The organism is Streptomyces sp. NBC_01750 (genome assembly GCF_035918095.1).
Classification (GTDB): Bacteria; Actinomycetota; Actinomycetes; order Streptomycetales; family Streptomycetaceae; genus Streptomyces.
Genome location: NZ_CP109137.1, coordinates 3,782,032 through 3,895,600, shown reverse-complemented (window position 1 = coordinate 3,895,600; position 113,569 = coordinate 3,782,032). Strand labels below are relative to the sequence as shown.

At 68.2% G+C, this 113,569-nt stretch carries 108 protein-coding genes, 3 tRNA genes and 4 pseudogenes (2 of these 115 running past the window's edge); 58 read left to right on the top strand and 57 right to left on the bottom strand.

Features of this window, described 5'->3' with window-relative positions:
- Positions 1-28: the beginning of a cation:proton antiporter gene (locus OG966_RS17360; protein WP_326650582.1), read on the bottom strand. 1,214 nt of this gene lie to the left of the window's left edge; only the first 28 of its 1,242 coding nucleotides appear in the window; its start codon is at positions 26-28; its stop codon lies off the left edge, out of view.
- A gap of 179 nt (positions 29-207) precedes the next feature.
- Positions 208-567 (bottom strand): hypothetical protein, encoded by a 360-nt coding sequence (locus OG966_RS17355; RefSeq protein WP_326650581.1) that lies wholly within the window; start codon positions 565-567, stop codon positions 208-210.
- A gap of 303 nt (positions 568-870) precedes the next feature.
- On the opposite strand from OG966_RS17355, the gene OG966_RS17350 reads away from it, so the two are divergent.
- The 3 genes and pseudogenes from OG966_RS17350 to OG966_RS17340 all read left to right on the top strand — a co-directional run bounded on the left by OG966_RS17350 (position 871) and on the right by OG966_RS17340 (position 2,976).
- Positions 871-1,200 (top strand): hypothetical protein, encoded by a 330-nt coding sequence (locus tag OG966_RS17350; RefSeq protein ID WP_326650580.1) that lies wholly within the window; start codon positions 871-873, stop codon positions 1,198-1,200.
- A 23-nt stretch (positions 1,201-1,223) separates the two neighbouring features.
- Positions 1,224-2,261, top strand: a pseudogene (locus OG966_RS17345) (TrkH family potassium uptake protein).
- Positions 2,254-2,976, top strand: a complete 723-nt coding sequence (locus tag OG966_RS17340; RefSeq protein ID WP_326650579.1) for a potassium channel family protein — start codon at positions 2,254-2,256, stop codon at positions 2,974-2,976. The pseudogene OG966_RS17345 and the gene OG966_RS17340 overlap by 8 nt, the downstream one beginning before the upstream one ends.
- A gap of 433 nt (positions 2,977-3,409) precedes the next feature.
- Here OG966_RS17340 and OG966_RS17335 read toward each other — a convergent pair whose 3' ends face one another.
- Positions 3,410-4,900, bottom strand: coding sequence for a SulP family inorganic anion transporter (locus OG966_RS17335; RefSeq protein ID WP_326655256.1), 1,491 nt, complete (start codon positions 4,898-4,900; stop codon positions 3,410-3,412).
- Positions 4,901-5,311: 411 nt separating this feature from the next.
- Here OG966_RS17335 and OG966_RS17330 point away from each other — a divergent pair, with 411 nt between their 5' ends.
- Positions 5,312-5,794, top strand: a complete 483-nt coding sequence (locus OG966_RS17330; protein ID WP_326650578.1) for an inorganic diphosphatase — start codon at positions 5,312-5,314, stop codon at positions 5,792-5,794.
- Between the two features lie 10 nt (positions 5,795-5,804).
- On the opposite strand, the gene crcB (OG966_RS17325) is transcribed toward OG966_RS17330, so the two are convergent.
- From crcB (OG966_RS17325) to OG966_RS17310, 4 genes are all read right to left on the bottom strand, one after another.
- Positions 5,805-6,179 carry a fluoride efflux transporter CrcB gene (gene crcB, locus OG966_RS17325; RefSeq protein ID WP_326650577.1) on the bottom strand — a complete coding sequence of 125 codons (375 nt, stop codon included), beginning with the start codon at positions 6,177-6,179 and terminating at the stop codon, positions 5,805-5,807.
- Positions 6,176-6,523: a DUF190 domain-containing protein gene (locus OG966_RS17320; protein ID WP_326650576.1), complete on the bottom strand. Its 348-nt coding sequence runs from the start codon at positions 6,521-6,523 to the stop codon at positions 6,176-6,178. Before OG966_RS17320 ends, crcB (OG966_RS17325) begins: the two co-directional genes overlap by 4 nt.
- A complete protein-coding gene (gene crcB, locus OG966_RS17315; RefSeq protein WP_326655255.1) occupies positions 6,520-6,951 on the bottom strand; it encodes a fluoride efflux transporter CrcB in 432 nt (143 codons plus the stop codon). Before crcB (OG966_RS17315) ends, OG966_RS17320 begins: the two co-directional genes overlap by 4 nt.
- Before the next feature lie 518 nt (positions 6,952-7,469).
- A complete protein-coding gene (locus OG966_RS17310) occupies positions 7,470-7,727 on the bottom strand; it encodes a hypothetical protein (RefSeq protein WP_326650575.1) in 258 nt (85 codons plus the stop codon).
- A 423-nt stretch (positions 7,728-8,150) separates the two neighbouring features.
- Between OG966_RS17310 and OG966_RS17305 the strand changes: the two genes are divergently transcribed.
- Positions 8,151-8,447 (top strand): hypothetical protein, encoded by a 297-nt coding sequence (locus OG966_RS17305; protein ID WP_326650574.1) that lies wholly within the window; start codon positions 8,151-8,153, stop codon positions 8,445-8,447.
- Positions 8,448-9,327: 880 nt separating this feature from the next.
- A complete protein-coding gene (locus tag OG966_RS17300; protein ID WP_326650573.1) occupies positions 9,328-11,037 on the top strand; it encodes a class I adenylate-forming enzyme family protein in 1,710 nt (569 codons plus the stop codon).
- Here the strand turns inward: OG966_RS17300 and OG966_RS17295 are convergent.
- On the bottom strand, positions 11,024-12,307 hold the full coding sequence (locus tag OG966_RS17295; RefSeq protein ID WP_326650572.1) for a M6 family metalloprotease domain-containing protein: 1,284 nt from the start codon (positions 12,305-12,307) through the stop codon (positions 11,024-11,026). The two genes, OG966_RS17300 and OG966_RS17295, sit on opposite strands and share 14 nt — an antisense overlap.
- Positions 12,308-12,624: 317 nt before the next feature.
- On the opposite strand from OG966_RS17295, the gene OG966_RS17290 reads away from it, so the two are divergent.
- On the top strand, positions 12,625-13,275 hold the full coding sequence (locus OG966_RS17290; RefSeq protein ID WP_326650571.1) for a TetR/AcrR family transcriptional regulator: 651 nt from the start codon (positions 12,625-12,627) through the stop codon (positions 13,273-13,275).
- A gap of 111 nt (positions 13,276-13,386) precedes the next feature.
- Positions 13,387-14,904, top strand: a complete 1,518-nt coding sequence (locus OG966_RS17285) for an MFS transporter (RefSeq protein WP_326650570.1) — start codon at positions 13,387-13,389, stop codon at positions 14,902-14,904.
- Positions 14,905-15,102: 198 nt separating this feature from the next.
- On the opposite strand, the gene OG966_RS17280 is transcribed toward OG966_RS17285, so the two are convergent.
- On the bottom strand, positions 15,103-15,627 hold the full coding sequence (locus tag OG966_RS17280; RefSeq protein WP_326650569.1) for a MarR family winged helix-turn-helix transcriptional regulator: 525 nt from the start codon (positions 15,625-15,627) through the stop codon (positions 15,103-15,105).
- Positions 15,628-15,709: 82 nt separating this feature from the next.
- Here OG966_RS17280 and OG966_RS17275 point away from each other — a divergent pair, with 82 nt between their 5' ends.
- The gene (locus OG966_RS17275) at positions 15,710-16,492 is read left to right on the top strand and encodes a dioxygenase family protein (RefSeq protein WP_326650568.1); all 783 of its coding nucleotides are present in this window, start codon (positions 15,710-15,712) and stop codon (positions 16,490-16,492) included.
- Between the two features lie 17 nt (positions 16,493-16,509).
- On the opposite strand, the gene OG966_RS17270 is transcribed toward OG966_RS17275, so the two are convergent.
- On the bottom strand, positions 16,510-17,043 hold the full coding sequence (locus OG966_RS17270) for a GNAT family N-acetyltransferase (protein ID WP_326650567.1): 534 nt from the start codon (positions 17,041-17,043) through the stop codon (positions 16,510-16,512).
- A gap of 147 nt (positions 17,044-17,190) precedes the next feature.
- On the opposite strand from OG966_RS17270, the gene OG966_RS17265 reads away from it, so the two are divergent.
- Positions 17,191-18,189: a sigma-70 family RNA polymerase sigma factor gene (locus OG966_RS17265; RefSeq protein ID WP_326650566.1), complete on the top strand. Its 999-nt coding sequence runs from the start codon at positions 17,191-17,193 to the stop codon at positions 18,187-18,189.
- A 158-nt stretch (positions 18,190-18,347) separates the two neighbouring features.
- On the opposite strand, the gene OG966_RS17260 is transcribed toward OG966_RS17265, so the two are convergent.
- Positions 18,348-19,310, bottom strand: coding sequence for a helix-turn-helix transcriptional regulator (locus OG966_RS17260; protein WP_326650565.1), 963 nt, complete (start codon positions 19,308-19,310; stop codon positions 18,348-18,350).
- Positions 19,311-19,372: 62 nt separating this feature from the next.
- Between OG966_RS17260 and OG966_RS17255 the strand changes: the two genes are divergently transcribed.
- A complete protein-coding gene (locus OG966_RS17255; protein WP_326650564.1) occupies positions 19,373-20,893 on the top strand; it encodes an MFS transporter in 1,521 nt (506 codons plus the stop codon).
- 129 nt (positions 20,894-21,022) lie between these two features.
- Here the strand turns inward: OG966_RS17255 and OG966_RS17250 are convergent, their stop codons facing one another.
- From OG966_RS17250 to OG966_RS17240, 3 genes are all read right to left on the bottom strand, one after another.
- Complete coding sequence (locus OG966_RS17250; protein WP_326650563.1) at positions 21,023-21,712, bottom strand: VC0807 family protein; 690 nt, start codon at positions 21,710-21,712, stop codon at positions 21,023-21,025.
- Between the two features lie 176 nt (positions 21,713-21,888).
- Positions 21,889-22,656 carry a DUF6227 family protein gene (locus OG966_RS17245; RefSeq protein WP_326650562.1) on the bottom strand — a complete coding sequence of 256 codons (768 nt, stop codon included), beginning with the start codon at positions 22,654-22,656 and terminating at the stop codon, positions 21,889-21,891.
- A 145-nt stretch (positions 22,657-22,801) separates the two neighbouring features.
- On the bottom strand, positions 22,802-23,959 hold the full coding sequence (locus tag OG966_RS17240) for a P1 family peptidase (RefSeq protein WP_326650561.1): 1,158 nt from the start codon (positions 23,957-23,959) through the stop codon (positions 22,802-22,804).
- A gap of 197 nt (positions 23,960-24,156) precedes the next feature.
- Here OG966_RS17240 and OG966_RS17235 point away from each other — a divergent pair, with 197 nt between their 5' ends.
- Positions 24,157-24,363 (top strand): hypothetical protein, encoded by a 207-nt coding sequence (locus tag OG966_RS17235; RefSeq protein ID WP_326650560.1) that lies wholly within the window; start codon positions 24,157-24,159, stop codon positions 24,361-24,363.
- A gap of 7 nt (positions 24,364-24,370) precedes the next feature.
- Here the strand turns inward: OG966_RS17235 and mscL are convergent, their stop codons facing one another.
- The 6 genes from mscL to OG966_RS17205 form a co-directional block, all read right to left on the bottom strand.
- Positions 24,371-24,835 carry a large conductance mechanosensitive channel protein MscL gene (gene mscL / locus OG966_RS17230; RefSeq protein ID WP_326650559.1) on the bottom strand — a complete coding sequence of 155 codons (465 nt, stop codon included), beginning with the start codon at positions 24,833-24,835 and terminating at the stop codon, positions 24,371-24,373.
- Positions 24,836-24,976: 141 nt separating this feature from the next.
- Complete coding sequence (locus OG966_RS17225; protein WP_326650558.1) at positions 24,977-25,591, bottom strand: hypothetical protein; 615 nt, start codon at positions 25,589-25,591, stop codon at positions 24,977-24,979.
- Between the two features lie 152 nt (positions 25,592-25,743).
- Entirely contained in the window at positions 25,744-26,595 is an 852-nt protein-coding gene (locus OG966_RS17220) for an S-methyl-5'-thioadenosine phosphorylase (RefSeq protein WP_326650557.1), read from the bottom strand.
- A 128-nt stretch (positions 26,596-26,723) separates the two neighbouring features.
- A complete protein-coding gene (locus tag OG966_RS17215; protein WP_326650556.1) occupies positions 26,724-27,089 on the bottom strand; it encodes an FmdB family zinc ribbon protein in 366 nt (121 codons plus the stop codon).
- A gap of 68 nt (positions 27,090-27,157) precedes the next feature.
- Positions 27,158-28,420 carry an MFS transporter gene (locus tag OG966_RS17210; protein WP_406731674.1) on the bottom strand — a complete coding sequence of 421 codons (1,263 nt, stop codon included), beginning with the start codon at positions 28,418-28,420 and terminating at the stop codon, positions 27,158-27,160.
- Positions 28,421-28,683: 263 nt separating this feature from the next.
- Positions 28,684-30,207, bottom strand: coding sequence for a potassium/proton antiporter (locus tag OG966_RS17205; protein ID WP_326655254.1), 1,524 nt, complete (start codon positions 30,205-30,207; stop codon positions 28,684-28,686).
- 217 nt (positions 30,208-30,424) lie between these two features.
- Between OG966_RS17205 and OG966_RS17200 the strand changes: the two genes are divergently transcribed.
- Positions 30,425-33,160, top strand: a complete 2,736-nt coding sequence (locus OG966_RS17200) for a penicillin acylase family protein (protein ID WP_326650553.1) — start codon at positions 30,425-30,427, stop codon at positions 33,158-33,160.
- On the opposite strand, the gene OG966_RS17195 is transcribed toward OG966_RS17200, so the two are convergent.
- On the bottom strand, positions 33,150-33,743 hold the full coding sequence (locus tag OG966_RS17195) for a 5-formyltetrahydrofolate cyclo-ligase (RefSeq protein WP_326650551.1): 594 nt from the start codon (positions 33,741-33,743) through the stop codon (positions 33,150-33,152). The genes OG966_RS17200 and OG966_RS17195 overlap by 11 nt on opposite strands.
- A gap of 95 nt (positions 33,744-33,838) precedes the next feature.
- Between OG966_RS17195 and galU the strand changes: the two genes are divergently transcribed.
- The 7 genes from galU (at position 33,839) to OG966_RS17160 (ending at position 39,293) form a co-directional block, all read left to right on the top strand.
- Positions 33,839-34,741, top strand: coding sequence for a UTP--glucose-1-phosphate uridylyltransferase GalU (gene galU / locus OG966_RS17190; protein WP_326650550.1), 903 nt, complete (start codon positions 33,839-33,841; stop codon positions 34,739-34,741).
- 4 nt (positions 34,742-34,745) lie between these two features.
- Positions 34,746-36,047 carry a molybdotransferase-like divisome protein Glp gene (gene glp, locus OG966_RS17185; RefSeq protein WP_326650548.1) on the top strand — a complete coding sequence of 434 codons (1,302 nt, stop codon included), beginning with the start codon at positions 34,746-34,748 and terminating at the stop codon, positions 36,045-36,047.
- Positions 36,048-36,117: 70 nt separating this feature from the next.
- Entirely contained in the window at positions 36,118-36,597 is a 480-nt protein-coding gene (gene moaC, locus OG966_RS17180; RefSeq protein ID WP_326650547.1) for a cyclic pyranopterin monophosphate synthase MoaC, read from the top strand.
- On the top strand, positions 36,594-37,244 hold the full coding sequence (locus tag OG966_RS17175; RefSeq protein WP_326650546.1) for a MogA/MoaB family molybdenum cofactor biosynthesis protein: 651 nt from the start codon (positions 36,594-36,596) through the stop codon (positions 37,242-37,244). Before moaC ends, OG966_RS17175 begins: the two co-directional genes overlap by 4 nt.
- Before the next feature lie 17 nt (positions 37,245-37,261).
- On the top strand, positions 37,262-37,873 hold the full coding sequence (locus OG966_RS17170) for a GNAT family N-acetyltransferase (RefSeq protein ID WP_326650545.1): 612 nt from the start codon (positions 37,262-37,264) through the stop codon (positions 37,871-37,873).
- Positions 37,874-38,009: 136 nt separating this feature from the next.
- Positions 38,010-39,119, top strand: a complete 1,110-nt coding sequence (sepX, locus tag OG966_RS17165; protein ID WP_326650544.1) for a divisome protein SepX/GlpR — start codon at positions 38,010-38,012, stop codon at positions 39,117-39,119.
- A gap of 100 nt (positions 39,120-39,219) precedes the next feature.
- Positions 39,220-39,293: transfer RNA gene (locus OG966_RS17160), tRNA-Ala, on the top strand.
- 258 nt (positions 39,294-39,551) lie between these two features.
- On the opposite strand, the gene OG966_RS17155 is transcribed toward OG966_RS17160, so the two are convergent.
- Positions 39,552-41,228 (bottom strand): hypothetical protein, encoded by a 1,677-nt coding sequence (locus OG966_RS17155; protein WP_326650543.1) that lies wholly within the window; start codon positions 41,226-41,228, stop codon positions 39,552-39,554.
- Between the two features lie 83 nt (positions 41,229-41,311).
- Positions 41,312-42,223, bottom strand: coding sequence for a hypothetical protein (locus tag OG966_RS17150; RefSeq protein ID WP_326650541.1), 912 nt, complete (start codon positions 42,221-42,223; stop codon positions 41,312-41,314).
- 93 nt (positions 42,224-42,316) lie between these two features.
- Here OG966_RS17150 and OG966_RS17145 point away from each other — a divergent pair, with 93 nt between their 5' ends.
- Positions 42,317-42,634 carry a helix-turn-helix transcriptional regulator gene (locus tag OG966_RS17145; RefSeq protein WP_326650540.1) on the top strand — a complete coding sequence of 106 codons (318 nt, stop codon included), beginning with the start codon at positions 42,317-42,319 and terminating at the stop codon, positions 42,632-42,634.
- 223 nt (positions 42,635-42,857) lie between these two features.
- Here OG966_RS17145 and OG966_RS17140 read toward each other — a convergent pair whose 3' ends face one another.
- The 3 genes from OG966_RS17140 to OG966_RS17130 form a co-directional block, all read right to left on the bottom strand.
- Positions 42,858-43,406 carry a hypothetical protein gene (locus OG966_RS17140; protein WP_326650539.1) on the bottom strand — a complete coding sequence of 183 codons (549 nt, stop codon included), beginning with the start codon at positions 43,404-43,406 and terminating at the stop codon, positions 42,858-42,860.
- 1,128 nt (positions 43,407-44,534) lie between these two features.
- Positions 44,535-44,903: a hypothetical protein gene (locus OG966_RS17135; RefSeq protein ID WP_326650538.1), complete on the bottom strand. Its 369-nt coding sequence runs from the start codon at positions 44,901-44,903 to the stop codon at positions 44,535-44,537.
- The gene (locus tag OG966_RS17130; protein WP_326650537.1) at positions 44,903-46,069 is read right to left on the bottom strand and encodes an AAA family ATPase; all 1,167 of its coding nucleotides are present in this window, start codon (positions 46,067-46,069) and stop codon (positions 44,903-44,905) included. Before OG966_RS17130 ends, OG966_RS17135 begins: the two co-directional genes overlap by 1 nt.
- On the opposite strand from OG966_RS17130, the gene OG966_RS17125 reads away from it, so the two are divergent.
- Positions 46,055-47,755 carry an AIPR family protein gene (locus OG966_RS17125; RefSeq protein ID WP_326650536.1) on the top strand — a complete coding sequence of 567 codons (1,701 nt, stop codon included), beginning with the start codon at positions 46,055-46,057 and terminating at the stop codon, positions 47,753-47,755. The two genes, OG966_RS17130 and OG966_RS17125, sit on opposite strands and share 15 nt — an antisense overlap.
- Positions 47,756-48,270: 515 nt before the next feature.
- Here OG966_RS17125 and OG966_RS17120 read toward each other — a convergent pair.
- From OG966_RS17120 to OG966_RS17110, 3 genes are all read right to left on the bottom strand, one after another.
- Positions 48,271-49,407, bottom strand: a complete 1,137-nt coding sequence (locus tag OG966_RS17120; RefSeq protein ID WP_326650535.1) for an MFS transporter — start codon at positions 49,405-49,407, stop codon at positions 48,271-48,273.
- 170 nt (positions 49,408-49,577) lie between these two features.
- Positions 49,578-50,531 (bottom strand): EamA family transporter, encoded by a 954-nt coding sequence (locus OG966_RS17115; RefSeq protein ID WP_326650534.1) that lies wholly within the window; start codon positions 50,529-50,531, stop codon positions 49,578-49,580.
- A gap of 54 nt (positions 50,532-50,585) precedes the next feature.
- Positions 50,586-51,227, bottom strand: a complete 642-nt coding sequence (locus tag OG966_RS17110) for a mycothiol-dependent nitroreductase Rv2466c family protein (protein WP_326650533.1) — start codon at positions 51,225-51,227, stop codon at positions 50,586-50,588.
- A gap of 267 nt (positions 51,228-51,494) precedes the next feature.
- Between OG966_RS17110 and OG966_RS17105 the strand changes: the two genes are divergently transcribed.
- Positions 51,495-52,370, top strand: coding sequence for a LysR family transcriptional regulator (locus OG966_RS17105; protein WP_326650532.1), 876 nt, complete (start codon positions 51,495-51,497; stop codon positions 52,368-52,370).
- Between the two features lie 88 nt (positions 52,371-52,458).
- On the opposite strand, the gene metF is transcribed toward OG966_RS17105, so the two are convergent.
- From metF to OG966_RS17050, 11 genes are all read right to left on the bottom strand, one after another.
- Positions 52,459-53,361 (bottom strand): methylenetetrahydrofolate reductase [NAD(P)H], encoded by a 903-nt coding sequence (metF, locus tag OG966_RS17100; RefSeq protein ID WP_326650531.1) that lies wholly within the window; start codon positions 53,359-53,361, stop codon positions 52,459-52,461.
- A complete protein-coding gene (locus OG966_RS17095) occupies positions 53,358-54,341 on the bottom strand; it encodes a carbohydrate kinase family protein (protein WP_326650530.1) in 984 nt (327 codons plus the stop codon). Before OG966_RS17095 ends, metF begins: the two co-directional genes overlap by 4 nt.
- 2 nt (positions 54,342-54,343) lie before the next feature.
- The gene (metK, locus tag OG966_RS17090; protein WP_326650529.1) at positions 54,344-55,552 is read right to left on the bottom strand and encodes a methionine adenosyltransferase; all 1,209 of its coding nucleotides are present in this window, start codon (positions 55,550-55,552) and stop codon (positions 54,344-54,346) included.
- 112 nt (positions 55,553-55,664) lie between these two features.
- Positions 55,665-56,387, bottom strand: coding sequence for a HemK2/MTQ2 family protein methyltransferase (locus OG966_RS17085; protein ID WP_326650528.1), 723 nt, complete (start codon positions 56,385-56,387; stop codon positions 55,665-55,667).
- Positions 56,388-56,456: 69 nt separating this feature from the next.
- Positions 56,457-57,422 (bottom strand): pseudouridine-5'-phosphate glycosidase, encoded by a 966-nt coding sequence (locus OG966_RS17080; RefSeq protein WP_326650527.1) that lies wholly within the window; start codon positions 57,420-57,422, stop codon positions 56,457-56,459.
- A gap of 4 nt (positions 57,423-57,426) precedes the next feature.
- Positions 57,427-61,506 (bottom strand): amino acid adenylation domain-containing protein, encoded by a 4,080-nt coding sequence (locus OG966_RS17075; RefSeq protein WP_326650526.1) that lies wholly within the window; start codon positions 61,504-61,506, stop codon positions 57,427-57,429.
- A gap of 142 nt (positions 61,507-61,648) precedes the next feature.
- Positions 61,649-62,332 (bottom strand): NAD(P)H-dependent oxidoreductase, encoded by a 684-nt coding sequence (locus tag OG966_RS17070; protein ID WP_326650525.1) that lies wholly within the window; start codon positions 62,330-62,332, stop codon positions 61,649-61,651.
- Positions 62,333-62,421: 89 nt separating this feature from the next.
- On the bottom strand, positions 62,422-63,093 hold the full coding sequence (upp, locus tag OG966_RS17065; RefSeq protein WP_326650524.1) for a uracil phosphoribosyltransferase: 672 nt from the start codon (positions 63,091-63,093) through the stop codon (positions 62,422-62,424).
- Positions 63,093-63,794 (bottom strand): phosphoribosylanthranilate isomerase, encoded by a 702-nt coding sequence (locus OG966_RS17060; protein WP_326650523.1) that lies wholly within the window; start codon positions 63,792-63,794, stop codon positions 63,093-63,095. The genes upp and OG966_RS17060 overlap by 1 nt, the downstream gene beginning before the upstream one ends.
- A 91-nt stretch (positions 63,795-63,885) precedes the next feature.
- On the bottom strand, positions 63,886-64,578 hold the full coding sequence (locus OG966_RS17055) for a type 1 glutamine amidotransferase domain-containing protein (protein WP_326650522.1): 693 nt from the start codon (positions 64,576-64,578) through the stop codon (positions 63,886-63,888).
- A gap of 120 nt (positions 64,579-64,698) precedes the next feature.
- Positions 64,699-65,478 (bottom strand): alpha/beta fold hydrolase, encoded by a 780-nt coding sequence (locus OG966_RS17050; protein ID WP_326650521.1) that lies wholly within the window; start codon positions 65,476-65,478, stop codon positions 64,699-64,701.
- 678 nt (positions 65,479-66,156) lie between these two features.
- On the opposite strand from OG966_RS17050, the gene OG966_RS17045 reads away from it, so the two are divergent.
- Positions 66,157-67,023: a helix-turn-helix domain-containing protein gene (locus OG966_RS17045; protein WP_326650520.1), complete on the top strand. Its 867-nt coding sequence runs from the start codon at positions 66,157-66,159 to the stop codon at positions 67,021-67,023.
- A gap of 27 nt (positions 67,024-67,050) precedes the next feature.
- Here the strand turns inward: OG966_RS17045 and OG966_RS17040 are convergent, their stop codons facing one another.
- Positions 67,051-67,635 (bottom strand): hypothetical protein, encoded by a 585-nt coding sequence (locus OG966_RS17040; protein ID WP_326650519.1) that lies wholly within the window; start codon positions 67,633-67,635, stop codon positions 67,051-67,053.
- Between the two features lie 1,328 nt (positions 67,636-68,963).
- On the opposite strand from OG966_RS17040, the gene OG966_RS17035 reads away from it, so the two are divergent.
- The 5 genes from OG966_RS17035 to OG966_RS17015 all read left to right on the top strand — a co-directional run bounded on the left by OG966_RS17035 (position 68,964) and on the right by OG966_RS17015 (position 73,766).
- Positions 68,964-69,287 carry a hypothetical protein gene (locus tag OG966_RS17035; RefSeq protein ID WP_326650518.1) on the top strand — a complete coding sequence of 108 codons (324 nt, stop codon included), beginning with the start codon at positions 68,964-68,966 and terminating at the stop codon, positions 69,285-69,287.
- An 881-nt stretch (positions 69,288-70,168) separates the two neighbouring features.
- Positions 70,169-70,612, top strand: a complete 444-nt coding sequence (locus OG966_RS17030) for an XRE family transcriptional regulator (RefSeq protein WP_406731688.1) — start codon at positions 70,169-70,171, stop codon at positions 70,610-70,612.
- Positions 70,613-70,677: 65 nt separating this feature from the next.
- The gene (locus OG966_RS17025; RefSeq protein WP_326650516.1) at positions 70,678-71,109 is read left to right on the top strand and encodes a hypothetical protein; all 432 of its coding nucleotides are present in this window, start codon (positions 70,678-70,680) and stop codon (positions 71,107-71,109) included.
- Positions 71,110-71,118: 9 nt separating this feature from the next.
- The gene (locus tag OG966_RS17020) at positions 71,119-72,333 is read left to right on the top strand and encodes an MAB_1171c family putative transporter (RefSeq protein WP_326650515.1); all 1,215 of its coding nucleotides are present in this window, start codon (positions 71,119-71,121) and stop codon (positions 72,331-72,333) included.
- Entirely contained in the window at positions 72,324-73,766 is a 1,443-nt protein-coding gene (locus OG966_RS17015) for an amidase family protein (RefSeq protein WP_326650514.1), read from the top strand. The genes OG966_RS17020 and OG966_RS17015 overlap by 10 nt, the downstream gene beginning before the upstream one ends.
- On the opposite strand, the gene OG966_RS40820 is transcribed toward OG966_RS17015, so the two are convergent.
- Positions 73,708-74,061, bottom strand: coding sequence for a trypco2 family protein (locus OG966_RS40820; protein ID WP_442806717.1), 354 nt, complete (start codon positions 74,059-74,061; stop codon positions 73,708-73,710). The genes OG966_RS17015 and OG966_RS40820 overlap by 59 nt on opposite strands.
- 437 nt (positions 74,062-74,498) lie before the next feature.
- Between OG966_RS40820 and OG966_RS17010 the strand changes: the two genes are divergently transcribed.
- Positions 74,499-76,838, top strand: a complete 2,340-nt coding sequence (locus OG966_RS17010; RefSeq protein WP_326650513.1) for an MMPL family transporter — start codon at positions 74,499-74,501, stop codon at positions 76,836-76,838.
- A 96-nt stretch (positions 76,839-76,934) separates the two neighbouring features.
- On the opposite strand, the gene OG966_RS17005 is transcribed toward OG966_RS17010, so the two are convergent.
- Positions 76,935-77,888: a trypsin-like serine peptidase gene (locus tag OG966_RS17005; RefSeq protein ID WP_326650512.1), complete on the bottom strand. Its 954-nt coding sequence runs from the start codon at positions 77,886-77,888 to the stop codon at positions 76,935-76,937.
- A 110-nt stretch (positions 77,889-77,998) separates the two neighbouring features.
- Positions 77,999-78,499 carry a GNAT family N-acetyltransferase gene (locus OG966_RS17000; protein ID WP_326650510.1) on the bottom strand — a complete coding sequence of 167 codons (501 nt, stop codon included), beginning with the start codon at positions 78,497-78,499 and terminating at the stop codon, positions 77,999-78,001.
- A 62-nt stretch (positions 78,500-78,561) separates the two neighbouring features.
- Between OG966_RS17000 and OG966_RS16995 the strand changes: the two genes are divergently transcribed.
- Positions 78,562-79,359, top strand: coding sequence for an exodeoxyribonuclease III (locus OG966_RS16995; protein WP_326650508.1), 798 nt, complete (start codon positions 78,562-78,564; stop codon positions 79,357-79,359).
- Between the two features lie 166 nt (positions 79,360-79,525).
- Here OG966_RS16995 and OG966_RS16990 read toward each other — a convergent pair whose 3' ends face one another.
- A complete protein-coding gene (locus OG966_RS16990; protein ID WP_326655253.1) occupies positions 79,526-80,152 on the bottom strand; it encodes a MerR family transcriptional regulator in 627 nt (208 codons plus the stop codon).
- 166 nt (positions 80,153-80,318) lie between these two features.
- On the opposite strand from OG966_RS16990, the gene OG966_RS16985 reads away from it, so the two are divergent.
- The 4 genes from OG966_RS16985 to OG966_RS16970 all read left to right on the top strand — a co-directional run bounded on the left by OG966_RS16985 (position 80,319) and on the right by OG966_RS16970 (position 84,020).
- Positions 80,319-81,863: a flavin-containing monooxygenase gene (locus OG966_RS16985; RefSeq protein ID WP_326650507.1), complete on the top strand. Its 1,545-nt coding sequence runs from the start codon at positions 80,319-80,321 to the stop codon at positions 81,861-81,863.
- Positions 81,860-82,804, top strand: a complete 945-nt coding sequence (locus OG966_RS16980; protein ID WP_326650506.1) for an alpha/beta fold hydrolase — start codon at positions 81,860-81,862, stop codon at positions 82,802-82,804. Before OG966_RS16985 ends, OG966_RS16980 begins: the two co-directional genes overlap by 4 nt.
- Positions 82,801-83,682 carry an SDR family oxidoreductase gene (locus OG966_RS16975; RefSeq protein ID WP_326650505.1) on the top strand — a complete coding sequence of 294 codons (882 nt, stop codon included), beginning with the start codon at positions 82,801-82,803 and terminating at the stop codon, positions 83,680-83,682. The genes OG966_RS16980 and OG966_RS16975 overlap by 4 nt, the downstream gene beginning before the upstream one ends.
- 98 nt (positions 83,683-83,780) lie before the next feature.
- Positions 83,781-84,020 carry a hypothetical protein gene (locus tag OG966_RS16970; RefSeq protein WP_326650504.1) on the top strand — a complete coding sequence of 80 codons (240 nt, stop codon included), beginning with the start codon at positions 83,781-83,783 and terminating at the stop codon, positions 84,018-84,020.
- Between the two features lie 175 nt (positions 84,021-84,195).
- Here the strand turns inward: OG966_RS16970 and OG966_RS16965 are convergent, their stop codons facing one another.
- Positions 84,196-87,507, bottom strand: a complete 3,312-nt coding sequence (locus OG966_RS16965; RefSeq protein WP_326650502.1) for a S41 family peptidase — start codon at positions 87,505-87,507, stop codon at positions 84,196-84,198.
- 168 nt (positions 87,508-87,675) lie between these two features.
- Here OG966_RS16965 and OG966_RS16960 point away from each other — a divergent pair, with 168 nt between their 5' ends.
- Both OG966_RS16960 and OG966_RS16955 read left to right on the top strand, forming a co-directional pair.
- Positions 87,676-88,248, top strand: a complete 573-nt coding sequence (locus OG966_RS16960) for a TetR/AcrR family transcriptional regulator (RefSeq protein WP_326650501.1) — start codon at positions 87,676-87,678, stop codon at positions 88,246-88,248.
- Positions 88,249-88,349: 101 nt separating this feature from the next.
- Positions 88,350-90,515: an MMPL family transporter gene (locus OG966_RS16955; protein WP_326650500.1), complete on the top strand. Its 2,166-nt coding sequence runs from the start codon at positions 88,350-88,352 to the stop codon at positions 90,513-90,515.
- Positions 90,516-90,635: 120 nt separating this feature from the next.
- Here the strand turns inward: OG966_RS16955 and OG966_RS16950 are convergent, their stop codons facing one another.
- Positions 90,636-90,983: an SsgA family sporulation/cell division regulator gene (locus OG966_RS16950; RefSeq protein WP_326650499.1), complete on the bottom strand. Its 348-nt coding sequence runs from the start codon at positions 90,981-90,983 to the stop codon at positions 90,636-90,638.
- A gap of 155 nt (positions 90,984-91,138) precedes the next feature.
- On the opposite strand from OG966_RS16950, the gene OG966_RS16945 reads away from it, so the two are divergent.
- The 8 genes and pseudogenes from OG966_RS16945 to OG966_RS16910 all read left to right on the top strand — a co-directional run.
- A complete protein-coding gene (locus OG966_RS16945) occupies positions 91,139-92,215 on the top strand; it encodes an energy-coupling factor ABC transporter permease (protein WP_326650498.1) in 1,077 nt (358 codons plus the stop codon).
- A 1-nt stretch (position 92,216) separates the two neighbouring features.
- Positions 92,217-92,978 carry a cobalt ECF transporter T component CbiQ gene (gene cbiQ, locus OG966_RS16940; RefSeq protein WP_326650497.1) on the top strand — a complete coding sequence of 254 codons (762 nt, stop codon included), beginning with the start codon at positions 92,217-92,219 and terminating at the stop codon, positions 92,976-92,978.
- Positions 92,975-93,730 carry an energy-coupling factor ABC transporter ATP-binding protein gene (locus OG966_RS16935; protein ID WP_326650496.1) on the top strand — a complete coding sequence of 252 codons (756 nt, stop codon included), beginning with the start codon at positions 92,975-92,977 and terminating at the stop codon, positions 93,728-93,730. Before cbiQ ends, OG966_RS16935 begins: the two co-directional genes overlap by 4 nt.
- A complete protein-coding gene (locus tag OG966_RS16930) occupies positions 93,727-94,200 on the top strand; it encodes a MarR family winged helix-turn-helix transcriptional regulator (RefSeq protein WP_326650494.1) in 474 nt (157 codons plus the stop codon). Before OG966_RS16935 ends, OG966_RS16930 begins: the two co-directional genes overlap by 4 nt.
- A gap of 107 nt (positions 94,201-94,307) precedes the next feature.
- Complete coding sequence (locus OG966_RS16925) at positions 94,308-94,712, top strand: organic hydroperoxide resistance protein (protein ID WP_326655252.1); 405 nt, start codon at positions 94,308-94,310, stop codon at positions 94,710-94,712.
- Positions 94,713-94,800: 88 nt separating this feature from the next.
- Positions 94,801-95,964, top strand: a complete 1,164-nt coding sequence (locus OG966_RS16920; protein WP_326655251.1) for a serine hydrolase domain-containing protein — start codon at positions 94,801-94,803, stop codon at positions 95,962-95,964.
- Positions 95,965-95,972: 8 nt separating this feature from the next.
- A pseudogene (locus tag OG966_RS16915) lies at positions 95,973-96,062 on the top strand (oxidoreductase); the annotation flags it as partial.
- Positions 96,061-96,165 (top strand): annotated as a pseudogene (locus tag OG966_RS16910) (SDR family oxidoreductase); the annotation flags it as partial. The pseudogenes OG966_RS16915 and OG966_RS16910, both read left to right, overlap by 2 nt.
- 66 nt (positions 96,166-96,231) lie before the next feature.
- On the opposite strand, the gene OG966_RS16905 reads toward OG966_RS16910, so the two are convergent.
- From OG966_RS16905 to OG966_RS16885, 5 genes and pseudogenes are all read right to left on the bottom strand, one after another.
- Positions 96,232-96,666, bottom strand: a complete 435-nt coding sequence (locus OG966_RS16905; protein ID WP_326650493.1) for a VOC family protein — start codon at positions 96,664-96,666, stop codon at positions 96,232-96,234.
- 46 nt (positions 96,667-96,712) lie between these two features.
- Entirely contained in the window at positions 96,713-97,480 is a 768-nt protein-coding gene (locus OG966_RS16900; protein ID WP_326650492.1) for a DUF817 domain-containing protein, read from the bottom strand.
- A gap of 133 nt (positions 97,481-97,613) precedes the next feature.
- Positions 97,614-97,742 (bottom strand): annotated as a pseudogene (locus OG966_RS16895) (EamA family transporter); the annotation flags it as partial.
- Between the two features lie 100 nt (positions 97,743-97,842).
- Complete coding sequence (locus OG966_RS16890) at positions 97,843-98,295, bottom strand: GNAT family N-acetyltransferase (protein ID WP_326650491.1); 453 nt, start codon at positions 98,293-98,295, stop codon at positions 97,843-97,845.
- Positions 98,261-99,472, bottom strand: coding sequence for a helix-turn-helix domain-containing protein (locus OG966_RS16885; RefSeq protein WP_326650490.1), 1,212 nt, complete (start codon positions 99,470-99,472; stop codon positions 98,261-98,263). Before OG966_RS16885 ends, OG966_RS16890 begins: the two co-directional genes overlap by 35 nt.
- A gap of 130 nt (positions 99,473-99,602) precedes the next feature.
- On the opposite strand from OG966_RS16885, the gene OG966_RS16880 reads away from it, so the two are divergent.
- From OG966_RS16880 to OG966_RS16870, 4 genes are all read left to right on the top strand, one after another.
- Complete coding sequence (locus OG966_RS16880; protein ID WP_326650489.1) at positions 99,603-99,791, top strand: hypothetical protein; 189 nt, start codon at positions 99,603-99,605, stop codon at positions 99,789-99,791.
- On the top strand, positions 99,791-100,024 hold the full coding sequence (locus OG966_RS16875) for a hypothetical protein (RefSeq protein WP_326650488.1): 234 nt from the start codon (positions 99,791-99,793) through the stop codon (positions 100,022-100,024). The genes OG966_RS16880 and OG966_RS16875 overlap by 1 nt, the downstream gene beginning before the upstream one ends.
- Positions 100,017-100,259, top strand: coding sequence for a DUF7848 domain-containing protein (locus OG966_RS40815; protein ID WP_442806716.1), 243 nt, complete (start codon positions 100,017-100,019; stop codon positions 100,257-100,259). Before OG966_RS16875 ends, OG966_RS40815 begins: the two co-directional genes overlap by 8 nt.
- Positions 100,260-100,609: 350 nt before the next feature.
- Positions 100,610-100,897: a hypothetical protein gene (locus tag OG966_RS16870; RefSeq protein ID WP_326650487.1), complete on the top strand. Its 288-nt coding sequence runs from the start codon at positions 100,610-100,612 to the stop codon at positions 100,895-100,897.
- A 148-nt stretch (positions 100,898-101,045) separates the two neighbouring features.
- Here OG966_RS16870 and OG966_RS16865 read toward each other — a convergent pair whose 3' ends face one another.
- Together OG966_RS16865 and OG966_RS16860 are read right to left on the bottom strand one after the other, a co-directional pair.
- On the bottom strand, positions 101,046-101,924 hold the full coding sequence (locus tag OG966_RS16865) for a COG4705 family protein (protein ID WP_326650486.1): 879 nt from the start codon (positions 101,922-101,924) through the stop codon (positions 101,046-101,048).
- A gap of 496 nt (positions 101,925-102,420) precedes the next feature.
- Positions 102,421-102,501: transfer RNA gene (locus tag OG966_RS16860), tRNA-Arg, on the bottom strand.
- Positions 102,502-102,740: 239 nt separating this feature from the next.
- Between OG966_RS16860 and OG966_RS16855 the strand changes: the two genes are divergently transcribed.
- Positions 102,741-103,256 carry a hypothetical protein gene (locus tag OG966_RS16855; RefSeq protein ID WP_326650485.1) on the top strand — a complete coding sequence of 172 codons (516 nt, stop codon included), beginning with the start codon at positions 102,741-102,743 and terminating at the stop codon, positions 103,254-103,256.
- 528 nt (positions 103,257-103,784) lie between these two features.
- On the opposite strand, the gene OG966_RS16850 is transcribed toward OG966_RS16855, so the two are convergent.
- Positions 103,785-104,072 (bottom strand): hypothetical protein, encoded by a 288-nt coding sequence (locus tag OG966_RS16850; protein ID WP_326650484.1) that lies wholly within the window; start codon positions 104,070-104,072, stop codon positions 103,785-103,787.
- A 339-nt stretch (positions 104,073-104,411) separates the two neighbouring features.
- On the opposite strand from OG966_RS16850, the gene OG966_RS16845 reads away from it, so the two are divergent.
- Positions 104,412-104,972: a hypothetical protein gene (locus tag OG966_RS16845; RefSeq protein WP_326650483.1), complete on the top strand. Its 561-nt coding sequence runs from the start codon at positions 104,412-104,414 to the stop codon at positions 104,970-104,972.
- Positions 104,973-105,702: 730 nt separating this feature from the next.
- On the opposite strand, the gene OG966_RS16840 is transcribed toward OG966_RS16845, so the two are convergent.
- Positions 105,703-105,761: transfer RNA gene (locus OG966_RS16840), tRNA-OTHER, on the bottom strand.
- A gap of 406 nt (positions 105,762-106,167) precedes the next feature.
- On the opposite strand from OG966_RS16840, the gene OG966_RS16835 reads away from it, so the two are divergent.
- The 5 genes from OG966_RS16835 to OG966_RS16815 all read left to right on the top strand — a co-directional run bounded on the left by OG966_RS16835 (position 106,168) and on the right by OG966_RS16815 (position 111,545).
- Entirely contained in the window at positions 106,168-106,368 is a 201-nt protein-coding gene (locus OG966_RS16835; protein ID WP_326650482.1) for a hypothetical protein, read from the top strand.
- Positions 106,369-106,885: 517 nt separating this feature from the next.
- The gene (locus OG966_RS16830; protein WP_326650481.1) at positions 106,886-107,734 is read left to right on the top strand and encodes a hypothetical protein; all 849 of its coding nucleotides are present in this window, start codon (positions 106,886-106,888) and stop codon (positions 107,732-107,734) included.
- A 303-nt stretch (positions 107,735-108,037) separates the two neighbouring features.
- Positions 108,038-108,946: a hypothetical protein gene (locus OG966_RS16825; RefSeq protein WP_326650480.1), complete on the top strand. Its 909-nt coding sequence runs from the start codon at positions 108,038-108,040 to the stop codon at positions 108,944-108,946.
- A gap of 10 nt (positions 108,947-108,956) precedes the next feature.
- Complete coding sequence (locus tag OG966_RS16820; RefSeq protein WP_326650478.1) at positions 108,957-109,448, top strand: hypothetical protein; 492 nt, start codon at positions 108,957-108,959, stop codon at positions 109,446-109,448.
- A 27-nt stretch (positions 109,449-109,475) separates the two neighbouring features.
- Positions 109,476-111,545 carry a hypothetical protein gene (locus tag OG966_RS16815; RefSeq protein WP_326650477.1) on the top strand — a complete coding sequence of 690 codons (2,070 nt, stop codon included), beginning with the start codon at positions 109,476-109,478 and terminating at the stop codon, positions 111,543-111,545.
- A 401-nt stretch (positions 111,546-111,946) separates the two neighbouring features.
- Here OG966_RS16815 and OG966_RS16810 read toward each other — a convergent pair whose 3' ends face one another.
- The gene (locus OG966_RS16810; RefSeq protein WP_326650476.1) at positions 111,947-112,723 is read right to left on the bottom strand and encodes a GntR family transcriptional regulator; all 777 of its coding nucleotides are present in this window, start codon (positions 112,721-112,723) and stop codon (positions 111,947-111,949) included.
- Between the two features lie 182 nt (positions 112,724-112,905).
- Here OG966_RS16810 and OG966_RS16805 point away from each other — a divergent pair, with 182 nt between their 5' ends.
- Together OG966_RS16805 and OG966_RS16800 are read left to right on the top strand one after the other, a co-directional pair.
- A complete protein-coding gene (locus OG966_RS16805; RefSeq protein ID WP_326650474.1) occupies positions 112,906-113,268 on the top strand; it encodes an SCO3933 family regulatory protein in 363 nt (120 codons plus the stop codon).
- Positions 113,268-113,569 carry the 5' end (the start) of an FtsK/SpoIIIE domain-containing protein gene (locus OG966_RS16800; RefSeq protein WP_326655249.1) on the top strand. Its footprint extends 1,006 nt past the window's final position, so 302 of the gene's 1,308 nt are visible here — the first part of the coding sequence; the start codon lies at positions 113,268-113,270; the stop codon falls past the right edge of the window. Before OG966_RS16805 ends, OG966_RS16800 begins: the two co-directional genes overlap by 1 nt.

Genomic DNA, 113,569 nt, shown 5'->3' with positions numbered 1-113,569 from the left:
CGACTCCGAAAACGGCAACGAGCACCATGAGGGTGTCCCCTGATCGGCAAAGAGAGCTCTCTCGAATTCGCCGACCAGGCTTCCCGGCACACCACGCTGGACTTTACACGTCCCATACGCGACATTGACAGGTCTCCCATGCGCGCACGCGGCGCCGCCACGTTGCCGGATCCCGGCAAAGTTCTGTGCTCCTCCGTCGCGTGGTTGTCAGGCACGACCGTCCCGCCAAGTCGAGCGCACGACGGATGACCCAGCGCGCTCGGCATCGCGGCGGTTGAAACGCTCGCACAGGGTCGCCCCGAGAACGAGTCCGTTTCCGCCAAAGACGGCCACAGGGACCAGGACCATCCGCAAGAAGTCCGCATCCTCGGAGCGCATTCCGGACATGGCCGTGACGGGCGGGATCAGCAAGGCCACATACAGGACCAGGATCGCGATCCCCTTCACCTTGAGTCCGCCAGGTGTGGACTGCCGCCGCATCCACTGCGGCACCCGCCCGGACAGGAACAGCGCAGCCAGGGGCAGCACGATCGCCGACCAGACAGTTATCCACAGCCAATGGAACATTTCCCCTCCAGGGCCGAGTTGGGGACGCGAGCGGTCCGGCCACGCCGATGCAGAGATAGTGCCACCGCCCCCAGCAACCAATCAGTGCCCTGATACGGCAACCCCGCGCTGTCTTGCCTGCCGATGGCAGATCCTGTTCTTACCTGCTCTTCCTGCACATGGGCCCCCTGCCGAAGAAACATCCCCGTGCCCAGTTGGCACGCGGCTGGGTTTACGCCGAATCCCAGGTGGCGGGGGTAGGGTGACGGCCCGCGGAGCCTTGACGGGGTGTCAATGCAAGGGCCCGGGCGGACGGTATGCAGCGTGGTGGAAAGGCGACAGGTGACGGTAGGCACGATGGGGGTGCGGCAGTCGCTGTTCACCACGCACCCGGCCCGTACGGTCGTGCTGGCCTTCGCCACCGTGATCCTGGGCGGGACCGGGCTGCTGTCGCTGCCCATTGCGTCCGAGCAGGGGAGCGCGACGGGCTTTGTCACCGCGCTGTTCACCTCCACATCGGCGGTGTGCGTCACCGGTCTCGTCGTGGTTGACACGGGAACGTATTGGAGCGGGTTCGGCGAGGGCGTGATCCTGGCGCTGATCCAGGTCGGCGGGTTCGGCATCATTGCCCTGGCGCCCTGCTGGCGCTGCTGATCTCCGGCAAGCTGCGCCTGCGGATGCAGCTCACCGCGCAGGCGGAGACCAAGAGCCTGGGCATCGGTGACGTACGGCGGGTACTGCTCGGTGTCGCGGCGACCACCCTTGCTGTGGAGCTGGCGGTGGGGGCGATTCTCGCGCTGCGCTTCCGGTTCGGTTACGCCAATTCCATCGGTGACGCGGTGTACCGCGGGTTCTTTCATGCGGTCTCGGCGTTCAACAACGCCGGGTTCGCACTGTACGCCGACAGCCTGACCCGCTACGCGCAGGACGCCTGGATGACGCTGCCCATCTCGGTGGCGGTCATCCTGGGCGGTATCGGCTTTCCGGTGCTGCTGGAACTGCTGCGCCACCGGCGTCGGCGGCGTACGACCGGACGGCGCAGGTGGTCGCTGCACGCCAAGCTGACCCTGGTCACCACCGCTGCTCTCCTGCTGGCGGGCACGGTGCTCACCTGTCTTCTCGAGTGGGACAACCCCGGGACTCTCGGGCCTCTTGACGGGGACGAGAAGCTGTTGAACGGGTTTTTCTACTCCGCGATGAGCCGTACGGCCGGGTTCAACGCCGTCGACATCGGTGCGCTGGACGCATCGACGCTGCTGATGACCTGCATGCTGATGTTCGTCGGCGGCGGCAGCGCGGGTACCGCCGGCGGCATCAAGGTGACGACGTTCGCGGTGCTGGCTGCGGCCATACTCGCCGAGGTACGCGGCGAGCCCACCTCCAGCATCCTGGGCCGGCGCCGCGCACCCCACGTCCTGCGGCAGGCGCTGACGGTGGCACTGCTGGGCGTGGGGCTGGTCGTCGCTGCCACACTCGAGTAGCTGACCGTTACGAACTCCTCGTTCGAGGCTGTGCTCTTCGAGGCAGTGTCCGCGTTCGGAACCGTCGGCCTGTCCACGGGGATCACCCCCGACTTCACGGACTCCGGACGGCTGATACTGATCCTGCTGATGTTCGTCGGCCGGCTCGGGCCGGTCACCCTGGTCTCGGCCCTCGCCCTTCGCGAGCGGACCCGCCGCTACCAGCTACCCGAGGAGCGACCTGTCATTGGGTAACTACCTGCGCAATCTGCGCCATCGCCGCCGTAAGCGGCTCGCGGACCAGTACGCCCAGCCCGGCCACGACCAACGCGTCGCAGTGATCGGCCTCGGCCGGTTCGGCAGCTCACTGGCCCACGAGCTGACCCGGCGCGGCTGGGACGTCCTGGGCATCGACACCAACGCCCACCTGGTGCAACAGCACAGCGACACCCTCACCCATGCCGCAGTCGCGGACTGCACCGACCCCGAGGTGCTGCGCCAACTCGGCGTACACGAGTTCTCCCGCGCGGTCGTCGGGATCGGCACCGATATAGAGGCGAGCATACTGATCAGCTCCAACCTGTTGGAGGCCGGTGTTCCCAACATCTGGGCCAAGGCCATCAGCCGCCAGCACGGGCAGATCCTGGAACGGCTCGGCGTGCACCACGTCGTGCTGCCCGAGCACGAGATGGGTGAGCGCGTCGCGCATCTCGTCACCGGCCGCATGCTCGACTTCATCGAGTTCGACGACGACTACGCCCTCGTCAAGACCGTCGTCCCCGACATCGCCACCGGCGTCCCGCTTGGCCAGAGCCGGGTGCGCAGCAAGTACGGCATCACCGTGGTCGGCATCAAGCGACCGGGCCAGGACTTCACCCACGCGACGGCCGAGACCGTGGTCGAAAGGGGCGACGTCGTCATCGTCACCGGCAAGACCCAGGCGGTGGAGGCGTTCGCCGAGCTCAGCTGAGACGTACCTCGTCACGAGGCCGGAAGGGCGGGCCAGGGGTGGCCTGTCGGCTCTGCGAGGGTCAGCCGCCGCCTTCGGCTGTTCCGCGACGGTGCCAGGATGCGGCCGCGCGGGCGAGACAACTCGGCAAACGGCCAGGCTCGAGGCGAGGGCGAACACCGCCAGGAGCCCGTCGGCCGCCCACGCCTCCACGTCCAGGTCCAGGTGCAGGGCGCGGGGCCGACGGTGAACGAGCGCAGGGCTTCAGAGTGGGACAGAGGCGAGTTCGCCCACGCCTGCGCCACCACAGCGGCGCCGATCAACAGCGAACCACTCACCACGTCAGAACGCGCACTGATCCGCGAATCAGCAGACATGAAGGAACGCCTGCCGCATACGCGGGAGATCCCCGCCTGTGGGGCGGGGTCCCGCGGTTCTGGGAGGGGCGGATAGGTCAGTGATTGGCGGTGAGTTCGCCGGTGAGTTTGCCGTGGAGGTCGGCGCTCGGGTTGTTCAGACCGGTGATCTCAACCGTCTTGCCACATTGGGCGTACTTGGTCTCGATGGCATCCAGGGCGGCGACGGAAGAGGCATCCCAGATGTGGGCGGCCGAGAGGTCGATGACGACTCTCTTCGGGTCGGTGGCGTAGCTGAACTGGCCGACGAGGTCGTTGGTGGAGGCGAAGAACAGCTCGCCGGTGACCCGGTAGACCACTGTGGCGTTGTCGGGGTCGGTGACTGCGGTGACCTCAGCCAGGTGGGCGACGCGCTTGGCGAAGATGACCATGGCGGTGACGGAGCCGACGATGACGCCGACGGCGAGGTTGTGGGTGGCGACCACACAGGCGACGGTGATCACCATGACGGTGATCTCCCCCGCGGGCATCCGCTTGAGGGTCTTCGGGGCGACGGAGTGCCAGTCGAAGGTCGCGAACGACACCGTGATCATGACGGCGACCAGGGCGGCCATGGGGATGTCGGAGACGACCGGGCCGAAGACGATGCACAGCACCATCAGGAACGCACCCGCCAGGAAGGTCGAGAGACGGGTCCGGGCGCCGGACACCTTCACGTTGATCATCGTCTGGCCGATCATGGCGCAGCCGCCCATGCCGCCGAAGAAGCCGGTGATGATGTTGGCGATGCCCTGGCCGATGGACTCGCGGGTCTTGTTGGAGTGGGTGTCGGTGATGTCGTCGACCAGCTTCGCGGTCATCAGCGACTCCATCAGGCCGACCAGCGCCATCGCGAACGCGTACGGGGCGATCGTCGCCAGCGTGTCCATCGTGAACGGCACGTCCGGCAGCCCCGGCACCGGCAGGGCCGAGGGCAGGTCGCCCTTGTCGCCGACGGTCGGGACCGCGACGGCCGCGCCGACGGTGATGACAGTCAGGATCACGATGGAGACCAGCGGCCCCGGGATCACCGTGGTGATCTTCGGGAAGAAGACCATCAGCGCCAGACCGGCCGTGATCAGCGGGTACACGGCCCACGGCACGTCGGTCATTTCAGGAACCTGCGCCATGAAGATCAGGACCGCGAGGGAGTTGACGAAGCCGACCATCACCGAACGCGGGATGAACCGCATCAGCTTCGCCACCCCCAGCGCGCCCAGCACAACCTGGAAGACACCGGCCAGGATGACGGCCGCGATCAGGTAGCCGAGACCATGCTCACGATTGAGCGGTGCGATGACGAGAGCGATGGCGCCGGTCGCGGCGGAGATCATCGCCCGCCGGCCGCCGACGATGGAGATGACGACGGCCATGGTGAAGGAGGCGAACAGCCCGATCGCGGGGTCGACACCGGCGATGATCGAGAACGAGATCGCCTCGGGGATCAGCGCCAAGGCGACGACCAGGCCCGCCAGGATCTCGGTACGCCAAACCTTCGGATCGGACAGCCAGTCCGGCTTCAGGCCGCGCAGGCGCGCGGCCGGGGACACAGTGGTATCAGCAGAAGACAAGGGAACAGAAACCTGTCGTGCTCGGGCAGACCCCATTCGGCAGGCCGGGGCGTGCGGGAGGACGCGGGGAGCCGGGCCGGCTCCCTGCGGCGGCCCCGTGAGCGCGGAGCCGGAAGACCGAGGCGGGACGGAGCAGGCCGACGCGGCCCGACTCACATCCGGGGGCGAAGCGTCACGGCGGGCAGGCGGGCGGCGCCGGGCGTCATGGGGTCACGCACGCTTGTCTCCTGCAAGAATCGGATCTTCGCCGGGGGCAACGTCGACCTCGACACGGCAACGGCAGGGCAGCGCACGGCGCATCGTGCCGGTGATGGGGCTCACCGCAACCGCGGGGCTCAGCTCCGCTGACGGTCCCTGGTCCATGGACGAGCCGCACCGGTGGAGACCGTCATGGAGTTCGACGTGACCGTGGAGATCCCCCAGGGGTCCCGCAACAAGTACGAGATGGACCACGAGCTGGGCCGGATCCGCCTGGACCGGCTGCTGTTCACCGCGACGAAGTACCCGGCCGACTACGGCTACATCGACGGCACCCTGGGCCGTGACGGCGACCCGCTGGACGCCCTGGTCATCGTCGGCGAGCGGACCTTCCCCGGGTGTGTGATCGAGTGCCGGGCGGTCGGCATGTTCGTCATGAAGGACGAGAAGGGCCCCGACGAGAAGGTGCTGTGCGTGCCCGCCCACGACCCGCGGTTCGCGGATGTACGGGACATCGGGGATGTCCCGGAGTTCGACCGGCTGGAAATCACCCACTTCTTCGAGGTCTACAAGGACCTCGAGCCGGGCAAGTCGGTGGAGGGCTCGCACTGGGAGGGCCGGGAGCAGGCGTACGCGGAGATCGGGGCAGCCCGCTCCCGAACGCACGCCGCATGACCCGCAGGCCCTACGCCCAGAGGGTTTCGGCCAGGGCGACGCCGGCGAAGGCAGCGCCGAGGCCGGCCACGACGCTGGCGATCACGTTGACGGCGGCGTAGAACTTCGCGCCGTCCTCGGCCAGGCGCAGCGTCTCGTAGGAGAACGTGGAGTAGGTGGTCAGGGCCCCGCACAGCCCGGTGCCGAGCAGCAGCTGCACCTGTGAGGACGCGGCCCCGGCCGTGACCGCGCCGGTCAGCAGCCCCAGGACGAGGCAGCCGGCGACGTTGACGGTGAAGGTGCCCCAGGGGAAGACGGTGTCGTGCCGCCTCTGCACCGCCCGGTCGGTCAGGAACCGCAAGGGTGCGCCGACCGCGCCGCCGACAATCACCAGCAGCCAGTTCACTTCGCCCTCTCCCGTCCGACGTAGCGGATGACCTCGCAGTCGTCGAGGATCACCAGCCCCTCTCCGACGAGTTCGTCCAGCTCGGGCAGGAAGGCGCGGATCTTGTCCTCGGCGTCCACGATGACCACCGCCACCGGGAGGTCCTCGCTCAGCGACAGCAGCCGCTGGGTGTGGATGAGGGAGGACGCGCCGAAGCCCTCGATCCCGCGGAACACGCTCGCCCCGGCCAGCCCGGCCTTGCGGGCCCGGTGGACGATCTCGGTGTACACAGGCTTGTGGTGCCACAGGTCACTCTCGCCGATGAAGATCGTCACCCGCAGGGCCCTGCCCGTCAGCCTGGTCATCGCCGCCTCCACGCCAGTACGCGGCGGGTCGCCCACACCGCACTCCACACCGCCACCAGAGCGGCCGCCACGGTCGCCGCCAGATACAGCAGCCCCGCACGGGCCTGCCCGCCGTCCACCAGGCGCTGGATGTCCACCGCGTAGGTGGAGAACGTGGTGAGTCCGCCCAGCACGCCGGTGCCGAAGAACAGGCGCACCAGCCGGTGCGCCGCCCACACGTCCGTGATCACGACCATGAACACGCCGATCACCGCACACCCGGCGGCATTCACCAGCAAGGTCGTCCAGGGGAACCCGCCTGCCGCGGTGGGCCATATCAGCGAGGCGCCGTACCGGGCGGATGCTCCCAGTGCGCCGCCGAGCGCGACGACGGCGACGACGGACCGCAGCCCGCCGGCCGCCTCGCGGCGCTGGGCAGGGACGGACAGATCGACGTCCGGGTCGGTGGGCTGCACCGTACGGGATGAGAAGGCTTCCCTGGACACACGTCTCCTACCTGCAAGGGCACACGCGGGCGCCGGCCGATCGCAAGTAGGGACCGTTGGCGGCGCAGCAGGCCGCGGTTCGGGTACGGCGGGCCCCACCGCCGCGCGACAGCCCACCATGGACGCCGCCGTCACCGAGTCTACCGATTGCGGAAGATCAGGCAGGGCGGGCCCGCCGAGCCCGGCCTTCAGGCCGGTCGCTCTACCCGCGGGGGCAGCGGCCAGGAGTTAGACCTGGGGCGGCGTTCGAGGCCGTGAAGCTGCCCGAGCAGTGCTCCACCACGCCCGCGTACGCGCACCGGTCCGAGGCCCCGGGTCGCGGCGGCCCAGGGTGGTCGTCGATCGGATTGGCACGGGGTTCCTGAGCATGGCGGATACCGCGCCGAGCAGACTTCCCGGCTCACCTGCACAGGACCTACCGGTACGCGCCGTGTGCCGGCATCCCGGCGGACCGGAACGGTTCAAAGGGGCGGCTCCGGCCGACGGTGCCGCCCTTCGGGCGGAGGCACACGGAACATTGCCCGCCGCAGCCGCCCGGGCAGCACCGCCCGTCCAGTCATCACCAGGCCGACGCCGAGCGCGCTGCCGCCGACCATGATGCCGCCGGACGACACCCAACCCATGCGCTGCTCATCGGCCCAGGCACCGACGCCTGCGGCAATGAGGAACACCAGCAGGCATCCGGCGCTGATCAAGGCGTACCACCACCGTGAAAGCACCGGTCCACTGTGGCACGCGGTCGGCATGAGCCGGAGCCGGGGGGATGGTGCGGCCGCGTGGGCGGCAGCAGCTCGCGAAGCTCCGTCGTTGGCTGCCCGCCGAACACCCCTTCGGTCGGCGCATGCGCGAGACGGGCTGACGTGACGGTCGCACGCTGCGACTAGGCCGCTTCTTCCGGATCAGCAAGCCCTCGGGAGGCAGGGCTATTGCCCGGCCGCCGGGGCGCGGGGGAAGACAGGTGTCCTTGCACCGCCAAATTGCCCGCCCGTTCGAGCAGGCGTTCGCGCACGCAAAGCTCGACGCGCTCCTGGCCCGCATCGCCGACCGCGAGCCGCACCTCCGACTCGCGGCCTGACGACCAGAATTTCCGGCCGCGTGTACTAGGATCCGCCGCTAGCATCACTCGATCGATAGGAGGCCCGATGATCGGCGTGCTCGTGACTTTCGCGCAGACCGACAAGTTCGATCGTTCAACTATCGCAAAGATTGTCGGCGAACTCCGAGGACCGTTCGAAGGCATGGCCGGCCTTCGCTTCAAGAGCTTCATGCTCGACGAAGACGGCGTTCAGGCAAGGAACTTCTACGTGTGGGATGACGAGGAGAAAGGCCGCGCCTTCTTCACAGAGGAGCTCGTCGACAAGGTGACCGGGATTTATGGCGTCCCGCCCAAAATCGAATATCTCGATATCGTGGGGTTCGTCGACAACTCTGGCACCTGATTCTCGAGGAGGCTGTCGCGCAAACCTTTGCTGTCCAGGCCGTTTTGGACCATCGGGGCATGCCACAGAACATCCTCACATGCGATCGAGACCAAGCGCTGCTGCACCCCTGCAGCCCCCTGACCTGTGCGACTGGCTGCCCGAGGACCACCCCACCTGGTTCGTGATCGAGGCGATCGAGCAGCTCCACCTCGAGCCCTCGGCCGCCCGGCCCCTGCGTTTAAAGCGCCCGGCGCGCCGATTCTGCGGAAAGGCCCGAAGCCGATTCCCCCGGATCATCTCGCTGACCAGATGAAGATGCCCGCGATGTGGAGGCCGGCTTTGAAGATGGTGGCGGTCTTCTCGTGGCGGGTGGCCAGGCCGCGCCAGGGGAATCCGACCTCGCCGTCGGCAAAGCTCTGAGCTGCAATGATGCGCTGAGCGTTCCGAGAAAGAGGGCGGAGCGTTTTCGGCGGCATCCGCGGGATGGCTCTGACCTGGGCTTTTAAGGTTTGCCGCAAGCCCCACGGAGGCGAACGGAGGCGACGGAGGCGTCCGGTCAAACGGCTCTTGATCCCGTCCCCCGGTGCTCTGTAGAGCACCTCGTACCTGGACGCGGCTCCTGACGTCTGACCGTCGACAGGCTACCGGATCCGGCGGCCCGGCATGGTTCGGGGATCGGTCTTTCGCGCGAGGTCCCGGTCGCCGGGGGGCTGGTTCGGGTGGACCCGGTCATCGCCGAGGAGTACCCGGGCCACCCCGGGCCCGCCGTCAGGCTCTGCGGTAGGCGTCGGCACAGCAGTGATCAGGCCTCGGTGGGGGATACACCGACCTTGACGGGCTCCGGGTGCGGGAATAACGTACGCCAGCGTACTGAGCAAGCGCTTGGAGAGGGTCGACCGTGCCGCACCCCCACCCGCACTCCGATCCCTCCGCCCCCGAAGCCGCGCTCGTCGCCCCCGGGGCCCCGTTCGCCGTCGTACGCGGCGAGGACGGCGGACTGCTGTACGCGGAAGGGCCGCGCACGCTGCGGGAGTTCGTCGAGGCCACCTGGGCGTTCGGCGACCGGCCGTTCCTCGTCGCCGCCACCGGGACCTACACCTACCGGGAGTTCTTCGCCGCCGCATCCGCGCTCGCGCGGCGGTTCGTCGAGGAGTACGGGCTGCGCCCCGGCGACCGGGCGGTCGTCGCGATGCGCAATCACCCCGAGTGGCAGATCGCCTTCTGGGCCGCGCAGCTGGCCGGGCTGGTCACCGTGCCGCTCAACGCCTGGTGGACCGAGGACGAGTTCGCGTACGCCCTCGACGACTGCTCGCCGCGCGTGCTCCTCGTCGACGGGGAGCGGCTGCCGCGGGTCGAGGCCTGGCGCAACCGGGTCGGCGTGCGGGCCGTCGTCTTCCACCATGAAGGCGAGCCGACGGAGGGGGTCGAGCGGTACGAGGACTTCGAGCGCCCGGATCCGCTCGCCGCGCCGCCCGCGGTCGAGGTCCGGGCCGAGGATGACGCCACCATCATCTACACCTCAGGGACCACGGGGCGGCCCAAGGGCGCCGTCGCCACGCAGCTCGCGCACGTGGGGGCCGCAATCAATCCGCGGTTCCACGCGGCCGCTTCCGCGCTCGCGCGCGGAGTGATGCCTGGACAGGGGCCCGCGCCCGTCGTCCTGCAGACGTTCCCGTTCTTCCATGTGGCCGCGTTCACCACGCTGTACTCGATGATGGCGGTCGGCGGGACGCTCGTACTGATGCGGAAGTGGGACGCCGAGCAGGCCCTCGAGCTCATCGAGCGGCACCGCGTCACGTACTACTCGGGCGTGCCTGCCACTGCCCTCCAGTTGCTCGACGCGGCCGAGCGGGCCGGGTCGGAGCTGGAGACGCTGTCTCATCTCAGCACCGGCGGGGCCGCCGCACCGCCCGATCTCGTGGCGCGGCTGACGGCGCGTTACGGACAGCGGATCGAGCCGCGCAACGGCTACGGGCTCACCGAGACCAGCGGTGGCGTGCTCGCCAACTTCGGTGCCGGCTACCGGGAGAACCCGGGCAGCGTGGGGCGGCCGTCGCCCGCGACCGAGGTGCGGATCGCCGGACCCGTCGGTGAGCCGCTGCCCGAGGGCGAGGTCGGTGAGCTGTGGCTGCGCGGGCAGTCTCTGGTACGCGGCTACTGGAACGATCCTGCCGCCACCGCCGCCGCGTTCCAGGACGGCTGGTTCAGGACCGGCGATCTCGCGACCGTGGGTGAGGGGCGGGTCAGCGTCGTCGACCGGCTCAAGGACATGGTCATCCGCGGCGGCGAGAACGTGTACTGCGTCGAGGTGGAGGGGGTCCTGCACGACCACCCGCAAGTCGCCGACGCCGCCGTGCTGGGCGTACCGCACCCGGTGCTGGGGGAGGAGGTCGCGGCCGTGGTGCAGCTGCGCGCCGGGGCCACGGTCACCCTGGACGAGCTGCGGGCGCATGTCGGCCGGTCCCTCGCGGCCTTCAAGGTGCCGGCTCATGTCCTGCTGCGGGACGAGCCGATGCCCCGTAATCCCACCGGGAAGATCCTCAAGCGGGAGCTCCGCGGGCCCGTCCAGGAGCAGTTGTCGCAGGACCGGGCGGTCAAGAACGCGTGATGCGTACCCGGTAGCTGCCGCCGGGGTTCTCGCGGATCACCGCGATACGTATCCCGTTGCGGGCGTCGGTGAAGGTCTGGCCCGGCTTGTACGGCGCGTCGGAGAGTTCCGCGTGCACATTGGGCCGCCGGGTGCAGCCGCCACTGTTGCGATTGCTGTCCGAGACCGCCACCGGTCCCTGTCCGGTGTCGACGTCGGACTTCACGTGGTAGATCAGTACGCCCGGCTCGCAGACGGCCTCGTCGTTGCCCGCCTTGGTGCGTACTTCCACCGCGTACCCGGAGTCCTCGGTCACCGGAACGATCGCCATCTTGGCGCCGCCCGAGGTGGCCAGCGGGGTCAGCGAGTACTCGGTGGTTCCGGGCGCGGACGCACAGCTGATCTGGTCGGCGTCCAGCCAGCCGAGCTTCCACTTGTGCCAGCCCAGCAGATCGTTGTTGGCCCCCCAGTCCTCGGACATGATGTCCCAGTGGCCGACCGCGCCGCCGCCCTCGGTGGTGTAGAGGTCGGGCAGGCCGAAGACATGGCCGTTCTCATGGGGCAGTACGCGATAGCCCGTCTCGTCGTACGATCCTGAGCCGTCGTCCTGGCGGCTGTAGACGAAGGACGTGTTGGCCAGCGGCACGCCGTCCGCGAGCGGGGCCTCGTCGTTGCCCGAGAAGGTCACGGAGAGCACGGTGTCCAGCGCCGAGGGGCCCGCATTGGGTGTGACCAGTATGTTGACCAGGTCGTACGTGCTGAAGTCCACCTTCGGGTCGGCGGCGGCCACGATGTCCTGGGCGAGCTTGCGGTAGCCGGGCTCATAGGGTGAGCCGCGCTCTATCCCGTACGCCGCGAACGGCATCGGCATCCGCAGCCAGTCGGTGACCGGCGCGTCCGGGAGATAGCTGAGCCGTCCGTACGAACTGGTCTTGAACCACTCCGAGGTCCGTGGGAAGAACTCCGCGAGCCGGTCGAGTGCCCGCCCTGGGCCCGGCGCGTCCGGGAAGTCGATCATCAGGTTGAGCGCGCGGACCTCGCCGGTGGAACGCGAATATCCGGGCGGGGTCGGCAGACCCTCCGACATCTGCACGCCCATGGTGGACGCGATCCGGCACGGGCCGAGCCCTCGCTCCTCGGCGGCGACCGGCCCCGCGGACGCCCGCATGGAGGAGGGGAGCGTGGCGCTCGCCGTCGTGAGGGCGGCGAGCGCGAGTGCGGCGAGTGTGGCGAGCGCGCTGATGCGCCGGTGCCTGCCGGATCTGCGTATCCGGTGGCGGGTCTGCTGCATGCCGTCGCCTCGGGGTCCGCGGCAGCAGGCCGGCCCTCGCTGCGCTGTGCGATCAGCCTGTGACGGGTGGTGGCGAGCCGCGCGCGGGGTGGTCCGATCGTGGGTATTCCCCGCGGACAATGTGTGATGCAGGTCACATAGAGTGCAGGAAATAACCGGGGAGCGTTTCCCCGTTTGCACTCGTGTCCGCACGAAACGGGGAAGCGATCCCCGCTTACGGAGCGGTACGAGAGCGATATGAGCCGGGCAGTGAGTCCGGGCAGTGAGTCCGGACAGAGAAGCCGGACAGAGAAGCCGGACAGAGAGGAAGTGGCGCCGTGAGCCCCGCCGCCGACACCGAAGCGCGCCGCTCCCCCCGGCCGCGGGCAGACGCCCTGCGAAACCGGGAGCGGATCGTCACGGCCGCGCGCGAGATGTTCGTCGAGTTCGGACCCGAGGTCCCGCTCGACGAGATCGCTCGCCGGGCCGGTGTCGGAAACGCGACTCTCTACCGGCACTTCGCCGACCGCGACGCCCTCATCCATGAGGTCGTCCTCTTCGTTCTCGCCCGCACTACGGAACGGGCGCAGGAGGCGGCCGCCGAGGAAGAGGACACCTTCGCGGCGCTTCGCCGCTTCACCCACGCGGCCGCGGACGAACGGATCGGGGCGCTCTGCCCGCTGCTGACCGGCACATTCGAACAGCACTTCCCCGATCTGACCCATGAGCAGGTACGCCTCGAAGAGGCAGTCGAGGGCCTTTTCGAGCGCGCGCACAAGGCGGGCCGTCTCCGCGCCGACGTCGCCGTCGGAGACCTGCTCGTCGCGCTCTCCCAGCTCACCCGGCCGCTCCCGGGCACCGCGTGCCTGAACATGGACCAGTTCGCGCACCGCCATCTGCAACTGTTCCTGGACGGTCTTGAAGCGCCCGCGCGCTCCGAACTGCCGGGCACGGCCGCCACCTTGGAGGACCTGCGCAACACCCCGTGAAGCAGTAAATCCGATCACTGCCGATTACTTCGGGCGGCTCCGCCAGTCCCTCCTACGACCTCCTGACCACGTCCCGTCATGACCTCTCCGCACCCTTAGGTGGCTACTCCCATGTCAAAAACAGCCGACATCTCACTTCCGGACCCAAGTCGCTGGAAAGCCCTGGTCTTCATAGCCCTGGCCCAGCTGATGGTGGTGCTGGACGCGACGATCGTGAACATCGCGCTCCCGCACGCCCAGCACGACCTGGGAATTTCGGAGGGCAACAAGCAGTGGGTCATCACCGCCTACGCGCTCGCCTTCGGCGGACTCCTGCTGTTCGGCGGCCGGATCGCCGACCTGTGGGGCCGTAAGCGCGCCTTCGTCGTCGGTCTGCTCGGCTTCGCCGGGGCCTCCGCGCTCGGTGGTGCGGCGACCGGCGAGGTGATGCTGCTCGGCTCCCGCGCACTGCAGGGTGCCTTCGGCGCGCTGCTCGCGCCCGCCGCGCTCTCGCTGCTCGCGGTGATGTTCACCGACGCCAAGGAGCGCGCCAAGGCCTTCGGTATCTACGGTGCGATCGCCGGTGGCGGTGGCGCCGTGGGTCTGATCCTCGGCGGCGTGCTGACCGAGTACCTCAACTGGCGCTGGACGTTCTTCGTCAACATCCCGTTCGCGATCGTCGCCGCCGCCGGCGCGTACTTCGTGATCCGTGAGCCGGCCGGCAGCCGTAACCGCTCGACGCTCGACATTCCCGGCGTGGTCCTGTCCACCCTGGGTCTGGTCTCGCTGGTGTACGGCTTCACGCGGGCCGAATCCGACGGCTGGTCCGACACCACCACGGTGGGTCTGTTCGTCGCCTCCGCCCTGCTGCTCGCCGCGTTCGTCTTCACCGAGGCGAAGGTCAAGTCGCCGCTGCTGCCGCTGCGCGTCCTGACCGAGCGCAACCGCGGCGGTGTCTACCTCTCGCTGGGTCTCGCGATCATCGCGATGTTCGGGCTGTTCCTCTTCCTCACCTACTACCTGCAGATCGTGCGGGGCTACTCGCCGGTCAAGACCGGCTTCGCCTTCCTTCCGATGATCGCGGGCATGATCACCGGCTCCACCCAGATCGGCGCCCGGCTGATGACCCGCGTCGCGCCGCGCCTGCTGATGGGCCCGGGCTTCCTGGTCGCCGGAGCCGGCATGCTGATGCTGACGCAGCTGGAGGTCGGTTCCTCGTACGCCGGTCTGATCCTGCCCGCGCAGCTGCTGCTGGGTCTGGGTATGGGTACGGCCTTCATGCCGGCCATGTCGCTGGCCACGCACGGGGTGCGTCCGGAGGACGCCGGTGTGGCGTCCGCCATGGTCAACACCTCGCAGCAGGTCGGCGGTGCCATCGGTACGGCGCTGCTCAACACCATCGCCGCATCGGCCACGACCGCGTACATCGCCTCGCACGCGGCGGGGGCCACCAACCAGCAGCTGCTGCAGGCGCAGGCCATGGTGCACGGCTACTCGAACGCCATCTGGTGGGCGGTCGGCATCCTCGCGGCCGCCTCCGCGATCGCATTCACGATGATCAACACCGGGCGCCCGGGGGCCGGTTCGGTCACCGCGGCCTCGGGTGACGGTGTCGAGGACGAGATCAAGATTCCTGTCGTCGCGCACTGACGCGAGCTCGGCGGACGCTGAGAGGTCAAGCGGAAAGGGCCCTGCCCGGGTGGTGAACCGGGGCAGGGCCCTACGCGTGCGTACGGCGGCGTTCGTGCGTACGGCGGCGTTCGTGCGTACGGCGGCGTTCGTGTGCGCGGCGTCATTCGTGTGTGCGGCGCTCCGCGTGCGCAGGGCGCCTATCGCGTGAGCGCGGCGTCAGCGGAGCCACGGCAGGTCCGCGCACGAGTCCTGCGGCTGGAGCCCCTCGGCCATGATCCTCATGATCTCGCCCAGCTGCCCGACCTGTTCGGGTGTGAGCCGGTCGAACATCGCCTGGCGTACGGCCTCGACATGGCCGGGTGCGGTCCGTTCCAGGACCTGGAGGCCCTCGTCCGTCAGTACGGCGTTCTGACCGCGCTTGTCGGAGGAGCAGTCCTCACGGCGTACCCAGCCGTTCTTCTCCAGGCGCGCGATCGCGTGCGAGAGCCGGGAGCGGGTGATCTTGGCGTCGATGGCCAGTTCGGTCATCCGCCTGCGGCGGCGCGGGGCCTGGGAGAGCTGGACGAGCAGGCCGTAGTAGATGTGCGGCATACCGGCGTCGCGCTGCAATTGGCGATCGAGGTGGTCCTCGAAGAGGGTGGTGGCGTGCAGATACGAGCGCCAGACGCGCTGCTCGTCCTCGGTGAGCCAGCGCGGTTCGGCGCCGCCCCCGCCAGTGGATGCCGTAGTCATGTATCCCACTCTACGACCTATTCTTGAAAGTTGAACTATATGGAGTTACGCTTGGTTTTAGCTTGAAAGTTCAAGTGGAACGGGAGTCGTCATGAATGCCACCCCCACAGCGGAGCGCATGCCCGCCCTCTATCTCTCCCATGGCGCCCCGCCGCTCGCCGACGACCCCGTCTGGCCCGGCGAGCTCGCCGCCTGGTCCGCCGGCCTGCCGCGACCCAAGGCGATCCTGATGGTTTCCGCGCACTGGGAGGAGGCCCCGCTCGCGCTCGGTGCCACTCGGACCGTGCCGCTGGTGTACGACTTCTGGGGTTTCCCCGAGCACTACTACCGGGTGACGTATGCCGCTCCCGGTGCTCCGCAACTCGCTGATTCCGTACGGAGATTGCTGCGCGGAGCCGGTACGCCCGTACAGGACATCCCGGACCGCGGCCTCGACCACGGAGCGTATGTCCCGCTGGTGGAGATGTTCCCGGGTGCCGACATCCCCGTGCTCCAGATCTCCATGCCCACGCTCGACCCGCAGAAGCTGCTGGAGATCGGGCGCAGGCTCGCACCGCTGCGGGACGAGGGTGTGCTGATCGTCGGCAGCGGCTTCTTCACGCACAATCTGGCCGCGCTGCGGCACCAGGGGACTCCCGGCTGGTCGGCCGAGTTCGACGACTGGGGGCGGCGGGCGCTCGCGGCGGCCGATGTGGACGCTCTGCTGGACTTCGAGAACAAGGCACCGGCCGGGCGGCTGGCCCATCCCCGGACCGAGCACTTCGCGCCGCTCTTCGTCACGCTGGGGGCGTCTCAGGACGAGCTCGGGAGCGGCCGGAGTGTGATCGACGGCTTCTGGATGGGCCTGGCGAAGCGGTCCGTGCAGTTCGGTTAGCCCGAAGGGCTGATGGCCTACTGGTCGAGGCGGCCCAGCTTCTTCTCGTACCAGGCCACGTCCCAGTACTTCCCGAACTTCCTGCCCACCTGCTCGTACGTCCCGACGTGCCGGAAGCCGAGGCGGGTGTGCAGACGGGCGGAGGCCTCGTTCGGCAGGGCGATCCCGGCGTATGCGCGATGCAGGTCTTCGCCGTCCAGCGCCTCGAAGAGCGATGTGTAGAGGAGCGTGCCTATGCCCCGGCCCGCCGCCTCGGGGGCGCAGTAGACGCTCACCTCGACGGATGTGGAGTACGCGGCCTTGGGGCGGAAAGGTCCGCTCGTCGCGTAGCCGAGAATGAGGGCAGAACGGACATCCCGAGCAACCAAAAGACGGTGGGGGCCGTCTTCAGGGTGGGAGTGCAGCCATGGGCGGCGCTGCTCGGGTGTGAAGGCGGCTGTGTCGAACGTGATCGCAGTCTCGCGTACGTAGTGGTTGTAGAGCTCGGTGAGAGCCTCGAGATCGGCCTCGGTGCCCGCGCTGACCTGCACTTCTGTACGTTGCTGCGGCATTCGTCCTCCCCGGGTGACGGGACAGGGTACTGCATGATCACGAAAATGATGGGTGGCGTGGGAATTCTGTCCCGATTCCAGTCGTTGTTTCCATCGGATGCAGGGCACCCGGGAGGGTGTCGCAACCTACTCAGTAAGGGAGCACGCATGGCAACCCGTGCCGTCGCCCGTCGTCAGTCCGGCTCCAGTGGGACCGCCCGGGCAAGCAGCGTTCGCGCCGTGGGCGGGGAGATCGCCGACCGCGACCTGGTCGGCATGTACCTCGATGAGATCGCGCGTACGCCGCTGCTCGACGCCGCCAAGGAAGTCGAGCTGTCCCAGACCATCGAGGCGGGTGTGTACGCCCGCCAGATCCTCGACAAAGAGGTGGACAGCGATGCCGGCGGTGCCGCGCGCGAGGAGCTCGAGGCGCTTGTCGCCGAGGGCGAGCGCGCGAAGGACATCTTCATCCGCTCCAACCTCCGGCTCGTGGTGGCCGTCGCCAGACGCTATCCGCGCAGCGGTCTGCCGCTGCTCGACCTGATCCAGGAGGGCAACGCCGGCCTGGTCCGCGCGGTGGAGAAGTTCGACTACGCCAAGGGCTTCAAGTTCTCGACGTATGCGACCTGGTGGATCCGCCAGGCGATCACGCGTTCCATAGCCGACCAGTCCCGCACGATCCGGCTCCCTGTCCACCTGGTGGAGGAGCTCGGACGCATCCGCCGCGTCCAGCGCGAGTTCAACCGCGAGAACGGGCGCGAGCCGGAGGCGGCCGAGGTCGCGAAGGAGCTCGGCTCGACGCCGGAGCGGGTCATCGACGTCCTGGACTGGGCGCGCGACCCCGTCAGCCTGAACATGGCGGTGGACGACGCGGGCGAGACGCAGTTCGGCGACCTGCTGGAGGACACCTCGGCGGTGTCTCCCGAGCAGTCGGTGCTCACGCTGCTGCGCAGCGAGGAGCTGGAGGACTTGATCGGCAGGCTCGACCACCGTACGGCGTCGATCATCCGGATGCGTTACGGCATCGAGGACGGGCGGGAGCGTACGCTGACGGAGGTAGGCAAGGAGCACGGCCTGACGCGCGAGCGAATCCGCCAGATCGAGAAGCACGCGCTGCTGGAGCTGAAGCGGATGGCCCGCGACACGGGCTTCGACGCGGCGGCATAACCGGCGCCCCAAAAGCGGACCCCGGCACCCTCCCCCCCGGTGTCGGGGTCCTTCTCTGTCGCCCTCACCGTGCCCGGGTCGCGTCGTGCCCGGGTCGCGTTGCCTCGCCATGCCCGGGTCGCGACGCCCTCACCGCGTGCCCGGCGCGTCTGTGGCGCTCAGCGTCCCGTGGCCGCGCGGGTCAGGCGCGAGCCCAAGTCCGTGACGTACTCCGACAGCCGCCCCGGGCCATGGACCGTGAACTCGCAGTCCACCAGGGCCAGTCGGAGCGCCAGCCATTCCACCGAGTCCGCGGACCGCGCCCGCAGCCTGCACGTCTCCTCGCCCGTCGGCACCGGCGGCCCCAGGTGCTCGGGCAGCCGCGCCGCCACGAACGCCGCCGGGGCCTCGAAGCTCACGTCGATGTCGTACTCCGGCTGCCGGGACATCGAGTGCCCGAGCAGCTTCGCGGCATCCCCCGTCGGCAGCTCCCGAGGTACGAAGCGCGCCCCGGTGGCAAAGGGTTCCGAGACCCGGTCGACCCGGAACGTACGCCAGTCCTCTCGCCCCATGTCGTACGCGACGAGATACCAACGACGGCCGGTCGAGATCAGCCGGTACGGCTCGACCTGCCGTTTCGTCTCCGTCCCGTCACCCGCGCGGTAGCCGAAGCGGAGGCGTTCGCGCCCGGTCGCCGTGCCCGCGATGACGGTCAGCGTCTGCGGGTCGATCGTCGCGCCGTCCCCCCGCGTGAGCGGGATCGTCGCCGCCTGGAGTGTGGTGACCCGGTGCCGCAACCGTGACGGAAGCACCTGTTCCAGCTTGGCGAGGGCCCGTACGGAAGCTTCCTCGATGCCCTCGATCGCATGGCCGGCCCCCGCCCGCAGGCCCACCGCGATCGCGACCGCCTCCTCGTCGTCGAGGAGCAGCGGCGGCATCGCCGCGCCCGCGACCAGGCGGTACCCACCGATCGCCCCTCTCGTTGCCTCGACCGGATAGCCGAGGTCCCGCAGCCGGTCGATGTCGCGCCGGATCGTGCGCGGGCTCACCTCGAGGCGCTCGGCGAGCTCGCTGCCCGGCCATTCGCGCGGAGTCTGGAGGAGGGAGAGCAGATTCAGCAGCCGTGCCGGAGTGTCCGTCATGTTCTTCAGGATGCCCGTTATCTAGGACGTAAGCTGACCTATATGAGCTCTAGATTCATCGTATGAGTTCACAGCCCGCCGTACCGGATACGGCATCAGACCGTCGACGCTGGATTGCGCTCGCCATCGTCATGACCGCGGCCTTCATGGATCTGGTTGACGTCACCATCGTCAACATCGCGATTCCCAGCATGGAGCGGGACCTCGGAGCCTCGTTCGGTGCGATCCAGTGGATCACCGCCGGATACGCGCTCGCCTTCGCCGCCGGTCTGATCACGGGTGGCCGGCTCGGTGACATCTACGGCCGCAAGCGCCTCTTCCTGATCGGCATCTCCGGCTTCACGCTCGCCTCCGCCCTCTGCGGTTTCGCGGCGAACGAGGAGATGCTGGTCGCCTCCCGCCTGCTGCAGGGTGCGACGGCCGCGATGATGGTGCCGCAGGTGCTCGCGATCATCCATGTCACCTTCCCGGCGCACGAACGCGGCAAGGTCTTCGGCATGTTCGGCGCGATCATCGGCCTCGGCGCGGTGTCCGGACCGCTGCTCGGCGCGCTGCTGACCCAGTGGAACCTCTTCGGCCTCGAGTGGCGCCCGATCTTCCTGATCAACCTGCCGGTGGGCATCGCCGGACTGATCCTGGGCCGGAAGTTCATCACCGAGTCCCGCGCCCCGAAGGCACTCAAGCTCGACCTGGTCGGTGTCGCGCTGGTCACGCTCGGACTGCTGATGCTGATCTATCCGCTGACGCGTGGGCGTGAGCTGGGCTGGCCGCTCTGGGGCCATCTGTGCATGGCCGGCAGCCTGGTCGTCTTCGCCGCCTTCGTGGCGTACGAGAAGAGGAAGACCCGCAAGGACGGCTCGCCGCTGGTCGAGCTCTCGCTGTTCAGGGTGAAGAGCTTCGCCGCCGGTATCGCTGTGCAGCTCACCTTCGGCATCGTCTGCGGGATCTTCTTCCTGGTCTGGACGCTGTACATGCAGATCGGTCTCGGCTGGAGCCCGCTGCGGGCGGGCCTGACCGGTGTCCCGTTCTCGATCGCCGTGTCCGCCGCGGCCGGGATGTCCGTACAGAAGCTGGTGCCGCGCTTCGGCCGGAAGGTGCTGCAGGCGGGTGCGCTGACGATGGCCGCGGGGCTGCTGCTCTACATCTGGGAGGCCGGACGGTACGGCACGGCGATCCACTCCTGGCAGATGAGCCTGCCGCTCGTGGTGATGGGTGTCGGGATGGGCCTGATCGTGGCGCCGCTGACGGACGCGGTCCTGTCGGACGTGCCGCGTGAGCACTCGGGCTCGGCGTCCGGGCTGATCAACACGACGCAGCAGATGGGCAATGCGCTGGGGCTCGGCCTGGTCTCGGTGGTCTTCTTCGGGTCGATCGACGACCGGATCGCGCCGAGCGCGGTGGGCAAGGCCTTCGGGGACGCGTTCCAGAGCTCGCTGTGGTGGGTGGTGGCGGTACTGGCGGTGATCTTCCTGGTGATGTTCGCGCTGCCGGCGCGGCCGAAGCAGCATGTGGAGGGGACGGACGCGGACACGGAGGCGGTGACCGAGGGCCCGGTGGACCGGGAACCCGTGCTGTCGCACTGACGCGGTCGTGCTGTCGCATTGACGCGGTCGAGCTGTACGAGGCCCGGCCCGGGATACGTCCCGGTGCCGGGCCTCGCCGCGTCGTCCGGCTTTGCGGGCGGCCCGGGTCCGACAGATGCCGACGGGCCTTCAGGCCGGAGCCTGGGCCGCCGCTTCCGCTTCCGCCGCTTCCGCCGTTTCCGCGGCCTCGCGGCGCGCGCGTCCCTTCTTCCCTGCCCGGATCGTGTACACCATCAGGCCCGCCAGGAAGACGAACGGCAGCACGTTGGAGACCCCGACCATCGTCTCCGTGTCCAGTACGCAGACCAGCCCGGCCTTCACGCCCGCCTCGACCAGGAACGCCACACCCCAGACGATGGTCAACCGACGCTGGGCGGTGCGGAAGCCCGGGTACTTGTGCCACATCGCGTTCCAGTCGGCGACGCCCTCGGGCGTACCGTCCGTGCCGAACTTGCGGCCGAAGTAGAAGATCAGCGGCCGCTTGAGCGTGAGGCTGACGAGGAAGGCGAGCCCGAGCAGCCCGGTCAGCGCGGAGTCCTTGAGGAAGAGCAGCTTCGCGCTGTTGAACGCGAGGGCGCTGACCGCTCCCAGCAGCAGCGTGATCAGGATCATCACGCCGAACTCGTCCACCCGCCGGTGCATGGCGAAATAGATGGCCAGCTCGACCAGTGGCCAGCAGGAGATGAGCAGCAGGGCGGGGACCTCGTCGATGCCGTGGTCGGTCAGCATTCGGTATGTGATCCACGGCAGCAGGACGCCGAACAGCATCGTCGGGCCCCAGGTCAGGAGGACGCTTCCTCGTCTGCCGGATTCAGCCATGGTGGACTCCATTCCCCCGAGCGGTCGTTCGCCGCAAAGACGGGCCGGAGCCTATGGAGTGGAGGTGAGCAGCGACAGGGTTTGGCGTGATCTTGACCAAGATCAGGAACGAGGTTTGGCCCGGGGACAGGTTTCGTGTCCTCCGGCCGCCGGGCCGACGCTCACCGCACGCCGGTTCACCGCACGCCCGCGCGCAGTTCCATCGCCTCGCGCGCTATGTGCTCCGCGGCGTACACCTCGCACATATGGCGGCCGTCGGGTGTCGCCGTGTGCTCGACTTCCCACAGGCTCGTCTCGGTGCCGTCGAGCAGCAGGAACGCGTGCTCGTACAGCGTGAAGCCGGCGTCCTTCCCCTCCACCCGGCACTGGCGGCCGAAGACCTGCGTGATGTGGTGGGCGAAAGCGGACCGCAGCAGGCGCGCGGTCTCCTCACCCGGCCGGTCGGCGTTCTCCGCGCGGCGCAGAACACGGCGCGCGTGGTCCGCGGAGTCGTCCGGGACGTACATCCGGGGGAGTGGGGCCGGGGGCGCGGTCATCAGCGAGGTGAGCAGCTCCAGATCGGCGTCGAGGTCGTCGCCCTCGAGGCCGGAGTCGCGGCCGTTGTCCGCGGGCCCGGCGAAGCCCGGGAAGCCGGCGGGCAGCCGCGACGCGGCGAGGCGGACCTCCGACTCCTCTGTGTAGAGCTCGTGCTGCTCGGCGCCGTCGCGGCCGGTGTTGTGCACCAGCTCCCACAGGACCAGGGAGCTGCCGTCGCTCAGCAGATAGGCATGCCGGTACGTGGCACGGCGCAGGGTCGCACTGTGGTGCGACGAATGCAGCGAACTGGCATGGGCCAGCGCGGATTCGAGCCGCTCGACCGTCGTGTCGGGCAGATCGAAGGAGTTGAGCGCCCGACCCAGGAGTCGCTCGAGCTGCGTCTCGGTTGTCTCGTACGGATCGTTCAAGTTCGGTCTCCAGGCCGTCGCCGCAAGTCACTTGGTGATTGCTAAACGTAGCCCCTGGGTCTGACAACGTGTCCTGCGTTCTGGAAAACGAAGGGGAGCACGCGGGAAGTTCCCGACTTCCCGGCCAACACGGCTGTCCTGTACGTCAGTCGATGTCGTACAGGTCCCGGTACGAAGGGAAGGTGCCGCCGGGTCCGTCGACGCTCCGTGCCGCGAGAACCGCCCGCACGATTGCCCGGGTCACCACGTCCGCGCCCGCCGCGAGCACCTCGTTGAGGGCGAGGGGTTTGGTGGCGTCGAGCGGGACGACGCCGGTGGCGAGCGTGAAGACGGTGTCGCCGTCGTTGAGGAGATGGACGGGGCGTACGGCGCGTGCGATGCCGTCGTGCGCCGTGCCCGCGAGCTTCTGCGCCTGGGCCCGGGTCAGATCCGCGTCGGTCGCGACGACGGCGAGTGTGGTGTTCAGTGGCGGCAGCGGAGGCCATCCGCTCGCCCGACCCGTCTCGTCCAGCCGTTGCCGCGCCGCCGTGTGGACCTCGGCCGGCGGGTAGTCGACGCGGCCTTCGAAATACTGGCCGTACAGCACACCGGTCAGCGGGTCGATGACCGAACCCACGGCGTTCGCAACGACCAGTGCGGCGACGGTGACCCCGGAGCCGAGGACGGTGCTGGCCGTGCCGAGCCCACCCTTCAGCCGCCCCACCACCGCACCGGTACCGGCGCCCACAGCGCCCTCTTCGAACGGCACACCGCTCTCGGTGGCCGCCGCCGCCTCCACCGCCGCGCGCCCGGTCGATGCGTCCGGGCGGGCCTGCCAGTCGCCGCCGCGCCCCAGGTCGAAGACACAGGCCGCGGGTACGACGGGCACGACATGGTGGGGCTCGGGCCCCACCCGTACACCGCGTCCGCGTTCCTCCAGCCAGGCCATCACTCCGGCGGCGGAGTCGAGTCCGTACGCGCTGCCGCCGGTCAGTACGACGGCCTCGATGCGCTGGACCAGGTTGCGGGGGTCGAGGGCGTCGGTCTCGCGGGTGCCCGGGCCTCCGCCGCGTACGTCGACGGCGGCGATGGCCCCGCCCTCGGGCGCGAGGACGACGGTGGTACCGCTGAGCGCGCGGTCGCCCGGCACGCGCGCGTGCCCGACCCGGAGGCCGGCCACATCGGTCAGGCCGCCCGTGGGCTTGCGCGTGAGCCCGTCGGCCGGCCTGTCCGTCGGTCCGTCCGTCGTCCCGCCGCTCCGCGGGCTCCTCGGCACGTCTGCCGTCCCGTCCGTCCGTGCGTCATTGGCTGCCATGAAGCCCATGCGTACCACGGGACTTGGCTCAGCGCCCCGGCCATGGCCACGTCCCGACCCGTGGCGTCGCTCAGGTGCCCCGGCCGCCATCCTGGCGGTGGGCGTTTCCGCGTCGACCGTCGCCGCGACCGGTGCCGCGACCGGTCACGCTCCTTGGGCCCCCGCCGCCGTACCCGCGCTCGCATCCGCCGCCGTACCCTGGAGGTATGAGCACCGCCCCCGCCCCCGGACCGCGTGATGCGGAGCAGCCGCGGCAGCAGTCCCCGAAACCGAAGCTGATCTTCGACGATCCGCTGGACCAGCAATCCTCGGACGATACGGACCGCGGGTGGGGCGAGCGGCCTCTCGCGAGCGGCGACAGCGCCGCCGAGCTGGCGCGTTTCCTCGACGAGAAGCCGCCGCACCACATCTGAGCCGCGGCTACCGGCCGTGCCCCGAATCTCGCTGCGCAACGAGCGCGTCCCTGATCTCCTTCAGCACCTCGAGTTCGGTCAGCTCGACCACTTCCTTCGCGCCTTCCTTGGCGCGTTCCCGGGCGGCGCGCCTGGCCAGGTACTTGGACATGGGCAGCACCATCAGGAAGTAGACGACGGCCGCTGTGATCAGGAAGGTGAGCGTGGCGCCGAGCACGGACCCCCACATGATCCTGATGCCGGCCACCTCGCCGTCCACAACTTCACAGGTGCCCTTCAGGCAGGAGCTGTAGGAGTCGAGATCCTTGGTGCCGAACGCGCCTACCAGCGGATTGATGACGCCCTTCACCACGGCGTTCACGATCTGGGTGAACGCCGCGCCGATGACCACGGCGACGGCCAGGTCGATGACATTGCCGCGCATCAGGAAAGCCTTGAAGCCCTCCAGGACGCTGACCTTCTTCTCGCTCACCACTGAGCCTCTCTTCGCATGTGCGGGACACGGAGCCAGACGTTCCGAAACCTACGTCAGCGCGTAGTCGTGCTGTCCAATCCGCACTGCGAACAGATTGCCTGACGGTGCGTCAGGTCGTCGGCTCGTGTCGACTCCGAGTCAGTACACCGTCACCGCCAGTCGCGATGTCGCTCCCGCGCCCGCGAGTGCCGCGGCGGTGGTGCGTGGCACCGACAGGACAATCAGCGCACCGCTGTCCGGAGAAGCCCCGCGCAGTCCCGGGACATTGGTGACACGAACGCCCGACGCCACCACCCGCGCCGCAGTCCCTTCCCCTACAGGGGAGTTGGCCGCGGCGATCACATCCACCCGGTCTCCCGGGCGCAGCAGCCGGACCGTGGCGGCATCCGCGATTCGCACCGGCGCGGACACCATCGCGGCGGCGGGCAGCCGTTCGCGCTGGGGCGCGGCAGCCAACGCCTCGGCGCCCCCGCTGTCCGGTCCCCGCGCACCCGAAGCGGCAAGCGCCGCCGCCGTCATGGCAAGCCCCGCCGCCATCGCACGGCGTCGCCGGAGCGTCGCGCGCCGCAGGCGGTGCGCCCCACCCCGCACCCGCAGCGGAGCGAACGGCGGCACGCCGAGGGGCTCCGGGGCCGGAGCGGAAGAGGGAGGAGAGGGAGAAGGAGGAGAAGGGGGAGAGGGATGGAGAGAAGGAGGAAACGGAGAAGGGAGAGAGGGAGGAAGCGGAGGGACGGAAGAAGGGTGAAACGACATGACACACACCGCCTGCCGTGAGGAGTGGAGTTGGGCTGACCACTCCTCACCATCCACTCTCCGCGCGCATCCCGCCGACACCTGTGGACGACCCCCGCGCTGTGGACAACTCCCTCACCCGCAGGAGGGCTTGACCGCGCCGGGCCGAAGAACTACGGCAGCTGAAGTCCGGTGTCGATGCCGTCCAGCGCATGCGAGCAGAGACAGTCCCGCGTCTCACCCGCCGGCAGCCCCGCAACCGCGTCGAAGAGCACCGTGCGCAGCCTGTCGACACTTGCGGCGAAGACCTTCATCACGTCTCCCTGGGAGACGCCCTCGCCCGTCTCGGCCCCGGCGTCCAGGTCCGTCACCAGCGTCATCGACGTGTAGCAGAGCCCCAGTTCACGGGCGAGGACCGCCTCCGGGTGCCCGGTCATGCCGACCACCGACCAGCCCATCGCCGCATGCCACTGCGACTCCGCCCGGGTGGAGAAGCGCGGCCCCTCGACCACCACCAGTGTCCCGCCGTCCACCGGCTCCCAGTCCCGCCCGCGCGCGGACGCGAGGACCGTCTTGCGCCCCTCGGGACAGTACGGATCGGCAGGCGACACATGCACCACGTTCGGGATGGTCCCGTCCGGCAACGGCAGACCGTCGTAGTAGGTCTGCGCACGTGCCTTCGTACGGTCCACGAACTGGTCGGGGACGAGCAGCGTCCCAGGACCGTACTCCGGGCGCAGCCCGCCCACGGCGCACGGCCCCAGCACCTGTCCCACGCCCACCGACCGGAGCGCCCACAGATTGGCGCGGTAGTTGATGCGGTGCGGCGGCAGATGGTGGCCGCGTCCGTGCCGGGGCAGGAAGGCGACCCGCCGCCCGGCGATCTCGCCGAGTAGCAGCGAGTCGCTGGGGCTGCCGTACGGGGTGTCCACCTGGATCTCGGTGACGTCCTCCAGGAAGGAGTAGAAGCCCGAGCCGCCGATCACACCGATCTCTGCGGTCGCGTTGGTCGCATTCGTCGCCATGGCGATCACACTATCCGTACGCGAAAACGCCAAGGACCCCGCCGTACACAACGGCAGGGTCCCGGAAAGCAGGCGTCAGACGCGGGGCCACGTACAGCGGCCGGGCTGGGCCGGGCGGGGGAGCGGCGTCAGGCGGCCGAGCTGCCGCTGGAGCTCGACGACGAGCCCGACGAAGAGGAAGCCGACGTCGAGGACGACGAAGCGGCGGGCTTCGAGTCCGACGACTTCGCGCTCGAGTCCGACGACTTCGCGCTCGAGTCGGACGACTTCGCGCTCGCGGACGCAGGCGTCGACGAGGGCGAGCTGCTCGAGGACGAACCTCGGCTGTCGTTCCGGTAGAAGCCGGATCCCTTGAAGACAATGCCCACCGCCGAGAACACCTTCTTCAGGCGTCCATCACAGCTGGGGCACACGGTCAGGGCGTCATCGGTGAACTTCTGCACCGCCTCGAGGCCCTCGCCGCATTCGGTGCACTGGTACTGGTAGGTCGGCACTTGTCTTCCTCCTGGCACTCTCACTCAATGAGTGCTAACGACGATCCATAGTGACCTATTCCGCTGGATCAGTCCACTGTCAACGGCACGCGGTGACTCATCCCACGTGCCGCGATCCGCCCCGAGGCCTTCGGCGACAGCCGCGAGCGGAGCGAAATGAGCGTGACGAATGCCAGCACAGTGCCCACCAGCGGTACCACGAATCCGGCGCTCGCGCCGTTCGCGTCGGCCAGTCGCCCGGCCACCGTCACGGCCGCCGCCTGGCCCAGCGCCACGGCACCCGTCAGCCAGGTGAAGGCCTCGGTACGGGCCGAAGCCGGCACCAGCGACTCGACCAGTGTGTAGCCGCTGATCAGGGCGGGCGCGATGCAGAGGCCGACGAGCAGTCCCAGCCCCGCCAGCAGCGCCACGGAGTGCACCGCCCACAGCGCCGAGGCCGCCAGAGCCAGCCCGGCGTAGCCGAGCACCAGCCGCCGCCGCGGGCCGCTCTTCCACGCGATGGCACCACAGGCGATGCCGGCCAGCATGTTGCCGGCCGCGAAGATCCCGTACAGAAGTCCGTTGGCGCCGGGGTTGCCGATCTCCTCGGCGAAGGCGGTCAGCGAAACCTGCATTCCACCGAAGACCGAACCGATGCCGAGGAAGGCCACGGCCAGCACCCGCACCCCCGGGACGGAGAGCGCGGACGCGTGCGGTTCGGCGGCCGTCGCCCTGGGCCGTACCGCAGGCTGCGTGCCGCTCTGAGCGGCGAAGAACAGACCGCCGGCGAGCGTCAGCGTCGCCTCGGCGATCAGGCCGGCCGCCGGGTGCACACCGGTGCACAGCGCTGTCACGAGCACCGGTCCGACGACGAAGGTGAACTCGTCCGTCACGGACTCGAAGGCGGCCGCCGTCGACATCAGTGGCGAACCATCCAGCGTGGCCGCCCAGCGGGCCCGCACCATTGGTCCGACCTGCGGTACGGAAGCACCCGCGGGCACGGCGGCGACGAACAGAGCCCACAGGGGCGCCTGTGCCAGTGCGAGCGCCGTCAGCGCGGACACGGAAGCGGCGTGCGCGAGCACGCCGGGCAGCAGTACGGCCCGCTGCCCGAGACGGTCCGCGAGCTTGCCGCTCTGCGGCGCGAAGAGCGCCATGGAGACGCCGGTGAAGGCGGCGACGGCGCCGGCGCTGCCGTACGAACCGGTGGTGTGCTGCACCAGCAGGACGATGCCGATGGTCAGCATCGCGAAGGGCTGCCGCGCCAGGAAGCCGGGGAGCAGGAATGTCCAGGCGCCGGGTGTGCGCAGGAGCTGCCCGTATCCAGGACGGTTGTTGACCGTGGATGCCACGGTCCGTGCCTTTCTGCCGCCTGGTAGCGCTTCCCTGGTGCGCGTCGTACTTGTGGTACGAGACGCGACGGAGCCGCCGAGAGCTGTCCTCTTGCGCTGAACTGCGGTAGATACCGGGGCCCACTGAGGGGGCTCCGCGGCCGCCATACGGTCGCGCCAGCTCTGCGTCAGGCAGAGTTGGTCGATCAGTGTGCCTTGATGCTACAGGGCATATTCGATTCGTGCCTGGGAAGTGGCCCACACATTCCAAGATCTGCCTGCGATTAGGCGGATCTCCCTGTGGATCTTCCTCCGGCGTTTCCATCCGTCCCCAGCCAGTCGGCAAGCTTTCCGCCCTGTCCGACCGCCCGCAGCCGCCGCTCCGCGGCGTCCCGCACCGGATCCGTCGCCACCACCATCAGCTCGTCACCCCGCCGCAGCACGGTGGAGGGCAGCGGTACGAAGCTCTTCCCTTCGCGTACGACCAGGGTGACCGCCGAGCCGGCCGGCAGCCGCAGCTCCGCGACCTCCACGCCGTGCATCTTCGAACCCTTCGGGATCGCCACCGACAGCAGATGCCCGCGCAGCCGCTCCAGCGGCGCCGACTCGATGCCCAGATCGGCGGCGTCGGACGGGCCGCCGAGCCGCAGGGCCTTCGCCAGCCAGGGCAGCGTCGGTCCTTGGACCAGGGTGTAGACGACGACCAGCACGAAGACGATGTTGAAAACCCGGTCGCTGCCCTCGATGGAGGTGACCAGCGGGATGGTGGCGAGAATGATGGGCACGGCGCCGCGCAGTCCCGCCCATGACATGAGCACCTGCTCCTGCCATGGGATGCGGAACGGCAGCAGGCTGATGAAGACCTCCAGCGGCCGCGCCACCATGGTCAGGACCAGGCCGACCACTACCGCGGGCCAGAAGTCGACGAGCAGCTCGTGCGGCGTCACCAGCAGCCCGAGCAGGACGAACATGCCGATCTGCGCGATCCAGCCGAGGCCCTCCGCGAAGCCGCGGTTCGCCGGCGCGTGCGGCAGCTTGGAGTTCCCGAGCACCATCGAGGCGAGATAGACGGCGAGGAAGCCACTGCCGTGCGCCATGGCGCCGGCCGCGTACGCCACCACCGCGATCGCCATCACCGCGATCGGGTACAGGCCCGAGGCGGGCAGCGCCACATGCCGCAGCCCGAACGCGCCCAGCCAGCCCGTCGCGAGCCCGATGGCCGCGCCGATCGCCAGCTCCAGCGTGATCTTCCCGACCAGTACGTACCAGTCGTCGATGGGTCCTGGCGTGGAGAAGGCCATCACCAGGATGACCACGGGGGCATCGTTGAAGCCCGACTCGGCCTCCAGCACACCGGTCACCCGGGACGGCAGCGGCACCTTGCGCAGTACCGAGAAGACCGCCGCGGCGTCCGTCGAGGACACGACCGCGCCGATGATGAGCGCCTGCCGCCATTCGAGCCCGACCAGATAGTGCGCTCCGGCCGCCGTGATGCCCACACTCACCGCGACGCCGACGGTCGACAGCACGACCGCCGCGGGCAACGCGGGTTTGATCTCCTTCCACTTGGTGGCCAGGCCGCCCTCGGCCAGGATCACCACAAGCGCGGCATAGCCGATCACCTGCGTCAGTTCGGCGTCGTCGAACCTGACGTCGAAGATGCCGTCCTGCCCGATCGCGATCCCGATCCCGAGATACAGCAGCAGGCTGGGGAGCCCACTGCGGGACGAGATGCGTACCGCCGCGACGGCGATGAGCAGAACGAGCGAGCAGATGAGCAGGAGTTCATTGAGCTGGTGGACACTCAGTGGCCGATCCTTCCCTCGCGCCTTCGGGCCGGATCGCTCCTCCGGCCGGCGACACTTCGTTACCTTACCTAATCTTTAACGTTTCCTTGACGGGTCGATCATTCGTACGAGAGGGCGTCCGGCCGCTGCCTTACGGATACCGCGTCCGGACCGCCGGAGCGCTGCGCCTATGGTTGCTCCAGCACCCCAGGACCAGCCTGCGCCTCGAAGGACAGCGATGCCCGCCAACACAACCGCCTCTTCCCCCAAGAAGAAGAAGGGGCGACGCGCTCGCCTGCTCGTGATCGTCCTGGTGCTGGCGCTTGTCGCGGGTGTCGGATATGGGACGTACTGGAGCATCAGCACCGTGCGCGCCTCGTTCCCGCAGACCAACGGCACGGTCAAACTCGACGGCCTCTCCGGCCCGGTCGAGGTCAGACGGGACAACTACGGCATCCCGCAGATCTACGCGGACAGTGACGAAGACCTGTTCCGCGCCCAGGGCTTCGTCCAGGCGCAGGACCGCTTCTGGGAGATGGACGTCCGCCGCCATATGACGGCCGGCCGGCTCTCCGAAATGTTCGGCTCCGGACAGGTCGAGACGGACGCGTTCCTGCGTACTCTCGGCTGGCGCCAGGTGGCGCAGAAGGAGTACGACACCCTCCTCACGCCCGAGACCAAGAAGTACCTCCAGGCGTACGCGGACGGTGTCAACGGCTACCTCAAGGGCCGCGAGGGCAAGGACCTTTCGGTCGAGTACGCCGCCCTTGCCTTCAGCAACGACTACAAGCCCGAGAAGTGGACGCCCGTCGACTCGGTGGCCTGGCTCAAGGCGATGGCCTGGGACCTGCGCGGCAATATGCAGGACGAGATCGACCGCTCGCTGCTGACGAGCAGGCTCAGCGACAAGCAGATCAAGGACCTGTATCCGGCCTATCCGTACGACCGGAACAAGCCGATCGTCGCCAAGGGCGGTATAGACCCCGCGACCGGCAAGTTCGACCCGGCAGCCAAGCCGTCCGGCGCCTCCGGCGGCGGCAGCGGGAACAGCGCGGCGGACGCCGCCCAGGGCCTCAACTCCCAGCTCTCCGCGCTCTCCAAAACCCTCGACACGATCCCCGCTCTGCTGGGCCCCAGCGGCAACGGCATCGGATCCAACTCCTGGGTCGTCTCCGGCGCGTACACGACGACCAACAAGCCGATGCTGGCCAACGACCCGCATCTCGCGCCGTCGCTGCCCTCCCTCTGGTACCAGATGGGCCTGCACTGCCGGACCGTCTCGGCCACCTGCCAGTACGACACCGCCGGCTACACCTTCTCCGGCCTGCCCGGCGTGATCATCGGTCACAACCAGGACATCGCCTGGGGCTTCACCAATCTCGGTGCCGACGTCACCGACCTCTACCTCGAGAAGCTCAGCGGCGACCGCTACCAGGTGGGCAACGAGGAGAAGGCGCTGAAGACCCGCCAGGAGGTCATCAAGGTCGCGGGCGGCTCCGCCAAGACGATCACGGTGCGCTCCACCGGCCACGGCCCGTTGGTCTCCGACCGCAGCAGCGAGCTGGAGCAGGTAGGCGAGAAGGCCCCTGTCCCGAAGGCCGCCCCCGCCCCTGACCGTGGCGCCGGATACGCCGTCGCGCTCCAGTGGACCGCGCTGCAGCCCGGCAAGTCCATGGACGCGGTCTTCGAGCTCAACCGCGCCAAGGACTTCAACTCCTTCCGCGCGGCAGCCAAGAACTTCGAGGTCCCCTCGCAGAACCTCGTCTACGCCGACGTCAAGGGCAATATCGGCTACCAGGCTCCCGGCAGGATCCCGGTCCGAGCCGAGGGCGACGGCACAAAGCCCGCTCCCGGGTGGGACCCCCGGTACAAGTGGAAGCGCTACATCCCCTTCGATGAGCTGCCGTACGAGTACAACCCCGAGCGCGGCTACATCGTCACCGCCAACCAGTCGGTGATCGATGCGAAGAAGTACCCGTACCTGCTGACCAAGGACTACGGGTACGGCGCCCGCAGCCAGCGGATCAACGACCTCATCGAGTCGAAGATCCAGGGCGGCGGGAAGATCTCGACCGAAGACATGCGCACCATGCAGATGGACAACAGCAGCGAGATCGCCAAGCTGCTGACGCCCTACCTGCTCAAGATCGATGTCTCGGACAGCTACGTCCGCGAGGCCCAGAAGCTGCTGGAGGGCTGGGACTACACCCAGGAGCCGGACTCCGGTGCCGCCGCGTACTTCAACGGGGTCTGGCGCAATGTCCTCAAGCTCGCCTTCGGCAACAAGCTGCCCAAGGAGCTGCGGGTCGAGGGGGAGTGCATGAGCGTCCGCCCGGCCGACAGCTCGGCCCCGGACGACCAGCTCAGCGAGCGGGTGCGGGAGTGCGGCCAGCGGGACACCGAGTCGGCGCAGCCGGACGGCGGCGACCGCTGGTACGAGGTCGTACGCAGGATCCTCGAGGACGAGAAGAACGAGTGGTGGCAGTCCCCGGCCAGCCGTACGGACAAGGCCACCACCACCCGGGACGAGCTGCTCGCCCGGGCCATGGAGGACGCCCGCTGGGAGCTGACGGCCGAGCTCGGCAAGGACGCCTCCAGCTGGAGCTGGGGCAGGCTGCACCAGCTGACGCTGAAGAACCAGACCCTCGGTACCGAGGGTCCCGGCTTCCTGCAGTTCGTGCTCAACCGCGGTCCGTGGAACCTGGGCGGCGGCGAGGCGGCGGTCAACGCCACCGGCTGGAACGCGGCCGGCGGCTACGGAGTCATCTGGGTGCCGTCGATGCGGATGGTCGTCAACGTCGGTGACTGGGACAAGTCCCGCTGGATCAGTCTGAGCGGTGCGTCGGGGCACGCGTACAGCGCGCACTACACCGACCAGACGGACAAGTGGGCGAAGGGTGAGCTGCTCGACTGGGCCTACGGTGACGCGGCCGTGAAGGCGAAGACCGTCGACACCCTCAAGCTCACTCCGTAAAACGCCTGACGGCCGTGGGCGTCACCACGGCGTGTACGGGGTGGTCGTGCGGTTCCTCCGGGACCCGTGCGAGCACCTCGTTCGCGTACAGCAGAACCACCAGTGCGGGGTCGGCGCCGGCCGCCGCGAGCCGGGAGAGGACTCGGTCGTACGAACCGCCGCCGCGGCCGAGTCGCATACCGCGCGAGTCCACCGCGAGCCCCGGAAGGAGCACGGCATCCGCCTCCAGTACGGCGTCCACGCCCAGCCGCTGGCCGTCCGGCTCCAGCAGCCCGCGGCCCGCGCGCACCAGATGCTCCGCGCCTCTGTACTCGCCCCAGTCCAGATCGTTGTCCGCCTTCAGGACCGGCAGCAGGACGCGTGCTCCCCGCTCGCGCAGCGCGTCGAGCAGCGCCCGCGTGCCGGGCTCGCGCCCCACCGAGACATATGCGGCAACCGTGCCCGCCTCGGTCAATTCCGGGAGATTCAGAGCCTGTCGCGCGAGAACCGCCGCGGCCTCCTGGACGTCCTCAGTGGACAGAAGGCCCCGGGCGTCGAGGAGTTCACGTCGTACCGCACTCTTTCGGGACAAGTCGCCGCTCATTGCGTTTCTCAGGAACCTCTCGTATACGCCTTTATGAGCAGGAAGTTAACCGGAGCCTCATCTTCAGCCCAATCTCACCGGATAGTGTGAAGCGCATGACTCAGTCGCACCCCAGGATCAGCAAGGCTGTCATCCCTGCCGCAGGCCTCGGAACCCGGTTCCTGCCTGCCACGAAAGCCACTCCCAAAGAGATGCTGCCTGTCGTCGACAAGCCTGCGATCCAGTACGTCGTCGAGGAGGCGGTCGCGGCCGGTCTCTCCGACGTACTCATGATCACAGGTCGCAACAAGCGCCCGCTCGAGGACCACTTCGACCGCAACTACGAGCTGGAGAGCGCGCTCACCCGCAAGGGCGACGCCGAACGTCTGGCGAAGGTGCAGGAGTCGAGCGATCTCGCCACCATGCACTATGTGCGCCAGGGCGACCCGCGCGGCCTCGGCCACGCCGTGCTGTGCGCCGCCCCGCACGTAGGCGACCAGCCCTTCGCGGTACTCCTCGGCGACGACCTGATCGACCCGCGCGACCCGCTGCTCGCCCGCATGGTCGAGATCCAGGAGCGGGAGGGCGGCAGCGTCATCGCGCTGATGGAGGTCGATCCCGCCCAGATCCATCTGTACGGCTGCGCGGCCGTCGAGGCCACCGGCGAGTCCGACGTGGTCAGGGTGACGAAGCTGGTCGAGAAGCCCGACCCGTCCGAAGCGCCGAGCAACCTCGCCATCATCGGCCGCTATGTCCTGGATCCCGCGGTTTTCGAGATACTCCGGGAGACCGAGCCGGGCCGCGGCAACGAGATCCAGCTCACCGACGCCCTCGAGAAACTCGCCGAGGACGAGAAGGTGGGCGGCCCGGTGCATGGCGTCGTTTTCAAGGGCCGCCGCTATGACACCGGCGATCGTGGCGACTACTTGCGGGCAATTGTCAGACTCGCGTGCGAACGTGAAGACCTGGGCCCGGAGTTCCGGACCTGGCTTCGCAGTTATGTGACCGAGGAGATGTAGCACCGTGAGCAGCACGATCTGGTCGGTGGACGACCATCTGGAGGACATCCTCGGCGCGATCCGTCCGCTGGACCCGATCGAGCTGCAACTGCCCGACGCCCAGGGCTGCGTTCTCGTCGAGGACGTCACGGTGCAGGTTGCCCTGCCACCCTTCGACAACAGCTCCATGGACGGGTACGCGGTCCGTACGGCGGATGTATCGGGAGCCACCGAGGAGTTCCCGGCCGTCCTCACGGTCATCGGCGATGTGGCGGCCGGCGGCGGCGGCCTGCCCACGGTCGGCCCCGGCCAGGCCGCGCGCATCATGACCGGCGCCCCGCTGCCGCCCGGCGCGGAGGCGGTCGTCCCCGTCGAGTGGACCGACGGCGGTACGGGCGGCGGAGCGGCCACCACGATGCGCCCGGCCGGCGAGGCCCCCGAGGGCGCGAGCGGCGAGGTCCGCGTCCACCGCCCGGTCGAGGCAGGGGCCCATGTGCGCACGCGTGGCAGCGACGTCCAGGCGGGCGATCTGGCGCTGGAGGAGGGCACGGTCCTCGGCCCGCCGCAGATCGGACTGCTCGCCGCGATCGGCCGCGGCTCCGTGCGCGTACGGCCACGCCCCCGCGTCGTCGTGCTCTCCACCGGCAGCGAACTGATCCAGCCCGGCGAGCGGTTGGGCGAGGGCCAGATCTATGACTCCAACAGCTTCGCGCTGTGCGCCGCCGCACGTGACGCGGGCGCCCTCTCCTACCGGGTGGGCGCGGTCGCGGATGACGCGGAGACCCTGCGCGCCACCATCGAGGACCAGCTGATCCGCGCCGATCTGCTGGTCACGACGGGCGGTGTCAGCGTCGGCGCGTACGACGTGGTCAAGGAAGCCCTCTCGTCCGTGGGTGACGAGGACGTGCCGGGCAGTGGGATCGACTTCCGCAAGCTCGCCATGCAGCCCGGCAAGCCGCAGGGCTTCGGTTCGATCGGCCACGAGCACACCCCGCTGCTGGCGCTGCCGGGCAATCCGGTCTCGTCCTACGTCTCCTTCGAACTGTTCGTACGTCCCGCGATCCGGGCCCTGATGGGCCTGAAGGACGTCCACCGGCCGAAGGTCCGCGCCGCGCTCAAGGCCGACAAGGCCCTGTCGTCCCCCTCCGGCAAGCGGCAGTTCCTGCGGGGTGCGTACGACCCCGAATCGGGCACCGTCTCCCCGGTCGGCGGCTCCGGCTCCCATCTGATCGCGGCCCTCGCCCATGCCGACTGCCTGATCGTCGTCCCGGAGTCCGACACCTCGGTCGAGCCCGGCGCGGAGATGGAAGTGGTCCTCATCGGGTGACCTGTGTGCGGTGGCGGTACCGTGTCTGCCCACACAGGCCGTGAAGGCCCGGACCGGGAGCGCCGCACCAATGAGCACGCACGACAGGCTGACGCACATCGACGAGGCGGGGGCGGCCCGCATGGTCGACGTCTCCGGGAAGGACGTCACCTCACGTACCGCCCGCGCCAGCGGCAGGGTCCTGGTATCACCGCAGGTCGTGGAGCTGCTGCGGGGTGAGGGCGTCCCCAAGGGCGACGCTCTCGCCACGGCTCGTATCGCGGGCATCATGGGCGCCAAGCGCACTCCCGATCTGATCCCGCTCTGCCACCCGCTCGCGGTTTCCGGCGTGAAACTCGATCTGAAGGTCGCGGACGACGCCGTCGAGATCATCGCGACGGTGAAGACGACGGATCGCACAGGAGTCGAGATGGAGGCCCTGACGGCGGTATCGGTCGCCGCGCTCACCGTCGTCGACATGGTCAAGGCCGTGGACAAGGCGGCGGTCATCAGCGACGTGCGGGTCGAGGAGAAGACGGGCGGCAAGTCCGGCGACTGGATCCGCCCATGAGCCCGGCGCCGCGGGCCGGAGAGGTGTACGGCCACAGCCACGGGCCCGGCCCCGAGGCCGCCGGCCCGGAAGCCGTCGGCCTCGACGCGACCGCCGCCGACGCGACCGGCGGCGAGCCGGCCGCGCCGTACCGGGCCCTTGTCGTGACGGCGTCGAACCGTGCCTCCGCCGGGGTCTACGCCGACAAGGGCGGCCCGATCCTCGCCGAGGGCCTGGCAGCGCTCGGCTTCCAGGTCGAAGGCCCCCGGGTCGTGCCGGACGGCGACCCCGTCGGGCAGGCCCTGCGGGACGGGGTCGCCGCCGCGTACGACGTCATCCTCACCACCGGCGGCACCGGCATCTCGCCCACCGACCGGACGCCCGACGTCACCGCCCGCGTACTGGACCACGAGATCCCCGGCATCCCCGAGGCTATCCGCGCGTACGGACGCGAGAAGGTGCCCACCGCGGCCCTGTCCCGTGGCCTCGCCGGTGTCGCCGGCCGCACCCTGATCGTCAACCTCCCAGGCTCCACGGGCGGAGTACGCGACGGACTCGCCGTACTGGAGAAGCTCCTGATTCACGCCGTCGAACAGATCCGCGGTGGAGACCACCCCAGACCCATCCCCCGGACTCCGTCCGGGGGGACCCCCAGGAGCTCAAGCTGAACGCCCCGTTCTGGCCGGTGATCCTGGCGGACGGCGATATCGCCCTTCGTCCGATAAAGCTGCGCGACCAGCGGGTCTGGCGCGAGGTCAACCGGCGCAACCGCGACTGGCTGCGGCCCTGGGAGGCGACGATTCCGCCACCCGCCCCCGGCGGCCCGGCCGCCCAGCGTCCCACCTACCGTCAGATGGTCCGCCATCTGCGCGCCGAGGCCAACGCCGGCCGGATGCTGCCCTTCGTCATCGAATACCGGGGACAGCTCGCCGGTCAGCTGACGGTCGCCGGAATCACCTGGGGCTCGATGTGTTCGGGGCATGTCGGCTACTGGGTCGACCGGGAGGTGGCGGGCCGCGGCGTCATGCCGACGTCTGTCGCCCTCGCCGTCGACCACTGCTTCCGTACGGTCGGACTGCACCGCATCGAAGTCTGCATTCGCCCGGAAAACGTCCCCAGCCGCCGGGTCGTGGAGAAACTCGGATTCCGCGACGAGGGTCTGCGCCCCCGTTACCTCCACATCGATGGTGCGTGGCGGGACCATCTGGTCTTCGCGCTCACGGCCGAGGAGGTGCCGGAGGGACTGCTGCGCCGCTGGCACCAGGCACGACCCGGAACGCCACGGGAAATAAAATAAGTGTTCGAAATTGATCGCCGTCGGCCATGACCTGATCTGAACAATCACAAAAAAAGTCCGTGATATCAGCCAGATCGTGCGACACACCGGGCCAATTGGCGGATGCCCTCGCGAGAAGCCCTCTACGGTGTGAAGCGTGAGTAGCAGTGGCCTCATCTACGCAGTCATCGTCGGGGCCTGGGCCGCCTACTTGGTGCCGATGTGGCTCCGCAGGCAGGACGAGCTCAATGAAGCCCGTCCGACGGAACGCTTCTCCACCGCCATCCGGCTGCTGTCCGGGCGCGGGGCAATGGAGCGCCGGTACGCCAAGGAGCTGCGAGAGCGCACGGCCGAGGAGCCGGGGTCCGACGTGGACCCGGACGCGGCCACGGACCGTTTGAGTTCCGTGGACGTCCGGGCTTTCGCGATGCCCCCGGCCCGTACCGAAGCCCGGCTCGACGTCCCGGCCCGTCCGGTGCCCGCACAGGCGGAGCCACCCCAGGCCCAGCACCGGCCGTCGGCCCGCCCCGCGGCCCGGCGTCCGCGTCCGGACGGCGCCGCCGCCGAGCGTGCCCGCCGTACCAAGGTCCTGGCCCGCCGCAGACGCACCACGGTGGTCCTCTTCTTCGCCTTCACACTCGGCACGATTGTCGCCGCGGTCGGCGGACTCGGCTTCCTGTGGGCCCCGGCCCTCCCGGCGGTGCTCCTCAGCGTGTACATCGTGCATCTGCGCGGCCGGGAGCGGCGGCGCTTCGCGTTCACCATGGACCGGCGCCGGGCAGAGGCCGCGGCGCAGCAACTGCGCGAGAACCGTCCCCGTCGGCACCAGGCCGCGGCGGCGTCCGCGGTCGAGCGGGACGAGGAGCAGGAGGCGCGCCCCGAGCCCGACCCCGCCGTCATGCTCTCCCCGCAGGAGGCAGGACGCCGCGCGCTGGTCGAGCAGACGGACCACGCGGAGTGGGTCGACCAGCAGCGCGAACGCGGCCCGGCGCGCGGCGACAGCTGGGACCCGGTCCCGGTCCCGTTGCCGACGTACGTCACCGCTCCGGTCGCTCCGCGCGCGACGAGCGGCGTGGACTTCAGCGACCCGGAGACCTGGAGCTCGGCGCGCTCCTCGACCGCGGAGCCGACCCAGGAATCGGCGCCGGCGGCCGACGCGCCTCCGCGCCAGCGGACGTCCTCGACCCGCCGGGCCCGCGACCGCGGCCGCACGCCGCTCTTCGACCAGTACGCGGAAGAGGACCGGCCGCGCGCCGCCAACGAGTGAGCGCGGACGCGTCCCGGCTCCGCCGGCGTGCTTCCGTGACCAGCGAGGGAACGGATTTCCAAGCACCCCAATGGGGGTGCTAAGGTTTCACTCGTTGCAAGGGCCTGTGGCGCAGTCTGGTAGCGCACCTCGTTCGCATCGAGGGGGTCTGGGGTTCAAATCCCCACAGGTCCACAACAACGGGCCGTTCGCGGGTTCGCCTGCGAACTGTTCACGAGATCCCGGTCAGACGGTCATCGTCTGACCGGGATCTCGGCGTTTGAGCCTCTACTTGTGTGAAAGTCAGTCTGACGGGCCGCCGGGAAGCGTTGCGGTCCGCGTCGGAACGGGCCGGGGGTTGGGATGCGGACATGCCGCGGGGACCGCAGGCGTGGAGTCAGACTCCTGCGGTCTCGCGACGTGTCGATCTTCAATTACCCGGAACGTGCCCTCTCAGGGGCTACGGCTCAGCACCTGAGAGCGGGCCGCGATCGTCAAGTGGATCGTCGGGTAGGGCAGAAGGACATCATTCGGCTCGAGGTCGAGGCCGGTGATCGCGCTCTGCTTGCTGGCGGCCAGGTACTGCTCGAGTTCCTTGATGTTGTGGACCATGACGGTGAAGGCGGACAGCAGGGTTTGCGCGACGCGGCCACGGGGCTGACGCCTCTCGCGGGCGTGCAGGGCGGAGTCGACGGACTTCAGCCGCCCGTTGCCACCTTCGATGTGAGCACGCAACGTCTGGTAGGCCAGGGCCCAGGAGGGCGTCTGCCAAGGCAGCTCCTGCCGCGTGCGGGGCATGACGTGCGCCTGCACGGTGACGGAGGACTGGCGGCAACATTTGGGGCGTTCGCCGAACGGAATGGTCGGGGGCTCTACGGTGGGCCGGCTGGCAGGGTGCGCGGTGCGCTCCCTGTGGGCATCGAGGTTGATGACGACCGGTACGGGCCCCTTCTTGGGTGGTGTGCCGCGGCCCTCACGCTCCTGTGCCCAAGGGCAGTTGAGCTTGGTGATGGGGCAGGCGAACCGCTCGGTTCCGCGATCGTCCAGTGTGTCCTTACGGGTGAGTGCGTACGCCTCGATCTCCTGCAGCCGCTCTCGAAGAGGGATGCGTTCACGCTCGTTCTTGGTGCTGCGGATCTGCGAGTACAGGTCGAGCAAGCGGCGTGGCGTGAGGGGGCAGAAGAGTCGGCCGACTTTCGTGATCGCGCCCTGGTGATGGCCTTCCGCCTTGGCGGAAGTGACCTGTGGCTCAGTGAAGTCGAGCACGGGCATGTAGCCGAGGGCGCGCATCGGCCGGTGGAAGTTCTCGGGGAGGAGCTTGGTGTAGGCGCGGTCGGCCGCCGTGAAGCCACGGAGCTCGGTGAGCTGCGCCAGCACAGCGCTGACGTAGTGGGCGTGGCGGCCCATGTCCTTCTCTGGCGTGTGCAGCACCATGCCGAGGATCAGCTGTGGGTAGCGGCCGGCTCGGTCCGGGTCGGCGTGGGCCGCGATGGCGAGCGTGGCGCTGTAGCCGAACTCCCGGTCGCCGCCCCCCTTGTAATGCCAGTTTGCGCTCGCCTCCAGAGCGGAGCGCTTGCGTGTGTGGGGACGGGCCCAAGTTGGCACGCAGGTGGTGTCGATCGCAGTGTCGCCGCGCCAGTGACGCATCAGACCTTTCACGAAGGCGATGCGGACCGGGGCGGTGACCAGTCGGTTGGCGAGTTCTTCCAGACGACGGAGAGCGGGCTGTCCGTGGTCACCGTTCCACTGAGCGGCCACTTTGCGGCCTGCTGCCCTGGGAAGCCGACTGCGGCGCTGGTGCGGTGCAGCGTCCAGCAGCCGGTTCATGCGAGTCCAGGCGCGGTGGAAGCGGTTGTAAAGCGCGTTGACCGCGTCCTGGTCCTCGATGTCGCAGGTCGGAATGGCGAGGTGGGCGCGCAGCCGCTCGCTGATGCCGAACGTCATGATCTCGAAGGCGTCGTCGAGGTTGCCACTGGTTCTCTCGTAGCTCGCGCAGACCAGACCGAGCAGAACCAGACGGACGGGGTATCCGGGCGGGCCCGGGAGTCCTGCAAACTGTGCCTCGATCATCTCCACGACGCCGCTCTGATGGAGCGTGCGCCGAAGCTTCATGACCTTGCTGTCGGCCATCTCGGACGGCTCGTGTGAGCGCGGGTACGGGCGACGGGGGCGACCGTTGCCAGGCTGATAGCGGGGGTCGTCGGCGGGAGTTCTCATGCCGAGCCGCGCAGCATGCGGGCGGTGGCCGCAGTGGTGAGCGGGGGGACCGACGCCCGGTAGGGGGCCAGGGCGGCGGTCGACTTCATGCCAGCTGCCGTGGCGATGACATCTTCTGGGACACGTTGGCGCAGGAGCTCAACGATCCAGGTGCTGCGCAGCCGGGCCAGCTTCAGTTCGGGAAGCCCCGATGCACCCTTCAGAGTTCGCTCGGCCCAGTTGGACACACCGTTCTTAGGGTCGGCGACCTGGCGTTGGGGCAGGAACAGGTATCCGTCGCCGGCGGCACACGCCCTTGCGGCGAGGGCCTCCTCCCACATCGCTCGGCAGACCACCAGCCGGTCGCTGCCTGGCACTGCGACTACCACCGCTTCCGACGGCAGCACGGTGATGTCGGTGCCGCGGGTGGCCAGTACCTCGCGGCGTGGCAGTCCGCAGCCGGCGCCGAGGGCCAGCAGGGCCAGGGCGCTGCCGCCGAGGGTGGAGGTAGGGGGCAGTGTGCGGGCCCACATCAGGTAGCGGGCGAGTTCAGGCGGGGTGTACGGGGCGGCACGCTGGCGCTTGGCGTTCATTCGGGGTGTGGGCTGTTGGCCGTACTCCAACCACAGCAAAGCCTCGCGGATGCGCAGGAGGATGCTCCGGTACGTCTGGACGGAACTTCCTTCGAGTTTCGTCCGTGCGAGCAGGTAGCGCGTCATCACCTCTGGCGCCAGCCAGGCCAGCGGGTCGCGGGCAATGCCGACGCGCTCGGCGTACATAGCCAAACCGGAGAGCGCGAGCATCACTTTCGGCACTGGATAAGGGACGGAATCGCAGGTCGCGGCGGCCACCATGCGAACCCCATCGGCGACCAAGGCCCACTCGGATGGCTTTTCCAACGGCTGGTAGCCGAGGATCGCGCCGCTCATAGCCGTCTCCAAAGGAACACACCACGAAAAGTGGCTACACAAGTGGCCACCTGTTTCGTGAGTCTGCACTTCGACAGTCAGGAGCGCATGCGCATGACCGGAGGGCGAGGCCGCAGCAGGCCGCCGCGGGAGCTGGCTCGGGACCCGGAGAACTGGCCCGAGGCGACGTTCCTTGACCAGCCCCAGGCCAGGGTGGTGCAGGCGGTCGCACAAGCTGTGACCAGGCAAATGACCCTTCAGGGGCTGGGTCTGCGAAGCGTCGCCGCTCTCAGTGGCGTCAACCGTCAGGCGGTCGCGAATCTCCTCGCCGGCAGTAGCTGGCCGGACGTGGCGACGTTGAGCCGTCTGGAGGACGGGCTCGGCGTGGGTCTCTACCCGGGTACCAATGATCCGGGATCGATGCATTGCTGAACCTCCGGAACCCGCACGTCATCTGTGCAGGCAGGACGGATTGGGCTCAGCACGCCACAGGTGGCCCGACGGTGGGTTACCCTCAAAAACGGCATGCAGAAGCCCCTAACCGGACTCACATGCTCGGTGCCGCCGAGACTGATCCCTTGGCGGCACCACCAATTCACCGTCCAGCGCCGTGCTGATCCTTCACGGCAACGGACGTGCTGCTAGGCGCTGCTACTTATCGATCCACCTCCGCCCCGGTGTACAGGCCCGGTCCGACCTGCTTCAGGTATCCCTTATTCACCAGGCGGTTGAGCCGGTGACGCATCCGCTCGATCTCTGCTCGAGGCGCACTCTTGTCGACGAGGGGGATGACTGCGTCCTTGGGGCTCATCGGTCGATCTGCCGAGCCCACCAGAGTGACTACCTTCCGGTTCAGCTCGGTAAGTCGACCAGAGAGCTTCGAACCCTGCTGCTTGTCCGTCCTGCGCCGCTGCTGTGTACCCGGCTGCCCGCCGGGGGCCGACTCTGCATCCGACTCGGTGGCTTCTGGAGCGCCATTCGTGGAGGACTGTGCATGAAGCCCGTAGCGGCCTTCGGCGGATCCCCCACTCGCAGTCGGCTTCCCAGGAGGCGCCTCTTCGAGAAGCTGCGCTGCAGTACGCCGCGTGATTGCGAGTGCTGCCAGCCGCTCCTCGGTCTCGGCGATCTCAGCGCGCAGTCGGGCAACCAACTCCCGAGCAGCGTGTTCCTCCGCGTCGAGACGATGGAAGAGCATCTCACTCATTGCCGACTTCCCATCAAACCCCCTACGGCTAGCCGCTGTTGCGTGCGAGTCCGCCCGCAACCTTGCACGCAAGCGTCACTCTAAAGCCACCGTGTGCCATCGCGGGGCCCCTTGCTGAATCTCACCTATGCAACAGAGGGGGGCGCGCAAACCATTGCGTCGAAAGGAGGCTTGCGCAACCACAGCAGCGGTGCTCTTTGGGGTGTTCGTCATTCTCTGCATCCCCCGCAGGGGGCGCGGATCTCTTGGTTCGGGGTTTGCGCTTGGTGGATTGGCCCTGCGGCGCCGATGAGGGCTCGTGCAGGTGAGGGCCATCATGGGGCTCAATCAAGAGTGATTGGTCCGTCGGGCAGCCAGCCGTCGAGGTAGCCGTCGATCAGGGTCGCCGTGTTGTCGAGGTGGGGCTCCTTCAGGAGTGACGAGAGCATCGCCCGCGCTGCCCACATGGCAGTCGGCCCAGACCGCCCTCCCCTGTGGGTCGAGTCGGAGGCCAAGGGTGCCCTGGTGCGAGCGAGAAACACATGCTCCTCCATCCGCACCCGTGGCGCGCCACTCGAGGGGGGAGCGGCCCATCTTCGTCCGACAACTGGCCCCCATCGGATAGCCGAGCGGCTGAAGCAACATGTTCCTAGCCTCAGGGCGGCCTCAGCGTAGGACTCGACTTGCCGGACCGGGGCGTGGGGCAAGGTCCAGTGCTTGTGGGCGGAACCAAGGAGTGGAAAGACGGCTACGCGCTCTTGTGCATCGATCACGACGAGAGTCACTGTGCGACGAAGGCGGGGTCCGGGAAGATGCATGGAGTTATCGTCAGTGATGGCTATATGAGTAGCCAGCGGGCTGGACTGGATGGCGGATGGTGCCGACGAAGGAGTAGGTCGGTCACCAGTCCCTGTTTCGGGCGGTCACAAATGCGCCTTCGCGATCGCTCTCTGCCGACCCCCCCCACCGCTCTGCCGTGCGGTTTAGCAGGCGTAGGCGCGTTCCATTACCTTCAGCTCGGCAGCGATGATCTCGTCGTGCGTGATAGCGCCCATGAACATCCCTCCCCATGCGGCACCCATGGATGCTGCGACGGTGATGCGCTCGGCTCCGGCGAAATGACCACCAAGGCCTGTTGGTAGCAAGCAGTCAGAGGGCCAACGCCCCGACCAACTCGCCAACCTCCGCTCGCCAGACGCGGACCTGGTCCTCTGTCGGGCCGATCTCGTATTGGTGGTAGTGGCATCCCAGGCATAGGTGTGACCAGACGGCGGTGGTGCGGCGAGCGGTCTCAGCTGAGGTGTAGCAGTGGAGGCATAGCATCTTGGCCCGCATCGTGGTGCTGGCGAGTCCTGGCACCGCGGCGTCGAGCGCGCGGTCGACGGAAATCTCCAGGGCGGTTCGCAGAGCGAGCGAGGCTCCGCGATGGCAACCGGCGGCCGTGGCACCCAGGCGGGCGACAAGCAACCTGTCGGCGATCAGAAGGAGCTCCGCGACAGAGGCAGTGGAAGTACTCATCACGCGGTCACCTCCGGCTTGCGCACCTTCTGTGCCATGGCCTCGATGTCGTCGACGAATCGGTGGGGGTCGATGATCTGAGCCCCGGCGGCGTGGGCGCCGTTCTGGCACTGCTTGAGGAGTTCCACCGCACGCGGCCCGCAAAGGGTGCGCAGTTCCCGGTAGACATCGCCGGTCCGCCCGGCGTCGCCGAACAAGGCCAGCGCCGCCACCTTCAGGAGCTTGTCTGCTTCGCCAATGGCCGCCTGCAGTGCGTGCTCGGGCGCGCCGGCGCGGTGGTGCCGGATCCAGGCGGCCTCAAGGAAGGCGTTCTCCAGAGCGATACGGCACAGGCTGGGCAGCACGTGGGTCCGTGCCGCCGTCGGCAGGTCACTGGTACTGGCGAGGGCACGCGCGTCGTCAAGCGCCTGCCGTACCGGGTCGGTCACCGGCTTGACCTTCACCTTGGACGACTCGGCCCGCTCGACCTCGAACACCGTCACGGGCAGATCCTGGCTGGTGAACGCGCGCTGGAGTCGGGTGTCGTGGGTGAACACGACGACCTGTCGGTGCTCGCCGAGCTCGTGCAGGACCTGGGCAAGTCCGTTGACCTTGGCGGGGTCCATGGACTGCACGGGGTCGTCGATGACGATGAAGCCGAACGGGCTGTCAGCGTTGGCGGCCCGGGGAAGGAACAGGGACAGTGCGAGGGAGTGCTGCTCGCCCTGGCTCATGACGCTGAGAGCCGAGGCCTCCTCACCGTCGACGGAGACATCCATGACGAGCTTGCGGACACTGGCCTTCTCGCTGCCCTTCAGGCTCACGGACTTGAGGTCGATGTTGCTCTCCTGGCGGAGCCGCTCCCAGATCCGCTGCGAATGGTCGGCGAAGCCCTCCATTCGCTGTTCTCGCAACTCGGCGGCCAGCGCCTTGATCCAGGCGCTCGCCTTCTTGATGTCCCGCAGCCGGGGCCTGTCCGCCTCCAGGGCACGTGCCCTCTCGGCCCAGCCGGCCAGGCGGATGACGAGCCTGCGCCAGCGTTCGTCCCGCTTCTCCAGCTCACTGACGGCGTTCTCCTTGACCGCGGCGCAGGCATCAGCCAGGGTCGCGGCGGTCTCCCGCGCGGACGTCAGCTTGCCGAGTACGCGAAGTCCGTCATGGACCGCGGGCCAGTGCCCGTCACTCAAGTCGTCGTGCTGATGCGGCCTGACGAACCCGGCGAGGGCTTCTGTCAAGCACTGGTCACGGGCGAGAAACCGTTCAATAAGTACGGGGAACGGCTCGGCCACGAGATCATTCTGGCCCCTGCGGTGTGGGCTTCCGTCCGTCAGGACCTGACGCCTGTCCCCGCTCAGCTCAGCGCCACGCTCTTCCCCTGGTTCGGGATCAGCTCCCCATACGAGTCGTACCAGGGCGTGGTCATGGCCGAAGAAATCGCCGAATGGGCCAAGAGCGGCTCACACCTCTTCAACCTCAACATCCGTAACCCACTCGGTCGCACGCCGATCAACGGCGATCTGATCAAGACTCTCACTCAGGAACCTGCACACTTCTGGTACTTCAACAACGGAATCACCGTGCTCTGCGATTCCGTCGAAAAGGCCCAGCAGAGCATGCTCGCCCCACAGCAACGTCCCCTGACGCTCACCATGAACAATGCCAGCGTCGTGAACGGCGCGCAGACCGTGCGGTCCGTCGCCGAGGCACTGGCAGTCGGCGCGACCGCAGCTGAGGCCCAGATAGGCGTACGGATCATCGTCACCGGCAAGGCCGAGAGGTTCGCCAAGGAGACCACCAAGGCCACCAACAGGCAGAACAGCGTGGGTCCCCGTGACTTCATTGCTCTCGATCCGGTCCAGGCGGCGATCATGGACGAGATGCGAGCCGAGCTCGGCCTGGAATACAGCGTCCGCCGCAGCGAACTGGATCCGCCCGAGGAATCCGGCTGCTCGGTCGTTGAGGCTGCCTGTGCTCTGGCCTGTGCCCGTACCGACAGCCAGTACGCGGCGAGGATCGCACTCTCGCTTGAGCCTTTGTGGGAGCGGGGCTCGCAGGGTATCTACGACGTCCTCTTCCGTCCGCAACCGGGGGTCTATTTCCTGTGGAACGCCACCCAGGTGTTGCGCCAGGTGCGTCGCACCCTCCTGCAGCTGCGCCCTCGCTACCAGGGGCGCGGTGCCGCTCTGGCGGATCACGGCGTGTACCTGGTCGCCCATCTGGTGCTCCGGCTGCTCGACACCGAAGGGATCGACGAGCCCGACACCAAGCTGAGCTGGGCCAAGGACGCCGTCGAGACGACCAAGGACCTCGTCGAGCGGCTGTTGCCGATCACCGTTGCCGCGATCGACGAGCTCTTCACGGAGCGTTCCCAGGTCCGGGCAGTGTGCTCCGACGCCTTCCGCTGCCGCGAGTTGACCGGACGAGTAGTTGCCGTCATGACAGGACAGGAGAACGGCCGCACCCCTGACACGTACCGACGGGTCCGCCCTCAGCGCAAGCGCCGTCGTCCTAACGCGGTACAGGTCCTTGTCGACAAGCAGGTCCTGAACGATGGAGATCCGCTCATGCTCACCACCGGTTACCCGCTCGAGGCCGAGGCGCTGCGGCAGTGGCTAGCCGAGGACGGGCGCCGCGCCCTGGCCTCCTGGGTCAATAACCGCTCCAAGCCGATCCTCTGGGCTGCCGACGGCAAGCAGTATTCGCCTTCCGGGCTGATCACCCTCATCTGGGAGTTGGCCGAATGGGCCGAGCGGCCCGTCGCGAACCAGGGCACCGCCCGGTGGGTCACCAAGTCGGGTGAGACCCTCGCCGATCTCGCGTGGCGGACCCTCGATGTTCTGGAGGAGCCCGACGCGGACGAGACCGACCATTAGAAGGACCGACAGGACATGCCGCACCTTGCCTTCGATATCGGCTTCTGCGCCCAGCTCGGCAAACTCCAGGGCACGGACAAGCACGGGTCTTCGACGCTTAGGAGAAGTTCGAACGCCTCACCCTCGACCAGCTCTTCAAGGGCCCCGGCCTGAAACTGGAGTCACTGAAGCAGGCCAAGCTCGGCAGGGTAGTGCTTTATGGCCATCTGTGCGGGACTCCATATCCACCCGGATCATCAAGATCCAACTGGCTCTGGTGTCCAAAACCCGGGCTCAGGGTCCGCCTTCCGTGAGCGCCGGGCCGCGGCGGCACGGCGGATGGTGCGCGGGGCGGGAGTCCCCCGCCGGGAATACGAAGTGGGCGCGTGCTCCGCCGTCGCTGGCCGGAACACGCGCCCACGGCACCGGAGGCGGTGCGGATCGTCGCGGCGGGGGTTTTGCGCGACGTCCGTTCCCGGGGTCCCGCCCTCATCGTGAGGGCGGGACCGGGACCGCACTTCGGTGGTCAGGAGGGGTCAGCTCGCCGGCGTGGTACGGCGGCCGGTGGAGGCGCGGAGGATCACGGCGAGAGCGACCAGGACGATGCCGAACCAGACGACGCTCGTGACGCCCACGTGGTCGGCGAACAGGCCGCCGATGAGGGCGCCCAGGGCGATGCAGGTGTTGTAGGCCATGGTGTTGAGCGACATCGCGGCCTCGAAGGTCTCCGGCGCCGCCGAGAGCGTCATGTTGATCTGGCTGAGCTGGACGACGCCGAAGGCGAGGCCCCACAGGACCATGGCGGCGATCACGCCGATGTCGTTCGTGCCGATGGTCAGCAGCATGACGAGTGCGGCGATCATGATCAGGCCGCCCACGATGAAGCTGCCCCGCAGGCTCTTGTTGACGGTCTGGCCGCCGATGAAGTTGCCGATCGCGCCGCCGATACCGAAGACGATGAGGACGACGGTGATGAAGCCGACGGTGGCGGACGTACTTTCCTCGAGGTAGGGCCGGACGAAGGTGTAGGCACCGAAGTGGCCGAGGACGAAGAACACGACCATGACCAAGACCACGCGCAGCGGCACGTTCTTGACGGGCAGTCCGAAGACCTCGCGGACCGAGACCGCGTTGGCCGACGGCAGCGACGGGATCGTGAAGGCGACCGCGAGGAACACCAGAGCGCTGAGGCCGGCCCAGATCAGGAAGGTGGTGCGCCAGTCGCTGGCGCTCTCCAGCAGGGTGCCGAGCGGGATGCCGACGACGGTGGCGATCGAGATTCCGGACATCACGACGGCGGCGGCCCGGTTGGCGTGCTTCTCCGGGACGATGCGCATGGCCATGCTGACGCCGATGGCCCAGAAGACGCCGCTGGCGAAGCCCATGATCAGGCGGGTGCCCAGGATCAGCGGGTAGTTCGGGGCGATCGAGGTGATCAGGTTACCGACGGCCAGGACGACCAGCAGTGTGGTCAGCAGTCGGCGCCGGTTGACGCGCCGGGTCCATGCCACGATGAACGGCACGCCGAGACCGGCCGCGACACCCTGCGCCGTGACCATGAGACCAGCCGAGCCCACGGAGACCCCGAGGCTCTCGCTGAGCGGGGTGAGCAGGCCGATGGGCATCAGTTCGGTGGTGAGGAAGACGAACAGACTGGCGGTGATGGCAGCCACACCCAGCCATCCCCGGGTTGGGGACACCTGCTTGTGTGGCGTGACGGGAGTGTTTGTCTCTTCTTGAATGGTCATGTCATCTCTCCGGATGTGGTCAGGCGTGGTACGCGAGTGCCTCATGGCGCTGGGGTCCAACGAGGAGGTCATGGCGTGGGGAGGTGCGCCCGCCGTTATCCGCTGCGTTCCTGTTCCAGAGCGGGTTGGTCGGGGAGGTGCGAGACGGTGGTGCGGGGTTGAGCCGAGGGGGTCTCCTCGGACTTCGGTTTGGGTGGGCGCGGCTGGCCGAGCACGACCGCCAGGAAGATGACGACCATGCCGACGACCTGGAGGGCGGACAGCGTCTGGTCCTTGACGAGGTAGCCCAGCAGGGTCGCCACAACCGGGCTGCCCAGCGCGAGGAAGGAGACCGCCACGGCCGGTAGGCGTTCGATGCCTCGGAACCAGACGATGTAGCTCAGGACCGCGCCCAGGGTGATGAGGTAGGCGAACCCGATGACGTTGGAGCCGGTGAGACCGTCGGGAAGGTCTTCCAGCGACAGCCAGAACGGCAGCAGGACCAGACCTCCCGCCGTGAGTTGCCACCCGGTGAACGTGAGCAGGCCGACGCCCTCCGGCCGGCCCCACCGCTTGGTCAGTGTGATGCCAGAGGCCATGCACAGCGCTCCGCCGACTGCGGCGAGGACTCCGATGGTGTCGAGCGACGCCGTGCCCCTGAAGACGAGCAACACCACGCCCCCCGTGCCCATTGCGCAGGCCAGGGCGTGGATGGGTCTGATCCTCTCGCTGAGGAAGAGGGCGGCGAGGATGACAACTAACATGGGCTGCGCCGACATGATCATGGCGGCGATGCCGCCCGGCAGTCGGTAGGCCGCGACGAAGAGCAGGAAGTTGAAGGCGCCGATGTTCAAAACGCCCAGCACCAGCGCGCGCCACCACCAGATGCCGACGGGAAGCTTCCGGCCGAGGGCCAGCAGGACCAGGCCGCCGGGCAGGGCCCGCATGGTGGTCGCCAGGAGCGGCCGGTCCGGGGGCAGCAGCTCGGTGGTCACCAGGTAGGTGCTGCCCCAGACCGCCGGAGCCAGGCCGGTCAGGGCCGCCGTGAGTACATTCTGTCTGTTCTTCATCTCGCCTCAAATCCCGCGGGAATCACCGTGGCTCCCGACGTCCGTCCGGCCGGCTCAGTCGAAGATCGGGTCGCGGTCGCGGCCGCGCTTCAGTTCGAAGAAGCCGTCTATGCTCGCCACGGCCAGCACGCCGTCCCAGAGCGTTCCGGCCGCCTCGGCACGGGGGGCGGGGGTGAGCACGGGGCCGAAGAACGCCAGCGGCTTCCCCTCCGGGCCGGGCACGTGGATCACCGGGGTGCCGACCTCGGAACCGACCGGGTCCATCCCCTCGTGGTGCTCGGCCCGCAGCGGCTCGTCCCAAGAGGTGTCCTCCGCGGCCTCGATCAGGTCGGCGGGCAGACCCGCCTCCTCCAGGGCGGCGCGGATCATGTCGTGGCCGAGCCCGGCCTTCTCGTGGTGGATCAGACGGCCCATGGCGTTGTAGAGGGGGCGCAGCACCTCGTTGCCGTGCCGCTGCTGTGCCGCGACGCACACGCGCACGCAGGCCCAGCCGTCGATCATGCCCTGGCGGTACTTCTCCGGGACCTCGCGGCCCTCGTTGAGGACCGACAGGCTCATGATGTGGAAACGGGTTTCTAGCGGCCTGACCTGCTCAACCTCCAGCATCCAGCGTGAGGTGATCCACGCCCAGGGGCAGCGGGGGTCCACCCAGATGTCGGCGATGGTCGTCTCGGAACGCGGTGGCGTGATGTTCATGGCGGTCGCTCGTCCTTTCGGTGTCACGGGCACGAGGGCGCGCGCAGGCATGCCTCGGCGCTGTGCGCCCAGGTGCGGGAGGTAGGGGAGAGGGCAGCGGAGGAGCGGCTTCCGGGCATGCCGGAGGGGCCCCGATCGAGGGCCCGCCCGGCGGAGTCGGCCCGAGGACGTTCCTGCCGTGTGCGGTCGTCACCAGTGTCGGGCCGGGGGTATCAATGAGTCCAACACATGCTTGTCACGCGATGGATCTCGTATCACGATGGATCCATGGAGCTCCAGCAGATGCGGTACGTGATCGCCGTGGCCGAGGCGAACAGCTTCACGAGGGCTGCCCAACGCTGCCTTGTGGTCCAGTCCGCGCTCAGCCACCAGATCGCGCGCCTGGAGAAGGAACTGGGTGCGAGGCTCTTCGAACGCACCAGCCGCCGGGTCCGGTTGACCCCGGCGGGCGTGGCCTTCTTGCCCGCCGCCCGCCAGTGCCTGGACGCGGCGGAGCGGGCCGCCGCCGAAGTCGCGGCGGCCGTGGGGGAGGTGCGCGGACGCCTCTCGGTGGGGCTGATCCCCACCGTCGCCGCCGTGGACATTCCCGCCGTCCTCAGGGACTTCCACCAGCGTCATCCGAAGGCCCGGATCAGCCTCAGTGTGGGAGCGAGCGACGAGCTCGTCGAGCGGGTCAGGCAGGGCGAGATCGAGGTGGCCTTTCTCGGCATCCCGGTCACGGCCCGCCCTCGGGGCGTCATGGCCCGGGAGCTGGCTCGGGAGCGGCTGGTCGCCGTGGTCTCCCCGGACCACCCGCTCGCCGGCGAGACCTCGGTCGACCTCCGTCGGCTGTCCTCGGAGGTGTTCGTGGACCTCCCGGCGAAGACCGCCGGCAGGGCCCAGTCCGATCTGGCCTTCATCGCCGCCGGCCTCACCCGCGAGGTCGCCTTCGAGGTGACCAACGCGGACTACCTGGCCCGTCTGGTCGGCGCGGGTCTGGGCGTGGCCCTGCTCCCGCCCGCGTACGTCGCGGGCCTGGCCGGGATGGCCACGATCGAGGTCACGGACGCACCGGCCCGCGCCGAGTACGTGATCTGGGGTCGGGGGAGCCGCACCCCGGCGGCCGCGGCCTTCCTGGAGCTGTTGGGCATCGAGGAGGAGTGACCGCGGGCGCGCGGAGGAGCCGGGGGTGGCCCCCACCCGATGCGGGTGGGGGCGCCCCCGGCTCCTCCTTGACCGTTGCGGTAGTGGCTCAGGCCCGGGCCGCCAGGGCGCGTTCGGTCAGGCCGGAGCCGAGCAGCGCGCGGTGGATCTCCGAGGTCGCCGTGGACCGGTTGAGCGTGATGTAGTGCAGGCCGGGAACGCCCTCGGCGAGCAGCCGCTCGGCCATGGCCACCGCGAAGTCGACGCCGACTCGCTGGCCCGCCGACCCGCCGCCCACCGCCTCCAGCCGCCGGGCCAGGTCCTCCGGGAACGTGGCCCCGCTCAGCTCGGCGAACCGGGCGATCTGCCGGGCGTTCGTGGCCGGCATGATCGCGGGGATGATCGGGATGTCGCACCCTGCCGCCACGACCCGGTCCCGCAGCCGCAGGTAGTCCTCGGCCCGGAAGAACATCTGGGTCACCGCGTAGTCCGCGCCCGCGCGGCATTTGGCCACGAAGTGCCGGACGTCGGACTCCCAGTCGGGGGAGCGCGGATGGCGCTCGGGGAACGCGGCCACGCCGACGCTGAACGCTCCCGATTCCCGCACTAGCCGGACCAACTCCCAGGCGTGGGAGAAGCCGCTCGGGTGCTGGATCCAGGGCGCGTTCGGGTCGCCCGGCGGGTCCCCGCGCAGGGCCAGGACGTCCCGGACGCCGGCGTCCGCGTACTGACCGATCACGTGCCGCAGTTCGGCGACCGAGTGCGCCACCGCCGTCAGTTGGGCCACCGGACGCAGCGTGGTCTCCGCCGCGATCCGCTTCGTCAGCTCGACCGTGCGGTCCCGGGACGACCCCCCGGCCCCGTAGGTGACCGAGACGAAGCTCGGGGCGAACGCCTCGATCCGGCGGATTGCCTCCCACAGGGCGGCCGCGCCCGCCTCCGTCCGGGGCGGGAAGAACTCGAAGGAGAACGAGCAGGTCCTGGTGGCGAGGAGCTCGCGCAGCTCCGTCACGCGGGCTCCCCGGGCCACGCGCCGATGTCCGCCGCCCCCTCGGCCCCGTAGGCCCGCAGCAGTCGCTCCGACAGGTCCCAGGGAAGCAGCTTGTACTCCTGGGTGCCGAAGGACTCGAGGACGATCGTGGCTACGGCGCAGCCCAGTTGGGCCGCGCGGCGGTGGGGCAGCCCCCGAGACAGTCCTGCGAGGAAGCCGGCCCGGAAGGCGTCGCCCACGCCGGTGGGGTCGGTGGGCTGGTCCGTCGCGACAGCGGGCACGTGCTCGGCCGGCCCGTCGGCGGTCAGGATCGAGACCCCGTCAGCGCCCCGGGTGACGATCCACACGCCGACGCGCGCCAGCACCTCGGCCTCGCTCCACCCGGTCCGCTGCCGCAGCAGCGCGCTCTCGTACGCGTTGGTGAAGAGGAACCGAGCCCCGTCCACGAGCAGCCGGGTCGACTCCTCGTCGAGCCGCGCCAGTTGCTGCGAGGGGTCGGCCGCGACCGGGATGCCGGCGGCGTGCGCCGCCCTGGTGTGGCGGACCATCGCCTCCGGCATGTCGGGGGCTACCAGGACGAGGTCGAGGGCGCCGACGCGGTCCACGACCTCGGCCAGGTCGATCTCCTGGGCCTCCACCATGGCGCCCGGGTAGAAGGAGGCGATCTGGTTGTGGTCGACGTCGGTCGTGCACATGAAGCGGGCGGTGTGGCGGGTGGTGCTGAGCCGGACCGATCCGGTGTCCACACCGGAGACGCGCAGCCGGGCGTCGTACTCGGCGAAGTCCGTGCCGGCGGCGCCGACCAGCACCGGGGCCAGCCCGAGCTGGCCCAGCCCGAAACAGATGTTCGCGGCAACGCCGCCCCGGCGCACCTGAAGGTCATCCACGAGGAACGACAGGGAGATCGTCGCCAGGCGCTCGGGGATGATCTGCTCGGCGAAGCGCCCCGGGAAGGTCGCCAGGTGGTCGGTGGCGATGGATCCAGTGACGGCGATGTCCATGATCACATCCCAGCGGCCGCGCGCAGGGCCTCGGCGCGGCCGGTCCGCTCCCAGGTGAACGCGGGCAGTGCGCGGCCGAAGTGGCCGTAGGCGGCCGTCTGGGCGTAGATCGGACGGAGTAGGTCGAGGTCGCGGACGATCGCGGCCGGGCGCAGGTCGAAGACCTCCGTGATGGCGTTCTGGATCCTGGACACGTCGGTCTTGGCGGTGCCGAAGGTCTCGACGAACAGGCCGACGGGCTCGGCCTTGCCGATCGCGTACGCGACCTGGACCTCGCAGCGCGAGGCCAGACCGGCCGCGACCAGGTTCTTCGCGACCCAGCGCATCGCGTACGCGGCCGAACGGTCGACCTTCGACGGGTCCTTGCCCGAGAAGGCACCGCCGCCGTGGCGGGCCATGCCGCCGTAGGTGTCGATGATGATCTTGCGGCCGGTGAGGCCGGCGTCGCCCATCGGGCCGCCGATCTCGAAGCGGCCGGTCGGGTTCACCAGCAGCCGGTAGCCCTCGGTGTCCAGCTTGATGCCGTCCTCCACCAGGCCAGCCAGCGCGTACTCCACCACGTGCTCGCGGATGTCGGGGGTCAGCAGGGCGTCGAGGTCGATGCCGCTCGCGTGCTGCGAGGAGACCACCACCGTGTCCAGACGGACCGGGGTCTCACCGTCGTACTCGATGGTCACCTGGGTCTTGCCGTCGGGACGCAGGTACGGGATCGTCCCGTCCTTGCGGACCTCAGCGAGCCGGCGCGACAGCCGGTGCGCCACCTCGATCGGCAGCGGCATCAGGTTCGGGGCCTCATCGCAGGCGTAGCCGAACATCAGACCCTGGTCACCGGCGCCCTGCCGGTCGAGCTCGTCCTCGTCGCCCTCGATGCGCCTCTCGTACGCGGTGTCGACACCCTGCGCAATGTCCGGGGACTGCGCGCCGATGGAGACCGAGACGCCACAGGAGGCGCCGTCGAAGCCCTTCGCGGACGAGTCGTAGCCGATCTCCAGGACGGCCTCACGCACCAGCGCGGGGATGTCGGCCCAGGCGGAAGTGGTCACCTCGCCGGCCACATGCACCTGGCCGGTGGTGATCAGGGTTTCCACCGCCACCCGGGACCGCGGGTCCTGGGCCAGCAGGGCGTCGAGGACGGTGTCGCTGATCCGGTCGGCGACCTTGTCGGGATGGCCCTCGGTCACCGATTCGGAGGTGAATAGACGTGGGGACACGGCGTAGCGCTCCTGTCGTACGGACGTGCGTGGATGGGGACCGGCGGGACCGGCGCGGCCTGCGGCGGGCCGGGGCCTCCCCGATGGGGGAGGCCCCGGGGGGTGTCCGGGATCAGGACAGGCGGTGCACGGTGAACTCGACCGGCACGTCGAAGACGGGCCGGGTGGTGGAGAAGACCACCTCGTGGTCGAAGCCCTCGTCGGCCACCAGCTTCTCGAAGTACTCCACGTCACCCATGGTGCTGAAGAAGAGGATCATGCGACCCTTCTCCGTCAGGTGGGCACGGGCCTCGCGGAAGAAGCGGGTCAGTGCCTGGTAGCCGGCGTCGGTGCCCGCGACGTCCGCGTAGTCGGTGGCGGCGAACCACTGGAACGGCGGGTTGAAGACGATCAGGTCGAAGCGGCCCTCGACCGAATTGAAGACGTCGCTCCCGCGCGACTCGACTCGGTCGGCGACCTCGTTCAGCTCCGCGTTGACACGGACGGCGGCCACGGCGTGCGGGTTGAGATCCACCGCCAGGACATCGGCGCCCTTCTTGGCAGCGATCAGGGCCAGCGAACCGCTGCCGGTGCCCATGTCGAGGACCCGGTCACCCGGTTCGACCTCGGCGAAGACCGCGCCGCCGAGCATCGGGGACACGGGGCAGGGGGTCATGACCTGCGAAGGGACCCGCAGGGCCAGGCCCAGGAACGGGTGGGTCTGCTCGCCCTCCTCGCCGCCGCCCTGCGAGGCCATGGCCTGGCGCAGTTGCTTGATCTCCTTCACCCGCTCCTGGGAGACGAGCGGGCGGTAGGACTCGGCTTCGGACGCGGACTGGTGGTCGAGCTTCGTCATGGTGTCGTATCCATTCGAGTGTCGTGCGCGAGGGAACGCGTTCGATGGGTGGGGTGGTGGGGGCGTCTGTCAGACGGACCGGGACCCGGCCCGGAGCCGGGCGTGCGCCGCGGCCAGCCGGCCGCCGACCTCGGCTGTGCTGATGAGCACGGCCATGTTTGCCTTGGACGAGCGGCCTTCTGTAGCCGCGTCCACCGCACGCATCAGGTACTTCGTGATCGCCTGGCCGCGGATGCCATCCCGGTCGGCGGCGGCCATGGCCTCGGTGATCGCGGCGTCGACCTCGTCGCTGTCGATCGCCTCCTGCGGCCGGACCGGCGTGGTGATCAGGAACGAGCTGTTGTTGCCCAGCGCCCAGTGGTTCTCAATCGACCGGGCGATCACCTCGTCGTCGTCCAGCCGCATCGGGCTGCGGAAACCGCTGGACACGCAGTAGAAGGCGGGGAAGTCGTCCGACCGGTACGAGACCACCGGTACGCACTGGGTCTCCAGGTACTCCAGCGTCAGGCCGAGGTCCAGGATCTTCTTCCCGCCGGCGCACACCACCGCGACCTTGGAGCGTGTGAACTGGATCAGGTCGGAGGACACGTCCATGGTCTTGTCCGCGCCCCGGTGCACGCCGCCGATGCCGGCCGAGGAGAAGAACGGAATACCCGCGAGTTCGGCCGCCACCACGGAGGAGGCGACCGTCAGCGCGCCCATCCGGCCCTGTGCCAAGACGACGGGCATGTCCCGGCTGCTGACCTTGGGGATGCCCGGCGTCGAAGCGAACCGGTCGATGTCGGCGGCGGTCATGCCGACCACGATCTTGCCGCTTTCCACGGCGATCGTGGCCGGGACCGAGCCGCCCGCCCGGACGGCCTCCTCGACCTTCCGGGCGGTCGCGGCGTTTTCCGGGTACGGCAGGCCGTGGGTGATGACGTTGGACTCCAGCGCCACCACCGGGCGGCTTTCGTGGAGCGCGTCGGCCACCTCGGCACTGAAGACGAGCGGGATGTCCTTGTGGGGAAGAGAGGTCGTAGTGGTCACAGCCATCTTTTCAGAGGGTGTCGGGGCCGTAGTTCGGTACCTTGCCGAGGATGTGTCTGCGGTTAACGATCTCCGGGATGTAGACCTCCTCGTTCCAGAGCTCCTTGTCGATCGACTCGACCGCGATCGACACCACCCCCTCGTCGCAGCCGAAGGCGGCGGTGACCGCCTTGGTCACCGCCGACACCAGCTCGGACTGCTGCTCGTCGCTGAGTGCCATCGGAAAGTGCTTGATGTTGACGTGTGGCATGACGGTGTCCTTCCGGATGTTCAGGCGCCGGCGGATGGCCGTCGCGAGCTCGTCGATGTCCGGTGCCCTGAGCAGGGAGTAGTGGTCGGCCTCCAACTCGACGACGGTCGGCGGGGCGGAGGAGTAGCCGCTGCTGCCGTCGAGGAACGAGTACTCGTCCCCCTGTGCCTTGAAGATGGTGATGGGCGCCGAGATCCGTCGCTCCCGCAGTTCGCGGAAGGTGTAGCTGAACTCGAAGGTCGTCCCGACGACCTGGATGATCCGGCGCACCAGGTCGATGTCGAGGTTCGGGAGGTTCTCGCTAATAAAGCCAGCGAAACTCTCGTCGTCCTTGACCACGGCGAGGCACTTCTCCAGCAGGGGACTGCTGATCGTGCCCGTGAAGACCGAGAAGAGGATCGTCACGTAGGCCCTGTTGGCGTAGGTGGCGACACGCTCCTCGCCGGCCGCGCCGTCCGTGCGAACCTTGGGCGAGCCGGGGGCGATCAGGAAGACATGGTCGACGGTGTGGCCGACCTCCTCCAGCTGGTACGCGGTCTCGAAGGCGACCCGGGCTCCGAAGGAATAGCCCCACAACGTGTACGGGCCTTCGGGCTGGACCTCCCTGATGGCCTTGACGTCCTCGGCCGCCATCTCCCTGATCGTCTTGTACGGCGCCTCGCCCGGGTTGATCCCGTGAGCCTGCACCCCGAAGAACGGCCTGTCCGTGCCCAGCCGCTCGCCCAGGAGCCGCAGGTTCATGGGGTAACCGCCCAGACCGGGCCAGCAGTGGATGGGGCGTCCGGAGCCCTCCTGCTGCAAGGGGACCAGGCGCGAGGTGTCGCTCGCCGACTCGCCGGCGATGCGGCGGGCCAGCCCCTCCACGGTCGGCGAGGTGAATATGACCTCGAGCGGCAGGTCCGCCCCGAACATCCGGTTGATCCGGTTTATCAGGCTGACGGCGAGCAGCGAGTTGCCGCCGCAGGCGAAGAAGTCGTCCTGCACGGAGACGCTCTCCTGCTTCATCGCCTGCTTCCACAGCGCGGCCACCCGGCGTTCGGTCTCGTCCCGGGGGGCCACGAAGGGACGGTCGGCCACCCCCACGTCCACCTTGTCGGAGACGGCGAGAGCCTTGAGGTCGATCTTGCCGTTGGCGGTGGTCGGCAGAGCGTTGAGGACAACGACCTTATTCGGGATCATGTAGTCCGGCAGGTAGTTGACGAGGTCGTCGCGGATCAGCTCCGCGGGCCCCCGCATGTGGACCACGTCCTCCCGCATGCCTTCGTGCCGCCGCTGCTCCTGGCTCACCCGGCCGCCGACGAAGAAGTACGAGGCGCCGCCGGGCCGGCCGAGCTCACGCAGGATGCCGTCCATCCGCCGGGCGGAGGGCAGGTCCTCGCCGCCCTGCGAGCTGTAGCCCGAGGACATGAAGCCGATGTCGAGGTCGTTCATCGACAGGCGCTGGAGGGTGCGGCCGAGGTCGATGTAGCGCCGCCACTCCTGCGGGCTGCGGCTGATCACCGAGACGCCGAAGCCCGCCCGGTCGTAGACCGCCTGGTTGATCGCGATGACGTGCTTGCGCAGGATCAGGTCGCGGGAGACGAGGCGCATCCGGTCGCCCTCGTAGATGTACTGTCCGGCCGGCCGGTCCAGCCCCTTGCCTGGAGGGATCTGGACGTACAGGTCGACGTCCTCGTCCGTGCGGGGGCCCCGGTAGGGCACCCAGTCGAAGGCGCCGAGGTAGTGGTCCTCGTCGGCGACCCGCAGCCCGGCCTTGACCTCCGGAACGAACGGGGCGGCTTCGATGTCGAGGCCGTACTGCGGCAGGACCTCCTCGAAGAGTCCGACCATGTGGCCGGCCTCGATCTCCAGGACCTCGCGGATGTTCTTCTTGTAGACGGGCTCGATGGCACCGCGGCGGCCCAGGAAGTGGGCCCGGATCCGGGGGCCCGTGGCCGTGGCCTCCGTCTCAGCGGTCTCGGAGATCAGCACCAACTGGTGGTTGATCGGGTGGTGGTAGTGGATGCCCGAGGGGATTCCCGGGAAGCCGGTGATCTCCAGGTACAGCTGGGTGGCGTAGAGGGAACCGGGTGAGGCGTAGGCGTACTTGGGGAGCAGCCGCTCCGGGCTCAGGTGCTGCCCGAGGTTGCGCAGGATCGCGCCGAATTCGTCGGTGTCCAGCTCCGCGAGCTCCCGCCCGCGCACGGCGGCGGGCCGGCGCGCCAGCAGCTTCAGCAGGTCGGCCTCCGCCACCGGGGCGCCGCCCTCATAGAAGCGGTAGGTCTTGCGGGCGAAGGCGAGGCTGCGCTGGGCCGGCGTGGGCGTCCGACCGGGCAGGTCGAGGACGGAGAGGCCGGCGAGCTCGGCTGCGGACCGTATGCCCGGGTTCGACAGCTGGGCCTTGACCTGGAGCTTGCTCTCCTTGGACTGGTGGTGCGCGCCGTGGCTCCCCTGGTCCATCAGGGCGGCTTCCTTCGGGTCGAGTTCGACGCAGGCGATCAGGTTCTGGAAGCCTGTCCTCGGGTCGCCCTTGACCAGCACGGCCGCGTGCCGGACCCAGTCGTGGGTCTCGATGGCGAGTCTGATCTCGTCGAGCTCCACACGGAACCCGCGCAGCTTGACCTGGTTGTCGGCACGGCCGGTGAACTGGACGGTGCCGTCGGCGTTCCAGTAGGCCAGGTCCCCGGTCCGGAAGAGCCGCCCGGGACCGAACGGGTTGTCCGTGAAACGCTGCTCGGTCAGGTCAGGCCGGTGCAGGTAGCCGCGCGCGACCTGGACGCCGCCGATGTACAGCTCGCCGATCTCGCCCACTGCCAGTTCGGCGAGGTCGGGGCCGAGGATGTGGTACTCGGTGGCGTCGACCGGGGCGCCGATGGAAATCGAGTTGGGGCCGTCGCCGAGGGTGGACTTGGCCACGGTGAAGGACGACGAGTTGACCGTGCACTCGGTCGGCCCGTAGAGGTTGATCAGATCACACCCGGGGAGGGTCTCCAGGCAGGCGCGGGCCAAGGGCTTGGAGAGGGCCTCGCCGCCGGTGAAGACCTGCTCCAGCGAGACGCAGGAGTCGAACTCCTGCGTGTCCAGAAGCGCTTGGAGCAGGGTCGGGACGCACTGGAGCGTGGTCACGGCATGGGTCTTGACCGCGTGCACCAGCCGTTCGGCGTCCCGGTGGATGCCGGCGCCGCCGATCACGACGACGGAACCGACGGCCGGGGCGAGGATCTCCCACTGGGCGGCGTCGAAGCTGATCGGCGTCTTCTGCAGGATGACCCGGGTGCGGTCGATGCCGTGGGCAGTCCGTAGCCAGGACATCTGGTTGGCGATGCTCCGGTGCTCGATCATGACGCCCTTGGGCTGGCCGGTGCTGCCCGAGGTGTAGATGACGTAGGCCAGCGAGTCGGGGACGGTGTCGACGTCCGCGCCGGGGGCGCCCTTGCGGGCGTCCTCGACCCGGACGATCACGGTGTCCGCGGGGGCCAGCGCGGCCAGGCGCTCGACGAGGTGGCCCTGGGCGACGATCACCTTCGCGCCCGAGTGCTCGATCATGTAGCGCAGACGCTCTTCGGGGTACTCCGGGGCGAGCGGCAGGTAGGCGCCGCCCGCGAACAGGATGCCCCACACCCCGATCATCAGGTCGGACGAGGGCTCGATGAACAGCCCCACGCACTGGTCGGCGGTCACGCCGAGGTCCCGTAGGTGTCCGGCCAGTCCTCGACTTCGCCCCACCAATCCGGCGAAGGTCACGTGTTCGTCGCCGCTGATCACCGCCGTGTCGTCCGGGCGTTCGGCGGCGGTGCGCAGGAGCAGTTCGGGCAACAACAGGCGGGTGGCCGGGGTCAGGTCAGACGCGTCGGTGGTCATGTGTGAGTCCCCCTGGGTGTGCGTGTGTGCGTGTGTGCCGTGTGGTGGGCGGGTTCCGGTGGTCACCCGCCCGTGACGAACACTCGGCCGATGTGGGGACCAGCCGAGTGTTCCGTGGCCGTGCCGAGGTGCTGACGGGTGGTCACCGGTCCGCGTCGGCGGTCCGACCCCTTCGCAGGGCGTCGGCGACCTCGACCATGCGGCGGGTCTGGTAGGCAATGGCGGCGAGGTTGTCCTCGGTGACGTTCTCCGCCAGCCGGCCCGGAATCGCCTGCCGACCGGAGACGGAGCTGACGCCGTAGGGGTTGCCGTTGCTGGGCGCCGTCATGATGTCGTCGGTGATACCGGGCGGCACGATGATCCCGCCCCAGTGATAGAAGACGGTGTTCAGCGACAGGATCGTCGCTTCCTGGCCGCCGTGCGGGGCTCCCGTCGAGGTGAACGACGACATGACCTTGCCCGACAGGCCCCCGCGCGCGTTGAGGGGCCAGGCGAGGTCGATGAAGTGCTTGAGCGGCGCAGCGATCATGCCGAACCGGCCGGGGCCGCCGAGCAGGAGCGCGTCGGCCCAGTCGAGGTCATCGGCGGCGGCGGTTGGAATGTCCGCGATGACCTCAGCGTTCTCGCGCCACGCCTCGGTCCACTCGGTGAACTCGGGGGCCAGGGACGCCTCGACGTACTCGGGGACCCGGCGCAGCCGGACATCGGCGCCAGTCTCCGCGGCGGCCTCCTCGGCGGCCACGGCGAGCTTGTGGATGTTACCGGTGCCCGAGTAGTAGACGATCGAGATCTTCGTCGTCGACGAGGATGTGTTGGCGGTGGACACGGAGAGTGCTCCTTAGCGCGATGGTCGAAGGGCCGGAGGGGCGGGATTCCAGGGGCGCGGAGCCCCGCCCGCTCCGACGGAGCGGGCGCTCACCCGGGGGTGTCGGTCCCGAAGTAGCGGTCGCCGAAATCACCGATGCCGGGAAGCATGAACGCGTGCTCGTTGAGGCGCTCCTCGATGGAGGAGGTCACGATCCGCACCTCGGGGTGACGGTCGTGGACGACCTTGATCCCTTCGGGGGCGGAGAGCAGGTTCACGAAGACGATGTGCTCCTCGGGCACGCCGTGGTCGAGCAGCACGCCGATCGCGGCCAGCGCGGTGCCGCCGGTGGCGAGCATGGGGTCGAGGAGCAGCACGTTGCCCCGGGCGATGCCGGCGGGCAGCGCCGCGTAGTGCAGGTGCGGGAGTTTGGTGACCTTGTCCCGCTGGATCAGGATCTTGCCCAGGCGGGTCTCCGGCGCCATCACGCGCAGCTCGGACTCCATGCTGTCGCCGGCCCGGGCTATGGAGACGCCATAGACCCGGGATGCCAGGGAGAGGCCGTGGTAGGTCCGGCCGACCGGGGTGCGGACGTCGCGGGGCTCGTAGGGGAGCAGGTCCAGCGCGGCGTCGAGGAGCCCGCGGATGATCCGGTTGGCGGCGGGGACGAAGTCCTCCCGCCTGGCCTCGTGGTCACGGACGATCGAGTGCAGGGCGCGCAGCCGGTTGGTCTGGGGCAGGAGGTGGGTCACGCCTCGGAGCGGCTTGGTTGGCGTGGTCATCAGGACCGGCTCCGCCCGTCCTCCGCGGCGACCCGGTCGAAGGCGGCGCGGGCCTCCTGCACGAAGGTGCGCACCTTCTGGCGGTCCTTGCGCCGGGTGGTGGGGTCCTCCAGGCCGGTGTGCGAGTCCACGGCGGCGGGGCGGACGGCCTCGATGGCCGCCGCGACGTTCTCCGGGGTGAGCCCGCCGGCCAGCATCAGGGGCTTGGGGGAGATCCGGACGAGCTCGGCGCTGACGGCCCAGTCGTGGGTCAGCCCGGTCGCCCCCTTGGCGCCGGTGGCCGGGTTGAAGCTGTCGGTGATGAACATGTCGATCCACTCGGCGGAGGTCTCGACGACCTCGCGGAGCTCGTCGATGTTGTCCGTCTTCACCACGAGGCTCTTGAGGACGTAGAGGTCCGGGGCCAGGGTGCGCAGCCGGCGCAGCTCGGCGGGGGTCACGTCGCCGTGGAGCTGGATCGCGCCGACGCCCATCTCGGCGCAGAAGGCGGCGATCTCGTCGGCATCGGTCAGGTAGGTGATGATGACGCCCTTGTTGTCGGGCTGGATCGCCTTGACGATGGCGGCGGCCTCGGCCTCCGACAGGTCCTCGTTCTTGGCGGGAAGGCGCAGGGCGAAGCCGAGCCAGTCCGCGCCCTCCTCGATGATGAGGTCGGCCTCGGACTGGTCGATGATGCCCGCGACCTGGATCAAGCCGTACATGTCTGCCTCCTTGGGCCGCGGCGGTGCGAGCCGGGGCCGATCTGCAAATGGGATTCGTCCGGTGACGACGGCGGTGGAACCGGGGATCGCCTCAGCGGTCGGCGGCGGCCCGGTCGAGCTCGGCGACGACGAGCCGCGCCACGGGGGCGGCGGAGGCGGGGTTCTGCCCCGTGATGACCCGGCCGTCGCTCTCGGTGTGGGCCTCGTACATGGGCGCCTTGGCGTGCAGCGCCCCGGTCTCCTTCAGTCGGTCTTCGAGGAGGAAGGGCATGACCTCAACGAGGCCCAGCGAGTTCTCCTCCTCGTTGCTGAAGGAGGCGACGCGCTTGCCGCGCACGAGGTGGGTGCCGTCCGGCAGGCGCAGGTTGACGAGGGCAGCCGGGCCGTGGCAGACGGCGGAGACGACCCCGCCGCGGCCGTGGATGTCCATGGCGATGCGGGCCAGGTCCGGGGAGTCGGGAAAGTCCCACATGGCGCCGTGGCCGCCGACGTAGAAGATCGCGGAGTACTCGGAGGGGTCGACGTCGGCCGCCCGGCGGGTCGCCACAAGCTTGCCCTTGACAGTCTCGTCGGCCAGGAAACCGATGATCTCCTGGTCGTTCTCCTCGCCGTCGAAGACGACGGCCGGTGGCTCGCCGCCGCGCACGGAGACGAAGTCGACCTCGTGGCCGGCGCCGACGAAGACGTTGTAGGGGTGGGCCGCCTCGGAGACGCTGTAGCCTGTCCGGTTGCCGGTGTCCCCCAAGGTCTCGTGGCTGCTGACGGCAAACAGGATCTTGGCCATGCTTCCTCCTGGAATCGCTGCGGAGTGTGCTCCGCGGGTGGTCGGGCGCCACCGCCGAGTCCGGCGGGGCCGCGCCCGGGATGGTGGTGAATGGCCGGTTCAGGTCGTGCTGGGCGGGCGTCAGGCCTTGTGGATGAAGTCCTGGACCAGCTTCACGAACTCGACCGGCTTCTCGAAGATCACCATGTGGCCGCTGTCGATCTCGGTGTAAGAGGAGTTCGGGATGGCGGCGGCCAGCTCACGGGAGTGCTCGGCGGGCACCGCGGCGTCCGGGTACGGGGCCAGGACGAGGGTCTCGGCCTGAACCCTCCCGACCAGGTCGCGGATGTCCACCTGGACGAGCAGCTCGAGCTGGCGGATGCGGCCGCTGGAGGGGCTCAGCTCGGAGCCGAGGTTCTCGACGTCGCTCAGGCTGGGCTGGCTGCGGATGAAGCGCGGGCTGAAGGCGGTGGTGCTGAGCACGCGGCCGAAGGCCTTCGGGTCGTGCTTCTGGCTCAGGGTCAGACCGATCAGATTCTGGATGTAGAGGTCCGACTTGACCAGGCCGCCGACGGGGATCAGGCGGCGAACAAGCTCGGGGTGAAGGGCGGCGGTGGCGGCGACGATGGCCCCGCCGAGCGAGAAGCCCACCAGGTCCACGGGGCCGAGGCCAGCGTGCTCGATCACGGCGGCGACCTCGTCGGCGAGCTGCTCAACGGTCAGCGGCGTGCCGTCGTCCGCAGCGGTCTCGCTGCCGGACAGCTCGGGAAGGATGACGGTGTTGCGGCGGGCGAACTCCTCGACGAGGTGGCCGAAGGTGACCTGGCCGCCCTTGCCCACGCCGTGCACCAACAGCAGGGCTGGACCCTCGCCCGTCACGGTGTAGTGGATACGCGAGTTACCGACGGAGATCGTGGGCATGACAGATCGCCTCCTGTGACGACATGAAAAAGAATGCGCGGGTGCGCGAAATCGGAAAGTGGAATGGAAGAGTGCACGGCGAATTCCGCCCGCCCCACCGGACTCGAGTGGACACGGGCCGCCGGTTTTCCGCCGGATGCAGATGCGCGGGAATTTCGACAACGCCGTCCGAATTCGCCGGGAGGCGGCCGGACGGATGGTGCGGGGAACGGATGACCGTCGGCAACAACACCCGAGAGGATCCGGCGTTGTTGCACCGGCCCTCGGTGCGTAGCGCAGTGCGGTTGTGCGGCGGACACGATGTCTCGGAGACCCGAGAGGAGGCGTCCCCGAGCTCGCGCCTCCTATCCGATCCCCGAGGTGGTGGCTGTCGTCCGATGTGACGACCACCCCCGATCACCTGAAGCTGAATTTATCTACTTCCATAGATCCAGTCAAGCGTTCCCGGATCGCTCGAGGATGGTCCGACGCCTCGGTGCCCCTCTCGGGCGATGTACGGCGACCACAAAAAAGATGAGTAAACATGGAAAAATCGCGACAACAGAGGCGCGGCGCGGGCGACGTTCTCGAGTGCTGGCGTAACTCCGGCGATGGTTACGAGGTCAAGCCGATATCTCGGATGTCAAGATCTGCCCCCGGCGTGGCGCTAGAATCCCTTCAATCCTCACCTTGTGGAGCATGCCTATGCCCGACCGCGTCTTCGACGGCGGTAAGTTGCGTGACCGCCGTGTCATCAAACGCCTGTCGCAGGCCACTCTGGCCGAGGGGCTTCACGTGAAGGTGAACGCCGTCTATCGCTGGGAGAACGGCTTGGCAGCTCCCCCTCCGGAGCGATTGTCGGCGATCGCCGCATTCCTGGATGCCGATCTGAATGAACTCTTTCCGCGCACCGAATCACCGAATCTCGCTGACCTGCGGTGCGACGCTGGGATGACCCAGGCGGACACGGCGCGCTACACCAACACCTCGTCCCCCATGCCGGTAAGGGCCGCCGAACAGGGCAAGCGGCCGCTGTCCGACCAGGCGGTGACGGCGCTGGCCGCCGCCTACAACGTGACCCGCGCTGAACTCCTCGCCGCGCAGCGGCGTTCCTTCGGGCAGCCCGAAGAGCCGGAGGAGGAGCCGTCGGCCGACGGCGCTCGCGTGGCCCGCAAGTTGGAGTCGCTGCGCTCCGAGGTCTACGGAGGGGCGGCGCCCTCGGACGCGCACCTCGCGTCCGAGGGGAACCGGAAGAGCGGCTCCACGGTGCTCACCGAGGCGATGGTCCGGGCACTGCGGGCCGGCGAGGTCGCCGAACCGGAGGACGAGGCCCTCGATGCCCTGGCGCTCGCCTTCGACGTGCCGCCGGTCTACTTCCGGCAGGACGATCCGGAGGTCGACGCCCTGATCCTGTCGACCCGGGCCGTGCGCAACAGGTTCACCGTGATGGTTGCGCGCCGTGCGGGCCAGGACATGCCCAAGGAATCCTGGGACCAGCTCCGCGACTTCATCGGCGAGACGATGGCGGAGATCTTGGCCGATGACGAGAACGGGCGCTCGGCGTAATCGGTTCGGGCCAGCGGCTGTCGGGATTCACGGCCGGGCGGGGGCTCCGCCACGGTGCGGGCCGTCGACGGCAGCCGGCCCCCGTCGACGGGCCCGGTGCGTGCTCCTCTGGCCGATGAGCCGCGCCACGTTGTCGGCGCGCAGTTCGATGAGCGCGTCGTGGTCCGGGGGCCTGGTCGTCGAGAGCCCGCCATCCGGCGTCACCGCGCGTGCCCGCAGGGTGTCGGGCGATCTGAGGATGCCGGTGTTGTCCCCGGCCCAGAGGTGCACCAGCTGGTGCACCTTCAACTCGAGTTCGTGGGACGGCGAGCAGCCCTTGGGGTGGAGGATCAGGTCGACCGGATGTGTGTCGTGCTTGATGAGGAGGCCGCACATGCCGTCGAGTCCGGTCAGGTGGTCCGGGATCGGTTTCATGACGATCTGTCGGCCGCTGGCCTCCGCGATGTTCCCGACCAGCTGGTCGAAGTCGAAGGGCTCCGGGAGGGGTATGGAGGCGAGCAGGTGCTCACTTTCCCGTTCGGCCTGAAAGTGCAGTCGGTCGGCGCGTAAACGGCGGTAGAATCTCGAGAGGATTCCGGATTCGGGATTGTTGCGACGGGGGATCCGATTCATTCCGTGGATCCCCTCCCGATGGGCTGCCGCCGATCGTCGATCCCTCTTTCCGGTTCCTGGCACCGGGTTTGTGAGTGGCCCACTTTGGGCATTGTACATTCCCCCTTCTGTGCACGGCTGCTCGCGGTGTCGTATGGGCACGCGAGCGTTGTTTCACCAGGTTGTCGACGTGCTGGAAACTCCTACGTGTCGCATGTGTCGGTAACGCGAGCATTGGTTCCGGGGAACGGGGCATGTGGATTTCCTGCCTGCTCAAGGCGGACACGTTCGGAGCCCGGCTCGCGAATTCGATCGCGGACGTGTGATGAGCGCGGCGTGATGGCGGTACTTCTCCGTCGCGGCAGCTCATTGTCGAATCTTCGGGCTGCAAAGTTCGCTCTTGTGGCCAGGCTATTGGTCCGGAAGCCCCCGCATCTCGCGCCTGCTGGCGCGAGGTGTTCAGACCGACATGGCGAGCAGGGTGTGGTGGTGACCCCGTTTATACATACCTTATATTGCTCCCCCTGAGCGTGTCGGCCGACCTCAGTTCCGCGTACCGAGGATCGAGCTCCGCAGCCAAGATAAATGTCAGACATCCGCCGTGGTGAGATGTTCCGGCATCTGGCCAGAATTGACCAGGTACCGAGCGGCGGAGTTCGGCGTCGGGCCTGATGGCCCGCATCGAACTCGGCCATATCGAGTCAGGGCGCTGCCGGAGAGGTCGCACGACGCCCATGTCGATCACGCGACGGTCCCCGGCCACGACGGGGTCGACCTGCCGGCTCGGGCGTGCTGCAGTCCTCACGTGGAGGGGGACCACGGCGCCGGCGGCCTCCTCGATCCCGCCGGACCCTCGGGACTGTAGAGCTGGCTGACGCGCGGCGCCCGATGGGGTGCACGCGAACTCTCCCCGGGCACCCTCCTGTTCCCCGACCTGGTGGCGGCGGATCCGCGACCCCGCCGACAACGGGGTGTCGCGCGGGAGCGGTGTCGGCGTACACATGAACGTCACGTGTACGCCGACACCACCTCCGCACCCGGCCTGCGGCCCGGCGGCATCACCGGCATGTCGCCTGACCGGCATGTCGCCTGACCGGCACGACGCTGATCCACGCGAGGACGCCACACTCGTCGCCCGGGTTTGGGAGGCGATGGTCATCACCCGCGCCCTCGCCTGGGGCGCCGGGAAACCGTCCTGAACCAGCCACGACGGCGACACCCGCCCTGGCACGCCCGCTGGCTCCACGAACCTCGACGCCAAGCACATCGCCGAACTCACCGGAGGCCAGCCCCCGGCAGAAGCCGCTAAGTGGGCCGCCCGCATCCGGGCACGGGCCGAAGGCCGCATCATGGGTCCCACCGTCCCAAGCATCAAAGGACTGCTGCTGGCTAACCTGGCTGCCGCCTACATCCCCGCGCCCGAGCCGGTCCGGCGCATCGCTGGCACACTCCAGGCCGCGGGCGAAGTCCCTGCCGACCGCGTCCTGCGGGCCGAAGACCTCTACATGGCCTGCCAATACCTCGGCACTCGGCAGAACATCGACGTCCGCTACCGCAGCGCGACCGGCAGGAAAGTCACGAAGCCCCTGCGCGAACCCGTCGCTTGGGAACCGGGCATGATGTACAGGCAACGCTGTATCCGGATCCGGCGCGCCAATGAACGCTATGAGTGACTGGCGCTTGGGTCCAAGCCACGTCTGCTTGCGGAACTCAAGAAGCGTACCTGCGAGCGCTTCCATCCCGAATGATTCGGGCATTGCGTCATTGACGACCGTAAACCAGTTATGCCCGCACTGCTGCCCTTGAACACCAAAGTGGCACGGATGGTTTAGCTCCGACGGGAGTACTTTCTCCGCGGAGGTTTCACAAACTTCCGGTAACCAGCTGGGCGAAGTTTCCCCGACGGCTGCCTTCACTACATCCTGAGCAGACCACAGATTATTCTTGGGAACTGTATACACTATGCAACCCTTTCGGGAATGCCGTGCCGGACAGATTGGCCCTAAGAACGTGAGGCGATATCGCACTTTTGGGCGTTAAAGTGAGCAAAGCGGGAGCGCGTCGGGCGCTAAATGCCGACGCAGCTGGGTCTCTGCGGAGATGGCGGCGCGGATGTACCTCGGATCGGGTACGCGCTTCGCATCCTCGCTCTCCACTCGTAGCGAATGGAGTTGCCCCGGCTACGCCGGGGCGGCGAGCCCTGCTTCGCTCCGCCGGTAACGGCGGCTTCCTCCGTGCCAGGACATCGGCACCTCATCCCGGCTAAGCCTGAAACGCTCCCCACGCCAGCCACCTTCCCTGCGCTCCCTCACGGAGGAATCCGAGTGAACTCGCTGTTCCGCGGCACGTGGGTATGGTCAGCCCCCGCCACAGTCAGCGCTGGTCGCTGTGCCTCCACAACTGCCCCGTGCGGCACGGCATCGCCGACGTGGGCAGGCTGTGTGCCCTGCCCGTGGGGGCGCAGCAGCCAGCACGTGATTAATCTCAGCTAACGTGCCGAGGTTGGCACGGGTTGCCGCAGGGTGTCAACTATCGTTAATCCTGGCCTGGGGAGGTGGTTCTGTTGGCGGGAACGTTCGAGGAACGACTGAACACACTGTTCGAGACCGTCCATCCGCCCGACCGCGGCCCGTACAGCAACCAGGAGATAGCCGAGCTGCTGCGCGAACGCGGCGGAGCCACTCTCTCTCATGTCTATCTGTGGCAGTTGCGCACTGGAAGACGAGACAACCCCACCAGACGGCATCTGGAAGCGCTGGCGGACTTCTTCGGCGTCCCGGTGGCCTACTTCTTCGACGACGCCACCGCAGACAGAGTCGTCGCCGAGCTCGCCTTCGTCAGACAGCTACGCGAGACCGGGGTGCAGCGAGTGGCCATGCGGGTGGCAGGGCTGTCGCCGCAGAGCATGGAGCAACTCCTCGCAACCGTTGAGCAGCTGCGGGCGCAGGAAGGATTGCCTGTCGGCTCAACCGATGAATGTACGGACGATGGCAGGTGAGGGGCGTTACGCGACGCAACTGTCGACGCTTCGTCCGCGGCCTGGACTTACCGAATGTCAGCAGCGTGAGGGAGCTACTTCCCGTTGCCGAAAGGCTTTCCGGCTATCCCATCCGGCTCGCGCCCGCCCCTGCGGACAGCGAGGAGGGAGTGTGCGGCCTCTGGATCCGGATGGAGGGCGTCGACTATGTCTTCGTCCACGAGGACACCAGTCGCGCCCATCAAGATCATATAGTTGCGCACGAAATGGGGCATATCCTGCGCAACCATCGGGGCAGCCCGATTCTCTCTCAGTCCAAGCCGGTCACCGACCGGCTGGTCCCAACCCTCGACCCGGCGGTGGTGAAGATGATGCTCGGCCGCACCAGCTATGAACATCAGGACGAGAAGGAAGCGGAGTTGATCGGCACCTACCTTCAGCGCCACGTGCACCGGCCCGGTGCACGCATCTCGGGTCACGACCGCGTGGCAGAGACGTTACTGCGCGGCAGGCGGTGACAAGGACTCGTGCAGCAGCTTCTCCATCCCATCTGTCTGACTCTGGCCGTCGCCGGGTTCCTTGTGCTGCTATGGCCTCCGCGATACCTGCGCCAGGACCGAGCACTGGCCGCGCTCGTCGGCGTGTACGGCTTCTGCGCACTCTCCTTCCTGGTGTCTATGGAGCCGGTCTGGAGATTTCTGGGCGACATCACCGGCAACCCTTCGATCGGCATCCTCGCGGCGTTCAGCTGCGTCACGGCTCAAGTGACCTTGCAGCCAGCCGTCCTCGCCAATTGGGTACTGCCGCCGAAGAAAGCCCGCAGGAGAGTCCGGGTGTGCCTCGTGGCCGGGGCATTGGTCATCGCTGCCCTGGGCACGCTGTTCCTCCTGCTTCCCGCTTCCGGTTCAAGTTCTCCACAGGGCTTCACCGCCAGGCACATCCACATCGGCGCCTACCAGGCGTACTTGGCCCTCTATATCGTCGCCTACACCGTCGGCCAGGGCGCCCTCGCCGTGGGCTGTTGGAGAGCTGCTGGCCATACGGGTGAGGCCTGGATCGCTCGCGGGCTACGCGTCGTCGTGGCCGGCGCCCTGCTGACCTACGGCTACAGCGTGGTCCGACTCGTCGGCGTTGCTGCTGCCGTGTTCGGCTTCACCCCTCCGTCGGCGGCCGCCGAGCGTTTGGCATGGGTCTGCGCCGATGGCGGCAACTCGCTCGTGCTCACAGGATTCTTCATTCCCATGCTGGCCGTCCACATCTTCCCGCGGGCTCGGGCCTGGGTGCGCGCCTTCCGCGACTACCGGAGTATGGCGCCGCTGTGGCATGTGATGCACCAGGCCCTGCCTACCATCGTCCTGACTCCCCCAGCCGCCGCAGCGAACCGCGTGCCCTCCTGGGGCACCACCTGGCACCTGTACCGCCGCGCCGTCGAGATCAGGGACGGCCAGTGGGCTCTGCGACACCACCTGGAGGAGTCGGAGCGCAATGCAGCCGAGGTACGTCACACCGCCGCCGGGCTGACCGGTGCCGAGCTGGCTGCCGCCGTTACCGCGGATCAGATCCGCGCGGCACTGGCCGCCCACGGCCGGGACGAATCGCCGCATACGCCGACCGAATACGCCGACGCCAGCACTCGCGAAGACGTACGCACGCCGGACGACGATATCCGCGCGTTGCTGCGCATCGCCGCCCACTTCGACACCGTGTCCGACTACGAGGATGCCGCCACTTCATGGACTTGATCCGTCGCTCCGCCAGCGAACAGCTGGACGCCCTGAACCGGCGAGAAGCCTCCAGCCGAGAACTGACCACCGCGCATCTGGAACGCATCACCGCTCACCCGGATTACAACGCGGTAATCACCCTAGCGGCCGAGGATGCGCTGGCCGCGGCCTCGGCAGCCGATGAGCAGCGGGCTCTCGGCCGAGCCGGTGCAGTGCTGTTGGGGCTTCCGATTACTCTCAAGGACGCTCTGGAGACCGAGGGCTTGCGTACCACATGCGGTGCGGCGGACCTGTCCGAGCACATACCCGGCCGTGACGCGGACGCCGTGGCCCGGATGCGCGCGGCTGGTGCCGTTGTACTGGGTAAGACGAATACACCGCCGCTGTGCCAGGGCATCCAGACCAGCAATGAGCTGTTCGGCACCACACCCAATCCGCACGACCCGCACCGCACGGCCGGCGGTTCCTCCGGCGGTTCGGCCGCGGCAGTGGCAGCCTTCCTGAGCCCGCTTGACATCGGCAGCGATCTGGCGGGCTCACTCCGGCTGCCCGGTCACTATTGCGGGGTCTACAGCCTGCGACCCACCCACGGCATTGTGCCCAGTCGAGGTCATATTCCCCGCCCGCCCGGCTGGCTGACAACCTCGGACATGCTCTCCGTCGGCCCCCTCGGGCGCAGCGCGGCCGATCTCGATCTCGCGCTCGGTGTGTTGGCCGGGCCCGCGCCCGATGAGGCCGCCGCATGGCGGCTGGATCTGCCCCCGCCCCGGCACAAGCAGCTGGAGGGGTACCGGATCGGCATTTGGGCCGACGACCCGTTCTGCCGGGTGGACGCCACCACTCGGGCACTGCTGGAGCACGTGCACCGGAGCCTGCGCAACGTCGGCGTCCGCATCGATGACACAGCGCGCCCCGTCGACATGGACTCCTCCGACAGGTTGTTCCGTTCCCTGATGCTCGCCGGGGCTGCTGCCAGTGCTACGCCGCAGGCGTACGCTGCTGAGGTCGAGGCGTCCGGGGGACTGTCTCCTGGCGATGAGTCGCCCGAGGCCTGCTACCTCCGTGCCCGCACGATGCGGCACCGAGACTGGATGCTGGCCCATGAGGAACGCCGACGACTCCAGCAGCAGTGGGCTGCCTACTTCGGCGGTGTCGACATCCTCATCACTCCGGCCGCGCCGACGGCCGCCGTGCCCGATCAGGCGGACGTGCCTGTCTCCGAGCGCTACATCACCGTCGACGGACAGCGCCGGGGCTACTGGGAACAGACGACCTGGCTGAACCTTGCCAGCCCTGTCCACCTGCCCGCCGCCACCATCCCGATGGGCCGCCCGTCCGAGGGGCTGCCGATCGGTATCCAGCTCATCGGGCCGTACCTGGGTGACCTCACGGTCACCCATGTGGGAAGACTGCTGGGGAAGCTGGCGAATGTGGCCCCGGAGGCCTACTAGAAGCTGGAGGCCGGCAACGACGTCGTCCTGGACCACGGGCTGTGGCGCCGCGACGACCGCGACGCCTGGCAGCAGGCCGCCCGCGAAGCGGGCGGCCACCCGCTCGTGGTCTACCTCCCTTCCAGCCGGGAAGATGGGCTTCGCCTTTTTTACGGACTGCGATGGAGAACTCCAGTTCCACCGGCCCTGTGCGGAACTTCAGCGACTGACTGTCACCCTCGCTGATGGCCGCCTGTAACTGAGCCCGAATTGCGCTGACCGTCTCGCCAAGCTCCGCCCACGGCTCCTGCGACATAGGCCCCCTAGGCCTGTATCGCGTGATGGGAAGTGCAGAGCCGCCTCGCGTGCGTGCCCGCTGCCGAAGAGCAGCAGGTGTAGAGCGCTGGGAGCTCGGATGGAGACCAGGAACAGTTGGCCAGCCGTGCTCATGAGGCCATGCGCTGATGAGTGGCATGCGCAGGTATATGGGAAATGATCTCCAAGCGGCTGGGAAGGCGATTCGGAGCTTCCGCGTATCCCCAGCTCAGAGTCACTCGTGAACGGCCCACAACAACTGACGAGATCCCGTCCGGTCATCTGACCGGACGGGATCTCGTCGTTTGCGCATGCCGTGTGAGCGGATCGGTCTTTTAATGCTGAATGTCCGCTGTGTTTCTCTCCGGGCCGGTGTCGGAGAGAGCACCTCCAGACTTCGGCAGCCATCCGTGCGCCGGTTCTCGTCGGGAGAAACGCATGTCGTTGGCTCAGCCTCCGCAGGACTCCCCCGCGCCTTCCGCCGCCTCCGCCTCACCCCCCGCAGCCGCACCCGCGCCCGCCCCCCGCAAAGGCCTGCTGCGGCGGCTCGGTGAATGGTGCGCCCGTCGCTGTGGGGTGGTCATCCTGGCCTGGCTGGTCGCCCTCGCGGGCCTGCAGGTTCTGCAGCACGCGTACGGCGGCGACTACTCCGACAACTTCTCGCTGCCCGGAGTCCAGTCGACCGAGGGGCTGGACGTGCTCAAGGAGCACGATCCCGCTGCCGGCGGATACGCCGCCCAGATCGTCCTGAACGACACGGCCAAGCCACTCACCGGCTTCGCCCCGCAGATGTCCACGGTGATCGGCAGCCTCCAGAAGCTGCCGCATGTGCTGTCCGCGCAGAACCCGCTGCCTCCGCCGGGTTCGACGCCTCCTCCGCAGCAGCCGGCCGGACAGAACACCGGCCCGCTCTCCACGGACGGCGCAACCGCGTACATCACCGTCCGCTTCGATGTGCAGCCGTCCACTCTGGAAAAGTCGTATCTCGACGGTGTGGACTCGGCCGTCCAGCCGCTGCGCTCCGCCGGGGTGGATGTGGAATACGGCGGTCCGCTGGGAGAGCTGGCCAGACCGAAGGCCAACGACCGGCTCAGTGAGCTGATCGGCTTCGGCGTGGCGATCCTCGTTCTGCTGATCGGCTTCGGCAGTGTGCTCGCCGCCGGTGTGCCACTGCTGACGGCGCTGGTCAGTGTGATCTGCGGGCTCGCCTGCCTTGGGCTGCTCGCCGCCGCGTTCACCTTCGCCACCGTCTCACCCACGCTGGCCACCATGATCGGTCTCGGCGTGGGCATCGACTACGCGCTGTTCCTGATCACCCGGCATCGGCAGAACCTCATGAACGGCGCCGATCCCGTTGTCGCCGCGGGTATGGCGGTGGCCACCAGCGGCCGGGCGGTGCTCGTCTCCGGATGTACCGTCATCATCGCTCTGATGGGACTGTCGGTCTCCGGGGTCAGCTTCATCTCCAAACTCGGTGTGGCCGCCGCCGTCACGGTGGTCTCGGCGGTCGCCGGCGCGCTCACCCTGGTGCCCGCGCTGCTGGGGCTGATCGGCCGACGGATCGACAAGTACCGGGTGCGCAAGCCGATCGCGGAGACGGACGCCGAGCCGGGCGCCGAGGCGCAGGGCACCTGGCACCGGTACGCGCAGCGCGTCGAGCGCCGGCCGTGGTGGTTCCTGACCGGTGGGGTGGCCGTCATCGCCGTGCTCGCCATTCCGCTGTTCTCCATCCAGCTCGGCCACATCGGGGACGGCGCCGACCCGAAGTCCTTCACCGACCGGCGGGCGTACGACCTCATGTCCGACGCTTTCGGCCCCGGGTCCAACGGGCCGCTGACCCTTGTCATCGACCAGACCGCGGTCGCGTCCGCCGACCGCGCGGCGCTCGCGACACAGGCCCGAAAGGCGCTCACCAATGTTCCGGGGGCTGCCGCCATCACCCCGCTGAAGCTCACCAAGGACGGGGACGTACTGGTCGGCACCGCCTATTCGCAGCAGGCGCCGCAGGACGAGGTCACCACAGAGCTGGTCAACCGGCTGGACGACGACGTCCTGCCGGAGGCCGTCAACGGCACCGCCGCGCAGGGCTACGTCACCGGGACGACCGCGGCCCAGGTCGACTTCCTGGACATCGTCTCCAGCCGACTGCCCCTGATCATCGCCGTGGTGGTCGCTCTCGCCTTCCTCATCATCCTGATCGTCTTCCGCGGGCTGCTGGTCGCGGTCAAGGCGGCCGTGCTCAACGTCCTGTCCATCGCTGCCTCGTACGGAGTGGTGGTGGCGGTCTTCCAGTGGGGCTGGGGCGGCCCGGCGCTGGGGGTGTCGGGCAAGGTACCCATCGAGAGTTATGTGCCGATGATGATGTTCGCCATCGTCTTCGGACTGAGCATGGACTACGAGATCTTCCTGCTCTCCCGCGTGCACGAGGCCTGGCTGCGCACCGGCGACCCGAAGGCGAGCGTCGCGCACGCGCTGGAGATCACCGCACGCGTCATCACCTGCGCCGCGCTCATCATGGTGAGCGTCTTCGCCGCCTTCGTGGTCAGCGACAACGTCGTGGTCAAGATGCTGGGCCTGGGCCTGGCCGTGAGCGTGCTCATCGACGCGACCGTGGTGCGGCTGCTGCTGGTGCCGGCGGTGATGACGCTGATGGGGCGGGCCGCATGGTGGACGCCGCGGTGGCTGGACCGGATCCTGCCGCATGTGGACACCGAGGGCGAGCACGAGATGGCGGGCGCGGCCGGTGACGGTGTGCCTGCGGGCAGCGGGCGGCGCTGACCCGGCCCCCGCCGGGGTCAGCGCCGTCCGGGTTTCCCTCCCGCGTACTCGGTGGGACCGGCGGGGACCGAGCAGCCCCGCCGGCTCCCGAATGGATCAGGAGGTCTGGGCCTTGTCGTAGACGGCCTTGGCCTCATTGCCGAAGTACGGGCCGAACATCCGGTTCGGCAGGAAGACGTAGCCGAAGCTGTTCACCGATGCCTGCAGCCCGGTGCCGGTGGCCTCGCTGAACGAGGTGAACCAGGGGCCGCCGCTGGAGCCGCCCGTCATATTGCAGCCCAGGCTGTGGTCCTGCGAGAACAGGAAGTCCTTCGAGCTGTTGCCGCTGCAGTAGATCAGCTTCGTGCCGTCGTACGGTGCGGCCGCGGGGAAGCCGAAGGCGTACATGGGCTTGTTGTAGCCGCCGTTGAAGCTCAGTCCCTGCGCCCCGACCGTATCGGCGAGCTTCTTGCCGTTCAGCGGGGCGACGACGGCCAGGCCGACGTCGTAGTTGATGTCCTCGCTCGCCGCCCACTGGTCCGTCGAGAACGTCTTGGTGGCGGACCACTGACCGTACGGCGCCTGGCCGTTGTTGTACGCGGGCACGAAGACCCAGTTGGTGTGCCAGCTGCCCTGGTACTTCACGCAGTGACCCGCGGTGATCACCGTGCTGCCGTTCTGGCCGGTGACCGAGTCGCCGGAGCACGAAGCCGTACGGCCCTGGAAGGTGAAGAACACCCGGCCCGATGTCTTGACCACGGCGCCGCCGCCCGTCCACGCGCCGCCGGCCTGCGGGAAGGCGGTGGGGGAGAGGGCGGTCGGCGGGACCACCGTCTCCTTGCCGCCGGACCGGGGGGCTCTGACCGAGCCGGGAGCGGCCTGGATCAGGTCGAGCGGAGTGGCGTTGCGCATCCGCTCAGCGGTCCAGAAGCCTTGCGTCTGCCGCTGCTTGAAGACGGTGGGCGCGGTGTCCGGTGTGGGGGCGGCGCCGGCGGTGGTGGCGGACAGCGCTCCGGTGAGCAGGGTGCCGACGGCCAACAGGATGCCGGCGGCGGTGCGATGGCGTCTCACGCATGTCTCCTTCTGCCGTGCCCGCGCGTGGAGTCGCGCGGGCAGGGTGGGGGATGAGGCGGTGCGGATCGGCGTGCGTGAGGCAGAGTGCCACGGGAATCTTGGATATGTCAGGGGCGCGACAAAGGCTTCGCGAAGCAGCGGCTGTTCTCGTACTCGCGGTAGTGGCCGAATTTCGTCGTGCAGATCGTGTAGCCGCTGGAGGTGTAGAGGGCGATCGCCTCGGGCTGCTTGGTGCCGGTCTCCAGAACCACGCGGGTGCGGCCGGCGGCGCGGGCGTCGTCCTCCAGGGCGGCCAGGATCCGGCGGGCCAGACCCAGACCGCGCGCCTCGCGGATCACATACATGCGCTTGAGCTCGGCGTCTCCGTCGGAGTAACCCTCGTTGTTCGCGTCCCGGGAGCGCCAGCCGCCGGTGGCGACGGGCCGGCCCCGGTCGTCGTACGCGAGGAGATAGAGACCGCTGGGCGGTGTGAACATCGAGGCGTCGAGCGGTGTGACATCGCCCTCGCTCTCGCCCTCGTCGCCGTAGCGCTCGCCGTACTCGAGCTGGACCTGGTCGTTGAGTTTGACGGCATCGGGGTGGTCGAAGGGCACGGTGCGCAATTCCATGCCGAGAAGCGTACGTGCATGCGAATACATGCTGCCGGTGTGGTGCTCGGTAGGCTGCCGGGATGCTCACCGTGACCACCGTGAATGTCAATGGACTCCGCGCCGCGACCAAGAAGGGCTTCGTGGAGTGGCTGGCCGGTACCGCCGCCGACGCGATCTGCCTCCAGGAGGTACGGGCCGAGGCGCACCAGCTCCCCGACGAGGTGCGCGAGCCCGAGGGCTGGCACACGGTGCACGCCCCGGCCGTCGCGAAGGGCCGTGCGGGTGTCTCGCTCTACACACGGCGTGAGCCGGACCAGGTGCGGATCGGGTTCGGGTCGGGCGAGTTCGACGCGAGCGGCCGGTACGTCGAGGCGGACCTGCCCGGCGTCACGGTCGCCAGCCTCTACCTGCCCTCGGGCGAGGTGGGGACGGAGCGTCAGGACGAGAAGGCGCGGTTCATGGCGGAGTTCCTGCCGTATCTCGCCGAGTTGAAGGCGCGCGCGGCGGCCGACGGGCGCGAGGTCGTGGTCTGCGGCGACTGGAACATCGCGCACCAGGAGGCCGACCTCAAGAACTGGAAGGGCAACAAGAAGAACTCCGGGTTCCTGCCCGAGGAGCGGGAGTGGATGACCCGTGTCTTCGACGAGGCGGAGTACGTGGACGTGGTGCGCGCGCTGCACCCGGACGAGGAGGGGCCGTACTCCTGGTGGTCGTACCGGGGACGGGCCTTCGACAACGACACGGGCTGGCGCATCGACTACCAGGTGGCGACGCCGGGTCTGGCGAAGCGCGCGGTGAAGGCGTGGGTCGAGCGGGCGGCGACGCACGGGGAGCGGTGGAGCGACCATGCGCCGGTGACGGCGGTCTACGAGCTGTAGGGGCGTATCAGCTGTAGCGTCCACGGGCTCTGTAGCGGTCGACGGCTCTGCAGTGGTCGACGGCTCTGCAGTGGTCGACGGGCTCTGCAGTGGTCCACGGGCTCTGCGGCGGTCATGAGCCGCAGCGGTACGACCTGCCGGTCCGGCGGGCCGTGCCCTGCTGCCGCTACCGGTCCGTTGCCTTGCGCAGCAGGCGGTCCATCGCCATCGAGAGTTCCGCGTCCACGACGCTCTTCGCCAGCGGGCGCAGCCGGTCGGCACCGCCCTGTGGGGTGTGGGTGTTCAGCACCTCGACGAAGAGTTCGGCCAGCGCGTCCGCGTGGGCGCGGACCCGGTGGCCCGTGTCCAGGACCACGGCGAGCGGTACGCCTTCCCGTACGAGTGCCGCCGAGACGTCCAGCAGGCGCCGGCTGATGTGGACGATCTCGTCGCCGTCCGTCGCCAGATAGCCGAGGTCCAGCGCGGCGGCCAGGTTCTCGGGCGTGACCTCGCCCTCGAAGTAGTCGGCGAGCTCCTCCGGGCTGAGCCTGACCGGCGTCTCCTCGGTGGGTTCGCCGAGGCCGAGCACCTCGCCGACGTCGCGGCCGCTCTCGAAGGCGGTGGCGAGATCCGCGATGCCGTTGAGGGTGTGGCCGCGTTCCAGCAGTGCGGCGATCGTGTGGAGCCGGGCCAGATGATGCTCGTCGTACCAGGCGATACGGCCCTCGCGGCGGGGCGGCGGGATCAGTCCGCGCTCGCGGTAGAAGCGCACCGTGCGCGCCGTGATGCCGGCCTCCTTGGCCAGCTCCTCCATGCGGTACTCGCGCCCTGCTCGTCCTTCTGCCACGTCGGCCAGCCTATGTTGTACCGGTAGTAACTTACCCGGTCCGCCCCCTACCGCTGGGTATGTTGCTGCTCTACTCTCCCAACTGTGCCAGTGATCGCTGGCGGGGTTGTGACGTTCAGCGGGAGGCGGCGGCATGGGCCAGCACGAGCACGTACGGGTGGCGGTGATCGGATCCGGATTCGGCGGTCTCGGGGCCGCGATCCGGCTGCGCCGCGAAGGGATCACCGACTTCGTCGTCCTGGAGCGGGCCGACTCCGTCGGCGGGACCTGGCGGGACAACAGCTATCCCGGCTGTGCCTGCGACGTGCCCTCGCATCTCTACTCGTTCTCCTTCGCGCCCAACCCCGACTGGCCGCGCACGTTCTCCGGGCAGCAGCACATCCGCGCGTATCTGGAACATGTCGCTGACACCTTCCGGCTCCGTTCCCACATCCGTCTCCGTCACGAAGTGATGATGATGCGCTGGGACAAGGACACGCTGTGCTGGGAGATCGAGACCTCGAAGGGGACGCTGACCGCCGATGTCGTGGTCTCGGCGACCGGGCCACTGTCGGACCCGAAGATTCCGGAGATTCCGGGGCTCGCCGGCTTCCCCGGCAAGGTCTTCCACTCCTCCCGCTGGGACCATGACTACGACCTGCGCGGCAAGCGCGTCGCGATGATCGGGACCGGTGCGTCGGCGATCCAGATCGTGCCGTCGATCCAGCCGGAGGCCGCACGGCTCACGCTGTTTCAGCGGACCCCGCCATGGGTGATGCCGCGCATGGACCGCGCGATCACCGGTGCCGAGCGCTGGCTGCACCGCCAACTGCCGTTCACTGGCGCCGCCCGCCGCGGGCTGCTCTGGGGGATCAGGGAGCTGCAGGTCAGCGCGTTCACCAAGCGCCCGAACGAGCTCGGTCTCATCGAGTCGATCGCCAAGCGCAATATGGGCCGCTCGATCAAGGACCCGGCGCTGCGCGCCAAGCTCACTCCCTCGTACCGCATCGGCTGCAAGCGGATCCTGCTGTCGAGCGAGTACTACCCGGCCCTCGCCGAGCCGAATGTGGACGTGGTGGCCTCCGGGCTGGCGGAAGTGCGCGGATCGACGCTGGTCGCGGCCGACGGGACCGAGACCGAGGCCGACGCGATCATCTTCGGTACGGGTTTCCGTGTGACGGACATGCCGATCGCCGAGCGGGTGGTCGGCGCCGACGGGATCACTCTCGCCGAGGCGTGGAAGGACGGGATGGAATCGCTGCGCGGCGCCACCGCGGCAGGCTTCCCCAACTGGATGACGATCATCGGCCCGAACACCGGGCTCGGGAACTCCTCCATGATCCTGATGATCGAGTCGCAGCTGAACTATCTGGCCGACTACATGCGGCAGTTGAACGTTCTGGGCGGGCGCGTGGCGCTCGCGGCCCGGCCGTCCGCCGTGCACACCTGGAACCGGTGGCTGCAGGAGCGGATGGAGCGGACCGTGTGGAAGTCCGGCGGCTGCAACAGCTGGTATCTCGACGCAGCCGGCCGTAACACCACGCTCTGGCCCGGGACCACCGGTGAGTTCCGGCGTGCCACGCGTGAGGTGGACCTCGCGGAGTACGAGGTCGTCCGGGTGTCCAAGAAGAACGCCGAGCCAGCCGTGGACGCCGAGCGGGCCGTCGAGGCCGTGGAGCCCGCGGAGGTCGTGCGATGAGCCGGCTGCTGCGGCGTACGGACTCTCCTCCCGTCGCCGATCGCGAACTCACCGCTGTCTCCGCGGACGGGTCCCGGATCCATGTCGAGGTGCACGGCCTTGAGGACGCGCCCACGGTGGTGCTCGCCCACGGCTGGACCTGCTCGACGCACTTCTGGGCCGCGCAGATACGGGACTTGGCAGCCGATCACCGGGTGGTCGTCTACGACCAGCGCGGTCATGGCCGTACGCCGCACGCCGCGGTCGGTACGGATCTGCTCGCCGACGACCTGGAAGCGGTACTCGCATCGGCACTGGCTCCGGGCGAGAAGGCCGTGCTCGCCGGGCACTCCATGGGTGGGATGACGCTGATGGCAGCGTCGGGCCGGGCCGCCTTCACGGAGCACGCGGCGGCTGTCCTGCTGTGCAGCACGGGCAGCGCGAGGCTGGTCGAGGACTCGCTCGTGCTGCCGCTGCGCGCGGGCCGGACCCGGACCCGGCTCACCCGGCTGATCCTCGCGGCGCGCGCCCCGCTCGGCCCGGTGACGCCGCTCTCGAAGCGCATTCTCAAGTACGGGACGATGGGCCCCGGTTCGGCGCCGGAACGGGTCGCGGAGTGCGCCCGTATCGTGCACGCCTGTCCGCGGGCGGCCCGGGTGGCCTGGGCGCACGTGCTCGCCGAGCTCGATCTCGACACGGGTGTACGGGGGTTGAGGGTGCCGGCCGTGGTGGTGGCCGGCACGGCCGACCGGCTCACGCCGGTGGCGCACGCGCGGCGGCTGGCGGCCGCGCTGCCCGAGTGCGTCGAGCTCGTGGAGCTCGCCGGGATGGGACATATGACGCCGGTGGAGGCTCCGGAGGTCGTCACCGCGAAGATCCGTGAGCTGGCCGGGACGTACCTGAACGCGAACGGGTCCGCGAAGGCGACCGTGAAGCAGAATGCCAAGGAGGAGGTCGCATGAGCAGGACCAGCCTGGAGGGACAGGTCGCGGTCGTCACGGGCGCGGCGCGGGGTGTGGGCGAGCTGCTGGCCCGCAAGCTCTCCGCGCGCGGCGCGAAGGTGGCGCTGGTGGGGCTGGAGCCCGACGAGCTGAAGAAGGTCTCGGACCGGCTGCACTCCGAGAGCGACCACTGGTACGCGGACGTCACCGACCACGAGGCGATGGCCCGGGTCGCCGAGGAGGTCAAGGCGCGCTTCGGCAAGGTCGACATCGTCGTCGCGAACGCCGGTGTCGCCTCCGGCGGCCCGTTCGCCGACTCGGACCCGGTCGCCTGGCGGCGGGTGATCGAGGTCAATCTGATCGGCAGCGCGGTCACCGGCCGGGCGTTCCTGCCGGTGCTGACGGAGAGCCGCGGCTACTTCCTGCAGATCGCGTCGCTGGCGGCGATCACGCCGGCGCCGATGATGACGGCGTACTGCGCGTCGAAGTCGGGTGTCGAGGCGTTCGCGCACAGCCTGCGCGCGGAGGTCGGGTACAAGGGTGTGCGGGTCGGGGTCGGCTATCTGTCCTGGACGGACACGGACATGGTGCGCGGAGCGGACCAGGACGAGGTGATGCGGGAGCTGCGGCAGCGGCTGCCGTGGCCCTCGAACAAGACGTATCCGCTCGGCCCGGCGGTGGACCGGATCGTGGCCGGGATCGAAAGGCGGTCCTCGCACGTGTACGCGCAGTGGTGGCTGCGGGGGATGCAGTCGGTGCGGGGCTGTCTGCCATCGCTGATCGGGGCGGTGGGGCAGCGGGAGATGCGGCGTTTCGAGCCTCGGCTGGGGGGCGTCGGGAAGGGGCTCGTGGGGGCGGGCGGAGCGGCGGACGAGGAGGCCCGTACACAGCATCGTTGATCGAAATGCGAGGTAAGTCCTTGCGTGCCACGCTGGTCGAGGCCCAGGGGGCGTACGGGTCCCCGATCCCCCTCACACCCTTCTAGGAGTGAATCTTCATGGGTATGAAGGACCAGCCCAAGGACAAGGCCTCGAAGCTCGAGGAGCAGTCGAAGCAGTCGAAGCAGGCGAAGCCGTCGAAGCGGCAGACGAGCGGTGCGAAGGGCGAAGCGTCGGAGCGTGGTTCGCAGCCGCGGAAGGAAGATCCGGAGCGGACTCCCCGTGGCCGGGACCAGGACATGACCCGCAAGGCCATGCAGGACGCCGAGGACAGGTTCAACCAGGACTACGACATCTGACGCGAGCGCTTGCGCTGTACCGCGTGGATGAGAGGCGCACCCGTGACGACGGGCGCGCCTCTCATTCGTACCCGGTGCGGCTCCGTCTCGGCAGGCCGTTCGTACCCGGTGCGGCTCCGTCCCCGCAGGGCAGCTGTCCCGAAGCCGACGCTTCATCGCGAGGCTCGGCGCTTCCTCACCCGTTTCGCGGAGGGAGCTTCGGGCGGCGCAGATTCGGGACGCTCTCGTACCCCGGAGGCTGCGCCGAGCCTTGTTTCTTCAGCAGTTCCAGGCAGAGGTCGATCGCGTCGTCCATCTGGGCATGGCGGCCCTCCGCCCAGTCCAGTGGGGTGCGCAGCGCGTCCAGGTCCGGCTCCACGCCGTGGTTCTCGACCGACCAGCCGTATTCGTCGAACCATGCCGCGTTCATCGGGACCGTGATCACCGTGCCGTCCACCAGGCGGTGGCGGCCCGTCATGCCGACCACCCCGCCCCAGGTCCGGCTGCCCACCACGGGACCCAGGCCCAGGAGTTTGAACGCCGCCGTGATCATGTCGCCGTCCGATGACGTGGCCTCGTCCACCAGCGCGACGATCGGACCGCGCGGTGCGTTGGAGGCGTACGACACGGGCTGGGCGTTGCGCGTCAGGTCCCAGCCCAGGATCTTTCTGGTCAGCTTCTCGATCACCAGCTCGCTGATATGGCCGCCGGCATTGCCCCGTACATCCACGATGAGCGCCGGCCGGGACACTTCGAGGCGCAGATCGCGGTTGAACTGCGCCCAGCCCGAACCGCCCATGTCCGGGATATGCAGGTAGCCGCATTTGTCGCCGCTCAACTCCCGTACGACCTCACGGCGTTTGGCCACCCAGTCCTGGTAGCGCAGCGGCCGCTCGTCCACCAGCGGGACGATCGCCACCCGCCGGGACGGCCCCTCGCCGTCCGCCGGCCGGAACGTCAGCTCCACCGTCGTGCCGCCCGCCGCCGAGAGCATCGGGTACGGGCCGGCCACCGGATCCACCGGACGCCCGTCCACATGCGTGAGGATCGCGCCCTCGCGGATACCCGTACCGGCCAGCGGTGAGCGCGCCTTGGAGTCCGACGATTCGCCCGGCAGGATCCGGGCGATGATCCAATTCTCGTCCCGGCAGACCAGATTCACACCCAGCAGGCCCATCGGCCGCTGGTAGTGCGGCGGCCCCTCGTTCCGCCGGGCCGGCGTGACGTACGCATGGGACGTACCCAGCTCGCCCAGCACCTCGCGCAGCAGATCCGCGAACTCGTCCGGCGACGCGACCCGTTCGACCAGCGGACGGTACTGCTCCAGCACCGCGTCCCAGTCGATACCGCACATCCCCGGTTCCCAGAAGTACGCGCGGATGATGCGGCCCGCCTCGTCGTACGCCTGGCGCCATTCGGACGGCGGGTCGACTTCGTGCAGGATCCGGCGCAGATCCAGATAGACCGTCGAGTCGCTGTCGCCCGGCTCCGTGGCCGGGACGGCCCGCAGCTCACTGTCGTCCACGACCACCAGTCTGCTGCCGTCGCCGCTCACCGCGAACCAGTCCAGATGGCCGACCAGTTCGGTCTTGCGGGCCTTGGTGATGTCGAAGTGCTCGAGGGTGGGACGTCCGGAGGTGTCCGCCGGATTCGCGAAGGTCTCGCCGAGCGCGCCGGAGATCGGCCAGCGCAGCCAGACAAGTCCGCCGCCGCTGACCGCATGGAGCGCGGAGTACTTGGAGGCCGTCACGGGGAACGGCGTCACCCGGCTCTCCAGGCCCTCGATCTCGACCGTCACCGCCGTACCTCCCTCGGCGACCTCGGCGGAGGTGACCCCGCCGGAGTCGACCAGGGGATCGAGTCCGCCTGCCGCGGGCCGTCCGTCCGGCGACAGCGCGAACGGCGAAGGCGTCGCGGAGGACAGCGGTACGAGATAGGGGCGGCAGCCCAGGGGGAAGGACAGGTCCCCGGTGTGCACGTCGTACACCGGGTCGAAGCCCCGCCAGGACAGGAAGGCCAGATAGCGGCCGTCCCTGGTGAAGACCGGATTCTCGTCCTCGAAGCGCCCGTTGGTGACGTCGACGATCGTACGGTCGGCGATCCGGGCCATCTTGATCTGCCGCAGGGAGCGGCCGATGCCCGGATGCGACCAGGTCAGCCACGCGCCGTCCGGCGAGAACGACAGGTCCCGCACCGGCCCGTTGGTGGAGCGGATCAGCTCCGTCACCTCTCCGGCCCCGGAGCCTTCGGCCCGGGCGGTGTCCGCGGACTCCTCCGTGGCGTCGAGCAGCAGCAGCCGCCCGTCGTGCGAGGCGATCGCGATCCGCTCGCCCTCCGGGTCCGACACCAGCTCATGGACGCGGCCCAGCTCGCCGGAGGCCAGCCGCCGCGGTTCCCGGTCCCCGCTCGCCCGCGGCAGATACGCGATTTCGACGGCGTCGGCAGCGTCCGCGTCCGTGACATAGGCGACCTGGCCCGCGCTGCCGAGCATCTCCGGCATCCGTACCCGTACGCCGGGGGTGTCCGCGATCGTGCGGGCGGGACCGTCGCGGTGGGTGAGCCAGTACAGGCTGCCGCGTACGTTGACGGCGCTGGCCCGTCCCGTCTCGTCGACGGAGATCGCGTCGACGTGACTGGCGGCAGGCACCTGGTAGCCGCGGCGTCCGGCGCGCGGGCCGCCGAGCCGTACCTCCAGCTTGCGGGGCACGGCGCCCGGGGTCGTCAGATCGTCGACGATCCACAGTTCGCCCGCGCACTGGTAGACGACTCTGCGACCGTCGCTCGAGGCGTGCCGCGCATAGAAGGCGTCATGGTCGGTGTGGCGCAGGAGGCCGGTTCCGTCGGGCAGACAGGAGTAGAGGTTGCCGACGCCTTCGTGGTCGGAGAGGAAAGCGATCCGCCCCGAGACGAACATCGGGCAGTCCAGATGGCCGTTGAGGTCGGCGAGCAGCCGCTTGCCGTGCAGCCACAGCCTGCCCGTCGCTCCGCCCCGGTACCGCTTCCAGGCGGCCGGTTCGTGCGGCGGCTTGCCGGTGAGGAGCAGCGAGCGGTGTTCTCCGTCGATGTCCGCGACCTGGATGTCGGAGACCGGCCCCCAGGGCAGCCGCCGGCCGGGGAAGCCGTCGGTGGCCACCTTGTAGGCCCAGGAGAAGTAGGAGAAGGGCTGGCTGTGCGAGGAAACGGCCAGGATGTTGCCGTCCGGGTCCCAGCTGCAGACCCGGGTGTCGGTGGAGCCCCAGTAGGTCAGCCGCCTGGCCGGTCCTCCGTCGACCGGGGCGAGATGGATCTCGGGGTCGAGGCTGCGCCAGTTCGTGTACGCGATATGGCGGCCGTCCGGGGAGAAGCGCGGATGGCCGACTCTGGTCCGGTCGACGGTGATCCGCCAGGCCCGTCCCGGTCGGTGGCCCTCCGCCACCAGGGGCGCGACCCAGAGATCGTCCTCGGCGGCGAAGCACAGCAAGTCGTCGTACAGATGCGGGAAACGGAGATACGCGACGTCGTCACTCACCCCCCAATGCTTTCGGTGCCTGGTGGGCGCGGCAACTCGTGGGGCCTGGTGAACCCTCTTCGGAATCGTGACCGAGACCACAAGCGAAACGGTTTCGTTTCGCTGAGGGGCTGGGTTAAGGTCCTGCTGTACGAAACCGTTTCGTTCGCATGCGACAGGAGGCCGGCCGTGACCCGCACCCGGCTCACGCCTGAGCGCGAGGCGGAGCTCTACGAAGCCGTGCTCGACCTGTTGCGTGAAGTCGGCTACGACGCCCTGACGATGGACGCCGTCGCCGCGCGGACCCGGTCCAGCAAGGCCACGCTCTACCGCCAGTGGCGGAGCAAGCCGGAGCTGGTGGCCAGGGCACTGCGGCACAACAAGCCGGTGAGTGTCGCCGATATCGACACCGGCACCCTGCGTGGTGACTTCCACGCGATGCTCGAACGTACCGACGACTGCCAGATGGAGAAGGACTCCGCGCTGATGCGGGGTCTGGCCCAGGCCATCCACGAAAACCCCGATCTCCACCGGGCCCTGCGGGAACTGCTGATCGAGCCCGAGATCACCGGACTCGACACGCTGCTGCGGAGGGCCGTGGAAAGGGGCGAGGTCAGCGCGGACAACCGCGCACTCGGCTTCGTCCCGCACATGCTGGTCGGCGCTTTCATCGCCCGGCAGCTGATCGAGGCCCGGACCCCCGACCGGACCTTCCTCACCGACTACCTCGACGCCGTGGTTCTCCCCGCCCTCGGCGTCTGACCCAGACCTCCCCGCCCACCAGCTCCACCTGACGCGCGCCGCTCTCGTCGTCGGGCCGGCTCCCCATGCCCTGCTCACCTCACCAACGGGAGTACGCCCTCGTGGCCACGTTTCTCTACAAACTCGGGCGGTCCGCCTTCCGGCGCCGCCGCCTCGTCGCCCTGCTGTGGGTGGCGCTGCTGGCACTCGCCGGGGTCGGCGCGGCCTCCGCGTCCACCGCCACCTCCTCCTCCTTCTCGATACCGGGCACGGAGGCGCAGAAGGCCTTCGACCTGCTGGAAGAGCGCTTCCCCGGGGCCAGCCCGGACGGCGCGACGGCCCGCGTCGTCTTCAAGGCGCCCGACGGCCGGAAGATGACCGAGCCGGCCAACAAGGCCGAGGTGAAGAAGGTGGTCGCGGAGCTGAAGTCCGGCTCCGGCCAGATAGCCTCCGTCACCGACCCGTACGCCGCCAAGGCGGTCTCCAAGGACGGCGGGACGGCGTATGTGTCGGTCTCGTACAAGGTCAGCTCGATGGAACTGACCAAGGAGACCCGTAAGGCGCTGGAGAAGACCGGCACCGAGGCGCGTGACGCCGGGCTGACCGTGGAGATCGGCGGCGACGCGCTGCAGGCCGTCCCGGAGACCGGGGCCGGCGAGATCGTCGGAGTCGGCATCGCCGCGGTGGTGCTCGTGATCACCTTCGGGTCGCTGGTCGCGGCCGGACTTCCGCTGCTCACCGCGATCATCGGTGTCGGCATCGGAATCTCCACGATCACCGCGCTGGCGAACGTCCTCGACCTCGGCTCCACGACATCCACGCTCGCGACGATGATCGGCCTCGCGGTCGGCATCGACTACGCGCTCTTCATCGTCTCCCGCTACCGCGCCGAACTGGCCGAGGGCCGCGAACGCGAGGAGGCAGCAGGCAGGGCCGTCGGCACCGCGGGCTCCGCGGTCGTCTTCGCGGGCCTGACCGTCGTCATCGCGCTCGTCGGCCTCGCCGTCGTCAATATCCCGATGCTCAGCAAGATGGGCTTCGCCGCGGCGGGCACGGTCGTGATCGCGGTCCTCATCGCGCTCACCCTCATACCGGCGCTGCTCGGCTTCGCGGGCAAGCGGGTGCTGGGCCGCAAGGCGCGCAAGGGTCAGCCGGCCGGCGACAAGCCGAACATGGGCACCCGCTGGGCGCGCTTCGTGATCCGTCGGCCGGTCGCCGTGCTGCTGGTCGGTGTCGTGGGCCTCGGTGCGATGGCCGTACCGGCCGCGTCGCTGGAGATGGGTCTGCCGGACGACGGCGCGCAGCCGGTCAGCACCACCCAGCGCAAGGCGTACGACCTGCTGTCCGACGGCTTCGGCCCCGGTTTCAACGGTCCTCTTCTGGTGGTCGTCGACGGCGACAAGGCCGCGGCCGACCGTACGGTCAAGGAGATCAAGGGCCTTGACGGTGTCGTGGCCGTCACCCCGCCGGCGCTCAACAAGGCCGGCGACACCGCGATGGTCACGGTCGTACCGAAGGACCGGCCGTCCTCGGTCGAGACCGAGGATCTCGTCCACTCCATCCGGGCCGGCAGTGGTGACGAGGTGCTGGTCACCGGCGCCACCGCGATGAACATCGACTTCTCGCAGAAGATGAACGACGCGCTGGTGCCCTACCTCGCGCTCGTCGTCGGTCTCGCCTTCCTGCTGCTGATGCTGGTTTTCCGCTCGGTGCTGGTACCGCTGAAGGCGGCCCTCGGCTTCCTGCTCTCCGTCGTCGCCGCGCTGGGCGCGGTCGTCGCCGTCTTCCAGTGGGGCTGGCTCGGCTCGCTCTTCGGCGTCGAGCAGACCGGCCCGATCATGTCGATGATGCCGATCTTCATGGTGGGCGTCGTCTTCGGCCTCGCCATGGACTACGAGGTCTTCCTGGTCACGCGGATGCGTGAGGCGTACGTGCACGGGGAGCGTCCCGGCGAGGCGATCGTCACCGGCTTCAAGCACGGGGCCCGGGTGGTCACCGCAGCAGCGGTGATCATGATGGCGGTCTTCTCGGGCTTCATCGGCTCCAGCGAGCAGATGGTGAAGATGATCGGCTTCGGTCTCGCGATCGCGGTCCTCTTCGACGCCTTCGTGGTCCGGATGGCGATCGTTCCCGCGGTGCTCGCGCTGCTCGGCCACAAGGCGTGGTGGCTGCCGCGCTGGCTGGACCGGGTGCTGCCCAATGTGGACGTGGAGGGCGAGAAGCTGCACAAGGAACTCGCCGGCAGTCCCGAGGACCCGGACGAGGAGCGCGCGTTGGTACGCGTCTGATCAGAGTCTCTCAGAGGGCTCAAACAGCCCCGGGGCGCGCCGCTTGAGCGGAGCGTGCGCCCCGGCAGCGCGACGGCACCGTGGGGACGGGGGCCGCCGCGGATCCGGTGGCCGTGTCCGTCATCCTCTGGTGGCGGGTGCGGCCACCGCGTATGTGTGCCGCAGGAAGCGGATCAGTGACTTGATGTCGAACTGCACCACCGCTACGCCGTCCGGGGTATGGAACTCCACCACCGCCTGGACCCGGCCGCAGGGCCATATCTCGACATCGCCGAGGCGGGCGGGTGAGCGGAGCCCCGTCTCCAGCAGCGCGCGGGGGAAGGTCCAGTCGCGGCCGCTGGGGAAGGCAAAGGACACCGCATCCGGGTTCTCCACCGGGTCGTAGCGCAGGGCGACGCGGACGGATCGGAACTGGGGAGCATCGGTGACGATTCGGGCGGTTGCATGATCTTCGACGGCTAGGGTCATTGACCGGCTCCTCACACTCGCCCGATATGCCCTCTAATGTCCCATATTTAGGGCCGAAGGCGCCAGGCCATTTGTGACAGACCCGCTCTTGCAACTGATTCGCAATAGGGCACTATCATTGAACAGTTATTCATCTGTCCGAAGCGGAGTCCTCCATGCATGTGCCCGACGGATTTATCAACGCACCCGTGTCGGTCGCCGCCGGAGTCGTCGCCGCCGGTGCTGTCGCCGTCAGCCTGCGCGGCGCCCGCCGTGAGCTCGGGGGTATCTCCCATGCCGAAGGCCATGGGGGGGAGCGCACCGCGCCGCTGGCGGGTCTGGTCGCCGCCTTCATCTTCGCCGTACAGATGCTGAACTTCCCCGTCGCGGCCGGCACCAGCGGACATCTGCTCGGCGGCGCGCTCGCGGCCATCCTGGTCGGCCCGTTCACGGGTGTGCTCTGCGTATCCGTCGTCCTGCTGATGCAGGGCATCCTCTTCGCGGACGGCGGCCTCACCGCGCTCGGCGTGAACATCACCGTCATGGGCGTGGTCACGGTCGTCGTCGCCTACGGGCTCTTCCGCGGCCTGGTGAAGGTGCTGCCGCGGAAACGCCGTTCGGTCACTGTCGCCTCCTTCGCCGCCGCGCTGATATCCGTACCGGCCGCGGCCTGCGTCTTCACCGTGATCTATGCGATCGGCGGGACCACCGACGTCCCCGTCTCGAAGGTGCTGACCGCGATGGTCGGCGTCCATGTCCTGATCGGCATCGGCGAGGCCGTGATCACCATGCTGACGGTCGGCGCCGTCATCGCCGTGCGACCGGATCTGGTGTACGGAGCCCGGGGGCTGGCCGCTCCGCTGAAGCTGCGCGTCGGCGGCGAGCTGGTCGACGCCGAGCCCGCCCCCGTCCCGGTCGCCGCCCGGTCGCCGCGCGCGGTCTGGGCGACCGGTCTGGTCACCGCCCTCGTCCTCGCGGGCTTTGTCTCCTTCTATGCCTCCGCGAGCCCCGACGGACTGGAGAAGGTCGCCGCCGACAAGGGCATCGACAGACACGTCGAGGAGCACGCCGCCAAGGACTCCCCGCTCGCCGACTACGGCGTCAAGGACATCTCCGACGCCCGGATCTCCGGCGGCCTCGCGGGTGTGATCGGCGTCGGCGTCACGGTCGTCGCGGGCACCGGCATCTTCTGGTCCCTGCGCCGCCGCCGCACGACGGACGCCACGCCCACCCGCGTACCGGAATCGGTCTGACGTGGGCGCCGGCCACGCCCACAAGCTCTACCGGCACGGGCACTCGCCGGTCCACGACCTTCCTCCGCACTGCAAACTCGCCGCCGTCTTCTGCTTCGTGCTGGTGGTGGTCTCCACACCGCGCGAGGCGGTCTGGGCCTTCGGGCTGTACGCGGCGCTGCTCGCCGCGGTCGCGGCCCTGGCGCGCATCCCCGCCGGATTTCTGCTGCGCCGGCTGCTCATCGAGATCCCGTTCGTGGCCTTCGCGGTCCTCATGCCTTTCGTGGTCCCGGGCGAGCGGGTGTCCGTACTCGGCATCCCGCTGAGCGTCCCCGGCCTGTGGGGCGCCTGGAACGTCCTCGCCAAGGCCACGCTCGGCGTCGCCGCCTCCGTGATCCTCGCCTCGACGACCGAGCTGCGCTCCCTGCTGCTCGGTCTGCAGCGGCTCAAGCTGCCGCCGATGCTGGTACAGATCGCGTCCTTCATGATCCGTTACGGCGATGTCATCACCGACGAGATGCGCCGTATGTCGATCGCGCGCAGGTCGCGCGGGTTCGAGGCGCGCGGTGTGCGCCACTGGGGCGTCCTCGGCAAGTCCGCCGGCGCGCTCTTCATCCGCTCCTACGAGCGGGGCGAGCGGGTCCACCTGGCGATGATGAGCCGGGGATACACCGGGACCATGCCGGTGATCGACGAGGTGACCGCGACCCGTGCGCAGTGGACCTCCGTCGCCGCACTCCCGCTGACCGCCCTCGCGGTCTGTCTGCTTGGCTGGACCCTATGACCGCGTCCTTGTCCTTGGAAGTCTCCGGCCTCGCCTACGCCTACCCCGACGGCCACCAGGCCCTGTTCGGCGTCGACCTCACGGTCGGACGCGGCGAGCGGGTCGCCCTGCTCGGCCCCAACGGCGCGGGAAAGACCACGCTCGTGCTGCATCTCAACGGCATTCTGGCGGGCGGCGTGGGCTCGGTGTCGGTCGCGGGCCTGCCGGTCGCCAAGGCGAACCTCGCCGAGATCCGCCGCCGGGTCGGCATCGTCTTCCAGGACCCGGACGACCAGCTGTTCATGCCGACGGTCCGGGAGGACGTGGCCTTCGGGCCGGCTGCGGCGGGCATGCGCGGCGCGGAGCTCGAGGCCCGGGTCGTCTCGGCCCTCACGCAGGTCGGCATGGCCCGGTTCGCCGACCGGCCGCCGCATCATCTCTCCTTCGGCCAGCGCCGCCGCGTCGCGGTCGCCACGGTGCTGGCCATGGAGCCGGAGATCCTGGTCCTCGACGAGCCCTCGTCCAACCTCGACCCGGCCTCGCGGCGCGAACTCGCCGACATCCTGCGGTCGTTGGACGTCACCGTACTGATGGTCACGCACGACCTCCCGTACGCGCTGGAGCTCTGTCCGCGCTCGGTGATCCTCAGCGAAGGTGTGATCGCGGCGGACGGGCGTACCCAGGACCTGCTGGGCGACGAGGAACTGATGCGGGCCCACCGCCTGGAGCTCCCGTTCGGGTTCGACCCGAAGTCCGTGACAATGGGCTCGTGAACGAGAACACCGACGGTACGGCGGCCTCGCTGCTGCTCGACGACCAGTTGTGCTTCGCGCTCTACGCGGCGCAGCGCGCCGTGACGGCCGTCTACCGCCCGCTCCTCGACGAACTGGGCCTGACCTACCCGCAGTACCTGACGATGCTGGTGCTGTGGGAGCGGGGGGAGATCCCGGTCAAGGAGCTCGGCGCCGCGCTGCGGCTCGACTACGGCACTCTCTCGCCGCTGCTCAAGCGGCTGGAGGCGGCGGGTCTGGTGCGGCGCGAACGCTCGGCCGCCGACGAGCGTTCGGTACGGCTGGTGCTCACCGACCAGGGCGAGGCGCTGCGTTCATGGGCCGAGCGGGTGCCGGCCCGGCTGCTGCTGAGCACCGGCCTCGAGGCGCCGGAGATCGCCCGGCTGCGCGGTGAACTGCGGCAGCTGACGCGGCGGGTCACGATGACCACGGATTCGGCTACCCCCGAGTAATAAAGGCCGGGATCCTTCGATACATTGTGCGCAATGTACTTACTGCCTTGCCATCAACTCGGGGACGCACAGTGAGCGAGCACGCCGACACCCGGCCGACAAAGATCATGTACGTGGCGGAGGCCACCGCGCACGGCGGCCGCGACGGCTATGTGACCAGCCATGACGGACAGATCGAGCTGCGCGTCGCGATGCCGCGCGCGATGGGCGGCGACGGCCGGGGCACCAATCCGGAGCAGCTCTTCGCGGCCGGCTACAGCTCCTGCTTCCACAACGCCCTCGTCCTGGTCGGCCGCCGGGCGGGCGTGGACCTGACCGGCTCCACGGTCGCCGCGAAGGTGGGGATCGGGCCCAACAAGGCGCAGGGGTACGGGCTCGCGGTCGCACTCCATGTCTCGCTGCCGCTGGTGGACCAGGACCTCGCCGCGCGCCTGGTGACGGCGGCGCACCAGGTCTGCCCGTACTCCAACGCGACCCGCGACAACATCGACGTCTCGATCATGCTGAGCTGACCCTGCCCGATCCGCGCTGAGCCGACCCGCGGGTCGGGTGGTCCGGACCACCCTGCACCATGGGGGGATGAGCGGGAGAGCAGGCGCGGTGGACGTCCGGGGCACGGTGGCAGAAGGCTTCGAGCCGGTCCACGACGCCTTCATACGCAACTTCGAGCAGCGCGGCGAGCGCGGCGCGGCCGTCGCCGTCTACCGGGACGGGCGCAAGGTCGTCGATCTGTGGGCGGGCAGCCGCGACGTGGACGGCCGTGCGCCGTGGGCCGTGGACACCGCACAGGTCGTCCGCTCCGCCACCAAGGGCGTCGCGGCGGCCGTGCTGCTCCTGCTCCACCAGCGCGGCCAGATCGACCTCGACGCCCCGGTCGGCACGTACTGGCCGGAGTTCAAGGCGGCCGGCAAGGAGCGGGTGGTCGTACGCCAGCTCCTCTCGCACCGCGCCGGGCTGCCGGTCCTCGACCGCCCGCTCACCCCGGCCGAGGCCGCGGACGGCGTGAGCGGGCCGGCCGCGCTCGCCGCACAGCGCCCGGCCTGGGAGCCCGGCACGGACCACGGCTACCACGCGCAGACCTACAGCTGGCTGCTCGGCGAACTGGTGCGCCGGGTCACCGGCAGGACGATCGGCCGCTGGGTCGCCGAGGAGATCGCGCGCCCGCTGGGCCTGGACTTCTGGATCGGACTGCCGCAGGAGGAGGCCCACCGGGTGGGCCGGACCGGCCCCGTCGAGGAGCCGGCCACGGCGGACGGCGGCGGCCTCAAACTGCGCCCCAAGCGCGCGGTTTCCGAGGCCTACGGCGACCCCGAGTCGCTCACCCGCCGCGCCTTCGGAGCGATCGACCCGCTCCCGGACGAGAACGACCCGGCGTACCGGGCCGCCGAACTCCCCGCCTCCAACGGCATTTCCACCGCCCGCGCGCTCGCCCGCTTCTACGCGGCGACGATCGGTGTGGTCGACGGCGGACCACGGCTCTTCGCCCCGGCCACCGTGACCCTGGCCCGTACCGAGGAGTCCACGGGCCCTGACCGTGTTCTGGTCGTGCCCACCCGTTTCGGCCTCGGCTTCATGCTGCACGGCCCGGCCTGCCCGCTGCTCGGCCCCGGCTCCTTCGGCCACCCGGGCCGCGGCGGCTCGCTCGGCTTCGCCGACCCGGAGTCGGGCATCGCGCTCGGTTACGCAACCAACGGCATGCGCAAGGGAGTTACCGCCGATCCGCGGGCCCAGGCGTTGATCAGGGCGGTACGTTCGGCGCTATGAACAGCGCCATGACACGTTTCGAGGGGTACGGCGTACTGATCACGGGCGCGGCGCGCGGTATCGGTGAGGCGACCGCTCGCCGGCTCGCCGCCGAAGGAGGCGGGCCTCGCCTCACTGCCCCGCACCCTGGCGGGCGACGCTGCTCCGCGCGGCGTCCGCGTCAACCAGGTCAACCCGGGCACGGTCCGTACGCCCTCCTGGACGGCGGACTGCTCGCGGTGAACACCGGTTTCGTCCAGGTCGTCGAGGGCGACTGAGCGGCGTCGGTCAGACGGAAGAGGCCGCGACGCAGAACTCATTGCCCTCCGGATCGGCCATCACGATGTGGTGCCCGTCGAACTCCTCCCGGACACTCCCGCCCGCCTTCACCAGCCGCTCGGACTCCGCCCGGATCCTCGCCCACCGCTCCTCGGGACTGCCGTGGCCCGGCACCCGGATGTCGATATGGAGCCGGTTCTTCGCCGTCTTCGGTTCGGGGACAGTGAGGATGGAGAGCCGGGGGCCGCTGCCGTCGGGGTCGCAGAGCCACGCCGCGCCGTCCTCGGAGTCGTCCTCCGGCAGGTCGAACTGCGCGAGCCACTCCTCGCGCGTCGTGAACGGAGCGGGCGGGGGCTCGTCCACATACCCCAGCGCCAGCTTCCAGAACTCCGAGAGCAGCTGCGCGTCCGTGCAGTCGAGCGTCAAATCGATTCTGGCTGCCATGACCGGACCGTACTGCCCGCCGATGACAACCGGGGTGCCGCGCCGCCTATGACAACCGGGGTGCCGCGCGCCGCTGCCCGGCTGCCAGCACGAAGGTGACGGTGATCAGCAGCGCCCATGCCCCGAACTTCGCCGGGGACACCGGCTGCCAGCCGGTCAGCTGGTCGGGGTAACTCCAGGCGCCCGCGTATGTCGCGATGTTCTCGGCGACCCAGAGGAAGAACCCGATGAGAACGAACGACAGGGCGAGCGGCATGCGGTGCTCCTGGATCCCCACCCGGTAGTGCACCCAGGTCCCGGCGGTCGCGCACAGCAGCGTCGCGGCCAGCGCCCAGCGGAGGTCGGGCAGCCAGTGATGGCTGAAGAAGTTCAGATAGACGGCACCGGCGAGCGCCGCCATGATCCGGGGCCGGTAGCCGTCCAGGCGGAGCTCGAACAAGTGCCAGGCGCGGCAAACGTAACTGCCCACGGCCGCGTAGAGAAAACCGCCGTACAGCGGCACACCCGCGACCTTGGTCATCGCCTCCTCCGGATAACTCCAGGATCCCATCCGCACTTTGACCAGTTCGAAGAGCAGCCCGATGAGATGGCAGCCGACGATCACAGCCGTGTCGCGTGCGCTGTCCCAGCCGAGCTTCCTGGCGGCTACCGCGAGCAGGATCCCGTAGATCAGCACCAGGTCGTAGCGCGCGATGGGCAGTTCGGGCAGCAGGCCCGAGACGGCGATGCCGCCGACGAGCGCGACGGCGAAGGCGCAGCAGCGGGCCTGCAACAGGCCGAAGCGGAGCAGCTGACGTATTCGATGCGCGGTCATCCCCATGCCCCGCATGGACGCCACAGCGCCCCGCGCGGTTCGCCCGGGGCTCATATGCCCTGGTCAGGCCGTACGGGCGGCACCGTCGGGCCACACGACGCGGAAGCGTCTCCGGGCGAGCGGGCCCACCTGCTCAGCCCGCCCGCAGCATCAGGCCGATGCCCACCACCATCAGCCCCGCCGCCGCGATCCTCGGCGCACCGAACCGTTCCTTGAAGAAGAGTGCCCCGATAGCCGCGCCGACGATGATCGACGTCAAGCGTTGCTGAAGCAGTAATTAGTTGCCTGGTCAGGGCAGGGGTCGATAGCGCGGGCAGGTCAGAGCCGGCGGCTCACGGCGAGGCTGGGCGGGCTGACGCGGACTACTTCTCCATGCGGTAGAACACCTTGCCGCCGCGCGGTTCCGCCCCGTAGGCCTCGTAGAAGGCCAGCGCGGGCGGGTTGTCACCGTCGGCGGTCCACTCGATGCGGGAACATCCGGCGGCGCTGGCCGCATCCGTCAGTGCGGCCATGAAGAGTCCCGCGATGCCACGGCGTCGTGCGGTCTCGCGTACGTACAGCTCTTTCAGGTACAGGGACGTGTCTGCTCCGGCGGCGGGCCAGAGGAACGAGAAACTGGCGAGGCCAAGCACCTCCGACGCTTCGCGAGCGAGTAGCACCGTCGCTACGGGGTGATCGCTGAAGAGGGCGGCCGTGATCTGGTCGACGCTGCCCGGGACGGCTTCGCCACCGTAGTAAGCCTCGATCTCCCCGAGGATCTCGGAGATCACTGCTAGGTCCTCAGGCGTCGCCCGGTCGATCGTCACCATCGTCATCCGTCCCTCTCCCCGGGGGCAGCGCCAACACCTCGCGCAGTACCCGCATTTCCTGCACCGACTGTCGTGCCTTCGGCACAGTAGCCGTCAGCTCTTGGGCTCGGTAGATGATCAGGGCTGAGCGATGCGCCGACGGGAGGTTCACGATCGTGTCGGTCGCAAGTGTGGCGGCTCCTGCAAGATCGCCTTCGAATGCAAGGCACAACGCTTGATCCAGGAAGATCAAGGCTCGGTCTGTGTGGTCTCCAGCGGGATACAGCTCCAGGGCGCGGGCCTGTTCGTCCCTGGCTCGCCCGATCTCCTTCAGGTGCGTCCACGCGTTTCCTGAATGAAACCGAAGCTGGGATTCGGAGTATCCGAACGCTGACCCGATGCGGTCGCCCGGGTCGAGCCGTTCCAGGGCTGTCGCTGCACTGGTCAGTGCGCCGGCCGCTTCGTTCTTGCGCCCCAGCACGGCGTGTGCGCGGGCTTCAAGTGGTGCAGCGAGAGCCGGGCCAACGCAGGGCAGGCCGCCCGCCAATTGCTGAGCGCGGCAGGCCAGTTCAACGGCGCCCTCTATGTCGTGGCTGTAGTAAAGCTGGTACGCCTCCTGGGCGTAGATCCATGACAGAGTCGCCCGGTCTTCAGCTGCTGACGCGGCAGCCCGTCCCGTGCGCCACCAGTCACGACTCGATGGGTCCCCAAGCTTCAGCAGCGTGAGCGCCATGAGCCCGGACATCTGGGCCAGAGCCAACGTGAGCCTGCGCCGGACTGGCGGCGGGTGACGATGTGTCAGCACACGTTGCAGATCGGCTATGTCGCTAATCAACTCGGGCAGTAGGTCGCCTTCGGGACGGTAGCGGGTTGCCCGGCCGTAGCGGGCGACCGTGTATTCCCAGTCGTCCAGCCCGGCATCCGTCATAGCCCCGGCTGCAAGAGCGTCAGAGAGACCGCGCTGAAGGGCGGCGGCCTGCTCCAGGGCTCTCATCTCTGGCCGAACAGCAGCAAGCGCGACGAGCTCCCCTCGCGCTCCCAACGCCTTGTCCAGGGCTGCGGCGAGTGGCGGCGTGGGGCGACGCTTGCCGTTCTCGAGGTCGCCAACCATCGTCTTGCTGCAATTCGCGAGTTGGGCCACGTCGCGAATTGAACGGCTGCCGCGCAGCCGTCGTAACGCTTCCCCAAATGCGTCTTCGGCCATTGGGCGTCCTCATGTCCGCAGTGTCCACAGCATTGCGGACGGCAGCGGACAGGTTTCTCTCGGGTCCGGCCATCCACATCGGCAACGCTACTCCTAGGCACTGATCACGGATAGTGAAACGGAGATCGCCATGCCTGAGGACACGACGCTGAAATCGGGCGTCCTCGCGCTGGACGTCCGGCGGCACGAGATCGGCCGAGTGATGGGGCACGTTGGCCCATACGTTCAGATGCGCCCGAAGGAAGGCGGTCGGGAGTGGGACGCGCTCCCAGAGGATGTGCACGCCCTGGGCACTGACCAGTGGCCGAGTGAGGCGTGATGGCTCAGGTGATGGCGCTGAGGGTGCAGCGCGGGGACTGGGTGAGCGCGCACGGGCATTGGCGCGAGGTCAAGGCGGTGCGCTCTGGCCGGTACGCCTCAGGCGGCCCATTGGTGGTGCTGATCTTCAAGTCGGGCCCTTCGCTCCGGGTGAATGCGGCCGACGTACTGACGGTGGAACACCGCGGCCGGGCTGTGCGAGGTAGCAGAAAGGAAGGCGGCCGCAATGGCTGAGCGGACAGGGTGGCGGTTCGTGAACTGGGTCTTGCAGCTTGACACCTCGGGGAGCGGGCCGATCTATGAGACCGAATGCACGACGTGCGGCGAATCCTCAGAAGCCGCCGATGACAAAGAGGCGCCAGAGTTGTGGTGCTTGCAACACGCGGGCCGTTCCGGGCACACGGGATTCCGCGCACTAACGACCTCATTCTTCCGGGCGACGCAGGTTGAGAGTGGCGGTGCGGACTGATGAGGCAGCGATTATGCGCCTTCGGAATAGTCGTCTTCTGGATCGCTGTGTACGTGCCATTGGCGGTGATCAGTGATCCCTGCTCGCACAGCTTCTAACTTCCGGCTCTCATAGACCGGTTGCGTGCCATTTGAACCACCCACGGCGACCGATTCGGGTCAGGGTCGCGCATCACAACCGCATACGAAGACCGGACCACCCCTCGCCTGGAAGCAACCGGGGTGGTCCGGCAAGGAATCCCGTGATCAGGACCCTGGTGCCGATGGTACCGGGGTCGTCGTCGTGCCCATGCTCGACGAGTCCCTGATGGTCAGAGTCAAGCCAGTTCGCGAGAAAGGGACTTGAGACAGATGCACGACCCAGAGGATGCGGGTTTCGAGAGCGAGTCGTTCGACCCTGACGACGTGGTTTGGGTTCGCGGGGTGGACTACGTGGCGGGCTGGCGGGACGCGACCGACGCCGGGAGAGAGCTGGCGGCGGCGTTGGCGGCGGCTGGATTCGACACCACGGGACTCGAATGGCGGGCCAGGGTGATTGGGGGCGGGACCGGTGCGGTGCGCCTGGTGATGTCGGCGGCAGCCGCTCACGACGTGGCAGCACTGGTGCGGGCGGTCGCTCGGCTGGGCAAGGCCAGCTGAGGCAGCACTCGCCGTGACCGCAAAGCAAACCGAGGATCTCGAAAGGCCACAGAGATCATCGGCGCGTGATCGACTCGGGGGCCGCGCCTGCCTGCCGGAGGCATGGCGGCACCAGACTCGGACGCACGCTCTCCAACTGTGCTGGTGGTCAGGAATTGCGGGCCACGACCTTGCCGCCCGGGGCGGCGGTTTTGCGCTCCTGCGTGTGGGCGTAGCCCATGAGGCCGATGAGGACCGCGAGGAGCACGGCAGATGAGCCCATCGTGCCGAGGTCGAGACCGCCCTTGGCGATGGGCTTGGTGAGGAAGTCGCCCGCGGTAGCCCCGAGCGGGCGGGTGAGCACGAAAGCGACCCAGAACAGCAGGACGTTCGGAACGACCGGTACGCGCATGAGAGCGAGGAGTACCACGAGCAGTCCGGAGACGAGGAGAGCGCCCCCTAGGTAGCCGAGCCCGGAACTGTCGGACAGGAAGTCACCCATGGACGTGCCGAGCGTGTTCGACACGAGAATCGCCGCCCAGAACAGGGCCTCGCCGCGAAACGTTGTGATATCCCGGATGACGAACGTCATCCCGGTGAACTTCCATACGGCGAAGATCGCGATCAGGATCGAGATCAGGATCGCGGCGCCCACCGGGTAACCCAGTCCCAGGCCCTGCGGGCCCCAGCCCAGCGAGGTGGCTCCGTTGGAGAGGAACTTGGCACTGGCGTCACGGTTCATGAAGTCGGACATCGTGGTGCCAGCCATGCTGGTGGCCAGGATGACGGTCCAGTAGAAGAAGGGGTTGTACCGCTTGGAGTTGAGCTGGACGACCAGGGTGACAACGAAGATCAGGAAAAGTGCGATCGTGGTCAGGAAGTAGCCCAGCTTGAGGGTCTGGGCGAAGAGGTCGCCGGCTGTCTCGCCGAGAGTGGTCGCGGCGATCTTCATGATCCAGAAGGCCAGGGTTACCTCTGGCAGCTTCTTCATGACGTATTTGTCGGTGCTGGCGACGTCCAGGTCGGTCAGCACTTCTGGCTTTTCCATGTTCGTTGCTCCCAGTTGGTACATCGACGTCACGCCTTCTCTGGGCAGGACCTCGAGTGGGGGGTGAGCGGATTTGTGAGTGATCGGGAACGCCGCATCCTTTGCGACGGCCAGGTGGGCGGGTTCGGGTGTGCCTTGGTCCCTCGTCATACGGAAAACGAAGATGACGTGTTCGGCACGCGCCATCATGCGGGGATGGTCTTTACCTTCAGCGTCCCGGAAACCGACCGGCCGGATGCGTCGCGACACGGTGCCGAACAGGCTCAGCGCACAGGCAGAGGAGGGCTGACAGGCTGACCCGGGCCGGAAACGTCACCGCGTAATCTCCGCAGCCACCCGCAGAAACACGGTGACAGCCGGACAGCGCCGGACCAATCCCCGACCGGCGCTGGTGCGCTCCCGCGTTTCCACATCCTCTACGCCCGCCCCGTTAAGGCGCCCCTGACCAGCACAAAGGGCCGCCCGGTAGGAGGGCCGAACTGTCGCGCCGAATGTGCGCCCCCGGCAGGACTCGAACCTGCGGCCAAGCGCTTAGAAGGCGCGGAGTCGCCCAGACATGCAGCCGCTGTGAACTGGCACTTCGCACTCCCTGTCGCTCACGCAAGGCGGCTTCGACACGTATTCGACAGAGCGGAGCTGGCCGAGCGGACATGCCCTGCATGTCGATGACTGAGCTCGGGTATCGAGCCGAGGAATGGTCTGTCTTGCTTGGGCCTGCGCCCTCGGCGGTGCGCTGTATGCCTGGTCACGACCGGCGTACTCTCCGGACGAAGTGGGGGACGAATGGGGAGTCTGATCAGTCCGTTACTTGTGGCAGTGGCCGGCATCCTGGGGACCCTGCTGGCGCCTCTCGTAAGTGTGCGGTTAACCGCACAGATGCAACGTGAGCTTGCTGACCAACAGGACGCGCACGCCAGGCTTGCGAGAGAGGACGACGAGCGCCGTGCCTTGCTGAAAGACAAGCGCACCTGCTACGTGACGGTTAATGCAACTGCCCGCTGGTACCGCATCGTTCAGATGAACTACCTTCATGCTCTGCATGAGGATCGTCTGCAGGAACAGGACCGCGTAGAGCTCGACGCGGCTCGACGCTCCTACGTCGAAGCTGTTGCCGAAGCACAAATGGTCGCCTCCGGTGAGGTTTTGGACGAGATGGAGGTCATCTTCTCCGGGTTGTCTCGGACGTTCCGCCGGATCAGGCGCCTCGAGATAGGAGCGGCCGATGCTGGGGGCACCTTCGATGACGTTCGCGCTGACCTGCTAGACCTTTGGGAAAAGTGGCTCGGGATGAGGACCGCTATGCGGCGTGATCTCGGGACTCATCACGGGTAACCACCAGATACGCGCTTGAGCAACTACGGGCTCAGAGCGACCGTGATCGCCCACTCGATCTGGCACGCGTGCCGTCGACGACACCTGCTTTGTAAGTTCGATCGCTGACCCTCAGCCTCACGTACGCCTGGGCCCCGACTGCCGTGGTGGGGCGCCCAGGGGTCGGCTGTGCGTCGGTGTTGATCTCAGCCGTGCATGTCAGGACCGGAACAGCTCTGGGTGCGGGCAGACCTCCAACCGGTCACCCGGAAGGTCCGCCCACTTCCACCAGACGTGCTGGCCGGAGCACCGCCACAGCATGCGGCAGGCTCGCGCGTCATCGTCCTCCCGGCCGGAGAGGACGAATCCGCCGGTCTTCAAGGGCTGATCGCACTCGGGGCACATGGGCGGGTCTTCGGGGATGGGGCGAAACATACCCTGGCGCCATGGACGCAACGACATGAGCTTGGGAATCACCGCTCATTCCGGCCGAGGGCCCGCAACTCGTCCGGGCGGAGGTCCCTCGCGGCCGTGGGCCGGCGTCTCTCATCAGTAGCGGAAGCGTGCCTCGTCATCCTCGACGTGGATCAGGAATTCGTCGACGCGCTCGCCGCCGTGGATGGGAACGAGTGTGAGTTTGAGAGCGTCGACGGCTTGCCAGGCCCTGGCGATCCGTAGTTCGTCGGGGTCGTTCCGGGCGAGTGTGGCCTCGGTCCAGGCATCCAGGGTGGGCCTCACCGCTTCCCACTCAGGCGTGGCATCGAAGTGGCAGTAAAACCATGGCTGGTCGATGTAGTCGAGAGTGAGAGTGCCGAGGTGTGTCTCACCGCGCATCATCTACCAGGACCGATCAGCCATGCTTTCCCCCTGCTCCGAGACCTATGGCACCGTATCGCGCTGACTCCACGACGTGCTCTGAGCTTGGGAATCACCGCGCCTCTGCGTCCGACTTAGATCCTGACCAGGCCCAACGGGGGCTGGATCCAAGCCTGGCAGTGTGGTCCAGCACCCGCCATTGACCGTGGTTCTCGGCCTCGTCGGGCACGCCAGGGCACGGGGCCGATGACACCCGGAGCGGACCAGCTCTTCTCGTGCTTGGTGCGTCACGTTGTCGCGCCGCGTTCCTCGGAAGCCATCGAGGGCTGGGGGAGCGGTACGTACTGGCACACTGCGCGCATGTCGAATTCGTACGCACAGCCGATCCTGAGGACCGGGGACTTGGCTGAGGCGCTCCGAGTGGTCTGGCAGCTTCTGGAGCTGGCTGACACCAGTAGCGTCGAGGTGGACTTGGGGGCTGTGGCTCGGACGCCCATGGAGTTGGAGAGGCTGGCCGAAGTTGTACCGGAGGCTGACTGGTGGGCGTATGGACCCGACAGGCCAGGTTCTTCACGCGAGGGTGGAACCGCCGCTAGTTATCTACCGGTGTTCTTGTCCGACTGGTCTCGGCCGATCGACATGGCGGAAGTGTTCCTGGCTGCCGCGGGAGGCGCTTCAGCGATGGTCCGCTGGGACTTCAACGGATGGCCGGCAGCGCCAGAAGTCAGTCTCGGCCGGGGCGGGCCCAGGGGCGCGTACGTCACGCTGGCTGCCCATGCCCATGACCTGTACCTGGATGAGCCCGCTGACGTTCACACCGTGTTCGTCCACGTCAAACAGGTCGAGGCCGAACGTGCGCCTTGGCTGGCTGCGCAGGTCGGCTTGCGGGTGATCGGCGAGCTGGCCATGGCACCGCTCTGACTGAGTGCGAGAAGGCCGACCAAACCATGGCGCCGGAGTGGCATAGCAATGGACAAGGCGAAGCTGCGGCCTGGGAGGAGAATCCGAACTGCGACACCCGCTTTAGGAGTTCGATCACTGGCCCTCTGCCTCACGTGTGCCTGGGGCTCCGGCTGCCGTGCCGGGCCGCTCAGGGACGCGGCTGTGCGCCATCGTTGATATCAGCCGTAGATGTCAGGACCGGAACAGTTGGGGGTGGGGGCAATGCTCCAGAGGGTCGTCCGGACGGTCCGCCCACTTCCACCAGACGTGCCGGCCGGAGCACCGCCACAGCATCCGGCAGGCTCGCGCGCCATCGTCCTCCCGGCCGGAGAGGACGAAGCCGCCAGCCTTCAACGGCTGATCGCACTCGGGACAGGTGGGCGGGGCATCGGGCATGGTGCGCAACATACCTTGGCGCCAGGCAGCAACAACATGAGCTTGGGAATCACCGGCCGCTTCTGGCGGAAAGACCTGTTGACCTGTGGAAACGACACGAATCGGTGCGTGTTCCAGCCTCGCCTTGTGACCGTGGTTGACCGGTGAACGCTGCCCTATCTGGTGCGCTCGCGCGTGGCGCAAGTCGACCGTGCTGCCGGTGAACTCCACCCTGCCGCGCGCTCACCTCTCTCCATCCTCCCTTCCCATGCAGGCTGAACAGGGGGAACATGAGCCGCTCCGGTGACTTTCGCGAATCGCCTGTCCGGCTTCAGCGCGGCAGGATTCGAACCTGCGCACGCTGCTCCGGAGGCCCACGCGTTTCACGCGCTTCAGCAGGTCAACGTGTCGAGAGTGGTCCCCAACTCAAGTGGGTGGGGGCCTACTTCGGTCTTGAGGACGACCGCACCGGCGTGCGCTAGCATGGTGGCTTGAGGGGCGATCACGCCCTTCGCACCTGGGCGACTGGCAAATATGCCGGAACCAGGACTACCGATCAGCTCAACCTGACTGGACATGGCGTTTTCGCAGCCGCCGTGGGCTACTGGCGTGAGTCGGACCTCAGGCTGATCGGACGGAGCTAAGTACTACTTGCCGCACGACGGGCTGAGAACGAATAGCAGCCCACCCGAGAACATTTGCGCACACGTCAGCGTAGGTGTCTCGACCCGAACCGGAGGGTTCGGATCGAGGCTGCCTGCGCACCCGGTCCGACCCATGACAGGGAAGGTAAGGATCGGTGGACGGCGCAGCCATCCTCTTCATTCTCGCCATCGCTGGCGTGGCTTCGATCTGCCTCTTCGCCTTGAAGGGGCTGCTCGATCAGCTCCCAGACGTGATCGATTCCGCCGGACGAGCGCGCGATGCTTGGCAACGTTTCAAGAAGCCCGAACTGCCGCCTCCAGCGGACGGCAAGGAGGAGCCGCCTGCCGCCGCATAGATCGCGCGAGCCTGCGGCGGACTACGGAGCGCACAAGACTCCACCCCAGCACACGAGCCGCCACGGGAGAACCGGCCATTGCCTCGTGCTGTTCCGAGCGGAGTCGCCCGGCTCGATTCGACTCGTCAGCCTGGGTGATCGGGGCCGATGCTGATCGGATGCTGTCGCGGTGGTTGCTGTACTTCACAGCTGTACTGCAACGGCTCCGGAGGCCTCGTGAGGCTCGCGCGTTTCACCAGGTCAACGCGTTGAGGATGGCAAGTGCTTCCTCGCCCGTCCACGAATAGGCCGCCGACCGGCGAGGTGGCGCATGGCGCTACGGGAAGATGCTCGGGGTGGTGCTGCTGTAGCCCTTGCCCTCCGGCCAGATGACCGAGCACCCCTGGCTCGCAGCAAGAGCGAGCAGGTCTTCACGAGGCTGGGAGGCAACAGAATGGCCCGGGTGGTGTGGGCCACGAACGGGCTGTAGTCCGCAAGCTGGCCGATGGCCATACGGACATTCTGGGGAGGCAATGTGGTGCGTGGGGGAATCAGGTGGTGGTGGCGAGAGACACCAAGGCTGATCAGGCTGGTGGTCTGCACTGCCGTGCCGCTTGGGCTGAGTATGGCGGCGCTGGGCATCATCGGGGATGCGAACGGCTGGTGGGACAACCGAGCATTCCTGACCAACCTGCTATCGAGCCTCACAGGTCTGCTAATTGGCGTTCCCTTCGCGCTCGCCGTGCTTTCGCATCTCGCTGACGCCCAGGCCGAGGCGGGAGCCCGCCGGGAATGCCGCCGCCGAGTCACTGCGGCTGTCGATCGCTTCCTAAACACCTTCATGGAGGGCTTCGTCAGCGACGACACGATTGAGGTGGAGGAAGCCCTCCCAGACCTACGAATGGCTCACGAGCAGCTACGCCGCTTCCTTCAGCAAGACGTCCCCGACGACCCCGCAGTGCGGACGGCCGATGCGAGGATCCTGCGGGAGCACCTGGACGCGCTGGATGCGATGCGGAGACGCACATATGCCTGCGACGCGGCCCGCAAGCACCAGTGGGTAACTCAGCTGATCCAGTGTTGGGCGCGGCTGGACAACGACATCAGGCCGCAGGCCGAGGACCTTGGACTGCGCTGGCTGTCGCCACGGGTGCATGCTGAACTGGCCAACGCCATGAAGCGTCTCAGCGAGCTCGATTCCCGGGCGTTCGATCTCGCTGACCGCCTCGCGGGACGACTCTTTGAGGCCGCGGAGCCTCCTGGCGTAGAGCGCTGGCGAGCAGCTACATCGACGATCACGAGCCGGACGCACCAGGAGATCAAACTTGCAGTCGCCCTCCGGCGCGTGGTGTCACACATCGACGCAGTCGAGGCCATTGGCAGGTAGAGCTCCCGTCGGTGACAAGCGAGCGCCGACAGGCTCAAGACTTCTGACACCCGCTTTGTAAGCCTGGTGCCGACCTCGAAGCGGTCCTACCAGGTCAGCAGGGGCCACAGTGAGGCTGACGACCTCTGGGGGCATGACCAACCTCGGATCGCAGCCGCCTCTCGCTGAGGGCAGCCCTCGCCCCACGGAGGTCAGGGGTAACGTTCCGCACCTGGACAAAGCCGGACAGTGATCCACTGATCTGGCTGACAGCGGGGACAAGTCGCCCATCATGCAGTTAGCTTCGTGCTTGTGGATCAGAGCATGAGTGGCTTGATCGGCCTGAGTGGCGCCGAATGGCAGGACCTGTGCACTCAGGTGCTTCGGATGCATCACGGTGCCGACCTGGTGGTGGTCCCTGACAAGGGAGGCGATCACGGCCTCGAGGCATACACCCTTACTGGCCATGCCTTTCAGTGCTACAGCCCAGAAGAGCCACTGCCAACGCTGAAGCGCTACCAGAAGCAGCGCGACAAAACCACTGAAGATGTCGGCAAATTTATCAACAATAGAGCCAAACTGAAGAAGCTGTTCGGCAAGCACGTAACGATCAACCGCTGGATTATCCTTTGCCCTGAGATCGACAGCAAAGATCTTGCCGCTCATTGCTCCGCTCAGACGGATAGAGTGCGCATTGCTGCCCTAGAATACGCCGATCCCGATATCCATGTTATCTGTCAGACCATGGAGGATTACGAGTATAGCTACAAGAAGGTGGTGAACGCCTACCTTGCAAGGATGCACCTGCCACCACTAGCTGAGCCGAACTACGGCGCTGTCGACAGCTCACAGGTCGCCACGATGCATGAGAAGCTCGCTAAAGTCACAATCCTTCAGAATGAATCGCGTCGAAACGACTACGTGCAGCGCCTCCTCACGGCCTATCTCAACAGTCAGGAATTCCGCGCTTACATTAAGGACCACTACACCGAGATCCATTCCCTCTTGGAATCACAGCTAGATGACCTCGAACATCGACTCGTGATGGAATTCATTCTTGACGAGGGGCAAGCGGCATCTCAGCTCAAAAAGGTTCTTGAGGAAACAGAAAGGCGCGTGCGTTTCTGCGCCCCGGATTCCTCGTCGAGTGAGTCTCGAACGCTGGCTCATGGCCAAGTCGCAGACTGGCTGATGAGATGTCCTCTCGACTTTTACGATGAGAGAGCATCATGAGGGAGTCAAAGTGACTGGCGAAGATGAACCACTGGAGACTGAAGAAGTCGAAGAGGCGCGAGTCGCGTTTCGTAGTCAGCCTCATCCCATACCGGCCGACGCGCGGGTTACGTACAAGCTGGCGCAGATCGCTCTCGTCCTCAATGTGTTCAACAAGCAGAGCGCTTCTATCGAGAACCTACACCTCTTTACATGGTCGCTACAAAACCGCCGACGAGGCCAGATGCTGCTGTCTTGGTGGGCAGGAAATCGGCTTGCAAACACAATCACGAAGAGGTCGGATCCCCACCTTCAAGTCGCTCTTAACGTTGGCCTAATTCGAGGCATGGTCAAGATTTCTGGGCCGAATAACCATCGAGTCACCCTCGCTCCCCAGGGGATTCTTTTCGCGCGGCAGATAGAGTCTGATGATGAATTGATGGCGGCAGAGAAGACCTTTCTTCGTCAATTCCGACGGCTGAGTGACGCCTCCGTTGCCCGCCACCTCACTCGCAGTGTTTGAAATTAACGGATATAGGGGGAGTCGTCCTTGAAGACCAAGATTCGAGCCGTCAAGATCCGTGTGCAGAGCGCCGCAGGACCAGCTGGTGCGACAGTCCGGTTCAAGACTGGCCTGAACGTAGTACGGGCGAGTAATAGCCGGGGAAAGACTCAAACGCTACAGGCCATCCTATATGCGCTCGGTCTTGAAGCGATGTTCGGCCCAAATGCTGGGACTTCCCTGGGGAGCGCGCTCACCACTCAACTCTCGCTCGGCGTCCCCGAGCGCTCGGTTGCTGTGAGCGCCAGTTGGTGCGCCGCCGAGCTGGAGAACAGCAACGGCATCGTCACGGTGCAAAGGGCCGTGAAGAACAGTCGCGTCCAACCCAACCTCGTACGAGTATGGCGAGGACCCGCCATCACGGATGGTGAACGCGCAGGAAGGCAGGAAGAATTCTTCGTCAGAGAGTCGGGTTCGGCCAAGAATCCACGGGGATTCCATCGTTTCCTCGCGGACTACTTGGATTGGCAGCTCCCCATGATCCCGCGATACACGGGAGGGGAGAGCCCGCTCTACCCTGAGATTATCTTCCCATTCCTCTATGCAGATCAACGCTCTTGGGGGTCAGCCGGCCCCCGGGCAGTTACTCAGTACCAACTACGCGAACCTACTAGGCGCGCTGCCGAGTTTCTCTTGGCATTCTCGGGCCCCGAAACTGCCGCCCGGCGGTATCGACTGGAAGATCAGATCAAGAAGCTGCGCAGTGAGTGGGGCAGAAAGCTCGCGGCCGTGGAAGCAACTTCGACAGCGATCGGCGGACGAGTAATTGGGCTCCCCGAATTGCCTGCTGGCGCTCGAATTCGAGGCGGGAGCCGCCCAACTTCGCCAACGTCAACGAGTGAAGCCAGGCTGCAAGTCTTGGTAGACGAAGAGTGGCGAAGCGAAGAAGAGGTTCGGAGTACCCTCCAAGCGGCTGCTGCTCCGGCGCCAGAGTCTCAAGTTGGTGAGGTTGGACAGGACCTGCTTAGCGAACTCTTGCGAGAGCGAGAACAAGAGCTATCGCGTCTCACCACCATGGCGAGGATCGTGGAGCAGAACCTCACCCTGAACGAGAAGCAACTTATGACTCTGCAGAGTCGAATCACGGCGCTGCAGGATGAAAAGTTGAAGAATCAGGACATCAAGACACTCCTGCGCCTGGGAGCCTCAAGCGAGATCCTAGATCTCACGGACTCGGACTGCCCAACTTGTCATCAGCCGCTAGCCAATGTGGAGGCAAGGAATGTTGGGCCCGTGCTTGACGTGGATGCCACGATTTCGTTGCTTTCATCCCAGCTTCGAACCTTTGAAGAGATGAGAGAGCAGGCACAGGAAGCTGCTACAGAAAGTCGCGCCTCCTATAGAGCCATCCAGAGGGCCGTCGACGCTTGCAGGACCGAGATCAAGGCCCTTCGCCGCGACTTAATCGGGCCGGAAGATTCACTCAGCTCAGGTGAGATCGCCAAGAGAGTTACTGCTGAGGTTCGCTTGACAGAGTTCACCAGAACGCGAGAAGCAATCCACGATCTGCTTGATGAGATGCAGGGAATCGCGAATTCAATCTTTGAAACGAGGGTCGACCTGTTTGAACTTCCGCAGGTCACGCCTCAAGAAGACAATCGCCGTCGCGATCTTTTGCAACGAGTAGTCCGGGAGCAGCTTGCGGACTTTGGATTTAGCAGCTACAGCGCCAACATGGTGACAATTGACGAAGAAACCCTCCGACCCGAACGCGAGGGTTTGAACCTAGACACTGATGCAAGCGCTAGTGACGTAGTTCGCACGAAGATCGCATACCTGAATGGCATTCGCGAATTGGGGCATGAACTGGGAACGCCGCATCCCGGTTTTCTGATGCTTGATGAGCCGCGCCAGCATGAACTAGACGAGGATCACTTTCGCGCGGCCCTGCGCCGACTTGCACGTTGCTCCGAAGCTGGCGACCAGGTAATTGCCACTTCTGCTGCATCGGTTGCTGCCCTTTCTACGATGCTGGGGGAAGCAGAAGCAAACGTTATCGACCTTGGAAGCCAGCGGCTCATCCGGCTAGAGGGTGCAGAAGATGCCATGGACTACTGAGGATTGCTGCCTAGGTGGTGAGGGAGTCACGCGGCACGGGAGCGAGCCGAGGTCGGTGTAGCGGCTTTGGGCGGGAGCTGCCATGGGGCGAGAGATCGGGGCCCGTAAGCTTTCCGCGACTCGGGCAGTCTCTGGACCTGCCCGCAATAGCCCGACGTGGGCCCCGATCTTCGAGGCTCGCCCCATGGTGGCTGCCTAAAGCCGTGGAGCCGACCGCCCCAGGCCCCGCCGGCCCTTCTCTGACGGTTGGCGTTCGCGCTCGGTGCGCCGCCGCCCGGCTGGGGGCAGCCGGGCGAAGACAAAGGCAAGCCCGCAGCCGGGGGCTGCGGCGCGCGCCGCGCTTGCGCGGCGCCTTGAGTAAGTGAAGAAGGTTTGGACCGACACGGCCTGTCGCCGGGCTGTCAGTTGCGGACGGCGCGGAGTGTGCGGGGGCTGTCGGCGGTGATGCGGTACGTGAGTTGGGCCTGGCTGCCGTTGGCGCGGAGCTCTTCGAGGATGAGGGGCCGGTGGTCGGTGCCGTGGGTGACGCGTATCGTGTGGATGACCGGTGTGGCGTCGGGAAGTTCGAGGACGCTGCGCTCGTCGGCCTGGGGCATGCGGGCTCGTACGGTCTCGGTCCAGCTGAGTTTGTGCCCGGCCGCGGTGAGAGCGGTGTAGATCTCCTCCAACGCGGTGTCGGGGGCGTCGGCGAGGGGCGGCGTGTTCTCGGCGGTGGCGAACGGGATCAGCACGCGGTGCAGTGCGCGGGTCCCAGTAGCCGGGTCGATCAGGACGCGGTCGACGCCGAACAGCGCTCCGCCCTCGGCGAGTTCGAGCAGCGGGCCGGTCGTGGCAGTGGTTTCGGTCCGGTACACGGTCGGCTCGTGCGCCTGGGTCCACTTGGTGAGTTCCGATGTAAACGTCTTTCCGCTGCGCGTGACGGTGCGCTCGATCGTGAGCGGCGGCGTCGGTGCGCCCTTCACGAAGCTGCCTTTCCCGTGCCGCACTTCGATGAGCCCTTCGGACCGTAGCGCCGCGATGGCGTTGCGCACGGTGGGCCGGCTGACTTCGTAGCGCTCGATGAGCTGGGCCTCTGAGGGGAGCGGGGTGCCTGGGGGGAATTCGCCGTCGGCGATGCCTTGCCGGATCGCGGCGGCAACCTGCTGGTACAGGGGTCCGGGGCGCTCGATGCCTGCCATGTCTGTGGCCTCCGCTCATGGGCGCGCACTGGGATGCGGGCGGCTGACGCCCGTCGTGTTACGTCACTCGTCAGCATAAGTGCTTGCCTTCTCGCGTCAACCCATGCATCGTTGTCACTCGTCAGTACGAGTGACGTCAGGCTATTTCCTGGCGTCTGGATGGCCAAGGAGGCCAACTACCCATGCAGTCCATACCTGTGGACACATCCCGGCTCGGCGTACTGCGGTGCGCTGTCGAGCCGGAAGCGAAGGTCAGCAACTTCGAGACGAAGGAGGTGAAGAAGGACCGGGACGGCAACACGATCTACACCGTGGCCGTCATGGTCCGCCAAGAGGGGCGCCGGGTCTCGGTGATCGAGATTTCGGTGACCGGGGAGCCGAAGGGCGTCACGGAAGGCACCGAGGTCAGGGTCACGGGCCTCGAGGCATTTGCCTGGGCGATGGGCGACCGACATGGGATCAGCTTCCGTGCCGCCGCGATCACGCCCGTACCGGGTGGTGGCGGGCCTGGAACTGCCCCTGCCGGTAAGGCGGGTGGCGCGTGATGGGACCGATCCTGCTCGCGTTCACTCTCGCCGCACTCGCCTGGTTACTGGTCGCCGGGTCCGCGCTGCGGGAGCGGCACCCGGTGTGGTTCTGGTACCTGACCGGCTACCCGGTCACTGCGGTGCGGGTGCTGGTCACCTGGCGCAGGGTCGCGCAGTTCAACGGCCTCACCGTCACCCACAAACCCGCCCGCCGGATCGTGGGCGACCTGGAAGTACGGGGCGAGCCGGTGCGCCCCATCGCCCCGCGCATCTCCTTCCCCCGCGCCACCCCTACCGGCCTCTCTCTGGTGGTGCGGCT

Bases quoted from the DNA above. Each gene is read 5' to 3' on its own strand.
- OG966_RS16945 (WP_326650498.1), top strand. From the start codon at position 91,139: ATGCATGTGCCCGACGGATTTATCAACGCACCCGTGTCGGTCGCCGCC.
- moaC (WP_326650547.1), top strand. From the start codon at position 36,118: ATGAGCACGCACGACAGGCTGACGCACATCGACGAGGCGGGGGCGGCC.
- OG966_RS17260 (WP_326650565.1), bottom strand. From the start codon at position 19,310: ATGACGGACACTCCGGCACGGCTGCTGAATCTGCTCTCCCTCCTCCAG.
- OG966_RS17075 (WP_326650526.1), bottom strand. From the start codon at position 61,506: ATGACCACCGACGCGTCTGACCTGACCCCGGCCACCCGCCTGTTGTTG.
- OG966_RS17095 (WP_326650530.1), bottom strand. From the start codon at position 54,341: ATGGACATCGCCGTCACTGGATCCATCGCCACCGACCACCTGGCGACC.
- OG966_RS40815 (WP_442806716.1), top strand. From the start codon at position 100,017: ATGGCTGAGCGGACAGGGTGGCGGTTCGTGAACTGGGTCTTGCAGCTT.
- OG966_RS17040 (WP_326650519.1), bottom strand. From the start codon at position 67,635: ATGAATCGGATCCCCCGTCGCAACAATCCCGAATCCGGAATCCTCTCG.
- OG966_RS17255 (WP_326650564.1), top strand. From the start codon at position 19,373: ATGAGTTCACAGCCCGCCGTACCGGATACGGCATCAGACCGTCGACGC.
- OG966_RS17150 (WP_326650541.1), bottom strand. From the start codon at position 42,223: ATGAGCGGCGCGATCCTCGGCTACCAGCCGTTGGAAAAGCCATCCGAG.
- OG966_RS17355 (WP_326650581.1), bottom strand. From the start codon at position 567: ATGTTCCATTGGCTGTGGATAACTGTCTGGTCGGCGATCGTGCTGCCC.
- OG966_RS17110 (WP_326650533.1), bottom strand. From the start codon at position 51,227: ATGAACATCACGCCACCGCGTTCCGAGACGACCATCGCCGACATCTGG.
- OG966_RS17250 (WP_326650563.1), bottom strand. From the start codon at position 21,712: ATGGCTGAATCCGGCAGACGAGGAAGCGTCCTCCTGACCTGGGGCCCG.
- OG966_RS17225 (WP_326650558.1), bottom strand. From the start codon at position 25,591: ATGTCGTTTCACCCTTCTTCCGTCCCTCCGCTTCCTCCCTCTCTCCCT.
- OG966_RS16845 (WP_326650483.1), top strand. From the start codon at position 104,412: ATGTCGAATTCGTACGCACAGCCGATCCTGAGGACCGGGGACTTGGCT.
- OG966_RS17285 (WP_326650570.1), top strand. From the start codon at position 13,387: ATGTCAAAAACAGCCGACATCTCACTTCCGGACCCAAGTCGCTGGAAA.
- OG966_RS17135 (WP_326650538.1), bottom strand. From the start codon at position 44,903: ATGAGTACTTCCACTGCCTCTGTCGCGGAGCTCCTTCTGATCGCCGAC.
- OG966_RS16995 (WP_326650508.1), top strand. From the start codon at position 78,562: ATGCTCACCGTGACCACCGTGAATGTCAATGGACTCCGCGCCGCGACC.
- OG966_RS17000 (WP_326650510.1), bottom strand. From the start codon at position 78,499: ATGGAATTGCGCACCGTGCCCTTCGACCACCCCGATGCCGTCAAACTC.
- OG966_RS16985 (WP_326650507.1), top strand. From the start codon at position 80,319: ATGGGCCAGCACGAGCACGTACGGGTGGCGGTGATCGGATCCGGATTC.
- OG966_RS16850 (WP_326650484.1), bottom strand. From the start codon at position 104,072: ATGATGCGCGGTGAGACACACCTCGGCACTCTCACTCTCGACTACATC.
- OG966_RS16980 (WP_326650506.1), top strand. From the start codon at position 81,860: ATGAGCCGGCTGCTGCGGCGTACGGACTCTCCTCCCGTCGCCGATCGC.
- OG966_RS17080 (WP_326650527.1), bottom strand. From the start codon at position 57,422: ATGGCTGTGACCACTACGACCTCTCTTCCCCACAAGGACATCCCGCTC.
- OG966_RS17275 (WP_326650568.1), top strand. From the start codon at position 15,710: ATGAATGCCACCCCCACAGCGGAGCGCATGCCCGCCCTCTATCTCTCC.
- OG966_RS17270 (WP_326650567.1), bottom strand. From the start codon at position 17,043: ATGCCGCAGCAACGTACAGAAGTGCAGGTCAGCGCGGGCACCGAGGCC.
- OG966_RS17265 (WP_326650566.1), top strand. From the start codon at position 17,191: ATGGCAACCCGTGCCGTCGCCCGTCGTCAGTCCGGCTCCAGTGGGACC.
- OG966_RS16990 (WP_326655253.1), bottom strand. From the start codon at position 80,152: ATGGAGGAGCTGGCCAAGGAGGCCGGCATCACGGCGCGCACGGTGCGC.
- OG966_RS17085 (WP_326650528.1), bottom strand. From the start codon at position 56,387: ATGACGAAGCTCGACCACCAGTCCGCGTCCGAAGCCGAGTCCTACCGC.
- OG966_RS17060 (WP_326650523.1), bottom strand. From the start codon at position 63,794: ATGTACGGCTTGATCCAGGTCGCGGGCATCATCGACCAGTCCGAGGCC.
- OG966_RS17015 (WP_326650514.1), top strand. From the start codon at position 72,324: ATGGACTTGATCCGTCGCTCCGCCAGCGAACAGCTGGACGCCCTGAAC.
- OG966_RS17115 (WP_326650534.1), bottom strand. From the start codon at position 50,531: ATGAAGAACAGACAGAATGTACTCACGGCGGCCCTGACCGGCCTGGCT.
- OG966_RS16865 (WP_326650486.1), bottom strand. From the start codon at position 101,924: ATGGAAAAGCCAGAAGTGCTGACCGACCTGGACGTCGCCAGCACCGAC.
- OG966_RS17105 (WP_326650532.1), top strand. From the start codon at position 51,495: ATGGAGCTCCAGCAGATGCGGTACGTGATCGCCGTGGCCGAGGCGAAC.
- OG966_RS17045 (WP_326650520.1), top strand. From the start codon at position 66,157: ATGCCTATGCCCGACCGCGTCTTCGACGGCGGTAAGTTGCGTGACCGC.
- OG966_RS17295 (WP_326650572.1), bottom strand. From the start codon at position 12,307: ATGCAGCAGACCCGCCACCGGATACGCAGATCCGGCAGGCACCGGCGC.
- OG966_RS16905 (WP_326650493.1), bottom strand. From the start codon at position 96,666: ATGGCAGCCAGAATCGATTTGACGCTCGACTGCACGGACGCGCAGCTG.
- OG966_RS17240 (WP_326650561.1), bottom strand. From the start codon at position 23,959: ATGGGCTTCATGGCAGCCAATGACGCACGGACGGACGGGACGGCAGAC.
- OG966_RS16950 (WP_326650499.1), bottom strand. From the start codon at position 90,983: ATGACCCTAGCCGTCGAAGATCATGCAACCGCCCGAATCGTCACCGAT.
- OG966_RS17055 (WP_326650522.1), bottom strand. From the start codon at position 64,578: ATGGCCAAGATCCTGTTTGCCGTCAGCAGCCACGAGACCTTGGGGGAC.
- OG966_RS17305 (WP_326650574.1), top strand. From the start codon at position 8,151: ATGATCGGCGTGCTCGTGACTTTCGCGCAGACCGACAAGTTCGATCGT.
- OG966_RS17220 (WP_326650557.1), bottom strand. From the start codon at position 26,595: ATGGCGACGAATGCGACCAACGCGACCGCAGAGATCGGTGTGATCGGC.
- OG966_RS16935 (WP_326650496.1), top strand. From the start codon at position 92,975: ATGACCGCGTCCTTGTCCTTGGAAGTCTCCGGCCTCGCCTACGCCTAC.
- OG966_RS17200 (WP_326650553.1), top strand. From the start codon at position 30,425: ATGCCCGCCAACACAACCGCCTCTTCCCCCAAGAAGAAGAAGGGGCGA.
- OG966_RS16885 (WP_326650490.1), bottom strand. From the start codon at position 99,472: ATGGCCGAAGACGCATTTGGGGAAGCGTTACGACGGCTGCGCGGCAGC.
- OG966_RS17145 (WP_326650540.1), top strand. From the start codon at position 42,317: ATGACCGGAGGGCGAGGCCGCAGCAGGCCGCCGCGGGAGCTGGCTCGG.
- OG966_RS17050 (WP_326650521.1), bottom strand. From the start codon at position 65,478: ATGCCCACGATCTCCGTCGGTAACTCGCGTATCCACTACACCGTGACG.
- OG966_RS17195 (WP_326650551.1), bottom strand. From the start codon at position 33,743: ATGAGCGGCGACTTGTCCCGAAAGAGTGCGGTACGACGTGAACTCCTC.
- OG966_RS17155 (WP_326650543.1), bottom strand. From the start codon at position 41,228: ATGGCCGACAGCAAGGTCATGAAGCTTCGGCGCACGCTCCATCAGAGC.
- OG966_RS16900 (WP_326650492.1), bottom strand. From the start codon at position 97,480: ATGACCGCGCATCGAATACGTCAGCTGCTCCGCTTCGGCCTGTTGCAG.
- OG966_RS16810 (WP_326650476.1), bottom strand. From the start codon at position 112,723: ATGGCAGGCATCGAGCGCCCCGGACCCCTGTACCAGCAGGTTGCCGCC.
- OG966_RS16975 (WP_326650505.1), top strand. From the start codon at position 82,801: ATGAGCAGGACCAGCCTGGAGGGACAGGTCGCGGTCGTCACGGGCGCG.
- OG966_RS16825 (WP_326650480.1), top strand. From the start codon at position 108,038: ATGAGTGGCTTGATCGGCCTGAGTGGCGCCGAATGGCAGGACCTGTGC.
- upp (WP_326650524.1), bottom strand. From the start codon at position 63,093: ATGACCACGCCAACCAAGCCGCTCCGAGGCGTGACCCACCTCCTGCCC.
- OG966_RS40820 (WP_442806717.1), bottom strand. From the start codon at position 74,061: ATGTCGCAGGAGCCGTGGGCGGAGCTTGGCGAGACGGTCAGCGCAATT.
- OG966_RS17010 (WP_326650513.1), top strand. From the start codon at position 74,499: ATGTCGTTGGCTCAGCCTCCGCAGGACTCCCCCGCGCCTTCCGCCGCC.
- OG966_RS17235 (WP_326650560.1), top strand. From the start codon at position 24,157: ATGAGCACCGCCCCCGCCCCCGGACCGCGTGATGCGGAGCAGCCGCGG.
- OG966_RS16880 (WP_326650489.1), top strand. From the start codon at position 99,603: ATGCCTGAGGACACGACGCTGAAATCGGGCGTCCTCGCGCTGGACGTC.
- OG966_RS16805 (WP_326650474.1), top strand. From the start codon at position 112,906: ATGCAGTCCATACCTGTGGACACATCCCGGCTCGGCGTACTGCGGTGC.
- OG966_RS17320 (WP_326650576.1), bottom strand. From the start codon at position 6,523: ATGACCAGGCTGACGGGCAGGGCCCTGCGGGTGACGATCTTCATCGGC.
- OG966_RS16890 (WP_326650491.1), bottom strand. From the start codon at position 98,295: ATGACGATGGTGACGATCGACCGGGCGACGCCTGAGGACCTAGCAGTG.
- galU (WP_326650550.1), top strand. From the start codon at position 33,839: ATGACTCAGTCGCACCCCAGGATCAGCAAGGCTGTCATCCCTGCCGCA.
- OG966_RS17140 (WP_326650539.1), bottom strand. From the start codon at position 43,406: ATGAGTGAGATGCTCTTCCATCGTCTCGACGCGGAGGAACACGCTGCT.
- OG966_RS17035 (WP_326650518.1), top strand. From the start codon at position 68,964: ATGGGTCCCACCGTCCCAAGCATCAAAGGACTGCTGCTGGCTAACCTG.
- OG966_RS16970 (WP_326650504.1), top strand. From the start codon at position 83,781: ATGGGTATGAAGGACCAGCCCAAGGACAAGGCCTCGAAGCTCGAGGAG.
- OG966_RS17330 (WP_326650578.1), top strand. From the start codon at position 5,312: ATGGAGTTCGACGTGACCGTGGAGATCCCCCAGGGGTCCCGCAACAAG.
- OG966_RS17175 (WP_326650546.1), top strand. From the start codon at position 36,594: ATGAGCCCGGCGCCGCGGGCCGGAGAGGTGTACGGCCACAGCCACGGG.
- OG966_RS16870 (WP_326650487.1), top strand. From the start codon at position 100,610: ATGCACGACCCAGAGGATGCGGGTTTCGAGAGCGAGTCGTTCGACCCT.
- OG966_RS16925 (WP_326655252.1), top strand. From the start codon at position 94,308: ATGTACGTGGCGGAGGCCACCGCGCACGGCGGCCGCGACGGCTATGTG.
- OG966_RS16875 (WP_326650488.1), top strand. From the start codon at position 99,791: ATGGCTCAGGTGATGGCGCTGAGGGTGCAGCGCGGGGACTGGGTGAGC.